Origin of the sequence: Streptomyces sp. NPDC001744, assembly GCF_042892575.1 — a bacterium.
Taxonomy (GTDB): Bacteria; Actinomycetota; Actinomycetes; order Streptomycetales; family Streptomycetaceae; genus Streptomyces.
On record NZ_JBIAUG010000002.1, the window covers coordinates 165640 to 280982 of the forward strand.

At 73.2% G+C, this 115343-nt stretch carries 93 protein-coding genes, 2 pseudogenes and 1 riboswitch (1 of these 96 running past the window's edge); of the genes and pseudogenes, 59 read left to right on the forward strand and 36 right to left on the reverse strand.

Features of this window, described 5'->3' with window-relative positions; all coding sequences use genetic code 11:
• Positions 1-3228 (reverse strand): polarized growth protein Scy (gene scy, locus ACFYZY_RS03285; protein WP_388689017.1); only part of this gene is annotated, 3228 nt, incomplete at its 3' end.
• 187 nt (positions 3229-3415) lie between these two features.
• Entirely contained in the window at positions 3416-3868 is a 453-nt protein-coding gene (gene mce, locus ACFYZY_RS03290) for a methylmalonyl-CoA epimerase (RefSeq protein WP_388689019.1), read from the reverse strand.
• 171 nt (positions 3869-4039) lie between these two features.
• Here mce and ACFYZY_RS03295 point away from each other — a divergent pair, with 171 nt between their 5' ends.
• Positions 4040-5248, forward strand: coding sequence for an acetyl-CoA C-acetyltransferase (locus ACFYZY_RS03295; RefSeq protein WP_388689021.1), 1209 nt, complete (start codon positions 4040-4042; stop codon positions 5246-5248).
• Positions 5249-5272: 24 nt separating this feature from the next.
• On the forward strand, positions 5273-6229 hold the full coding sequence (meaB, locus tag ACFYZY_RS03300; protein ID WP_388689023.1) for a methylmalonyl Co-A mutase-associated GTPase MeaB: 957 nt from the start codon (positions 5273-5275) through the stop codon (positions 6227-6229).
• Positions 6230-6296: 67 nt separating this feature from the next.
• Here the strand turns inward: meaB and ACFYZY_RS03305 are convergent, their stop codons facing one another.
• From ACFYZY_RS03305 to ACFYZY_RS03320, 4 genes are all read right to left on the reverse strand, one after another.
• The gene (locus tag ACFYZY_RS03305; RefSeq protein WP_388689024.1) at positions 6297-6773 is read right to left on the reverse strand and encodes a MarR family winged helix-turn-helix transcriptional regulator; all 477 of its coding nucleotides are present in this window, start codon (positions 6771-6773) and stop codon (positions 6297-6299) included.
• Positions 6774-6907: 134 nt separating this feature from the next.
• On the reverse strand, positions 6908-7693 hold the full coding sequence (locus tag ACFYZY_RS03310) for an AIM24 family protein (protein ID WP_388689026.1): 786 nt from the start codon (positions 7691-7693) through the stop codon (positions 6908-6910).
• Positions 7690-8340, reverse strand: coding sequence for an AIM24 family protein (locus ACFYZY_RS03315; RefSeq protein ID WP_388689027.1), 651 nt, complete (start codon positions 8338-8340; stop codon positions 7690-7692). Before ACFYZY_RS03315 ends, ACFYZY_RS03310 begins: the two co-directional genes overlap by 4 nt.
• Entirely contained in the window at positions 8340-8978 is a 639-nt protein-coding gene (locus ACFYZY_RS03320; protein ID WP_388689028.1) for an AIM24 family protein, read from the reverse strand. The genes ACFYZY_RS03315 and ACFYZY_RS03320 overlap by 1 nt, the downstream gene beginning before the upstream one ends.
• Before the next feature lie 107 nt (positions 8979-9085).
• Here ACFYZY_RS03320 and ACFYZY_RS03325 point away from each other — a divergent pair, with 107 nt between their 5' ends.
• Both ACFYZY_RS03325 and ACFYZY_RS03330 read left to right on the forward strand, forming a co-directional pair.
• Positions 9086-9430, forward strand: coding sequence for a DUF3817 domain-containing protein (locus ACFYZY_RS03325; RefSeq protein WP_388689029.1), 345 nt, complete (start codon positions 9086-9088; stop codon positions 9428-9430).
• Positions 9427-9720, forward strand: a complete 294-nt coding sequence (locus ACFYZY_RS03330) for an MTH1187 family thiamine-binding protein (RefSeq protein WP_388689031.1) — start codon at positions 9427-9429, stop codon at positions 9718-9720. The genes ACFYZY_RS03325 and ACFYZY_RS03330 overlap by 4 nt, the downstream gene beginning before the upstream one ends.
• 148 nt (positions 9721-9868) lie before the next feature.
• On the opposite strand, the gene ACFYZY_RS03335 is transcribed toward ACFYZY_RS03330, so the two are convergent.
• Positions 9869-10891, reverse strand: coding sequence for a DUF5937 family protein (locus tag ACFYZY_RS03335; RefSeq protein ID WP_388689032.1), 1023 nt, complete (start codon positions 10889-10891; stop codon positions 9869-9871).
• A gap of 345 nt (positions 10892-11236) precedes the next feature.
• Between ACFYZY_RS03335 and ACFYZY_RS03340 the strand changes: the two genes are divergently transcribed.
• The 4 genes from ACFYZY_RS03340 (at position 11237) to ACFYZY_RS03355 (ending at position 15233) form a co-directional block, all read left to right on the forward strand.
• A complete protein-coding gene (locus ACFYZY_RS03340) occupies positions 11237-12538 on the forward strand; it encodes an MFS transporter (RefSeq protein WP_388689034.1) in 1302 nt (433 codons plus the stop codon).
• 9 nt (positions 12539-12547) lie between these two features.
• Positions 12548-13057 (forward strand): MarR family winged helix-turn-helix transcriptional regulator, encoded by a 510-nt coding sequence (locus ACFYZY_RS03345; RefSeq protein ID WP_388689036.1) that lies wholly within the window; start codon positions 12548-12550, stop codon positions 13055-13057.
• A 71-nt stretch (positions 13058-13128) separates the two neighbouring features.
• Positions 13129-13461, forward strand: a complete 333-nt coding sequence (locus ACFYZY_RS03350) for a DUF3817 domain-containing protein (RefSeq protein WP_388689038.1) — start codon at positions 13129-13131, stop codon at positions 13459-13461.
• Between the two features lie 71 nt (positions 13462-13532).
• Positions 13533-15233: a methylmalonyl-CoA mutase gene (locus ACFYZY_RS03355; protein WP_388689040.1), complete on the forward strand. Its 1701-nt coding sequence runs from the start codon at positions 13533-13535 to the stop codon at positions 15231-15233.
• Positions 15234-15315: 82 nt separating this feature from the next.
• Here ACFYZY_RS03355 and ACFYZY_RS03360 read toward each other — a convergent pair whose 3' ends face one another.
• Positions 15316-15948, reverse strand: a complete 633-nt coding sequence (locus tag ACFYZY_RS03360) for a TetR/AcrR family transcriptional regulator (RefSeq protein WP_388689041.1) — start codon at positions 15946-15948, stop codon at positions 15316-15318.
• Positions 15949-16279: 331 nt separating this feature from the next.
• Between ACFYZY_RS03360 and ACFYZY_RS03365 the strand changes: the two genes are divergently transcribed.
• The 4 genes from ACFYZY_RS03365 to ACFYZY_RS03380 all read left to right on the forward strand — a co-directional run bounded on the left by ACFYZY_RS03365 (position 16280) and on the right by ACFYZY_RS03380 (position 20529).
• Complete coding sequence (locus ACFYZY_RS03365; RefSeq protein WP_388689043.1) at positions 16280-17248, forward strand: tetratricopeptide repeat protein; 969 nt, start codon at positions 16280-16282, stop codon at positions 17246-17248.
• A 600-nt stretch (positions 17249-17848) separates the two neighbouring features.
• The gene (locus ACFYZY_RS03370; protein ID WP_388689045.1) at positions 17849-18517 is read left to right on the forward strand and encodes a DUF6230 family protein; all 669 of its coding nucleotides are present in this window, start codon (positions 17849-17851) and stop codon (positions 18515-18517) included.
• Between the two features lie 115 nt (positions 18518-18632).
• The gene (locus tag ACFYZY_RS03375; RefSeq protein ID WP_388689047.1) at positions 18633-19196 is read left to right on the forward strand and encodes a DUF6114 domain-containing protein; all 564 of its coding nucleotides are present in this window, start codon (positions 18633-18635) and stop codon (positions 19194-19196) included.
• A complete protein-coding gene (locus ACFYZY_RS03380) occupies positions 19186-20529 on the forward strand; it encodes a hypothetical protein (RefSeq protein ID WP_388689049.1) in 1344 nt (447 codons plus the stop codon). Before ACFYZY_RS03375 ends, ACFYZY_RS03380 begins: the two co-directional genes overlap by 11 nt.
• A gap of 81 nt (positions 20530-20610) precedes the next feature.
• Here ACFYZY_RS03380 and pyk read toward each other — a convergent pair whose 3' ends face one another.
• The 3 genes from pyk to pta form a co-directional block, all read right to left on the reverse strand.
• Positions 20611-22041: a pyruvate kinase gene (gene pyk, locus ACFYZY_RS03385; protein WP_388689050.1), complete on the reverse strand. Its 1431-nt coding sequence runs from the start codon at positions 22039-22041 to the stop codon at positions 20611-20613.
• Between the two features lie 82 nt (positions 22042-22123).
• Positions 22124-23386, reverse strand: coding sequence for an acetate kinase (locus ACFYZY_RS03390; RefSeq protein WP_388689052.1), 1263 nt, complete (start codon positions 23384-23386; stop codon positions 22124-22126).
• Entirely contained in the window at positions 23383-25464 is a 2082-nt protein-coding gene (pta, locus tag ACFYZY_RS03395) for a phosphate acetyltransferase (RefSeq protein WP_388689054.1), read from the reverse strand. The genes ACFYZY_RS03390 and pta overlap by 4 nt, the downstream gene beginning before the upstream one ends.
• Positions 25465-25861: 397 nt before the next feature.
• Here pta and ACFYZY_RS03400 point away from each other — a divergent pair, with 397 nt between their 5' ends.
• The 3 genes and pseudogenes from ACFYZY_RS03400 to ACFYZY_RS03410 all read left to right on the forward strand — a co-directional run bounded on the left by ACFYZY_RS03400 (position 25862) and on the right by ACFYZY_RS03410 (position 28535).
• Positions 25862-26887, forward strand: a complete 1026-nt coding sequence (locus tag ACFYZY_RS03400; protein ID WP_388689056.1) for an ATP-dependent 6-phosphofructokinase — start codon at positions 25862-25864, stop codon at positions 26885-26887.
• Positions 26888-27101: 214 nt separating this feature from the next.
• Positions 27102-27344, forward strand: a pseudogene (locus ACFYZY_RS03405) (helix-turn-helix domain-containing protein); the annotation flags it as partial.
• A 474-nt stretch (positions 27345-27818) separates the two neighbouring features.
• Positions 27819-28535: a hypothetical protein gene (locus ACFYZY_RS03410; protein WP_388689391.1), complete on the forward strand. Its 717-nt coding sequence runs from the start codon at positions 27819-27821 to the stop codon at positions 28533-28535.
• 129 nt (positions 28536-28664) lie between these two features.
• On the opposite strand, the gene ACFYZY_RS03415 is transcribed toward ACFYZY_RS03410, so the two are convergent.
• From ACFYZY_RS03415 to ACFYZY_RS03425, 3 genes are all read right to left on the reverse strand, one after another.
• Complete coding sequence (locus ACFYZY_RS03415; RefSeq protein ID WP_388689058.1) at positions 28665-29582, reverse strand: phosphatase PAP2 family protein; 918 nt, start codon at positions 29580-29582, stop codon at positions 28665-28667.
• A 62-nt stretch (positions 29583-29644) separates the two neighbouring features.
• Entirely contained in the window at positions 29645-30604 is a 960-nt protein-coding gene (locus ACFYZY_RS03420; RefSeq protein ID WP_388689060.1) for a hypothetical protein, read from the reverse strand.
• The gene (locus ACFYZY_RS03425) at positions 30601-30942 is read right to left on the reverse strand and encodes a PadR family transcriptional regulator (RefSeq protein WP_388689062.1); all 342 of its coding nucleotides are present in this window, start codon (positions 30940-30942) and stop codon (positions 30601-30603) included. The genes ACFYZY_RS03420 and ACFYZY_RS03425 overlap by 4 nt, the downstream gene beginning before the upstream one ends.
• Positions 30943-31268: 326 nt before the next feature.
• On the opposite strand from ACFYZY_RS03425, the gene ACFYZY_RS03430 reads away from it, so the two are divergent.
• Positions 31269-32216 (forward strand): poly-gamma-glutamate hydrolase family protein, encoded by a 948-nt coding sequence (locus tag ACFYZY_RS03430; protein ID WP_388689064.1) that lies wholly within the window; start codon positions 31269-31271, stop codon positions 32214-32216.
• Between the two features lie 49 nt (positions 32217-32265).
• Here the strand turns inward: ACFYZY_RS03430 and ACFYZY_RS03435 are convergent, their stop codons facing one another.
• The 3 genes from ACFYZY_RS03435 to ACFYZY_RS03445 all read right to left on the reverse strand — a co-directional run bounded on the left by ACFYZY_RS03435 (position 32266) and on the right by ACFYZY_RS03445 (position 35653).
• On the reverse strand, positions 32266-32937 hold the full coding sequence (locus tag ACFYZY_RS03435) for a helix-turn-helix domain-containing protein (RefSeq protein WP_388689065.1): 672 nt from the start codon (positions 32935-32937) through the stop codon (positions 32266-32268).
• Positions 32938-33155: 218 nt separating this feature from the next.
• Positions 33156-33860, reverse strand: coding sequence for a response regulator (locus tag ACFYZY_RS03440; protein ID WP_388689067.1), 705 nt, complete (start codon positions 33858-33860; stop codon positions 33156-33158).
• Complete coding sequence (locus tag ACFYZY_RS03445) at positions 33857-35653, reverse strand: ATP-binding protein (protein WP_388689069.1); 1797 nt, start codon at positions 35651-35653, stop codon at positions 33857-33859. The genes ACFYZY_RS03440 and ACFYZY_RS03445 overlap by 4 nt, the downstream gene beginning before the upstream one ends.
• Positions 35654-35885: 232 nt before the next feature.
• Here ACFYZY_RS03445 and ACFYZY_RS03450 point away from each other — a divergent pair, with 232 nt between their 5' ends.
• The 4 genes from ACFYZY_RS03450 to ACFYZY_RS03465 all read left to right on the forward strand — a co-directional run bounded on the left by ACFYZY_RS03450 (position 35886) and on the right by ACFYZY_RS03465 (position 40551).
• Positions 35886-37238: a cation:dicarboxylate symporter family transporter gene (locus ACFYZY_RS03450; protein WP_388689070.1), complete on the forward strand. Its 1353-nt coding sequence runs from the start codon at positions 35886-35888 to the stop codon at positions 37236-37238.
• Positions 37239-37357: 119 nt separating this feature from the next.
• On the forward strand, positions 37358-37774 hold the full coding sequence (locus tag ACFYZY_RS03455; RefSeq protein WP_388689072.1) for a MerR family transcriptional regulator: 417 nt from the start codon (positions 37358-37360) through the stop codon (positions 37772-37774).
• A 5-nt stretch (positions 37775-37779) separates the two neighbouring features.
• Complete coding sequence (locus tag ACFYZY_RS03460) at positions 37780-38142, forward strand: thioredoxin family protein (protein ID WP_388689074.1); 363 nt, start codon at positions 37780-37782, stop codon at positions 38140-38142.
• A gap of 165 nt (positions 38143-38307) precedes the next feature.
• A complete protein-coding gene (locus ACFYZY_RS03465; RefSeq protein ID WP_388689075.1) occupies positions 38308-40551 on the forward strand; it encodes a HelD family protein in 2244 nt (747 codons plus the stop codon).
• A gap of 18 nt (positions 40552-40569) precedes the next feature.
• Here ACFYZY_RS03465 and glgB read toward each other — a convergent pair whose 3' ends face one another.
• From glgB to ACFYZY_RS03495, 6 genes and pseudogenes are all read right to left on the reverse strand, one after another.
• Positions 40570-42954: a 1,4-alpha-glucan branching enzyme gene (glgB, locus tag ACFYZY_RS03470; protein WP_388689076.1), complete on the reverse strand. Its 2385-nt coding sequence runs from the start codon at positions 42952-42954 to the stop codon at positions 40570-40572.
• A gap of 205 nt (positions 42955-43159) precedes the next feature.
• Positions 43160-44509 carry a maltokinase gene (locus ACFYZY_RS03475; protein ID WP_388689078.1) on the reverse strand — a complete coding sequence of 450 codons (1350 nt, stop codon included), beginning with the start codon at positions 44507-44509 and terminating at the stop codon, positions 43160-43162.
• A 231-nt stretch (positions 44510-44740) separates the two neighbouring features.
• Complete coding sequence (gene treS, locus ACFYZY_RS03480; protein WP_388689080.1) at positions 44741-46453, reverse strand: maltose alpha-D-glucosyltransferase; 1713 nt, start codon at positions 46451-46453, stop codon at positions 44741-44743.
• Positions 46450-48444: an alpha-1,4-glucan--maltose-1-phosphate maltosyltransferase gene (locus ACFYZY_RS03485; protein ID WP_388689081.1), complete on the reverse strand. Its 1995-nt coding sequence runs from the start codon at positions 48442-48444 to the stop codon at positions 46450-46452. The genes treS and ACFYZY_RS03485 overlap by 4 nt, the downstream gene beginning before the upstream one ends.
• Before the next feature lie 683 nt (positions 48445-49127).
• A pseudogene (locus tag ACFYZY_RS03490) lies at positions 49128-49933 on the reverse strand (IS5 family transposase); the annotation flags it as partial.
• Between the two features lie 90 nt (positions 49934-50023).
• Positions 50024-50488, reverse strand: coding sequence for a hypothetical protein (locus ACFYZY_RS03495; RefSeq protein ID WP_388689083.1), 465 nt, complete (start codon positions 50486-50488; stop codon positions 50024-50026).
• Positions 50489-51152: 664 nt separating this feature from the next.
• Here ACFYZY_RS03495 and glgP point away from each other — a divergent pair.
• Positions 51153-53702, forward strand: a complete 2550-nt coding sequence (gene glgP / locus ACFYZY_RS03500) for an alpha-glucan family phosphorylase (RefSeq protein WP_388689084.1) — start codon at positions 51153-51155, stop codon at positions 53700-53702.
• 234 nt (positions 53703-53936) lie between these two features.
• The gene (locus tag ACFYZY_RS03505; protein ID WP_388689085.1) at positions 53937-55154 is read left to right on the forward strand and encodes an MFS transporter; all 1218 of its coding nucleotides are present in this window, start codon (positions 53937-53939) and stop codon (positions 55152-55154) included.
• A 186-nt stretch (positions 55155-55340) separates the two neighbouring features.
• On the opposite strand, the gene ACFYZY_RS03510 is transcribed toward ACFYZY_RS03505, so the two are convergent.
• The 3 genes from ACFYZY_RS03510 to ACFYZY_RS03520 form a co-directional block, all read right to left on the reverse strand.
• Positions 55341-57368, reverse strand: a complete 2028-nt coding sequence (locus ACFYZY_RS03510) for a M4 family metallopeptidase (RefSeq protein WP_388689086.1) — start codon at positions 57366-57368, stop codon at positions 55341-55343.
• A gap of 520 nt (positions 57369-57888) precedes the next feature.
• A complete protein-coding gene (locus tag ACFYZY_RS03515; RefSeq protein ID WP_388689088.1) occupies positions 57889-59730 on the reverse strand; it encodes an ABC transporter ATP-binding protein in 1842 nt (613 codons plus the stop codon).
• Complete coding sequence (locus tag ACFYZY_RS03520; RefSeq protein WP_388689090.1) at positions 59727-61538, reverse strand: ABC transporter ATP-binding protein; 1812 nt, start codon at positions 61536-61538, stop codon at positions 59727-59729. Before ACFYZY_RS03520 ends, ACFYZY_RS03515 begins: the two co-directional genes overlap by 4 nt.
• A gap of 251 nt (positions 61539-61789) precedes the next feature.
• Here ACFYZY_RS03520 and ACFYZY_RS03525 point away from each other — a divergent pair, with 251 nt between their 5' ends.
• The 4 genes from ACFYZY_RS03525 (at position 61790) to ACFYZY_RS03540 (ending at position 65511) form a co-directional block, all read left to right on the forward strand.
• Positions 61790-62701, forward strand: coding sequence for an ABC transporter ATP-binding protein (locus ACFYZY_RS03525; protein WP_388689091.1), 912 nt, complete (start codon positions 61790-61792; stop codon positions 62699-62701).
• A complete protein-coding gene (locus ACFYZY_RS03530) occupies positions 62698-63471 on the forward strand; it encodes an ABC transporter permease (RefSeq protein WP_388689093.1) in 774 nt (257 codons plus the stop codon). Before ACFYZY_RS03525 ends, ACFYZY_RS03530 begins: the two co-directional genes overlap by 4 nt.
• 97 nt (positions 63472-63568) lie before the next feature.
• Positions 63569-64867: a sensor histidine kinase gene (locus ACFYZY_RS03535; RefSeq protein ID WP_388689095.1), complete on the forward strand. Its 1299-nt coding sequence runs from the start codon at positions 63569-63571 to the stop codon at positions 64865-64867.
• Positions 64864-65511 (forward strand): response regulator, encoded by a 648-nt coding sequence (locus ACFYZY_RS03540; protein ID WP_388689097.1) that lies wholly within the window; start codon positions 64864-64866, stop codon positions 65509-65511. The genes ACFYZY_RS03535 and ACFYZY_RS03540 overlap by 4 nt, the downstream gene beginning before the upstream one ends.
• Positions 65512-65535: 24 nt before the next feature.
• Here ACFYZY_RS03540 and glgX read toward each other — a convergent pair whose 3' ends face one another.
• The gene (gene glgX / locus ACFYZY_RS03545) at positions 65536-67737 is read right to left on the reverse strand and encodes a glycogen debranching protein GlgX (protein ID WP_388689098.1); all 2202 of its coding nucleotides are present in this window, start codon (positions 67735-67737) and stop codon (positions 65536-65538) included.
• A gap of 163 nt (positions 67738-67900) precedes the next feature.
• Between glgX and ACFYZY_RS03550 the strand changes: the two genes are divergently transcribed.
• From ACFYZY_RS03550 to ACFYZY_RS03570, 5 genes are all read left to right on the forward strand, one after another.
• Positions 67901-69118 carry an Ig-like domain-containing protein gene (locus ACFYZY_RS03550; RefSeq protein ID WP_388689099.1) on the forward strand — a complete coding sequence of 406 codons (1218 nt, stop codon included), beginning with the start codon at positions 67901-67903 and terminating at the stop codon, positions 69116-69118.
• Positions 69119-69366: 248 nt separating this feature from the next.
• Complete coding sequence (locus ACFYZY_RS03555; RefSeq protein WP_388689101.1) at positions 69367-70629, forward strand: Ig-like domain-containing protein; 1263 nt, start codon at positions 69367-69369, stop codon at positions 70627-70629.
• Positions 70630-70714: 85 nt separating this feature from the next.
• On the forward strand, positions 70715-71482 hold the full coding sequence (locus tag ACFYZY_RS03560) for an enoyl-CoA hydratase/isomerase family protein (protein WP_388689103.1): 768 nt from the start codon (positions 70715-70717) through the stop codon (positions 71480-71482).
• A gap of 83 nt (positions 71483-71565) precedes the next feature.
• Positions 71566-72069 carry an ATP-binding protein gene (locus tag ACFYZY_RS03565; protein ID WP_388689104.1) on the forward strand — a complete coding sequence of 168 codons (504 nt, stop codon included), beginning with the start codon at positions 71566-71568 and terminating at the stop codon, positions 72067-72069.
• A gap of 526 nt (positions 72070-72595) precedes the next feature.
• Positions 72596-72811 (forward strand): EF-hand domain-containing protein, encoded by a 216-nt coding sequence (locus ACFYZY_RS03570; protein WP_351895805.1) that lies wholly within the window; start codon positions 72596-72598, stop codon positions 72809-72811.
• A gap of 114 nt (positions 72812-72925) precedes the next feature.
• Here ACFYZY_RS03570 and ACFYZY_RS03575 read toward each other — a convergent pair whose 3' ends face one another.
• From ACFYZY_RS03575 to gcvT, 4 genes are all read right to left on the reverse strand, one after another.
• Entirely contained in the window at positions 72926-74311 is a 1386-nt protein-coding gene (locus ACFYZY_RS03575; RefSeq protein ID WP_388689106.1) for an L-serine ammonia-lyase, read from the reverse strand.
• 157 nt (positions 74312-74468) lie between these two features.
• Positions 74469-75737, reverse strand: a complete 1269-nt coding sequence (gene glyA, locus ACFYZY_RS03580) for a serine hydroxymethyltransferase (protein ID WP_388689107.1) — start codon at positions 75735-75737, stop codon at positions 74469-74471.
• Between the two features lie 32 nt (positions 75738-75769).
• Entirely contained in the window at positions 75770-76150 is a 381-nt protein-coding gene (gene gcvH / locus ACFYZY_RS03585; RefSeq protein ID WP_388689109.1) for a glycine cleavage system protein GcvH, read from the reverse strand.
• Between the two features lie 77 nt (positions 76151-76227).
• Positions 76228-77352: a glycine cleavage system aminomethyltransferase GcvT gene (gcvT, locus tag ACFYZY_RS03590; protein ID WP_388689111.1), complete on the reverse strand. Its 1125-nt coding sequence runs from the start codon at positions 77350-77352 to the stop codon at positions 76228-76230.
• Positions 77353-77507: 155 nt separating this feature from the next.
• A riboswitch (glycine riboswitch) is annotated at positions 77508-77607 on the reverse strand.
• Positions 77608-77774: 167 nt separating this feature from the next.
• On the opposite strand from gcvT, the gene ACFYZY_RS03595 reads away from it, so the two are divergent.
• The 11 genes from ACFYZY_RS03595 to ACFYZY_RS03645 all read left to right on the forward strand — a co-directional run bounded on the left by ACFYZY_RS03595 (position 77775) and on the right by ACFYZY_RS03645 (position 89964).
• Positions 77775-78437 (forward strand): AAA family ATPase, encoded by a 663-nt coding sequence (locus ACFYZY_RS03595; RefSeq protein WP_388689113.1) that lies wholly within the window; start codon positions 77775-77777, stop codon positions 78435-78437.
• 240 nt (positions 78438-78677) lie between these two features.
• A complete protein-coding gene (locus ACFYZY_RS03600) occupies positions 78678-79418 on the forward strand; it encodes an enhanced serine sensitivity protein SseB (RefSeq protein WP_388689114.1) in 741 nt (246 codons plus the stop codon).
• A gap of 90 nt (positions 79419-79508) precedes the next feature.
• The gene (locus ACFYZY_RS03605; RefSeq protein WP_388689115.1) at positions 79509-80336 is read left to right on the forward strand and encodes an enhanced serine sensitivity protein SseB C-terminal domain-containing protein; all 828 of its coding nucleotides are present in this window, start codon (positions 79509-79511) and stop codon (positions 80334-80336) included.
• A 350-nt stretch (positions 80337-80686) separates the two neighbouring features.
• Positions 80687-81706 (forward strand): ABC transporter permease, encoded by a 1020-nt coding sequence (locus ACFYZY_RS03610; RefSeq protein ID WP_388689116.1) that lies wholly within the window; start codon positions 80687-80689, stop codon positions 81704-81706.
• A gap of 110 nt (positions 81707-81816) precedes the next feature.
• Entirely contained in the window at positions 81817-83583 is a 1767-nt protein-coding gene (locus ACFYZY_RS03615) for an ABC transporter substrate-binding protein (RefSeq protein ID WP_388689118.1), read from the forward strand.
• Between the two features lie 114 nt (positions 83584-83697).
• Positions 83698-84696 carry an ABC transporter permease gene (locus ACFYZY_RS03620; RefSeq protein ID WP_388689119.1) on the forward strand — a complete coding sequence of 333 codons (999 nt, stop codon included), beginning with the start codon at positions 83698-83700 and terminating at the stop codon, positions 84694-84696.
• Positions 84693-85799: an ABC transporter ATP-binding protein gene (locus tag ACFYZY_RS03625; RefSeq protein ID WP_388689121.1), complete on the forward strand. Its 1107-nt coding sequence runs from the start codon at positions 84693-84695 to the stop codon at positions 85797-85799. The genes ACFYZY_RS03620 and ACFYZY_RS03625 overlap by 4 nt, the downstream gene beginning before the upstream one ends.
• Positions 85800-85807: 8 nt before the next feature.
• Complete coding sequence (locus ACFYZY_RS03630; RefSeq protein ID WP_388689363.1) at positions 85808-87007, forward strand: ABC transporter ATP-binding protein; 1200 nt, start codon at positions 85808-85810, stop codon at positions 87005-87007.
• Between the two features lie 136 nt (positions 87008-87143).
• On the forward strand, positions 87144-87821 hold the full coding sequence (locus tag ACFYZY_RS03635) for a trimeric intracellular cation channel family protein (RefSeq protein WP_388689122.1): 678 nt from the start codon (positions 87144-87146) through the stop codon (positions 87819-87821).
• A 23-nt stretch (positions 87822-87844) separates the two neighbouring features.
• A complete protein-coding gene (locus tag ACFYZY_RS03640) occupies positions 87845-88708 on the forward strand; it encodes a thioesterase family protein (protein WP_388689124.1) in 864 nt (287 codons plus the stop codon).
• A gap of 92 nt (positions 88709-88800) precedes the next feature.
• Positions 88801-89964, forward strand: a complete 1164-nt coding sequence (locus ACFYZY_RS03645; protein WP_388689125.1) for a cysteine desulfurase family protein — start codon at positions 88801-88803, stop codon at positions 89962-89964.
• A 31-nt stretch (positions 89965-89995) separates the two neighbouring features.
• Here ACFYZY_RS03645 and ACFYZY_RS03650 read toward each other — a convergent pair whose 3' ends face one another.
• A complete protein-coding gene (locus tag ACFYZY_RS03650; RefSeq protein WP_388689365.1) occupies positions 89996-90682 on the reverse strand; it encodes an N-acetylmuramoyl-L-alanine amidase in 687 nt (228 codons plus the stop codon).
• Between the two features lie 61 nt (positions 90683-90743).
• Here ACFYZY_RS03650 and mnmA point away from each other — a divergent pair, with 61 nt between their 5' ends.
• Positions 90744-91886, forward strand: coding sequence for a tRNA 2-thiouridine(34) synthase MnmA (gene mnmA, locus ACFYZY_RS03655; RefSeq protein WP_388689126.1), 1143 nt, complete (start codon positions 90744-90746; stop codon positions 91884-91886).
• A 94-nt stretch (positions 91887-91980) separates the two neighbouring features.
• Here mnmA and ACFYZY_RS03660 read toward each other — a convergent pair whose 3' ends face one another.
• The gene (locus ACFYZY_RS03660; RefSeq protein ID WP_388689127.1) at positions 91981-92649 is read right to left on the reverse strand and encodes an alpha/beta hydrolase; all 669 of its coding nucleotides are present in this window, start codon (positions 92647-92649) and stop codon (positions 91981-91983) included.
• 97 nt (positions 92650-92746) lie between these two features.
• Between ACFYZY_RS03660 and ACFYZY_RS03665 the strand changes: the two genes are divergently transcribed.
• The 15 genes from ACFYZY_RS03665 (at position 92747) to ACFYZY_RS03735 (ending at position 111674) form a co-directional block, all read left to right on the forward strand.
• Positions 92747-93280, forward strand: coding sequence for a TIGR00730 family Rossman fold protein (locus tag ACFYZY_RS03665; RefSeq protein ID WP_388689129.1), 534 nt, complete (start codon positions 92747-92749; stop codon positions 93278-93280).
• A gap of 182 nt (positions 93281-93462) precedes the next feature.
• On the forward strand, positions 93463-93897 hold the full coding sequence (locus ACFYZY_RS03670; protein ID WP_388689130.1) for a hypothetical protein: 435 nt from the start codon (positions 93463-93465) through the stop codon (positions 93895-93897).
• Positions 93894-95702 (forward strand): alpha/beta hydrolase, encoded by a 1809-nt coding sequence (locus tag ACFYZY_RS03675; RefSeq protein ID WP_388689132.1) that lies wholly within the window; start codon positions 93894-93896, stop codon positions 95700-95702. Before ACFYZY_RS03670 ends, ACFYZY_RS03675 begins: the two co-directional genes overlap by 4 nt.
• Complete coding sequence (locus ACFYZY_RS03680) at positions 95699-96265, forward strand: hypothetical protein (protein ID WP_388689133.1); 567 nt, start codon at positions 95699-95701, stop codon at positions 96263-96265. The genes ACFYZY_RS03675 and ACFYZY_RS03680 overlap by 4 nt, the downstream gene beginning before the upstream one ends.
• A gap of 14 nt (positions 96266-96279) precedes the next feature.
• Positions 96280-96984, forward strand: a complete 705-nt coding sequence (locus ACFYZY_RS03685) for an SDR family oxidoreductase (protein ID WP_388689134.1) — start codon at positions 96280-96282, stop codon at positions 96982-96984.
• Positions 96981-97982, forward strand: coding sequence for a methionine synthase (locus ACFYZY_RS03690; protein WP_388689135.1), 1002 nt, complete (start codon positions 96981-96983; stop codon positions 97980-97982). The genes ACFYZY_RS03685 and ACFYZY_RS03690 overlap by 4 nt, the downstream gene beginning before the upstream one ends.
• Before the next feature lie 32 nt (positions 97983-98014).
• Positions 98015-100195 (forward strand): NAD-dependent DNA ligase LigA, encoded by a 2181-nt coding sequence (gene ligA, locus ACFYZY_RS03695; RefSeq protein WP_388689136.1) that lies wholly within the window; start codon positions 98015-98017, stop codon positions 100193-100195.
• 290 nt (positions 100196-100485) lie between these two features.
• The gene (locus ACFYZY_RS03700; RefSeq protein WP_388689138.1) at positions 100486-102654 is read left to right on the forward strand and encodes a putative bifunctional diguanylate cyclase/phosphodiesterase; all 2169 of its coding nucleotides are present in this window, start codon (positions 100486-100488) and stop codon (positions 102652-102654) included.
• A gap of 87 nt (positions 102655-102741) precedes the next feature.
• Positions 102742-103038: an Asp-tRNA(Asn)/Glu-tRNA(Gln) amidotransferase subunit GatC gene (gene gatC / locus ACFYZY_RS03705; protein WP_030218541.1), complete on the forward strand. Its 297-nt coding sequence runs from the start codon at positions 102742-102744 to the stop codon at positions 103036-103038.
• A 6-nt stretch (positions 103039-103044) separates the two neighbouring features.
• Positions 103045-104544, forward strand: coding sequence for an Asp-tRNA(Asn)/Glu-tRNA(Gln) amidotransferase subunit GatA (gene gatA / locus ACFYZY_RS03710; protein WP_388689139.1), 1500 nt, complete (start codon positions 103045-103047; stop codon positions 104542-104544).
• A 5-nt stretch (positions 104545-104549) separates the two neighbouring features.
• On the forward strand, positions 104550-104783 hold the full coding sequence (locus tag ACFYZY_RS03715; RefSeq protein ID WP_388689367.1) for a hypothetical protein: 234 nt from the start codon (positions 104550-104552) through the stop codon (positions 104781-104783).
• Between the two features lie 16 nt (positions 104784-104799).
• Positions 104800-106311: an Asp-tRNA(Asn)/Glu-tRNA(Gln) amidotransferase subunit GatB gene (gene gatB / locus ACFYZY_RS03720; protein ID WP_388689141.1), complete on the forward strand. Its 1512-nt coding sequence runs from the start codon at positions 104800-104802 to the stop codon at positions 106309-106311.
• A gap of 303 nt (positions 106312-106614) precedes the next feature.
• On the forward strand, positions 106615-108705 hold the full coding sequence (locus tag ACFYZY_RS03725; RefSeq protein ID WP_388689143.1) for a phosphocholine-specific phospholipase C: 2091 nt from the start codon (positions 106615-106617) through the stop codon (positions 108703-108705).
• Between the two features lie 184 nt (positions 108706-108889).
• Positions 108890-111127 carry an MMPL family transporter gene (locus tag ACFYZY_RS03730; protein ID WP_388689144.1) on the forward strand — a complete coding sequence of 746 codons (2238 nt, stop codon included), beginning with the start codon at positions 108890-108892 and terminating at the stop codon, positions 111125-111127.
• Positions 111105-111674: a GNAT family N-acetyltransferase gene (locus tag ACFYZY_RS03735; RefSeq protein ID WP_388689146.1), complete on the forward strand. Its 570-nt coding sequence runs from the start codon at positions 111105-111107 to the stop codon at positions 111672-111674. Before ACFYZY_RS03730 ends, ACFYZY_RS03735 begins: the two co-directional genes overlap by 23 nt.
• A gap of 365 nt (positions 111675-112039) precedes the next feature.
• On the opposite strand, the gene ACFYZY_RS03740 is transcribed toward ACFYZY_RS03735, so the two are convergent.
• The 3 genes from ACFYZY_RS03740 to ACFYZY_RS03750 form a co-directional block, all read right to left on the reverse strand.
• A complete protein-coding gene (locus tag ACFYZY_RS03740; protein ID WP_388689147.1) occupies positions 112040-112333 on the reverse strand; it encodes a DUF6191 domain-containing protein in 294 nt (97 codons plus the stop codon).
• 8 nt (positions 112334-112341) lie between these two features.
• A complete protein-coding gene (locus ACFYZY_RS03745; RefSeq protein ID WP_388689148.1) occupies positions 112342-113475 on the reverse strand; it encodes a PQQ-dependent sugar dehydrogenase in 1134 nt (377 codons plus the stop codon).
• Positions 113476-113597: 122 nt separating this feature from the next.
• Positions 113598-114608, reverse strand: a complete 1011-nt coding sequence (locus tag ACFYZY_RS03750) for an aldo/keto reductase (protein ID WP_388689150.1) — start codon at positions 114606-114608, stop codon at positions 113598-113600.
• A 74-nt stretch (positions 114609-114682) separates the two neighbouring features.
• Between ACFYZY_RS03750 and ACFYZY_RS03755 the strand changes: the two genes are divergently transcribed.
• Positions 114683-115343: the 5' portion of a 2-hydroxyacid dehydrogenase gene (locus tag ACFYZY_RS03755; protein ID WP_388689151.1), read on the forward strand. It continues 302 nt past the right edge of the window; only the first 661 of its 963 coding nucleotides appear in the window; its start codon is at positions 114683-114685; the stop codon falls past the right edge of the window.

The following is a 115343-nucleotide window of genomic DNA, read 5'->3' on the forward strand; positions in this document are numbered from 1 at the left end:
GTCGGCCTGTTCGGCGGCGTCGCTCCGCCGCTTGTCGGCGGCCTTGCGGGCCTCGTCGAGGACCTGCTCGCCGTCCGCGAGCGCGGCCGCCCGCAGCGCCTGGGCGTGCGCCTCCCCGTCGACCCTGATCTGCTCGGCCTCGGCGCGCAGGCGCAGGGCGTCCCGCTCGGCGGTCTCCCTCAGCTCCTCCGCCTCGCGGGTGAGCCGTTCCGCCTCGTTCGTGGCTTCCGCGAGGAGGGCGTCGGCCTGTTCGGCGGCGTCGCTCCGCCGCTTGTCGGCGGCCTTGCGGGCCTCGTCGAGGACCTGCTCGCCGTCCGCGAGCGCGGCCGCCCGCAGGGTCTCCGCGTGTGCCTCGCCCTCGGCCCTGATCCGCTCGGCCTCGGCGCGCAGGCGCAGGGCGTCCCGCTCGGCGGTCTCCCTCAGCCCGGCCGCCTCGGCGGTGAGCCGGTCCGCCTCGGCCCGCGCCTCGCCGACCACCGTCTCGGCCCGCTCCGCGGCCTCCGAACGGATCCGGTTCGCGTCGTCCCGGGCGTCCGCCCGCGTACGGGCCGCGTCCTGCTCGGCCGCGGCGAGCGAGTCCGTCACCTCGGTCCGCACCCGCTGCGCGTACTCGGCGGTGTCCGCCCGCAGCTTCTCCGCCTCGGCGAGCGCGTCCGTGACCGTCCGCTCGGCCAGCGCCTTCGCGGCCTCCGTCTCCTCCTGGGCGAGCGTCCGGACGCGGGCCGCCTCCTCGGTCGCCCGCTCCCGCTCCTCGTACGCGCCGGCGCGGACCCGGTCCGCCTCCTCCTGCGCCTCGGTACGGGTCCGCTCGGCGGCGTGCTCGGCCGCCGACCGCAGCCCGGCGATCTCCTCCTCGGCCTGCTCGCGCAGACCGGCCACCGACTCCCGCACCTCCTGGGCGGTCTGCTCGGCCGCGGCGACCACCTCGGCCGCCCGCGCGTCCGCCTCCTCGGCCAGCCGCTGCGCCTCGGCCTGCGCCTCCTCGACCCGCTTGCGGGCGGCGGCGAGCAGTTCCTCGGACCGCACCCGGGCGTGTTCGCGCTCCCGGCCGGCCTCGGAACGGGCCGACTCCAGCGTCTCCTCGGCCTCCCGGCGGCGCCGTACGGCCTCCTCCTGCGCGGCGGCCAGCGCCTCGGCGGCCTCGGCGGCCACCCGCTCGGCGGCGGCCGCGGCCTCGGCCCGCATCCGGTCGGCGGTCTCCTGGGCCTCCGACCGCAGGCGCTCGGCCTCGCCGGACGCCTCCTCGCGGAGCCGTACCGCCGCGGTCTCGGCCTCGGTGCGCGCGGCGGTCGCGTCCGCCGCCGCCTCGGCCCGCAGCCGCTCGGCCTCCTGCTCCGCCTGCTCCCGGAGGGTGCGGATGCGCTCGGCGGCCTCGGTCCGCAGCCGCTCCGTCTCCTCGGCGGCCTCGCGCCGGATGCGCTCGCCCTCGGCCCGCGCGTCGGTCAGCTCCTCCCCGGCCGCCGCCACCTTCGCCCCGGCCTCGGCGTGCAGCCGGGTCAGCTCCTCGGCGGCCTCCGCGCGCCGGGCCTCGGCGGCCCGCTCGGCGTCCGCGCGCAGCCCCGCCGCGGCCTCCTCGGCCGCCGCCCGTACGGACTCGGCCTGCTCCTCGGCCTCGGCGCGCAGCCGCTCGGCCTCGGCGCGGGTGCGCTCCAGGGTCTCCTCGGCCTGGGTCCGGAGCGTCTGGGCGCGCTCCATCGCCTCGGACTTGACCTTCTCGCTCTCGGCGCCGGCCTTCGTCCGCAGCTCCTCGGCGTCCGTACGGGCCTTGGACAGCAGCTCCTCGGCGGTCTTCGCCGCCTCCTCGATCTGCTGCAGGGCCTCGCGGCGCGCCTCGCCCCGGATGCGCTCGCCCTCGTCGACGGCCTCGCCGCGCAGCTGCTCGGCCTCGCCGCGCAGCCGCCGCGCCTCCTCCTGGAGCTCGACGGTCTTGGCGCGGTACTCCTGGGTGTCGTCCTTCGCCGAACCGAGCAGCTCGTCCGCCTGCTCCTCGGCCTGGGTGCGCAGCCGGTCCGCCTCGGCCTCGGCCTCGCGGCGCACCCGCTCGGCCTCCTCGGCGGCCTTGCGGGTGGTCTCCCGGGCGTCCTCGGACGCCTTGGTGAGGATCTCCTCGGCGCTGCGGGCGGCCTTGGCGAGCGCGGCGGCGGAGTCCTCGGCGGCGGCCGTACGGGCCTTCTCGGTCGCCTCCGTGACCAGCTTCTCGGCCTGGGCGGTGGCCTCGCGCAGCTTCTCCTCGGCCTCGGCCCTGAGCGCCTCGGCGTCCTTGGTGGCCTCGCCGACGAGCCGGGCGATCTCCGCCTTCGCGGTACGGGTGCGCTGCTCGTTGACCGACTCCGCGGAGGCGAGCTGCCGGGCGGCGGCCTCCTTGGCCTCGGAGAGGGCCTTCTCCGCCTCGGCGCGGGCGAGCCGGAGCCGTTCCTCGGCCTCCTGCATGCGCTGTTCGGCGGCGCGGGACAGCTCGGTGGCCCGGCGACGGGCCTGGTCGGTCTCGGCGGTGGTGGACGAGCGCAGCTGCTCGGCGTGGCTGGTGGCCTCCTGCGCCTGGCCCGCGGCGTTGGCGAGGAGCCTTTCGGCGTCCTTGCGGGCGCGCAGCAGAATCGCCTCGGCCTCGGCGCGGGCGGACTCCGCCTCGGCGCCGGCGCGGCGGCTGGTCTCCTCCGCGAGCCGGGCGGCCTCGGCGCGGGCGGTGGCGAGCGCCTGCTCGGCCTCCGCGCGGGACTCCTCCATCAGCCTGCGGGCCTGCGCCTCCGTACGGGCGCGGAGCTGCTCGGCCCAGGCGACGTTCTCGTTGACGTGCGCCTCGACGGTCTGGCGGCGCTCGTTCAACTCCTGGTCGAGCTGCTGGCGGCGCTGGACGGCCTCGTTGTGCAACTCGGCCTGGAGCCGCGCCTGGTGCTCGGCGTGCTCCTGGAGGATGCGCTGGGTCTGCGCCCGCGCCTCGCGCAGCTCGCGCTCGGCGTCCTGGCGCAGCTGTTCGGCCTGCGCCTGCGCGTTCCGCAGCATCTGCTCGGCCTGGTAACCGATGTCGGCGCTGTCGTACGCGGGCCGGGACGCGATGGTGCGCCGTGCCTCGTGGAGCTTGGCACGCAAGACCTCGACCTGGTAACCGAGGTCCTCGGCGTGCTGGACGGCCTTCTCCCGCTCGGTCTTCAGCCGGTCCATCTCGGCTTCGAACCTGGCGAGATGGTCGTCTTCAGCCCGGTGGCTCTCCTGGCGTTCGTAGCCCCGCACTGCGCGGTCCCACCCGTCCCCTGGTCGCGACACTCCTGCTGAGCACCGTCCCCCCGGACGAGGACGGACCCCCGGGGAATCGTGGCAGATCGGACGACCCCGACATCCCGACTTCGGTGCCACGCGGGGCAGCCCCGACCGGCCCCGGCCCGGAGCCGCCCACTCTACCGGGCCGGGAATCCGGTGGTCAGTGCTCCGCCGGGGAGTGGCCGGCGGACGGTTCGGCCGAAGTGACCAGTTCGGTGAGGACGCCGTGGCAGTCCTTGGGGTGGAGGAAGGTGATCCGGGAGCCCATGGAACCGGTGCGGGGCTCGTCGTAGAGGACCCGTACGCCCTTCCCCCGGATGGCGTCGGCGTCGCCGTCCACGTCGGCGGTGCCGAAGGCGATGTGGTGCACGCCCTCACCGTTCTTGGCGAGCCACTTGCCCACCGCCGAGTCCTCCCGGGTCGGTTCCAGGAGCTGGAGGTAGGAGGCGCCGCCGTCCGAGGTGCCGTTGATCCTGAGCATGGCCTCGCGGACGCCCTGCTCCTCGTTGACCTCGGTGTGGAAGACCTCGAAACCGTAGGTCGCGCGGTAGAACTCGACGGTCGCGTCGAGGTTGGAACAGGCGATCCCGATGTGGTCGATTCGCGTCAGCATGGATCCAGTGCAACCCCGGAGGAGTGGTTACGCAACGTGCGCGCCGTCACACCGTCGGGCCGATGACCGGGCGCCGCGCCCCTCAGTACATTGGCGGTGCACCTCCGTTTTGGGGGGACACCCCCCCGGACCCCCCTCTCGTTCACCTCTCATCCCAAGGGGCCGTGCCTCATGTCTGGAACGACCGGTACCACCTCAGTGATCGTCGCGGGCGCCCGCACGCCCATGGGTCGCCTGCTCGGCTCGCTCAAGTCCTTCTCGGGCGCCGAACTCGGCGGCTTCGCCATCAAGGCCGCCCTCGACCGGGCCGGCATCGGCGGCGACCAGGTGCAGTACGTGATCATGGGTCAGGTGCTCCAGGCGGGCGCCGGCCAGATCCCCGCCCGCCAGGCCGCAGTCAAGGCCGGCATCCCCATGAACGTCCCGGCCCTCACCGTCAACAAGGTGTGCCTCTCCGGGCTCGACGCCATCGCCCTCGCGGACCAGCTGATCCGCGCCGGCGAGTTCGACGTGGTGGTCGCCGGCGGCCAGGAGTCGATGACCAACGCGCCGCACCTGCTCCCGAAGTCCCGCGAGGGCTTCAAGTACGGCGCGATCGAGATGCTCGACGCCATGGCGTACGACGGTCTCACCGACTCCTTCGAGGGCGTCGCCATGGGCGAGTCCACCGAGAAGCACAACACCCGCCTGGGCATCAAGCGCCCCGAGCAGGACGAGATCGCCGCCCTCTCGCACCAGCGCGCCGCCGCCGCCCAGAAGAACGGCGTCTTCGAGGCCGAGATCACCCCGGTCGAGATCCCGCAGCGCAAGGGCGACCCGGTGATCTTCGCCAAGGACGAGGGCATCCGCGCCGAGACCACCGTCGAGTCCCTCGGCAAGCTCCGCCCCGCCTTCGCCAAGGACGGCACCATCACGGCCGGCACCTCCTCGCAGATCTCCGACGGCGCCGCCGCCGTCGTCGTGATGAGCCGGGCCAAGGCCGAGGAGCTGGGTCTGGAGTGGATCGCGGAGATCGGCGCCCACGGCAACGTGGCCGGCCCGGACAACTCCCTCCAGTCGCAGCCGTCCAACGCCATCCTGCACGCGCTGAAGAAGGAGGGCCTCACCGTCGGCGACCTCGACCTGATCGAGATCAACGAGGCGTTCGCGGCGGTGGCCGTCCAGTCCATGAAGGACCTCGGCGTCACCTCCGACAAGGTGAACGTCAACGGCGGCGCCATCGCGCTCGGCCACCCGATCGGCATGTCCGGCGCCCGGGTCGTGCTCCACCTCGCCCTGGAGCTCAAGCGGCGCGGCGGCGGTGTCGGCGCGGCGGCCCTCTGCGGCGGCGGCGGCCAGGGCGACGCGCTGATCCTCCGCGTCCCCGGCAACGGCAAGTAGTCCCGCACCCAAGGAGCAACGCACATGGTGGACGTCCCCGCTCTGGTCGCCCAGGCACGGGAGGGCCGGCCGCGCGCCGTGGCCCGGCTGATCTCGCTCGTGGAGGGGGCGTCCCCGCAGCTGCGCGAGGTGATGGCGGCGCTCGCGCCGCTCACCGGCGGCGCGTACGTGGTGGGCCTGACGGGCTCGCCCGGCGTCGGCAAGTCCACCTCGACGTCCGCGCTCGTCTCCGCGTACCGCCGGGCGGGGAAGCGCGTCGGCGTCCTGGCCGTCGACCCGTCCTCCCCGTTCAGCGGCGGAGCGCTGCTCGGGGACCGGGTCCGGATGTCGGAGCACGCCTCCGACCCGGGCGTCTACATCCGCTCCATGGCCACCCGGGGCCACCTGGGCGGCCTCGCCTGGTCCGCCCCGCAGGCCGTCCGCGTCCTCGACGCGGCCGGCTGCGAGGTGGTCCTGGTGGAGACCGTCGGCGTCGGGCAGTCGGAGGTCGAGATCGCCTCCCAGGCCGACACCTCCGTCGTCCTGCTCGCGCCGGGCATGGGCGACGGCATCCAGGCCGCCAAGGCGGGCATCCTGGAGATCGGCGACGTGTACGTGGTGAACAAGGCCGACCGGGACGGCGCGGACGCCACCGCCCGGGAGCTGAACCACATGCTGGGCCTCGGCGAGGCACGGGCGGCGGGCGACTGGCGGCCCCCGATCGTCAAGACGGTCGCGGCCCGGGGCGAGGGCATCGACGAGGTCGTGGAGGCCCTGGAGAAGCACCGCGCCTGGATGGAGGAGCGGGGGGTCCTGGCGGAGCGCCGCCGCGCCCGCGCGGCCCGCGAGGTCGAGACCATCGCGGTCACGGCGCTGCGCGAGCGCATCGGGGACCTGCGGGGCGACCGGCGCCTGGACGCGCTCGCGGAGCGGATCACGGCGGGCGGCCTCGACCCGTACGCGGCCGCCGACGAGCTGGTCGCGGGCCTGACGGGCCGCTGAACGTCCCGCGCGTACGGGAGGGGCCTCCCCGGCCGGCCGGGGAGGCCCCTCCCGTACGCGCGACCGGTTACGGCTTGCCGCGCCGTCCGCGCAGCTGCTCCGCGATCGGCTTCAGGGACTCGTGGAGGTCGCCGAGCGCCTCCGGGGAGAGCTGGTCGATGAAGTGCCGGCGCACGGACTCGACGTGGTGCGGGGCGACCTTCCGCATGGTCTCCATGCCCTGGTCGGTGAGGACGGCGTAGAGGCCGCGCCGGTCGGACTCGCAGTTCTCGCGCCGGACGAGCCCGGCGCTCTCCATCCGGGTGATCTGGTGGGAGAGCCGGCTCTTCGACTGGAGGGTGGCCGAGGCGAGGTCGCTCATGCGCAGCCGGCGCTCGGCCGACTCCGAGAGGTTCACCAGGATCTCGTAGTCGTTCATCGTCAGGCCGAAGGGCTGGAGGTCCTTCTCCAACTGGTACGTCAGCATCCTCTGGACGTCCAGGAAGGTGCGCCAGGCACACTGCTCGCCGTCGGTGAGCCACGGGGTGGCCGTCTCGGTCTCCATGTATGGATTCTACCTAAGAAGTTGAATTCTTGACGAAGTCTGGGAGCGTGACGCCGGGCACCCGGTGCCCCGCCCCGATCCGGCTCCGCCACCGGCGCGGACGCCCGGGGGCGTCACACTCCGCAGACTACCGCTCACAGCCCGAAACGACGCTGGAGGTCCCCCAGCTGGCCGGGAAGGCGCGGTGCCGAGCCCTGCTGACCCTGGCCCGATCCGTACCCTCCGTGACCGCCCGGCACCCCCGGCTCGGCCGGCGGCTGCCCGGCGGCCCGCTCCGTCATCAGCAGCTCCGTCGACTGGAGCAGGACCGTCCCCGCCCCCACGAACTCGAACTGGTGCTCCTCGCCCGACGTGCCGCCGAGCCCCGTCAGGGACCGCAGGCCGCCCATCACGCCCGTCAGGTAGCCGTGGTCGTAGTGGTGGCAGGGCGAGGGGCAGTCCGCCCAGCCCACCAGGGCCTGCGGGTCCACCCGCAGCGGCGGCTCCATGAAGACCACCGGCCCGTTCGACGCGGCCACGAACGTGCCCGTCCCGATCAGCGTCACGAAGCCCGGCACGATCGACTGCTTCAGCGCCAGGGTCGGCTGGTAGGCCAGCAGGTTCCCGGACCGGATCGTCAGGTTGCCCTCGTCCAGGTCGTACGAGTTCACGTCGAACGACCGGTCCGCGAGCAGCATCTTCCCGCTGCCCTCGGCCACCACCCAGTCGCTCGCGTGCAGCGGCGAGTGGAAGGACGTCCGCACCAGCCGGTCGAGCCGCCCGTGCCCGACGCCGTTGAACTCGATCCGCCCGTAATAGGCGATCATCTTGCCCTTCTGGAGGAACCACGGGGATCCCTTCAGCTCGACGCAGAACGTGTACGGGTTGACGTTGTCGTCCGACGGCAGGGTCTGCGGGTCGTGGATGACGGGGGTGCTCACAGCTTCTCCTCCGATGCCTGCACGTACACCGTGCCGCTGCCGCTCAGCTCCAGCTGGAACGCCTCGCCCGAACCGCGCCCCACCATGTCCCGCCAGCCGAGCGCGGTGGAGAGCTTGTTCCGCACGTCCCCGTGGTGGGCCACGTACGCCTGCGGGTCCACGTGGACCGGGCGGCCCGGGACGACGGGCAGTTCGAACACGCCGCCGTGCGCCATGACGGCCACCGAGCCGTGACCCTTCAGGGTGGTCGTGAAGAGGCCCTGGCCGGTCACCTGGCCCCGGACCATGCCCATGACCCCGCCCTGCGAGCCCATGAACATCGTGCCCTGCTCCAGCGACCCGTCGAAGGCGAGCAGCCGGTCGGCCTCGACGTACAGGGTGTCGCCGGTCAGCGCGATCACCTGGATGTGGTGGCCGCCGTGCCCGAACATCACCGTGCCGCTGCCCTCGACCGTCATCAGCGGGGTCGCCTCGCCCGCCACCCGGCGGCCGATCATCGACATCAGGCCACCCTGGCCCCCCACCGTGTTCGGCGTGAAAGTGACGTCGCCCCGGTACGCCAGCATCGCGCCGCGCTGGCTGAACATCCGCTGCCCCGGGACGACGGTCGCCTCGACCATCTTCGAATTGATCTCGCGGAACGGCATCAGACGTCACCCCCGATCGTGTTCCGTTCGCTGGGCTGGACGTACACCAGGCCGTCCCCCTCGAAGCGGATCTGGAACGCCTCGCCGCCGCCCTCGCCCACGAAGGTGCGGAAGGTCACCCCCGACTGGAAGTGCTGCTGGAGGTTGCCCTGGTGGGCGATGTACGCGCCGGGATCGACATGGAGCGGGTACTGCGGGGTCACCCGCAGCACCACCGCCGGACCGTCCGACATGATCGCGGCCTGGCCCGTCCCCTCCACGGTCGTGGTGAAGAGGCCGTTGCCGGTGGCCCCGCCGCGCAGACCCGTGAAGGTCGTGCCGGTGCGCAGCCCCCCGTCGGCGCACAGCAGATTGCTCGCCTCCACCCACAGCTTGTCGCCGTGCAGCGAGACGAGGTTGATCTCCGAGGCCCGGTCGGCGAACCAGCAGGTCCCCTGGCCCCGCACCTCCATCACCTCCATCTGCTCACCCGTGAGCCGGCGGGTCACCATGCCGCGCAGGCCCTCGCCACCCCCACTCATCTTCTTGAACGCCATCTGGCCGTCGTAGGCGACCATCGAGCCGTTCTTCGCCTTGACGGCGTCGCCGGCCATGGAGACGGCGAGCACCTTGCTGCCCTGGAGTCGGAACGTTGCCACGGGCCGAAGGTACTGGGGACCCGCTTAAAGGGACAGCAAAGTCGGCGTGCACAATGGACGCGCCCTTGTGCATCCGTTCACAAGATCGAACGAAGGTGACCCCCTCCGTGGACATCAAGACCGCATCCTCCCTCCACCGGCTCCGGCTCGTCTCCGCGCCCGAGGCCGTCTCTTTCCTGATCCTGCTGGTCTGCGCGGTGCTCAAGCGGACGACGGAGTTCAACGCGGTGCCCGTCATGGGCTCGGTCCACGGCCTCCTTTTCGTCCTGTACGTCCTCTTCTGGCTGGACGCCTGGAACCGGACCAGGTGGAGCTTCGGCACCGCCGCCCTGTACTTCGTCCTCTCGGTGCTGCCCCTGGGCGGCTTCTACGCCGAGCGGCGGCTGAAGCGCGAGGCCGAGGACGCGGTCATCGCGTCCCGCGCCCGCCGCGAGGGCACGGTGAACGCGTGATCGTCGCCTTCTCGGTGACCCCGCTGGGCGTGGGGGAGGAGGTCGGCGCGTACGTCGCCGACGCCGTCCGGGTCGTCCGGGAGTCCGGCCTGCCGAACCGCACCGACGCCATGTTCACCTCGATCGAGGGCGAGTGGGACGAGGTGATGGACGTCGTCAAGCGGGCCGTCGCCGCCGTCGAGGCCCGCGCGCCCCGCGTCTCCGTCGTCCTCAAGGCCGACATCCGCCCCGGCGTGACGGACGGCCTGCACGCCAAGGTCGCCACCGTCGAACGGCACCTGGAGGGCTGAGCGCCCTTCGCGGGAGGAGCCCCGGGGGTCCGCCGTCCCGGGGCCTCCTCCTGCCCGCACGGGGGAACCCGCCGGTCCGGCCGGTCGCTCACGACCGGCCGTCCCCGCCCCTCGTGCGCGTCCTCGCCGGAAGCCCGCCCGCCGGGGTTCACCGGCCCGGCCGCGCCGGCCCGCGCCGGACACCCGGTTCCGGGTGCGACAGCGCCAGGCCCAGCGGGGTCCGCTCGTACAGCACCTGGTGGCCGTACCGCCGGGAGGTCAGCAGCCCCGCGTCCCGCAGCACCGACAGGTGGGCGGAGACGGACGAGGGCGCCCGGCCGAGCAGGTGGGCGAGCGCCGTCGTCCCCATCGGCTCCGTCAGGGCGCACAGCACGTCCGCCCGCACCGGACCGAGGAGCCGCCCCAGCGCCTCCGGGGCGCGGTCCCGGACGTCCGTCCACAGCCCGCCGATCCCGCGCGCCGGGTACACCACCGCCGGCTGCCACGGCGGGTCGAAGCCGCTCACCACGTCGGGCCAGGTGAACACGGACGGCATCAGGACGAGCCCCTGTCCGTCCAGCGGGCGCACGTGTTCGCCGTGGTAGTCCACCCGGAGCGTGGCCGTCTCCGCCGTCCACTCGAAGGACGGGTGCAGCTCGCCCAGGAGCCGCTCGAGCCCGCCCTCCGCGAGCCGCCGCGAGTGGTACGCCACGTCCGCCTCCAGAAGCGCCCGCAGCCGGGGCCAGTCGGGCGCGATCAGCGCCTCCCACGCGGCCCGCAGCAGATCGGCCAGGCGTTCCACCGCCCCGGCCGGGTCCGCGAGCATCCGCCGTCCCTCGTCGGTGTCCGCCGCCCCGGGAACCGGGGCGAACGTCCGCTCGAAGTCGGCCAGGGCGAGCGCCGGATCGGTCCTCCGCACCGCCTCGATCTCCTCCTCGAAGGAGGCGGCGGGGCCCAGCGGCGGCGGATACAGGAAGTCCGGGCTGTGCCCGCGCGGCGGCATCAGCAGGTGCAGCGGCCCCAGGTCGAGCCCCCGCGCGGTGTCCGCGACCCGTCGCAGCCAGGGCAGGTGGTACCCCTGCCGCCGGGGCCGCGCGAGGACCCGTACGGCGGCGTGCGTCTCCCAGAGCGGCGAGACCGCGAACCTGATCCGCAGGGGGTCGGCCCCTCCGAAACGCAGGTGGTACGGCACGGCCCCGCTCCCTCGCCTCGCGACATTCGTCCGGAGCCGAAAGTCTAGGGCGGCCCCCGTCCCGGGCGGCACGCTGCGGCCATGCCGACACCCGACACCCCCGACACGCTCCCGCCCGCCGGGGGCACGCCCCCGCCCCCGGGAGCGGCCCCGCGCGCCGGGAGCCCGGCCGTGCCCGCGCCCGGCTCCGCATCCGTACTCGTGCCCGGCTCCACGCCTGTGCCCGGCTCCGCATCCGCGCCCGCGCCCGGCTCCACGCCTGTGCCCGGCTCCGCATCCGCGCCCGCGCCCGGCCCCACGCCCGTACTCACGTCCGCGCCCGGCCCCACGCCCGCGCCCAGCCCCATGCCGGCACCCGCGCCCGCGTTCGCCGGAACCCCCGCCGCGTCCACCGTTCCTCCCGCCCCGCCGGAGGCCCCCGCGGCCCCCGGCTACCGGGCCGTCTTCCGGGTCCGGGAGTTCCGGTTCGTCTTCGTGGCGCACCTGTTCTCCCTGCTCGGCGTCGTCGTCAGCGAACTCGCGCTCACCGTGCTCGTCTACGACCTCACCCGCTCCCCGCTCCTCTCCTCCCTCACCTTCGCCCTCGGCTTCCTCCCCCACCTCCTCGGCGGCACCCTCCTCGCCGGACTCGCCGACCGCTTCCCGCCCCGCCGCGTCCTCGTCGTCTGCGACCTCGTCTGCGCCGCCTGCGTCGTCCTGATGACCGTCCCCGCCACCCCCGTCGCCGTCCTGCTCGCGCTGCGCTGCGCCGTCGCCTTCGTCTCGCCCGTCTTCCACGGGACCCGCGCGGCGACCCTCGCCGACGTGCTCGGCGAGGGCGACCTCTTCGTCCTCGGCCGCTCCCTCCTGCGGATCGTCTCCCAGGGCGCCCTCCTCGCCGGCTTCGCCGCCGGCGGCGTCCTCCTCACCGCCGTCCCGCCGCGCGGCGCCCTCGTCGTCACCGCCGTCACCTTCCTCGCCTCCGCGCTCCTCCTCCGGCTGGGCACCGCCCGCCGCCCCGCCCGGTCCGCCGGAGGGGCCCCGGAGGGCGGGCTCGCCGGCACCCGGGCGATCCTGCGCGACCGGCGCGTCCGCGCCCTGATGGTGATGTTCTGGGTGCCGCCGCTCTTCGCCGTCGTCCCGGAAGCGCTCGCCGCCCCCTACGCCGACGAGACCGGCGTCTCCACCGCCGCCCTCGGCCTGCTCATGTGCGCCCTGCCCGTCGGCACCGTCACGGGCGAACTCCTCGCCGGCTCCCTCCTCTCCGCCGCCGCCCGCTCCCGGATCGTGCTGCCGCTCGCCGTCACCGGCGTCCTGCCCTACCTCCTGTACGCCGTCGAGCCGGGCGCCGTCCTCGCCGCCACCGCCCTCTTCCTGGCCGGGGCCACCGGCGCGCACACCCTCGGCCTCGACGCCCTGTTCGTCGCCGCCGTCCCCGAGGAGCGGCGGGGGAGGGCCATGACCCTGATGACGGCGGGCATGATGACCGTCCAGGGGATCGGCATGGCCGGGGCCGGACTCGCGGCCGAGTTCCTGCCCGTGCACACGGTCGTGGCGGGCACCGGCGTCCTCGGCACGCTCTGCCTCCTCGCCGCCGCCGCCGAACTGAGGGCGGCCGGTGCGACCGAAGGACGAGACGGGACCGTCCGCCATGTTCCCCATGGGTAAGGTCGTCGCGTGCCGAAGCCGCTCAGTCTCCCCTTCGACCCCATCGCCCGCGCCGACGAACTCTGGCAGAAGCGCTGGGGCCCGGTCCCCCCGATGGCCGCGATCACCTCGATCATGCGTGCCCACCAGATCCTCCTCGCGGAGGTCGACGCCGTCGTCAAGCCGTACGGCCTGACCTTCGCGCGGTACGAGGCCCTGGTCCTGCTCACCTTCTCCAAGGCGGGCGAGCTGCCGATGTCCAAGATCGGCGAGCGGCTGATGGTCCACCCCACCTCGGTGACGAACACGGTGGACCGGCTCGTGAGGTCCGGCCTCGTCGCCAAGCGCCCCAACCCCAACGACGGCCGCGGCACCCTCGCCTCCATCACCGACAAGGGGCGCGAGGTGGTCGAGGCCGCCACCCGCGACCTGATGGGGATGGACTTCGGACTCGGCGCGTACGACGCCGAGGAGTGCGCCGAGATCTTCGCGATGCTCCGCCCGCTCCGGGTCGCGGCACACGACTTCGACGAGGCGTGACCCGCGCGAGGACCGCGACGCGGCCCGACCCGCGCGAAGATCGCCCGGAACGTACGTTTACGCTCGTAGCCATGAAATCCAGCGTGCTGACCCGCTACCGCGTCATGGCGTACGTGACCGCGGTCATGCTCCTCATCCTCTGCGCGTGCATGGTGGCCAAGTACGGCTTCCACACGGGCGAGGACCTGACCTTCGCGGTCTCCCAGCTCCACGGCGTCCTCTACATCGTCTACCTGGTCTTCGCCTTCGACCTGGGCTCCAAGGCCAAGTGGCCGTTCGGCAAGCTCCTCTGGGTGCTGCTCTCCGGGACGATTCCCTTCGCCGCCTTCTTCGTCGAGCGCAAGATCGTCCGCGAGACGCTTCCGCTGGTCAGCGGCGCGCGGCCGGTTCCCGCCAAGGCGTAACCCCGCCCCGCGCCACACCGGCGCGGGGTCTCCCGTCGACATTTACTAGGACGTCCTAGTAAATTCGGAGCATGGACGCTGACGCCATCGAGGAGGGCCGCCGTCGCTGGCAGGCCCGTTACGACAAGGCCCGCAAGCGGGACGCCGACTTCACCACGCTCTCCGGCGACGCCGTCGAGCCCGTCTACGGGCCCCGGCCCGGCGACACCTACGAGGGCTTCGAGCGCATCGGCTGGCCGGGCGAGTACCCCTTCACCCGGGGACTCCACCCGACCGGCTACCGGGGCCGGACCTGGACCATCCGCCAGTTCGCCGGCTTCGGCAACGCCGAGCAGACCAACGAGCGGTACAAGATGATCCTGGCCGCCGGCGGCGGCGGCCTCTCCGTCGCCTTCGACATGCCCACCCTCATGGGCCGCGACTCCGACGACCCGCGCTCGCTCGGCGAGGTCGGCCACTGCGGCGTCGCCATCGACTCCGCCGCCGACATGGAGGTCCTCTTCAAGGACATCCCGCTCGGCGACGTCACCACCTCGATGACGATCTCCGGCCCCGCCGTGCCGGTCTTCTGCATGTACCTGGTCGCCGCCGAGCGCCAGGGCGTCGACCCGGGCGTGCTCAACGGCACGCTCCAGACCGACATCTTCAAGGAGTACATCGCGCAGAAGGAGTGGCTCTTCGAGCCCGAGCCCCACCTGCGCCTCATCGGGGACCTCATGGAGCACTGCGCGGCGGAGATCCCCGCGTACAAGCCCCTCTCCGTCTCCGGCTACCACATCCGCGAGGCCGGGGCGACGGCCGCGCAGGAGCTGGCGTACACCCTCGCGGACGGCTTCGGCTACGTGGAGCTGGGCCTCTCCCGGGGCCTGGACGTCGACGTCTTCGCCCCCGGCCTCTCCTTCTTCTTCGACGCCCACCTCGACTTCTTCGAGGAGATCGCCAAGTTCCGCGCCGCCCGCCGGATCTGGGCCCGCTGGATGAAGGAGGTGTACGGCGCGAAGACCGACAAGGCCCAGTGGCTCCGCTTCCACACCCAGACGGCCGGCGTCTCCCTCACCGCCCAGCAGCCCTACAACAACGTCGTGCGGACCGCCGTCGAAGCCCTCTCGGCCGTCCTCGGCGGCACCAACTCCCTCCACACCAACGCCCTCGACGAGACCCTCGCGCTCCCCAGCGAGCAGGCCGCCGAGATCGCGCTCCGCACCCAGCAGGTCCTCATGGAGGAGACCGGCGTCGCCAACGTCGCGGACCCCCTCGGCGGTTCCTGGTACGTCGAGCAGCTCACCGACCGCATCGAGGCCGACGCCGAGAAGATCTTCGACCGGATCAAGGAGCGCGGCCGTCTCGTCCACCCGGACGGGCGGCACCCGATCGGCCCGATGACCTCCGGCATCCTGCGCGGCATCGAGGACGGCTGGTTCACCGGCGAGATCGCCGAGTCCGCCTTCCAGTACCAGCGCTCCCTGGAGAAGGGCGACAAGCGGGTCGTCGGCGTCAACGTCCACCACGGCTCCGTCACCGGGGACCTGGAGATCCTGCGGGTCAGCCACGAGGTCGAGCGGGACCAGGTCCGCGTCCTCGGCGAGCGCAGGGCGCGCCGGGACGACGCCAAGGTCCGCGCCTCGCTCGACGCGATGCTGGCCGCGGCCCGCGACGGCTCGAACATGATCGCCCCCATGCTGGAGGCCGTCCGCGCCGAGGCCACCCTCGGGGAGATCTGCGACGCCCTGCGCGACGAGTGGGGCGTCTACACGGAGCCCCCGGGCTTCTGAGACGGCTCGGCACGGGGCGGGGGCGGTGCGGATCTCCCCGTACCGCCCCCGCCCGCGTCGTGCGCCCCGGCGGCCGCGTGCCTCAGCCGCCGGACGCCACCGCGCCCAGGCCGCCCACCAGGAGGGCCGAGAGGCGGGCCACCCAGGGCGCGTCCACCGGCTCGGCGCTCACCAGGGCGCGGTGCACGACCGCGCCCGCGATCACGTCGAAGATCAGGTCGTCCGTGGTGCCCATGGCCCGCAACTCGCGGTCCGGCGGGAGTTCACCGCGCCGCTGCGCCCGCATCCGGCCCTCCTGGACCAGCCGCTTCTGGCGGTCCACGATGGAGGCGCGGATGCGTTCGCGCAGCGGCTCGTCCCGGGTCGACTCGGCCACCACCGCCATCAGGGCCGTCTTGGTCTCGGGGCGTTCGAGGAGCGCCGCGAACTGGAGCACCACGTGCTCGATGTCGGCCCGCAGGGAGCCCAGGTCGGGGAGTTCGAGCTCGTCGAAGAGGACGGCGACCGCGTCCACCACGAGTTCGCTCTTGCTCGTCCAGCGGCGGTAGAGGGTCGTCTTCGCGACCCCGGCGCGGCCCGCGACGTCCCCCATCGTGAGCTTGGACCAGCCCAGTTCGACCAGTGCCGCGCGGGTCGCCTCCAGGATGGCCGCGTCGGCCTCGGTGGAGCGGGGGCGCCCGGTACGGCCGGTGCGGGGGTCGGTGCGGCTGCGCATGAACGCCGACCATACCCGCCAGTAGCTAACGCGCCAGGGCTCGGCGGTGTGAGGCAGTTCACCGTACGGATCGTTCCCCCGCCCTCCCGCCGCCTCCGCCCCGGCAGTTACGCTACGACGCGTAGCGAAAGGCTCTGAGCGGCCCGAGCGACGACCACGGTGCCGGGTGGGGACCCGGCACGAACCGAGCAGTACGAAGAAGCACGAAGAAATACGAAGAGGGCGGACGGACCGTGCCGCAGGGCGTCCCGCACACCGGCGGGGGGCGCGCGGACGGCGCTGTTCGGCCACCGCTTACCGCTTACGCGCGCGGAGGGGGGAGGATGGTGCCATGCAGCCCCGAAACATGTCCATGAGCGGCGTCGTCGACCTCGCCGCGGTGAAGGCGGCCGGAGAGGCCAAGGCGAAGGCGGAGCAGGCGCGCGCCGAAGCCGCCCGGCAGGGCGGTTCCGCCGCCGTGCCCCCGTCCGCCCTGGTGATCGACGTCGACGAGGCGGGCTTCGAGCGCGATGTGCTCCAGCGTTCCGCCGAGGTCCCGGTCGTCCTCGACTTCTGGGCCGAGTGGTGCGAGCCCTGCAAGCAGCTCGGCCCCCTCCTGGAGCGGCTCGCCGTCGAGTACCGCGGCCGCTTCCTGCTCGCGAAGATCGACGTCGACGCCAACCAGATGCTGATGCAGCAGTTCGGCATCCAGGGAATTCCGGCCGTTTTCGCGGTGGTCGCCGGCCAGGCGCTGCCGCTCTTCCAGGGCGCGGTGCCCGAGGCCCAGATCCGCGAGACCCTCGACCAGCTGATCGCGGTCGGCGAGGAGCGCTTCGGCCTCACCGGCATCGCCGTGGACGCCGACGCGGACGCCGGCTCCGCGGCCCCCGCCCGGCCGGCCGGCCCGTACGACTCCCTCCTCGAAGCGGCCATGGCCGCGCTCGACGCGGGCGACCTGGCGGGCGCCGTCCAGGCGTACAAGAACGTGCTCGCCGACGCCCCGGCCCACCCGGAGGCCAAGCTCGGCCTCGCGCAGGCCGAACTCCTCACCCGCGTACAGGATCTGGACCCGGCCGCCGTCCGCAGGAACGCCGCCGAGAACCCGGCCGACGTCGCCGCGCAGTGCGCCGCCGCCGACCTGGACCTGGCGGGCGGTCACGTCCAGGACGCCTTCGGTCGGCTCGTGGAGACCGTGCGCCGCACGTCGGGCGAGGACAGGGACGCGGCGCGGGTGCGGCTCCTCGACCTGTTCGAGGTCATCGGCGCCGAGGACCCCCGTGTGACGGCGGCCCGGCAGGCCCTCGCCCGCGTGCTCTTCTGAGGACTCTCCGGGGTCTGCCCGGAGCGCCGGATCGCCCGGCGGTTTGGCAGCGAAGTGACAAAAGGCGGCCGCGCTTTACCAAAACTTGGTAATCGCGGCCGCTGTTACTTGCAGTAAATCAAGTCGGACGTTCTGTCCGCATTCCTGCGGCGATCCGCCGATATCCTCCGCCGTTCGAACGTACCGAGCGTGCCCGTTCGATCCCGTCCCGCCACGGGGCGGTCACTCCCGCGTTACCAGCCAGTAATGACCCCCCTTGTGCGGGCGCCCGGAATGGACAACGATCGGCCACGCTCGGTCCGAACCGCACCGCCCGGCAACCAACCGGGGCGCGGCGAAGGTCCCCACCGGGCGGACCGGTGCTCCGGCGCCGGTCGTGGACAGGGGGGTTCCCGCTCACACCGAACGGGGCCTGTCCAAGTCGGGCCACGCGCACCGCGCGGCCCGTGGTTGTCGCTCGGGGGTGATCGCCGGTGATCGGGACGCGCTTCGCGCCGCCCGCCGTCCCGGCGCTCTCCTTCCCGAGGACGTAGCTCTTCTCCCATCGCAGATCGGGCCCACGCCCCTTCTGGAGATGTACGTCCGAGAAGGAGGATTCTCATGCAGTCCCAGGTTCGTGGTGGCACCAGATGGAAGCGGTTCGCCGTCGTCATGGTCCCGAGCGTGATGGCTACGGCCGCGATCGGTGTCGGCCTCGCGCAGGGCGCGCTGGCGGCGTCGTTCGCGATCTCCGGCCAGGAGTTCAAGGTGAAGGCGAAGCAGCTCGAGGGCTGGGACTTCGTCCAGTACGGCAGTTACGTCAACGGCAAGAACCTCAAGGGCGAGGACATCTCCGCGCCGGTCGCCGTTTCGGGCTTCTCCAAGGCGTACATCACCGAAATGTGCCAGTCCGTCGTGACGCCCGAGGTTCCGTTCGTCGGCCCGGTCTCCCTGCAGCTCAAGGCCGGCACCGAGGGGGCGAAGGACCCGGACAGGCGCGTCTACGCCGAAGGCATCTACCTGGATGTCTCGGACCTGAAGGCGGATGCCGAGTTCAAGCAGATCGACATCGGTGTCGCCGCCGCCGCGCTCTCGAAGGGGGACGGCAAGCCGGGTATCCAGCCGGGGACCGAGAAGAAGGTGTACCCGACCGGATTCGGTCAGCGCGCTGACCACGCGGTGCTGTCGAACGTGGAGCAGAAGGCGTGGGCGACCACCGCCGCCACCTTCAAGCTTCCCGACCTGAAGCTGTCGCTGCACCGCGGCGTCAAGGAGTGCTTCGCCGGCTAGCACCGGCCTGGAGGGCGGGGGCGGTCCCGTACGTCCCCGCCCGCACGGCCGTGTACCCGCGGCTCCATCTCTCAGTAATTCTTCTCAGCAAGACCGCTTCCAGGGAGCTGTTTCCATGAGCGCCGAGTCCACTGCTTCCCGCGGAGTCACGATCCGACGGCGTTTCCGCGCCTGGCGGGGCAACCGCCCCTTCTGGGCCGGTCTGCTCACCATGCTGGGCGGCGTACCGATCGCCTATCTCCCGTACGGTGACCTGCGGCTCGGGAACATGACCCTCGCCATGGCCACGACCGCCGGGGCGGGCGCGTTGATCATCGGCGTCCTGCTCATCACGCTCGGACTGACGATGTGGTTCCAGCCCGTTGTCCGGGTGTTCGCGGGCGTCGCGGCGATCGTTCTGGCGCTCGTCTCTCTCCCGGTCTCGAACTTCGGTGGTCTCGGCGTCGGCTTCCTGCTCTCCATGATCGGGGGAGCCATGTCCACCGCCTGGGCGCCCGCGCCCCCGGTCGACAAGGACACGGGAGTCGAGGCGGACGACCCGTCCGGGATTCCGGACGAGACCGATGCCGAGACCCGGACCGTGCCGGTCACGGCCGGCGTCCCGGAACAGCGCGAGGCGGAGCACCACGCGACCGACACGACGATCGACGCCAAGGGCGGGAGGAACAGTGCGGGGTGACGAGTCCCAGCCGGCGCTCGTGAAGGGGGGCCCGCGACACGCGGCCCCGCGCAAGACGCTGCTGAACCGCATACAGGGTCCCGCGGGCAAGGCGATGGCGCTGGCCGCCATGCCGACCGCGGTGTTCGTGGGGATGAGCCTCACGCCCAAGCTCGCCCTCGCCGACGACGAGGCCCCCTTCGCGTCCGCCCCGTGCGTGTCGCGCTCGGACGAGCCCACGCCGGAGGCGACGGAGACGCCGAAGCCCACGAAGAGCGCCCAGCCGACGGCCACTCCCTCGGCGAGCGCGACCGCGAGCGCTACCACCGCTCCCACCGGCGCCCCGTCCGCCCCCGCGACGCCGGCGCCGACCGCGACGGACGCCACGGCGAAGGCCGGAGGGACGACCGCGCGGCGGACGCGGGAGGAGGCGAAGACCACCGCGCCCGCCGCGACGCCGACGCCCACGGCGACCCCCTCCCCGGCCAGGACCAGGAACCCGCTGGACCCGCTGGGCGTGGGCGACGCCCTGAAGGACCTCTTCGGCGGGCTGGACCCGTCGAAGCCGAAGGCCACGCCCACCACGGCGGCGCCCACGACGACGGCACCGGCCACCCGGGTCCCGGCCGGGCCGGCCACGGCCGACGAGAAGCCGGCCGCGTCCGCCGCACCGGAGGCGACCACCGCGCCGAAGACCACCGCGGATCCGAAGCCGGCCGCCGACCCGGCCGCGGAGAGGACGAAGGCCGCGATCCGCGAGGCCGCCGAGAAGGCGGGCGTCGGGGTCGCGGAGCTGCCGGAGGACGTCAAGGGCCTCGACGCCAAGAAGGACGAGGACATACCCGAGGGCGCCAAGCCCCGCTACCCGTGCCCGGAGCACGACGAGAAGGCGCTCGCGGACGCCGACCTGGAGCCCGGCATCCCGCTGCTCCCGGACGATCCGTGGCGCCTGGAGAGTTCGCTGCTCACGCTCTCGGGCCTGAAGTACCACGGCATCGTCGAGGTGAGGACCTACGGCGGCAGGACCAAGAAGGTCCTGAAGTTCACCGCCACCAAGGTGCAGATCAAGGACCTGCACCAGCTGACGGTCCACTCCGAGGGCCGTACGGGCCACGTCCGTTCCAGGAAGGGCGAGGAGTCGACCATCACCGACGGCACGGTGACGATGTACACGGAGGAGCTGAAGGGCAAGATCTTCGGCATCCCCTTCCTCCCGATCACCTTCAGCCCGGAGACCCCGCCCCCGCTGGACGTCTCGTACGTCTGGTTCACCGACGTCAAGCTCAAGCAGGCCGGCCAGTTCGGCGGCACCCTCAGGGTCCCGGGCCTCCGCAACACGATCGAGCCGAACTGACCCCCGTACCGCTCCGGGAGCCGTACGCGGCGAGGCCCCCGTCCTGTTCCGGACGGGGGCCTCGCCGTGTGCGGGGGCGCGTCAGTCGCGCTCGCCGCCGCCCAGGTGGTGGACCCGGACCATGTTCGTGGTGCCGGGGACGCCGGGGGGCGAGCCGGCCGTGATGACCATGAGGTCGCCCTCGTTGTAGCGCTGGAGCTTGAGGAGTTCGGCGTCCACCAGGTCGACCATCGCGTCCGTGTTGTCCACGTGCGGGACGACGTAGGACTCGACGCCCCAGCTCAGGGTGAGCTGGTTGCGGGTGTCCTCGTCCGTGGTGAAGGCGAGGATGGGCTGCTGGACGCGGTAGCGGGAGAGGCGGCGGGCCGTGTCGCCGGACTGGGTGAAGGCGACGAGCGCCTCGCCGCCCAGGAAGTCCGCGATCTCACAGGCCGCGCGGGCGACCGAACCGCCCTGGGTGCGGGGCTTCTTGCCCGGGACCAGGGGCTGGAGGCCCTTGGAGAGCAGCTCCTCCTCGGCCGCCGCGACGATCTTCGACATCGTCTTGACGGTCTCGATCGGGTACGCGCCGACCGAGGACTCGGCCGACAGCATGACCGCGTCCGCGCCGTCCAGGATCGCGTTGGCGACGTCGCTCGCCTCGGCGCGGGTCGGGCGCGAGTTGGTGATCATCGACTCCATCATCTGGGTGGCGACGATGACCGGCTTGGCGTTCCGGCGGCAGAGTTCCACCAGGCGCTTCTGCACCATCGGGACCTTCTCCAGCGGGTACTCCACGGCGAGGTCGCCGCGGGCCACCATGACCGCGTCGAAGGCCGCGACGACGGCCTCCATGTTCTCGACGGCCTGCGGCTTCTCCACCTTGGCGATGACGGGGACCCGGCGGCCCTCCTCGTCCATCACCTTGTGGACGTCCTTGACGTCGTTGGCGTCGCGCACGAACGACAGGGCGACCATGTCGCAGCCCATCCGCAGGGCGAAGCGGAGGTCGTCCACGTCCTTCTCGGACAGGGCGGGGACGTTGACGGCCGCGCCCGGCAGGTTGATGCCCTTGTGGTCGGAGACGACACCGCCCTCGATGACGATGGTCCGGACCCGGGGGCCCTCGACCTCGGTCACCCGCAGCTCGACGTTGCCGTCGTTGATGAGGATCTGGTCGCCCTTGGAGACGTCGCCGGGCAGCCCCTTGTACGTGGTGCCGCAGATCGACTTGTCGCCCGGGACGTCCTCGGTGGTGATGGTGAACTCGTCACCGCGCACCAGCTCGACCGGTCCCTCGGCGAAGGTCTCCAGACGGATCTTCGGGCCCTGGAGGTCGGCCAGGACGCCGACGGCGCGCCCGGTGTCCGCGGCGACCTGCCGGACGCGGTCGTACCGCTCCTGGTGTTCTGCCTGGGAGCCGTGGCTGAAGTTGAATCGGGCCACGTTCATGCCGGCCTCGATGAGAGCCTTCAGCTGCTCATACGAGTCGACGGCGGGGCCCAGCGTGCAGACGATTTTGGAACGGCGCATGAGGCGAATCCTATCGGTTTGTTTCGCTGCGGAATATTCCGGTTGGCGGAAAGTACATATGGGCGGAGGAGTGCTCAGGCGATCACTCGTTCGAGCCCTCCGGGCCTCCGTCGAGCGGGTTCCGCACCAGCGCGTAGCTCTGGCGCGCGATCTCCAGCTCCTCGTCCGTCGGCACCACGGCGACCGCCACCCGCGCGTACTCCGGCGAGATGATCCGCGCCCCGCCGGAACGCGCGGCGTTGAGGTCCGCGTCCACCGCGAGTCCCAGCTCCTCCAGGCCCGCGATCGCCGCCTGCCGCACCGGGGCCGCGTTCTCCCCGACCCCCGCCGTGAACACCACCGCGTCCACCCGGCCGAGCACCGCGTAGTACGCGCCGATGTACTTCTTCAGGCGGTGGACGTAGACGTCGAAGGCGAGCGCCGCCCGCTCGTCGCCCCCGTCGATCCGGCGGCGGATCTCCCGCATGTCGTTGTCGCCGCAGAGCCCGACCAGACCGGACCTCTTGTTCAGCAGGACGTCGATCTCGTCCGCCGACATCCCCGCCACCCGCCGCAGGTGGAAGGTGACCGCCGGGTCGATGTCGCCCGAACGGGTGCCCATGACCAGGCCCTCCAGGGGCGTCAGCCCCATCGAGGTGTCCACGCACCGGCCGCCCCGCACCGCCGAGGCGGAGGCCCCGTTGCCCAGGTGCAGCACGATCACGTTCACGTCCTCCGGCGCCCTGCCCAGCAGCTCCGCCGTCTTCCGCGAGACGTACGCGTGCGAGGTGCCGTGGAAGCCGTACCGCCGGATGCGGTGCGCGTCCGCGGTCTCCACGTCGATCGCGTACCGCGCCGCCGACTCCGGCATCGTGCGGTGGAAGGCGGTGTCGAAGACCGCCACCTGCGGGAGGTCGGGGCGCAGCGCCATCGCCGTACGGATGCCGACCAGGTTCGCCGGGTTGTGCAGCGGCGCCACCGGGACGAGCCGCTCGATCTCCGCCAGCACCTCGCCGTCGATCACCGTCGGCTCGGTGAACCGCAGCCCGCCGTGCACCACCCGGTGCCCGATCGCCGCCAGTTCGGGGGAGTCCAGGCCCAGCCCGTCCGCCGCCAGCTCCTCCGCGACCGCCTTCAGCGCGGCCGAGTGGTCCGGGATCGGGCCGTTGCGCTCGCGCTTCTCCCCGTCCCCGCCGGGTGGCGTGTGTACGAACCGCGAGGTCTCCTCGCCGATCCGCTCCACGAGGCCCTGCGCCGGGCGGCTCTCGTCGCGCATGTCGAGGAGCTGGTACTTCAGCGACGAGGAACCGGAGTTGAGCACCAGCACACGGGTGGGGGCGGCGGCGGAGGACGGACGGGCGGTCATGCGGGAAGCTCCTGACCCTGGGACTGGATCGCCGTGATGGCGACCGTGTTGACGATGTCGCTGACGAGGGCGCCGCGCGAGAGGTCGTTCACCGGCTTGCGCAGCCCCTGGAGGACCGGCCCGACGGCCACGGCGCCGGCCGAACGCTGCACGGCCTTGTACGTGTTGTTGCCGGTGTTCAGGTCGGGGAAGACGAGCACGGTCGCCTGCCCCGCCACCTCCGAACCCGGCAGCTTCGTCGCCGCGACCGAGGGCTCCACGGCCGCGTCGTACTGGATGGGCCCCTCGATCCGCAGCTCCGGACGCGCCTCCCGGACGCGCGCGGTCGCCTCCCGCACCTTGTCGACGTCGGCGCCGGAGCCCGAGGTGCCCGTGGAGTACGAGAGCATCGCGATCCTCGGCTCCACGCCGAAGCGGGCCGCCGTGGCCGCCGACTGGACGGCGATGTCCGCGAGCTGCGCGGCGTCCGGATCGGGGTTGACCGCGCAGTCGCCGTACACCAGGACCCTGTCCGCGAGGCACATGAAGAAGACCGACGAGACGATCGACGCGTCCGGCTTCGTCTTGATGATCTCGAAGGCCGGCCGGATCGTCGCGGCCGTGGAGTGCGCCGAGCCGGACACCATGCCGTCGGCCAGGCCCTCCTCGACCATCAGGGTGCCGAAGTAGTTCACGTCCGACACCACGTCGTACGCCAGCTCCGCGGTGACGCCCTTGTGGGCGCGCAGCGCCGCGTACCGCTCCGCGAACGCGTCCCGCAGCTCCGAGGTCCGCGGGTCGATCAGCTGCGTCCCGCCCAGCGCGATGCCCAGGTCCGCGGCCTTCTTGCGGATGACGTCGACGTCGCCGAGCAGGGTCAGTTCGCACACGTCCCGGCGCAACAGCACGTCGGCGGCGCGCAGCACCCGCTCCTCGGTCCCCTCCGGCAGCACCACCCGGCGCCGGTCGGCCCGCGCCTGCTCCAGCAGCTCGTGCTCGAACATCATCGGGGTGACCCGGCCGCTGCGGGCCACCGAGACCCGCTTGAGCAGGTCGGCGGTGTCCACGTGCCGTTCGAACAGGCCCACGGCGGTCTCCGCCTTGCGCGGCGTGGCGGCGTTCAGCTTGCCCTCCAGCGCGAAGAGTTCGGCGGCGGTCGGGAAGCTGTTCCCGGTGACCGAGACGACCGGGGTGCCCGGCGCGAGGCGGGCCGCCAGGGTCAGGATCTCCTCGCCGGGCCGCTCGTTCAGGGTGAGCAGCACGCCGGCTATCGGCGGGGTGCCGGCCGAGTGCGCGGCGAGCGCGCCCACGACCAGGTCGGCCCGGTCCCCGGGGGTGACGACCAGGCAGCCCGGGGTCAGCGCCTTGAGGAAGTTCGGCAGCATCGCCCCGCCGAAGACGAAGTCCAGGGCGTCCCGGGCGAGCCCGGCGTCGTCCCCGAGGACGACGGTGCCGCCGAGGGCGTGGGTGATCTGGGCGACGGTGGGCGCCGCCAGGGCCGGCTCGTCCGGCAGGACGTAGCAGGGCACGGGCAGCCGGGCGGACAGCCGCTCCGCGATCGCCTCCCGGTCCTCGGCCGCCACCCGGTTGACCACCATCGCGAGCACGTCGCAGCCGAGTCCGTCGTACGCCCGGAAGGCGTTGCGGGCCTCGGACCGCACGGACTCCGCCGTCTGGCCCTTGCCGCCGACCACCGGGATGACGGAGGCGCCGAACTCGTTGGCGAGCCGGGCGTTGAGGGCCAGCTCGTCGGGGAGCTGGGTGGCGGCGTAGTCGGTGCCCAGGACGAGGACGACCTCGTAGTCGCGGGCGACGGAGTGGAACCGGTCGACCAGCTCGGAGACCAGCTCGTCGGTGCCCCGCTCGGCCTGGAGCGCGGCCGCCTCCCGGTAGTCCATGCCGTGGACCGTCGAGGCGTCCTGGGAGAGCCGGTAGCGGACGCGCAGCAGGTCGAAGAGCCGGTCGGGTCCGTCGTGCACCAGCGGGCGGAACACCCCCACCCTGTCCACCTGGCGGGTGAGGAGTTCCATGACTCCCAGCTCGACGACCTGGCGGCCGTCACCGCGGTCGATCCCGGTCACGTACACGCTGCGCGTCACGCCGTGGTCTCCTGTCCAGTCCTGCGGAAGGGGCCGGGCGGTGTCCTCGCGCCGCCTTCTCGGCCCGTGCGTCGATCCGTGCGTCGATCCGTCGGTCGGTCCGTCGGTCCTCCGGTCTTCCGGTCCTCCCGCCTTTCCACCGGTCTCCGCGTCCACACCTCGCGTCAACCGGATGTGACCGGAAAGCCTCCGACGGAGCGTTGTCACCCCCTTGACAATACCCCCGGGGCTGGTTAGGTCGCCCGCCGGACGAAAGGGCCGGAAACCCGGCCCCGAGGGCCTTCGCGGGGGGTGCCGGAAGGGACGCGCGGAACGGCGGCGAACGCGCCCGTCAGGCGTGGCGTGTGAGAATCGACGTGGCTCACAAGGACCGCGACCGAGCAGGAGACACAGCACGATGCGCATCGGAGTTCTCACCGCAGGCGGCGACTGCCCCGGCCTGAACGCAGTGATCCGGTCGGTCGTGCACCGGGCGCTGACCGGCCACGGCGACGAGGTCATCGGCTTCGAGGACGGGTTCAAGGGACTCCTCGACGGCCACTTCCGCCCCCTCGACCTGAACGCCGTCAGCGGCATCCTGGCCCGTGGCGGCACCATTCTCGGCTCGGCGCGCCTGGAGCGCAACCGCCTGCGCGAGGCCGCCGAGACCGCCCCCGACCTGGCCCGCCAGTACGGCATCGACGTCCTCATCCCGATCGGCGGCGAGGGCACCCTGACCGCCGCCCGGATGCTCTCCGACGCCGGCATGCCGGTCGTCGGCGTCCCGAAGACGATCGACAACGACATCTCCTCCACGGACCGCACCTTCGGCTTCGACACCGCCGTCGGCGTCGCCACCGAGGCCATGGACCGCCTCAAGACCACCGCCGAGTCCCACCAGCGGGTGATGGTCGTCGAGGTGATGGGTCGCCACGCCGGATGGATCGCCCTGGAGTCCGGCATGGCCGGCGGCGCGCACGGCATCTGCCTGCCCGAGCGGCCCTTCCAGGTCGACGACCTCGTCAAGATGGTCGAGGAGCGCTTCGCGCGCGGCAAGAAGTTCGCCGTCATCTGCGTCGCCGAGGGCGCGCACCCGGCCGAGGGGTCGATGGACTACGCGAAGGGCGAGATCGACCAGTTCGGCCACGAGCGCTTCCAGGGCATCGGCAACCAGCTCGCCGTCGAGCTGGAGCGGCGCCTCGGCAAGGAGGCCCGCCCCGTCATCCTCGGCCACGTCCAGCGCGGCGGCACGCCGACCCCGTACGACCGGGTGCTCGCGACCCGCTTCGGCTGGCACGCGGTGGAGGCGGCGCACCGCGGCGACTTCGGGCGGATGACGGCGCTGCGCGGCACGGACATCGAGATGGTGCCGCTGGCGGAGGCCGTGACCCAGCTCAAGCGGGTCCCGGCGGACCGCATGCGGGAGGCGGAGTCGGTCTTCTAGACCGGAACCGGAACGCGGCCCCGGGCCCGGGGTCCGGAACCGTACGGCCGAGCGGCCCCGACCGTCCCCCCGTGGACGGTCGGGGCCGCTTCCCCGTGTCCGGCACCTTCCTGGAAATGCCGGGTTCCACTCTTGAGCCCCGGCGCGCGATCAACAAGGCTTGGGGTCTGTCCCGGACATGTCCCACACCTGTCCGGCGGAAGGGGAGGCACGGATGACGCCGGGGGAGCACGCCCCTGACCCGCGGGGGGCCCGGACTCCCGCCGAATTCCTCGCGCGGCTCCAGGAGCTCAAGGACTGGTCCGGCCTGACCTACCGCGAGCTCTCGGCGCGCGCGGAGGCGGGCGGTGACGTCCTGCCCCGCTCCACGGTGGCGAACATGCTGGCCCGCACGAGCCTGCCCCGCGAAGAACTCCTGGTCGCCTTCGTCCGCGCGTGCGGGGCCGGGCCGGCCGCGCTGGAGGAGTGGCGGGCGGCGCGGAGGGGCCTCGCGGAGCGGAAGGGGTACGGGCCGCCGGACGCCGCGCCGGACCGGGACGGGACCGGCCCCTCCCGGCCGGCCGCCGGAACGGCCGCGGGCGAGGGTACGGATTCGGTTGCGGGTACGAGCCCGGGTACGGATTCGGCTCCGGTGACGAGCCCGGGTACGGATTTGGCTCCGGTGACGAGCCCGGGTACGGATTCGGCTCCGGTGACGAGCCCGGACACGGGTACGGGTACGAGCCCGGGGAAGAGGGTCCCGGACACGGGTACGGGTACGGGCCCGGGGGAGAGGGGCCCGGACACGGGTACGGGTACGGGCCCGGGGGAGAGGGGCCCGGACACCGGTACGGGTACGAGCCCGGGGGAGACGGGCCCGGTCCGGCCGGACGCGGCCCCGGAGGAGCCCGACCCGACCGCACACGCCGCCCCGGGGAGGCCCGGCCCCTTCGTGTCCGCCGCGGACCGCCCCGCCCCGGCCCCTCCCGCCGGCGGCGTCTCCGCCGTCGCTCCTCCGGTTGCTCCTCCCGCCGCCCCGCCCCGCTGGTCCGCTCCCTCCACCGAGGTCCTCGCCGGCGGGCCGGAAGCCCCGTCGTGGCCGCGGCGCCTCCTCGTCCCGGCGGTCGCGGTCACCGCCCTCGTGCTCGCCGGCGTCAGCGTCGTCGCCTTCCTGCGGGACGGTCGTACGGAGCAGTCCCGTACCCCCACCGCCCCCGCCGCGGGCGACGTGCGCGTCCGGGTGGCCGGCACCGGCTTCTGCCTCGGCGAGCGGCGCGGCGTCCGCACCGGCCAGGTCCACCAGGTGCCGTGCGACGCCGCGAACGTGCCGCTCTACTCGCTCGCGCCGGCCGGTGGCGGCCGGTGGCGGATCGTCACCCACCACCCCGACTACGGTCCCGGCTGTTCCGGCATACCCTCCGGCGGCCGCGTGCCCGGCGCGGCCTACGAGGACTCCGAGTGCGGCGACCCCACCCGGGTCGAGGAGTTCGCCCTGGAGCCGTACGGCACCCCCGTCGAGGGCTACCGGATCGTCCCGGCCGGCTCCGCGACCCCCGGAAGCTGCGTCACCGTCGTCGGCGACCGCGCGGCCGCCTGGGCCCGTCTCGCCCAGGCCCCCTGCGCACCGGACGCCGCCGGCCAGCTCTTCGACTTCGCCCGGCGGGACTGATCTCCCGCGTCGGGGCCCTGCCCGGGTGTCCGGGCTCGCTCGGTGGCGCGTACGGGGCGGCCGGGGGCCGAGGTCGATCCTGTCGGGTGGGGAACGGACCGCGTCCGGGAGGGCGGGCACGGGTGCGGGTCACGCGGTGTGCGGGGGAGTCCGGTCGCCGGTGGCGGACGCGAGGCCCCGCGTCGCGGCGGACCGGAGCAGGAGCACGCACAGGAAGGCCGACGCGGCGAAGGACAGCGACTGGGCGAGGGAGTCGTCGCGCGCTCCGGCGAGGAGCGCGCCGACCGCCGACAGGGCCACGGCGACCACCGGCAGGACGCGCGCGTACGGCACGGGGACCGCTGCCTCGGCCGGGGGCAGCAGACGGGTCGCGAGGGCGTGCCAGGCGCAGGCGAGGAGGGTGGAGCCGAGGACGTCGCTGGGCCGGTGGTGGTACGTGGCCTGGACGGCGGCGGCGGTCACGGCGAACCAGAGGGAGCCGACGGCGAGGACGTGGGGGCGGACGCGGGGGGAGGCGACGAGGAGGGCGCCGAGGACCAGTGCGGCGGGGACGGCCGCGTGGCCGCTGGGGAAGCTCGGCTCGATGAGGAGGTCGTCCGCGCCGATCAGGTCGGGGCGGGGCAGGACGCGGCAGGCGAGTTCCTTGGTGAGGATCGTGGCCGCGACGGCGCCGACCGCCACGCACCCCTGCCGCCGGCGCCCGCGCAGGGCGGCGACGGCCGCGATGACGACGAGACCGGCGATCAGGGTCGGGACGGCGGTGTGTTCGAGGGGCGGCAGGGCCGCCGAGCCGTAGGCCGCTCCCGACAGGTCGTAGATCCAGGCGGGGGCGGCGCCGTCGTCGCCGGTGAGCAGGGCGTTCTCGACGCGCTGGCCGAACGGGGTGTGGACCGCGAGGAGGTAGACGGCCAGGAACGCCAGGAGGTACAGCGGGAACGGGAGCCACGACCGGACCGCCCGCCCGGTTCGTCCGGCGGGGGCGGTCCGCTCCTGGGGGCCGGCCGGGGCCGGGGGCGTGGACAGGGCCGAGGGGTCGTGCGGGGACATCGTTCTCTCTGTCTGCGGGAGGCGTCGCGGTCGGTGGTGGTGAGGGGTGCGGCCGGATGTCCTCAGCCGAGGAGCGCCCGGTCCTGACGGCGCCGGGCGGCGATGGCCAGGGCCGGGAGGGGGGCGATGAGGAGGACGAGGACGAGCAGGTCGGGCAGGGACCGCATGAGGCCGTCCGGCCGGAGGACGATCGCCTGGACGCGGACGAACGCGAACGCCGCCACGGGGATCAGCCAGCGGTGGTCGCCGGTGGCGGCCGTCGAGACCCACGCGGCGAGCAGCCCGGCGATCTCCAGGACGAACATGCCGCGCTGGAAGAGGGGGCTGACGGCGATGACGTGCAGTCCGCCGGCGACGAAGAGGGCGAACGCGAGGGGGACCAGCCGGCGGTACGAGTGGCGGCGCAGCCGGCCGGGGCGGCAGACGGCCAGGACGGCGCAGGCGGCGCAGAGCGCCGCGGACAGGACCGGGTCGTGGGCGGTGATCGGCGCGCCGAGCCCGTAGTAGCCCAGTCCCACCTTGCCCTCGGTGCCGAAGAGCGTGCCGCCGGAGAAGACGGAGCCGGCGAGGACCATCGTCGCCGCGGCGGGCAGGGCGATCCACGGCTTGCCGCGCAGCAGGGCGATCAGGGCGGTCAGCGGGAGCAGCCCGTAGGGCAGCAGCCGGGTCCGGCCGCCCTCGCCCCGCGCCCAGGGGAACCAGCCGGAGTGGCGGAAGGCGATGGCGTGGGTGCCGGGGTCGATGCGCAGGGCCCAGTGCCACACGTCCTGGAGGTACGGGACCAGGGCCAGCGCGGCGAGGACGAGGGCGGCCAGGTGGATGCCGTCCAGCCACCAGGGGCGGGCCGTGTCGTCGGCGACGGCGCGGGCGCGGGTCCGGACGCCGGCGCGCGCGAGGGCGACGGCCTCGCGCGGCGGGGGCCAGGAGCGGCCGGGGTACGCCTCGGAGAGGCAGGCCAGCAGCTCCGCCCCGTGCCGGGAACGGTAGGACTTGGGGTGGGCGGCGAGGAGCAGGCGGTTCATGCCGGGGCCACCCCGGCGCCCCGGGCGCGGCCGAGGACGACGGACGCCGCCTGCCGCATGCGCAGCGCCTCCCGGTCGAGGGCTCCGGTGCCCTCGTCGGTGAGGCGGTAGTAGCGCCGTGCGCGTCCGTCGACGATCTCCTCCGCGCCGGCGGCGACGAGACCGGCGCGTTCCAGCCGTTCCAGCGCGCCGTAGAGGGTGCCGACGGCGATCCGGAGCCGTCCGCCGGTGGCCTGTTCGGCGGCCTTGATGATGCCGTAACCGTGCAGGGGCCCGTCCAGGAGCGCGGCGAGGATGAAGTACTGCGATTCCGTCAGGGACGGGTTCTGTCGTGCCATGGGCCGATCATATATCGGCGTACGAAGTATCTTTACCGGCCAGGAGGGGGTGGGGCGAGGGCGGGCGGGGTCCGGGGCTCCCCCGCCGTCCCGGCCCGGGCGGGACGTTCCGGACGCGCCCTGGCACTCCCTCGGGCCGGTGGCGGGGATCGGGTGCGTACTCACCGTCCTCGCCGGAACGTTCCCCCAGGGCTCGCCCTTCGTCCTGAATCCCACCCAGTACCGGATCTCGCCGCTCGCGCTCTTCCCCCAGCACCGGAAAAGGGTCTCGGGTCCGCTCCCGCCCCGCGTCAAGGGGGAGTTGACCCCGTGGGGATGATCGTTCCATGACCCTTCCCAGCAGACGCGCTCTCCTGACCACCGTCGCCGCCGCGGCCGCCCTGCCCCTCGTCAACGACCTCGCGGGGAACGGCGGCACCGCCGCCGCGGCCGGGTCCACCGAGTTCGCCTCGAACGCCGCGCTCTACAGCAGCGACGTCTACGAGGAGGGCGTCCACTGGATGCGCCGCTTCCGCTGCGGCGCCCCGGTGACCCTGAACGACTACGCGAAGGACCCCGCGCCGGCCACCCCGCTCGGCGTGCTCACGAGCGCCCCCGTCCGCAGTACGGCGATCATCGCCCCGCACGGCGGCGGCCTGGAGGCGGGCACCACCGAACTGTGCCTCACCCTCGCCGGCTACGACCGCGCCGAGCCCGGAACCGAGCCGAAGCCGGACACGAGCACCCCGGGCGCGGTGCAGCGCGACTACTGGATGTTCGAGACGCTGACCGCGTCCCTCCCGGCCCCCGCCAAGTCCCTCCACGTCACCTCGACCCACTGCGACGACCCCGCCGCCCTGGCGGTCTGCGGCAACAACCTCTACGCGGTCTCCCTCCACGGCTACCTGCCGGACGACGCCCCGTCGGCCAAGCGGATCCTCATCGGCGGCCGGGACCAGCGGCTGGTCCGCAACCTGGCGAGGGCCTTCGACCGCCACGGGCTCGACTCCTCCCTGGGCGTCGAGGTGGTCGTCGCGGGCGGCGACGCCGAGCTGAACGGCGACGATCCGGCCAACATCGTCAACCGCACGCGCACCGGGGCCGGCGCTCAGCTGGAGACGTCCACCGAACTGCGCAGGGCGATGTTCGGCACGTTCGGCAGCGGTTCCGGCCGCCGGGGGACCGCCGGCGTGGCATCCGCCACCGCGCCCCAGGCCCCCGCGTACTGGAACGGCTTCGTCGACGCCGTGCGCGAGGCCGTCGACCGGCACGAGCGCGGCCTCGACTCCCTGTAGCGGCCGGGGAGCACGGGGGACGGGCGCGGGGGAGGTTCCGGCGCCCGTCTCAGGGCCCGACGGCCGCCCAGAAGTGGGAGACGACGTCGTCCAGGTACGCCCGGCCCCCGTCGCCGGTGGACCCCGACGCGCCCCAGCCGCCGGTCGCCGCCATCCGGGCGTGGTAGTCCGCGTGCAGCCGCTGGAGCGCCGCCTCCAGGGTCCGCCTGGGCAACGGCACCATCCGCACCGCCGGTTTCACGTACGCCTGCCAGCGGGTGGTGGCCGCGTCGCGCAGCAGCCCGGCGAGGCGCTCGTCGCCGCCGGTCGCGGTGATCAGCGCGCGCGGGCCGAGGCCGAGCGCGTCCGCGAGGGCGGCCGTCTGGCGGTCGGTGCCGCGCCAGCGCCCCTCCTCCTCCATCCGCCGGTACGCGGAGGCCGCGAGCCCCACCCGCCGGGCCAGGTCCTCGGGGGACAGCCCGCGCGCCGTCCGGTGCTCGCGCAGGGTGGAGGCGGCGGTGAGCAGTTCGGCGGGCGAACACCACAGGACGCCCGCGAGGGCGGTGAGTTCCCGCTCGTCCGGCACGGCCCGGCCGCGCTCCCAGTCGAGGACGGTGTCGGGCGTGACGGAGATGTCGTACTGCGCCCGCAGGCCGTACGCGACGTGGCCGTGGGCCATGCCGAGACCTTCGCGCAGGCGGCGCGCGGCCAGGGCGTCGAAGGGAGGGGAGGCTGGGTGCACGCCGCCACCGTAGGGGCGGGGGTGACGGATGGCTACGGTGCGTTCACCCAAACATGCGGTACGGCGGAAACGGTGAACCGGCCGGTGACCGGCCGGAAGCCGCCCGGCTCCCGCCCCGGCCGCCCCGGCTCCCGAGGGGCCGTCCGGCGCCCGCTCCCGTGCTCCGGGGATCGTCCGGCGGCCGGCCCCGAGCTCCGGGGATCGTCCGGCGGCCGGCCTCAGTGGCCCCGTGCCGGGCGCGCCGGGCCGTCGAGCCAGCGGTACTGGAGTTCGGGGCGCCCGACCTGCCCGTACCGCGGCGCGCGCACGGCCCGGCCCTCGGTCACGAGGTGCTCCAGATAGCGGCGCGCGGTGATCCGGGAGATTCCCACGGCCTCCCCCGCCTCGGCGGCGGTGAGCCCGCCCGGGGCGGACCTGAGGGTACGGGTGACCGCCTCCAGGGTGGGCGCGCTCAGGCCCTTGGGGAGTGCGGACGGGTGCGGGGCGCGGAGGACGGCGAGCGCCCGGTCCACCTCGTCCTGCCCGGACGCCTCCCCGGCGGACGCGCGGAACTCGGCGTACCGGACGAGCCGGTCCCGGAGGGTCGCGAAGGCGAACGGCTTCAGGACGTACTGGACGACCCCCAGGGACACGCCCTCCCTGACCACCGCCAGGTCCCGGGCGGAGGTCACCGCGATGACGTCGGCGGTGTGCCCGGCGGCGCGCAGGGCGCGCAGGAGCTGGAGGCCGTGGCCGTCCGGCAGGTACAGGTCGAGCAGGATCAGGTCGACCGGCGTCCGGTCGAGCACCCGCGCGGCGGCGGCCCGCGAGTGGGCGACCCCGACGACGGCGAACCCCTCGACGCGCCCGGCGTAGAGCGCGTGGGCGTCCGCCGCCACCGGATCGTCCTCGACGACCAGGACCCGCAGGGGAGCCGTACTCACCCCGTCACCTCCGAGCCGGAGGGACCGTCCGTCGAACCGGAGGAGCCGCCCTCCGCCCCGGCGGAACCGTCCGTACGGGGGCCGCCGTCGCCGTCCTCCCGGGGCGCGGGCACCCGGCCCGGCCCGGACGGCCGGTCCCGTTCCGGCCCGGACGGGGATTCCCGGCCCGGTCCCGCCTTTCCCAGCGGCAGCCGTACGGTGAACTCCGCCCCGCCCTCCTCCCCGTCCGCGAGGTCCAGCGTGCCCGCGGCGCGGGAGACCGTCTGGCGCACCAGGGCCAGGCCGAGGCCGCGCCCGGGGCCCCGGGTGGACCAGCCGCGGCCCAGGACCGCGTCGCGGTCGGCGGACCGGACGCCGGGCCCGTTGTCCCCGACCCGGAGCAGCAGCTCCCCGTCGCCCGCGCGGGCCGCGACCGTGACGGTCACGCGCGCGTGCGGGGTTCCGCTCACCGCCTCCACCGCGTTGTCGATCAGGTTGCCCAGGATCGTCACCAGGTCCCGGGCGGGCAGGGCCGCCGGCGCCCGGCCGTCGTCGATGCGGCTGTCCTCGGTGAGGACCAGCTCCACGCCCCGCTCGTTGGCCCGCGCCGTCTTCCCGAGCAGCAGCGCGGCGAGGACGGGCTCGCCCACCGCGTCCACGACCCGGTCGGTGAGCGCCTGCGCCAGCTCCAGCTCCGCCGTCGCGAACTCCACCGCCTCGGACACCCGGCCCAGTTCGATGAGCGAGACGACGGTGTGGAGCCGGTTCGCCGCCTCGTGCGCCTGGGAGCGCAGGGCCTCGGTGAAGTCCCGTTCGGAGTCCAGCTCGCCGGAGAGCGCCTGGAGTTCCGTGCGGTCCCGGAGCGTCACGACGGTCCCGTGCCGTTCCCCGCCCACCACCGGGCGGGTGTTGACGACGAGGACCCGGTCCGCCGTCAGGTGCGTCTCGTCCACGCGCGGTTCCGAGGAGAGCAGCGCCCCCGTCAGCGGCGCGGGCAGGCCGAGTTCCGCCGCCGGGCGGCCCACGACCCCTTCGTCCAGGCCCAGCAGTTCCCGCGCCCCGTCGTTGATCAGGGCGATCCGCCGCCGTCCGTCGAGCATCACGAGCCCTTCCCGGACCGCGTGCAGGGCGGCCTCGTGGTAGTCGTGCATCCGGCTCAGCTCCGTGGCGTTCATGCCGTGCGTGTGACGGCGCAGGCGCGCGTTGACGACGTACGTCCCCGCCCCGCCGAGCGCGAGAGCCGCGCCGGCCGTGCCGAGCAGGGCGGTCACCTGTTCCCGCACCTGCTCGCTGATCCGCTCGATCGTGATGCCCGCGCTGACCAGGGCGACGACCCGTCCGTCACGGTCGAAGACGGGCGCCACGGTCCGCACGGAGGGCCCGAGGACCCCCAGGTGGGTCTCGGAGTGGACCCGCCCCCGCCGGGCCTGCTCGATGTGGCCGAGGTACGTACGGCCGATCTGGTCCGGCTCCGGATGCGTCCAGCGGGTGCCGTCCGGGGCCATGATCACCACGAAGGCGACGTCCGCGTGGCGGCGCAGCGCCTCCGCGTACGGCTGGAGCGCCGCCGACGGGTCGGCGGAACGCGCCGCCGCCACCACGGACGGGGAGTCGGCGACGGCCGCGGCGGTCGCCGTCGCCTGGCGCCGCGCGGTCTCCTCGGCCTGGGCCCGGTCCGTGAGGTACGCGAAGACCGCGCACCCCGCCACGACGGCGGCCACGAGCACGATCTGCATCGCGAAGAGCTGGCCGGCCAGGCTGCGGGGCCGGGGGAGCCGGGAGAGCCGGGAGAGCCTGGCGAGGGGGACGCGCATGCCGGTAAGTGTGCACGCCCCGCTCCGGGCGCCGGAGCCGCGGTCCGGCCCGCGCGCCCGGCCGGTCCGGCCCCGGCCCGTACCCCACCGGCCCCGGCCCCGGCGGGCCCGCCGTTCCCGCCGTGAACGAAACGCACGCAACGGTGACCCCGGTCGGGGGCTGGTGGATAGTCGCGGAGATCCACCGGGACGCGGACGCCCGACGGACACCCATCAGCACGAGGAGGTACCCGTGGCCGCACGCCGGGACCGCACCCATTATCTGTATCTGGCCGTCATCGGCGCCGTCCTGCTCGGCATCGCGGTCGGGTTCCTGGCGCCGGGCGTCGCCGTCGAGCTGAAGCCGCTCGGCACCGGCTTCGTCAACCTGATCAAGATGATGATCTCCCCGATCATCTTCTGCACGATCGTGCTCGGTGTCGGTTCGGTCCGGAAGGCCGCGAAGGTCGGCGCCGTCGGCGGTCTCGCCCTCGGCTACTTCCTGGTCATGTCGACCGTCGCCCTCGCGATCGGCCTGCTCGTCGGCAACCTCCTGGAGCCCGGCTCCGGACTCCACCTCACCAAGGAGGTCGCGGAGGCCGGCGCCAAGCAGGCGGAGGGCGCGAGCGAGTCCACGGCGGACTTCCTCCTCGGGATCATCCCCACCACCCTCGTCTCCGCCTTCACCGAGGGCGAGGTGCTCCAGACCCTCCTGGTCGCCCTGCTCGCGGGCTTCGCGCTCCAGGCGATGGGCGCCGCCGGGGAGCCGGTGCTGCGCGGGATCGGGCACATCCAGCGGCTCGTCTTCCGCGTCCTCGCCATGATCATGTGGGTCGCCCCGGTCGGCGCGTTCGGCGCGATCGCGGCCGTGGTGGGCGCGACCGGCCTGGACGCCCTCAAGTCCCTCGCCGTCCTCATGGTCGGCTTCTACCTGACCTGCGGGCTCTTCGTCTTCGTCGTGCTCGGCGCGATCCTGCGGCTGGTCGCCGGCATCCACATCTGGGCCCTCCTGAAGTACCTGGGCCGTGAGTTCCTGCTGATCCTCTCCACCTCCTCCTCCGAGTCGGCGCTGCCCCGCCTCATCGCGAAGATGGAGCACCTGGGCGTCAGCAAGCCGGTCGTCGGCATCACCGTGCCGACCGGCTACTCCTTCAACCTCGACGGCACCGCCATCTACCTCACGATGGCCTCGCTCTTCGTCGCCGAGGCGATGGGCGACCCGCTCTCGCTCGGCGAACAGGTCTCGCTCCTCGTCTTCATGATCATCGCCTCGAAGGGGGCGGCCGGCGTCACCGGCGCGGGCCTCGCCACCCTGGCGGGCGGCCTCCAGTCGCACCGTCCCGAACTGGTCGACGGAGTGGGCCTGATCGTCGGCATCGACCGCTTCATGAGCGAAGCGCGCGCCCTCACCAACTTCGCGGGCAACGCGGTGGCCACGGTGCTCGTCGGCACGTGGACCAAGGAGATCGACAAGGAGCGGGTGGCCGAGGTCCTCGCCGGCCGCGTCCCCTTCGACGAGAAGACCCTCCTCGACGACCACGCCCCGTCCCCGGTCCCGGACCAGCGCGCCGAGGAGGGCGGGGAGAAGAGCCCGGCGGGCGTCTGAGCCGGCCGGCCGGGACGCCCGGCACCGCGGAGTCCGCCCCCCCCCGCCGCCGGGGGGAGGCGGACTTCCGGGCGTACGCCCTTGCCCTGACGCCGACGTCAAGGTCTACGGTCGGGGACATGCGCATCGGAGAGCTGGCCGAGCGGGCCGGAACCACCACGCGGACCCTGCGGTACTACGAGTCGCGCGGACTTCTGACCGCCCGGCGCACGGACCGGGGCCACCGCACGTACGACGAGGACGACCTGCGGCTCCTCCGGCAGATCAGGACCCTTCAGGACTTCGGGTTCGAGCTGGAGGAGACGCGCCCGTTCGTCGACTGCCTGCGCGCGGGCCACCCGGCGGGGGACTCCTGTCCCGCGTCGATCGCCGTCTACCGGCGGAAGGTCGCCGAGCTGGACGGCCTGATCGCCCAGCTGCGGACGGTGCGCGACCAGGTCGGCGCCCAGCTGCTCCGGGCCGAGGCGGAACTGCCCCGCGGCCCGGAGCCCCGGTGCGAGATCGGTACGGAACGGGACACGGAGACGGAAGGATGACGGAGATGACGACGCAGACGACGACGGGGACGGCGTACTCGGAGGGCGTGGCCGAGGTCACGGACGCGGACTTCGGAACGGAGGTGCTGGAGTCGGGGCCGCCGGTCCTGGTGAAGTTCACCGCCACCTGGTGCGGCCCCTGCCGCCAGCTCAAGCCGGTGCTCGCCGCGATCGCCCGGGAGGAGGCCGGACGCCTCCGGGTGGTCGAGATGGACGTGGACCGCAACCCCGGCACCGCGACCCGCTACGGGGTCCTCGCCACCCCGACCCTCATGGTCTTCGCGGGGGGCGAGCCGGTGAAGTCGATCGTCGGCGCCCGCCCGAAGCGCCGTCTCCTGGAGGAACTGGAGGACGTCCTCGGCTCCTGAGCCGCCGGGGAAAGAACGGGAAAACCCCGACCGGAATTGACAGTCGGGGCGTCGCGGAGCGTATATTGATGGATTCCGTGTCTGCACACAAAAAAGGCGCACCCAAGTGCGCCTGCAATTCACGGAGAAGCTCAATAAACGTACTGTACCGCGCCGGGAGTCGAATTGTCAACCGAGGAATTTCGGAATGAACAACAATTCATCACCGATCTCTACACACGACTCGACGCCCTGAGGGACCAGGCCGAGGACGCCGTCGGGCGGGCCCTGCGCACCCCCGGCGTCGGCAACAACCAGAGCCGGCTCGAACGGGACGTGATGGTCGCCGAGCAGTCCGGGCTGCTCGCCGCGCTCAACGCCGGGGAGAGCGGGCTCTGCTTCGGCCGGCTCGTCTTCCGCGACGGACGGGACCACCACATCGGCCGGCTCGGCATCCGCGAGGACGACCCGAACCGCACCCCCCTCGTCGTGGACTGGCGCGCCGAGGTCGCCCGCCCCTTCTACCTCGCCACCGGGTACGAGCCCATGGGCCTCTCCCGCCGCCGGCACATCGGCACCGCCGGGCGTACGGTCACGGCCCTCCACGACGAGGTGCTCGACCTCACCGACGCCACCCGCACCGGACACGAGGGCCGGGACGCCGACGAGGTGCTGCTCGCCTCGCTCGACGCCGCCCGCACCGGCCGCATGCACGACATCGTGCAGACCATCCAGGCCGAGCAGGACGCCATCATCCGCTCCCCGCACCGGGGCGTCCTCGTCGTGGAGGGCGGCCCCGGCACCGGCAAGACCGCCGTGGCCCTGCACCGCGCCGCGTACCTCCTCTACGCCCACCGCGAGCAGCTGGCCAAGCGGGCCGTCCTCATCGTCGGCCCCAACCCCGCCTTCCTCGGCTACATCGGCAACGTGCTGCCCTCCCTCGGCGAGACCGGCGTCCTCCTGGCCACCCCCGCCGAACTCTTCCCCGGGGTCCGCGCCACCGGCACCGACACGCCGCGCGCCGCCGCCGTCAAGGGCTCCGCCGCCATGGCCGGCGCCCTCGCCGCCGCCGTGCGCGACCGCCAGCGGGTCCCCGAACGCGACGAGCCCCTCGTCGTCCCCCACGAGGACGGGGACCTGGTCATCGACCGGGGCATGGCCCTGGAGGCCCGTCACCGGGCCCGCGAGACCGCCCTCCCGCACAACCTCGCCCGCCCGTACTTCGTCTTCCGGGTCCTGGACGACCTCGCGCGGCAGCTCGCGGACCGGATCGGCGCCGACCCCTACGGCGGCCCCAACTTCCTCGGCCCCGACGACATCGCCCTGCTTGCCAAGGGCGTCGCCGCCAACCCCGGGGTCCACGCCGCCCTCGACACCCTCTGGCCCGCCCTCACCCCGCGGGACTTCCTCGCGGACTACCTCGCCGACCCCACGCACCTGCCCGACGCCGACGCCGACGCGATCCGCCGCGGGGAGCACGACGAGGACGCGTGGACCCCCGCCGACGTGCCCCTGCTCGACGAGGCCGCCGAACTCCTCGGGGAGGACGACTCGGCCGCCCGCGCCGCCGAGGAGGCCGAGCGGCAGAAGCGGATCCAGTACGCGCAGGGCGTCCTCGACGTCTCCTACGCCTCCCGCACGTACGAGTTCGAGGACAAGGAGGAGCAGGACAAGGACGCCTCCGAGGTCCTCTCCGCCCACGACATCATCGACGCCGAGCGGTTCGCCGAGCGCCACGAGGAGGCCGACCACCGCAGCGCCGCCGAGCGGGCCGCCGCCGACCGCACCTGGGCCTTCGGGCACATCATCGTGGACGAGGCCCAGGAGCTCTCCGCGATGGCCTGGCGGCTCCTCATGCGCCGCAGCCCCAGCCGCTCCATGACCCTGGTCGGCGACCCCGCCCAGACCGGCGACCCGGCCGGCGTCGGCGCCTGGGAGGACATCCTCGCCCCGTACGTGGAGGACCGCTGGGAACTGGTCCGGCTCGGCGTCAACTACCGGACGCCCGCCGAGATCATGGCCGTCGCCGCCGGGGTCCGCCGGGAGACCGACCCCGGTTTCGAACCGCCGGGCTCGGTGCGCTCCACCGGCGTCGAGCCCTGGGACCGGACCGTCCCGGACCCGGTGCGGGAGACCGCCGACGCGGTCGCCGCCGAACTCCGCCCCGACGGGCGGCTCGCCGTGATCGCCCCGGCGGGGCTGCACCCCGCCCTGCTGGCCGCCCTGCCGGACGCCGCCCACGGGACCGCCCCCGACCTCACCCGCCCGGTGGTCCTGCTCGACCCCCGGCAGGCCAAGGGCCTGGAGTTCGACACGGTCCTCGTGGTCGACCCGGACGGCATCCGGGCCGGCGCCCCGCACGGCGTGAACGACCTGTACGTGGCGCTGACCCGGGCCACCCAGCGCCTGGGCGTGATCAGGCCCGCGTGATCACGCCCGCCGTGCCCTTCAAGCCGGCCTGAGCCAGACCGTCGCCAGCGGCGGCAGCGTCATCCGCACGCTGGACGACCGCCCGTGCCACGGCACCGACTCGGTCTTCACCGGGTCGGTGCCGACCACGCCCGAGCCCCCGTACCGGGCCGCGTCCGTGTTGAGCACCTCCGTCCAGGCCGCGAAGGCGTCCGGCACGCCGAGCCGGTAGCCGTCCCGGACCACCGGCGAGAAGTTCGACACGGCGAGCAGCGGCGAGCCGAGGCCGTCGAAGCGCAGGAACGCGAAGACGTTGTCGTCGGCCGCGTCCCCCACCACCCACGCGAACCCCTCCGGGGAGGTGTCCCGCTCCCACAGCGACGGCGTCGCCGTGTACACCGCGTTCAGGTCGCGGACGAGGTCCCGCACGCCCCGGTGGTCGGCCTCCGCCCCGTACGCCGGGTCGAGCAGCCACCAGTCCGGGCCCTGGTCCGCCGACCACTCGCCGCCCTGCGCGAACTCCTGCCCCATGTAGAGGAGCTGCTTGCCGGGGTGGGCCCACATGTAGCCCAGGTAGGCGCGGTGGTTGGCCCGCTGCTGCCACCAGTCGCCCGGCATCTTCGACACCAGCGACCGCTTGCCGTGCACCACCTCGTCGTGCGAGATCGGCAGGATGTAGTTCTCGCTGTACGCGTACACCATCGAGAACGTCATCTCGTCGTGGTGGTACTTCCGGTGCACCGGCTCCTTCTGCACGTACTCCAGGGAGTCGTGCATCCAGCCCATGTTCCACTTCATGCCGAAGCCCAGGCCGCCGAAGCCGCCCGGCCCCACCTGGTCCGTGGGGCGCGTCACGCCGTCCCAGGCCGTGGACTCCTCCGCGAAGGTCACGATCCCCGGGCAGCGCCGGTACACCGTCGCGTTCATCTCCTGGAGGAACGCCACCGCGTCCGGGTTCTCCCGGCCGCCGAACTCGTTCGGCACCCACTCGCCGTGCTCGCGCGAGTAGTCCAGGTAGAGCATCGAGGCCACCGCGTCCACCCGCAGGCCGTCGATGTGGAACTCCTGGCACCAGTACACGGCGTTGGCGACCAGGAAGTTGCGCACCTCCTTGCGCCCGTAGTCGAACTCCAGCGTCCCCCAGTCGGGGTGGTGCGAACGGCGCGGGTCCTCGTGCTCGTACAGCGGCCGCCCGTCGAACTCCGCGAGCGCCCAGTCGTCCTTCGGGAAGTGCGCGGGGACCCAGTCCATCAGGACCCCGATCCCGGCCCGGTGCAACGCGTCCACCAGGTACTTGAAGTCGTCCGGCGTGCCCATCCGGGCCGTCGGCGCGTAGAACCCGGTCACCTGGTAGCCCCACGAGCCGCCGAAGGGGTGCTCGGACACCGGCATGAACTCCACGTGCGTGAAGCCGAGGTCCCGCACGTACGCGGGCAGCTGCTCGGCCAGCTCGCGGTAGCCGAGGCCCGGCCGCCAGGACGGCAGGTGCACCTCGTACACCGAGAGCGGGGACTCGTGGGCCGGGCGGTCGCCCCGCCGCTCCATCCACTCCCGGTCGCCCCACGCGTAGTGCGACTCGGTGACGATCGACGCGGTGTTCGGCGGGCACTCGGTCCGGCGGGCCATCGGGTCCGCCCGCAGGGTGTGCGAACCGTCCGGCCGGGTGATGTCGTACTTGTAGACGGCGCCCTCGCCGATCCCCGGCACGAACAGCTCCCACACGCCCGTCGAGCCGAGCGAGCGCATCGGCAGCCCCGTGCCGTCCCAGCAGGTGAACTCGCCCGTGACCCGCACCCCGCGCGCGTTGGGCGCCCAGACCGCGAAACGGGTGCCGGTCACGCCCTCGTGCGTCATCACCCGGGAGCCGAGGGCCTTCCACAGCTCCTCGTGGCGGCCCTCCCCGATCAGATGGAGGTCCAGCTCGCCGAGCGAGGGGAGGAAGCGGTACGGATCCTGCACGGCCAGTTCCGTGCCGCCGGCGGCCCCGTCGGGTCCGTCGGGTCCGTCGTACCGTACCCGCAGCTCGTACGCGGGCACCTTGCGGAGCAGCGGCAGCAGCCCCGAGAAGAGGCCGTCCCCGTCGTCGTGGAGCGTGATCCGGCGGCCCTTGACGAGGACGGCGACCTCACGGGCGAACGGGCGCAGCACCCGCACCACCACCCCGCCGCGCACCGGATGCGCGCCGAGCACCCCGTGCGGGTCGTGGTGCTCGCCGGCGAGCAGCCGTGCCCGGTCGCCCGGGTCGAGCGGTGGTGCCTTCCGCACGGCCGGCCGGTCCGGAGCGGACGCCTTCGGCACGGCGGGGCGGTCCGGCACGGGCGCCTTCCGCACGGCGGGCCGGTCCGGCAGGGGAACCTTCCCGGCAGTGTCCGACGCGAGCGCCTTCCTGGCTGTGGACGTCTTTCCTGCGGATCGGGCGGTCACGGCGAAGCCTCCTGGAGGACGGGAGAAGAGGGGGAGGGGAACGGGGGGTACACGCATACGGAACGGTCCGCCGGCCGTCCGGGACACTCGGCCGAACGGGGCGGGCCGGGCTTCCGGCGGGCGGGCGGGGGCACGGCGGCCCGGAGCACCGCTCCGGACGGGGGAGCGCCCGTCCGGGCGGGGACGCCGGACCGGTACGGGCAGCTCACGGGAGCGCCGCCAGACGTTCGACGGCGGCCATCGGGACCGGGAGCCAGTCCGGGCGGTGGCGGGCCTCGTAGACGACCTCGTAGACCGCCTTGTCGGTTTCGTAGGCCCGCAGGAGCGCCGGGTCCGAGCGGGGGTCGGCGCCCGCCGTCTCCGCGTAGCCGGCGCAGAAGGCGGCGCGGCAGCGGGCCGCCCAGTCGGCGTTCCAGGGGCGGTGGGTGCGGGCCGCGTAGTCGAAGGAGCGGAGCATTCCGGCGATGTCGCGGACCGTGGGCTGGGGGCTGCGCCGTTCGTCCAGCGGCTTCGCGGGCTCGCCCTCGAAGTCGATGACCGCCCAGGCCCCGTCGGCGCCCCGCAGGGTCTGCCCGAGGTGCAGGTCGCCGTGGATGCGCTGGAGCGCCCCCGCCCCCGGGGCGCCGCTCGCCGCCGCGAAGACGGCCCGGAGCCCCGGCACGTACGGCAGCAGCGCGGGCACGGCCTGCGCCGCCGCGTGGAGCCGCCGGTCCATCGCGCCGGCGAGCCGCTCCGCCTCCTCCTTCCCCAGCCGCCGCGTCGGCAGCGTGGCGGCGAGCGCCAGGTGCACCTCGGCCGTGGCGCGGCCGAGCGCCCGCGCCTCGGTGGTGAACTCCCGCCCGGCGGCCAGCGCGTCGAGCGCGAGCCGCCAGCCGTCCCGGGAGTCCCGGAGGTAGGGCTGGAGCACCCCGAGGGTCGAGGCCCCCGACTCGAACCAGGCGACCGGCGAGGGCACCCGGCCGCAGCCGGCCCGGCTGAGCGCGAGCGGCAGCTCCAGGTCGGGGTTGGCGCCTGGACTCACCCGGCGGAAGATCTTGAGGATGTACGCGTCCCCGTAGACGAGCGAGGAGTTGGACTGCTCGGCGTCGAGCACGCGGGGCGCGAGCGCGGCCGGCAGGGCGCTGGTGGTGTGGAAGCGCAGGGGGCCGGTCCGGCCCGGGGTGCGCAGCCGCTCGTAGAGGAGGCCGGCGAGCCGCGGGTCGCGCAGCCCTTCGTAGACGGCCCGTCCGGCGAGCGGTCCCTGCCGGACGCGCCCGATCAGGGCGGGGGCGAGGCGCGGCGGGAGCTGCGCCCGTACGCCCAGGAGCAACTGGTAGCAGTCGGGGGGCGAACCGGCCGGGCGGCCCGGTTGTTCGACCCGTACGAGCAGATGGAGGAGGCCGGGCCCCGGGCCGTCCAGCGGCAGCAGCTCGGTGGCCGCGTCCAGGGTGAATCCGGTGACCCGCCGGCCCTTGCCCGCGAACCAGCGCTGCCGTGGCAGCCAGTCGTGGAGCAGGGGGGCGAGGGACGGAAGGAGGGCGTCCGGCGCCCGGGTGGTGGATGCGGTCTCCGGCATGGCGTCGCGTCCTTTCCCCGGGGCGCGCAAATGGCGTTCGTATACGTTCAAATGCGCAGAGTGTCCCGGATGGCGGCTTGGGCTGTCCGGAAGTGCGGGACGTGTCGGAAGGGGAAGATCCGTATGGGCCCGGGAAGAAGGCCCGTATGGACCTGAATCGTGTGGGTTCACGTGCCCCCGGTGGGACGGGCGAAACCGCCCCACCGCGGACGTGGCCGAACCGGTGCGGTGTCAGGCCCTCCTGAGGCGGAACCAGTAGAACCCGTGGCCCGCGAGGGTCAGGAGGTACGGGAGTTGCCCGATGGCCGGGAACTCCACCCCGCCGATCAGCTCCACCGGGTGGCAGCCGGCGAAGCGGCGCAGATCCAGCTCGGTCGGCTGTGCGAACCGCGAGAAGTTGTTCACGCAGAGGACGAGGTCGGCGTCCATTCCCTCTTCGGGAGCGGTCTCGCGCAGGAAGGCGAGCACGGCCGGGTTCGACGCCGGGAGTTCGGTGTACGTCCCCGTCCCGAACGCCCGGTTCTGCTTGCGGATCTCGATCATCCGCTTCGTCCAGTGCAGCAGCGACGACGGCGAGGCCATCCCCGCCTCGACGTTGGTCACCTGGTAGCCGTGGACCGGGTCCATGATGGCCGGAAGGTACAGCCTGCCCGGGTCGCAGGAGGAGAACCCGGCGTTCCGGTCGGGGGTCCACTGCATCGGGGTGCGCACCCCGTCCCGGTCGCCCAGCCAGATGTTGTCGCCCATGCCGATCTCGTCGCCGTAGTACAGCACCGGCGAACCGGGCAGCGAGAAGAGCAGCGCGGTGAACAGCTCCATCTGGTTGCGGTCGTTGTCCAGGAGCGGGGCGAGCCGGCGCCGGATGCCGATGTTGGCCCGCATGCGCGGGTCCTTGGCGTACTCGGCGTACATGTAGTCGCGCTCTTCGTCCGTGACCATCTCGAGGGTCAGCTCGTCGTGGTTGCGCAGGAAGATGCCCCACTGGCAGCCCGACGGGATCGCCGGGGTCTTCGCCAGGATCTCGGAGACCGGGTAGCGGGACTCGCGCCGCACGGCCATGAAGATCCGCGGCATGACCGGGAAGTGGAAGGCCATGTGGCACTCGTCGCCGCCCGACCGGAAGTCGCCGAAGTAGTCCACGACGTCCTCGGGCCACTGGTTCGCCTCCGCGAGCAGCACCGTGTCCGGGTAGTGGTCGTCGATCTCCTTGCGGACCCGCTTCAGGAAGGCGTGGGTGGCCGGGAGGTTCTCGCAGTTGGTGCCCTCCTGCTGGTACAGGTACGGCACCGCGTCGAGCCGGAAGCCGTCGATCCCCAGGTCCAGCCAGAACTTCAGCGCGGACAGGATCTCCTTCTGCACCGCCGGGTTCTCGTAGTTGAGGTCCGGCTGGTGCGAGAAGAACCGGTGCCAGTAGTACTGCTTGCGGACCGGGTCGAAGGTCCAGTTGGAGGTCTCCGTGTCGACGAAGATGATCCGGGCGTCCGCGTACTGCTTGTCGTCGTCGGCCCAGACGTAGTAGTCGCCGTACGGCCCGTCCGGATCGCGCCGCGACTCCTGGAACCACATGTGCTGGTCGCTGGTGTGGTTCATGACGAAGTCGATGATCACGCGCATGCCGCGCTGGTGGGCCGCGTCCACGAACTCCACGAAGTCGGCCAGGTCGCCGAACTCGGGGAGCACCGACGTATAGTCGGCCACGTCGTAGCCGCCGTCCCGCAGGGGGGACTTGAAGAACGGCGGCAGCCAGAGGCAGTCCACGCCCAGCCACTGGAGGTAGTCCAGCCGGGACGTGATGCCCTTCAGGTCGCCGACGCCGTCGCCGTTGCTGTCCTGGAAGGAGCGGACGAGGACCTCGTAGAAGACGGCCCGCTTGAACCAGTCGGGATCGCGGTCCTTGGCGGGGGTGTCCTCGAAGGTGTCGGGGACGGGCTCGTTGACAGTCATGAGGTGGGTGACCCTCCGGTCTGCGGGGACGGTCGCAGGATCAGCACGTGCGCGGGCGTGACGCCCGGTTCCAGGCGCACGTAGTTGGCCCTGCCCCAGTGATAGGTCTCGCCGGTGAGCTCGTCGCGCACCGGCACGGTCTCGTGCCGGTCGAGGCCGAGTTCCGGCATGTTCAACGAGACCGTCGCCTCCTGGGTGTGGTGCGGGTCGAGGTTGACGACCACCAGAACGGTGTTCGAACCCGCGCGCTTGCTGTACGCGATCACCTGCGGGTTGTCGGCGTGGTGGAAGACCAGGTTCCGCAGCCGGTGGAGCGCCGGGTTCCGGCGCCTGATCCGGTTCAGGGCGGTGATCAGGGGGACGATCGTGGCCCCCGACCGCTCCGCCGCCTCCCAGTCGCGCGGCCGCAGTTCGTACTTCTCCGAGTCGAGGTACTCCTCGCTGCCCTCGCGCAGCGGAGTGTTCTCGCACAGCTCGTACCCGGCGTACATGCCCCAGGACGGGGACAACGTCGCCGCGAGCACCGCCCGCACCTCGAACGCGGGCCGGCCGCCCTCCTGGAGGTAGGCGTGCAGGATGTCGGGGGTGTTCACCCAGAGGTTCGGCCGCATCTGCGCCGCCGTCTCCCGGGACAGCTCCGTCAGGTACTCCGTCAGCTCCTCCTTGGTGTTGCGCCAGGTGAAGTACGTGTACGACTGCTGGAAGCCGATCGCGCCCAGGGCCCGCATCATCGCGGGCCGGGTGAACGCCTCCGCCAGGAAGATCACGTCCGGGTCGGCCCGGTTGATCTCCCCGATCACCCGCTCCCAGAAGACCACCGGCTTGGTGTGCGGGTTGTCGACGCGGAAGATCCGGACGCCGTGGTCCATCCAGTGCCGCAGCACCCGGACGGTCTCCGCGACGATCCCGTCCATGTCGTCGCCGGCCTCGTCGAACGCGATGGGGTAGATGTCCTGGTACTTCTTCGGCGGGTTCTCCGCGTACGCGATCGAGCCGTCCGGCCGCCGGCGGAACCACTCCGGGTGCTTCTCCACCCACGGGTGGTCCGGCGAGCACTGGAGCGCGAAGTCCAGCGCGACCTCCAGGCGCAGCTCCCGGGCCCGCGCCACGAAGGCGTCGAAGTCCTCGAAGGTGCCCAGGTCCGGGTGGAGCGCGTCGTGCCCGCCCTCCGGCGAACCGATCGCCCACGGCACGCCCACGTCGCTCGGCGACGCCGACAGGGAGTTGTTGGGGCCCTTGCGGTGGGTCTCGCCGATGGGGTGCACCGGCGGCAGGTACACCACGTCGAAGCCCATCGCCGCCACCGCGGGCAGCCGCTCGGCGGCCGTGCGGAAGTTCCCCGGGACCGTCCGGCCGTCGACCGTGCGTACCCCCTCGGAGCGGGGGAAGAACTCGTACCACGCGCCGTACAGGGCCCGTTCCCGCTCCACCCGGAGGGGGAACTTCGGCGAGGAGGTGAGCAGTTCGCGCAGCGGGTGGCGGTCCAGGATCTCCACCACCCGGGGCGCGAGCGCCGCCGCGAGGCGGACGGCGGCGGGCCGGGACGGGTCGCGCAGCGTGTCCGCCGCGGCGAGCACGGTCTCCCGGCCGCCGCCCTTCTTCGGAACGCCCTTCGCGGCCCGCTCGTGCAGCTCGGCCCCCTCGGCGAGGACCAGTTCGGAGTCGATGCCCGCCGGGATCTTGATCCCGGCGACGTGGCGCCAGGTCGCGATCGGGTCGCTCCACGCCTCGACGGCGTACGTCCACGAGCCCTCGGCGTCCGGGGTGACCTCGGCGCCCCACCGGTCGGTTCCCGGGGCCAGTTCCCGCATGGGGATCCAGGGGCCGGGACGGCCCGAAGGACCGCGCAGCACGACGTTGGCGGCGACCGCGTCGTGACCCTCGCGGAAGACGGTCGCCGTCACCTCGAAGGTCTCTCCGGCCACCGCCTTCGCGGGGCGCCGGCCGCAGTCGACCAGTGGGCGGACGTCCAGTACGGGAATGCGTCCCATGAGCGGATTCACAGCATCACCTGACGGTTTACGGGGGTGCGGGTGGTGGTGCGCTCTTTCTAGCTCCGCCGGCGGCCGGGGGGTCGCGGGCGTGGCCGCTCCCGTTCGCGTTCACCCGGACGGTCGATCCACGGGGGTGAAAGGGGGTCAGGAACGGACGGGTGCCTGGCGTTACCGGAGAAGCCTTCCCATGGTGCACCCTCGGGCAATCCGGCGCTTTGTCGACTACTGGGTCATAGCAGAACCGGCAAGGCCGGGAGTCGGACGGGAAAAGGGGCCCGACCTCGCGGGGAGGGGCCCGACGGAGCACGTCGGGGGGGCCGGAACCGCCTGAAGTCACCTCCGAAGACGGCCGGATCTGTTCCCTCGCGCCTTCCTTCCGGCCGGGGCCGGACCTCCGTTCGGCCGGGGGCCGGACGGGTGAGGAGACGGGTGCCCCGGACGCGATGTGCCCATGGGGGCGGACGGGGCCGGACGGGTGAGGGGCGGGTGAGGGGCGGACGGGACGGGTGGGGTGGGGGTGAGGGGTGGCCGGGACGGGCGGGGGTGGGGGTGAGGGATGGACGGTGCGGGGACGGGTGAGGGGTGGCCGGGGGCGGGCGGGGTTGTGGGGGTCGTTCATCGCTGTCCGTTGTCCGTTCTCCGTAGGGCCCGCCCACGTGCAACCGCACACACGACAGTCCGCGCCGATAGCAGGTCGGGGCGGCTGCGAGGCCGAGGAAGGCCGGGAAGTGCGAGCCCTTCCGCCCGTATCGGACGGTGGGGCGGCGGTAGCCGAACAGCCGGGCGATCGATCTTTCGATCTTCCGGCGGTGCCGGCCGAGCCGTTCGCTCGACTCGATCCCGGGGCGGGCGATACCTGGGACGATGCCGCGTTCACGCAGCCGGGCCAGGTGGTCGGCGGAGAAGTACGCCTTGTCCGCCCGGAGCTTTCCCGGCCGGCGCCGGCGTGGCCCGCGACGGGAACGGATGGCGGGTGTCCCGCGGATCAGCGCCTTCAGGGCCTGGCTGTCGTGGGTGTTCGCCCCCGACACGGCGACAGCCGGCGGGATGCCCTGAGCCTCGGACGGCACATGCGGCTCGCTGGCCTTCTTGCCGCGATCGGCCGGGCTCGGTCCGGTCGGCGAATCCCCCTTTTCGCCCGCACGCGGGCGGCGTCCACGATGACCGAGGTCCAGTCCGGCTCGCCCCGGGCGCCGAGCCCGTCCGGGACCGCCCGGCGCAGACGACGCCACAGCCCCGCCTTCGTCCATGCGGTGAACCGCCGGTGCGCGGTCGCCGGCGGGACGCCGAAGGTGTCGGGCAGCAACTGCCACGCACACCCGCTGGCCAGCACACACACCACCGCAGCGAACGCCTGCCGCTCGTCGGCCGGAGCCGTGCCCCCACCTTGCTTCCGAGGTGCGAACTTCGGCAACAAGGACTCCGTCGAAGCCCACAACCCGTCAGGAGCAGGGCGAGAGGAAAGATCACCAGCCACAAGCAGCATCATGCCCCGTGCAGCTCGGGCCACGTGAGACATCCTCTTGGAAAGGCGAAAGGCCCCGGGAGCATCTTCATTCCCGGGGCCTTTCGTGAATCACGCCAGTAGGGTCAGTTTACGCCTGGCGCGATTAACTCTTCTCTCCTGGGATCTAATTCCTCCCCGTGAGATGTCGACCCACCCCGAAGGAGTTTTGATGTGAAACTCGGTAGGTCCCCCGAAGAGAACTCTCCTCTCGGTGAGGTGAATCTCTCGAGCCAGCTCCTCATTCACGGCTTCGATCATCTCTTCCACGTGCGCGTCCTGGATCTCCGAAGAGGTGAAGAGGTCGGGCTCGCCAAGCTCTCCTCCCCATCCGACGGTGAATTTTCGGCGACTGTCCAGTTTTACGCGAACGGAGATTTCCAGATCCCAGACGATTGGCAGGATGATCTCTGTGTTCGGTTCTTCGGGCAGGGCTGTGCCGAGGTGCCAGAGTGCGTAACTCTGTGCGATACCTGCGGGTCTGAGATCGTCCAGGAGTGCGTCTAGACGAGTGATCAGATCGCGTTCGATCGACACTGGATGTTCCCGTGCGTTCAACGCGTCGTTGGTATTCAGGTACCTCGTGATTCCCCCTCGGGAGAGAGTGAAGTGCCGCGGGCGCCCACGGAACCGCCAACCGATCCGGAATGTGGGCCGCTTGGCGAACATGCTGTAGTTCCAGCCCACCTTGATGCGTCGGCCTTGGTGATTCCGTCTTCCGGACTGGAATCCCTTGTGCCAACTCCCCTTGGCGCGTCCGAAGTTTGCCACGCTCATGTTTCCGTGCCTGTAGCTCATGGCCCCATGGCGGCCGGAGCGGAGGGCGCGTCTTGTGAAACGAGCGGATTTGGCAAGCCTGTATCCACGATATGCGGTGTACGCAAGCCGTGCGGCTGCAATCGGTTGGGTGCCGGGGACGAACATGAGGGCCGTGGAAGTGATGGCCCACTTGTTCCTCCATGCCCACCGGCCGGCCTTCTCGAATGCCTTGCGCCGGCTCCACTTGCCATCGAGGTCATAGCATTTTACCGGATCTGCCGTGCAGGGGACCCGTCCCCGCCCGGGCGCCCGACCCGCCACGCCGACGCCGCCCGCGCACCGCGGTCCGGCCGGGCTGCGTGCCCTAACGTCGGAGCGGCACGCCGGACGCACAGCGTGGTGCGTCCGCTCCGCTCCGTACTCGCCTGCGAAGGTGGAACACGTGAAGGCAATCCGTCGATTCACCGTGCGTCCCGTCCTCCCCGACACCCTTCGACCCCTCGCCGACCTCGCGAGCAACCTGCGCTGGTCCTGGCACGAGCCCACCCGAGCCCTCTTCGACTCCCTCGGCGCCCCGGCCGGCACCGACCCCGTCCGGGTCCTCGGCGCCCTCGAAACCTCCCGGCTGGCCGCCCTCGCCGCCGACGAGGACTTCCTGGCCCGGCTGCGCGCCGCCGCCGAGGACCTCGACGGCTACCTCCGCGCCCCCCGCTGGTACCAGCACCGGTCCGGAGACCTGCCGGCCGCCGTCGCCTACTTCTCGCCCGAGTTCGGCGTCGCCGCCGCCCTGCCCCAGTACTCCGGCGGCCTGGGCATCCTCGCCGGCGACCACCTCAAGTCCGCCAGCGACCTCGGCGTCCCCCTGATCGGCGTCGGCCTGCTCTACCGGCACGGCTACTTCCGCCAGTCCCTCGGACGGGACGGCTGGCAGCAGGAGCAGTACCCCGTGCTCGACCCCGGCGAGCTGCCGGTGACCCTGCTCCGCGAGGACGACGGCACCCCCGCCCGCGTCACCCTCGCCCTGCCCGGCGGGCGCAGCCTGCACGCCCACGTCTGGACCGCCCGGGTCGGCCGCGTCCCCCTGCTCATGCTCGACTCCGACGTCGAGGAGAACGCCCCCGGCGAGCGGGGCGTCACCGACCGCCTGTACGGCGGCGGCAGCGAGCACCGGCTCCTCCAGGAGATGCTGCTCGGCATCGGCGGCGTCCGCGCCGTCCGCGCGTACACCCGGCTCACCGGCCACCCCGCCCCCGAGGTCTTCCACACCAACGAGGGCCACGCCGGCTTCCTCGGTCTCGAACGCATCCGCGAACTGCAGGGCGAGGGGCTCGACTTCGACAGCGCCCTGGAGACCGTCCGGGCCGGGACCGTCTTCACCACCCACACCCCCGTGGCGGCCGGCATCGACCGCTTCGACCGCGCCCTGGTCGCCCGCCACCTCGGCCAGGACGGCGCCCTCCCCGGCGTCGACACCGGCCGCGTCCTCGCCCTCGGCGACGAGACCCCGCTCGGCGGCGACCCCGGCGTCTTCAACATGGCCGCCATGGGACTGCGCCTCGCCCAGCGCGCCAACGGCGTCTCCACCCTCCACGGCGCCGTCAGCCGCGCCATGTTCGCCGGGCTCTGGCCGGGCTTCGACGCCGACGAGGTGCCGATCACCTCCATCACCAACGGCGTCCACGCCCCCACCTGGGTCGCCCCCGAGGTCGGCCCGCTCGGCCCCGACGCGGGCGACCGGGAGCTGTGGGAGCTGCGCCGCGCCCTGCGCGAACGGCTCGTCACCGACGTGCGGGAACGGCTGCGCGCCTCCTGGCGGCAGCGCGGCGCGGCCGCCGCCGAACTCGGCTGGACCGACTCCGTCCTCGACCCCGACGTCCTCACCATCGGCTTCGCCCGCCGCGTCCCCTCGTACAAACGGCTCACCCTGATGCTGCGGGACAAGGACCGGCTGCGGTCGCTGCTGCTCCACCCCGAGCGGCCCGTGCAGCTCGTCGTCGCGGGCAAGGCCCACCCCGCCGACGACGGCGGGAAGCGGCTCGTGCAGGAACTGGTCAGGTTCGCCGACGACCCCCGGGTCCGGCACCGGATCGTCTTCCTGCCCGACTACGGCATGGAGATGGCCCGCCGCCTCTACCCCGGCTGCGACGTCTGGCTCAACAACCCCCTCCGCCCCCTGGAGGCGTGCGGCACCAGCGGCATGAAGGCGGCCCTCAACGGCTGCCTCAACCTCTCCGTCCTCGACGGCTGGTGGGACGAGTGGTTCGAGCCGGACTTCGGCTGGGCCATCCCCACCGCCGACGGCGCGGTCGCCGCCGACGAGGAGCGCCGCGACGACCTGGAGGCGGCCGCCCTCTACGAGCTGATCGAGCGCCGGGTCGCCCCCCGCTTCTACGACCGGGGCCCCGACGGGGTGCCGGCCGGCTGGGTGGCGATGGTCCGGCGCACGCTCGCCGACCTCGGGCCCAAGGTCCTCGCCGACCGGATGGTCCGCGAGTACGTCGAGCGGCTGTACGCCCCCGCCGCCGGCGCCCGCCGGGCGCTCACCCCGGCCCGCGCCCGGGACCTCGCCGCCTGGAAGGCCCGGGTCCGGGAGGCGTGGCCCCGGGTGGCCGTCGACCGCGTCGAGGTCGGCGACGGCTTCGCGGACGACACGGCCGACGCGGAGCTGGGCGCGACCCCGGTCGTCCGGGTACGGGTGGCGCTCGGCGCGCTCGGCCCCGACGACGTCGAGGTCCAGGCCGTCACCGGCCGGGCCGACGCCGACGACACCCTCACCGCCACCCGCACCGTCACCCTCAAGCCGGCGGGCGGCCCGGACCTGGAGGGCCGCCTCCCGTACGCGGGCACCCTGGAACTCGACCGCACCGGCTCCTTCGGCTGCACGGTCCGCGTCCTGCCCTCCCACCCCCTCCTCGCCCACCCGTCCGAACTCGGCCTGGTGGCCCTGCCGGAGGAGACGAAGGGGGCGGGGGCGGGACTGCTGATGCGGTAGCGGCCGGTCCGGTTCGGGGCACCCCGGTCCGGTCCGTCCGGTTCGAGGCGCCCCGAACCGACCGGTCCGGTTCGGGGCGCCGACGCGAGGCGACACGCTTGCACGACGAGGAGGGCCCCGTGCCACGCCGGGGCCCGCGGTCCCGGTGCGTTCGGGGCGGGCTCCACGGCTGCTGTTAGCCTGCCGCCCATGACCAAGGGCGGCCCAGCAGGCCGAATGCGCCGAATGGGCCGGATGGCGGGGGACAGCGGGCCGGAGCGCGTGCTGATCGCCGCCAGTTTCGTCAACCGGGTCGGCAACGGCTTGTTCAACGCGGCGTCGGCGCTTTACTTCACCTTGGTCGTGGGCCTGCCCGCCGTACAGGTCGGCGCCGCGCTCACCCTCGCCGGAGTGATCGGCCTGTGCGCGGGGATACCCGGCGGGCACCTCGCCGACCGGCGCGGCGCGCGCACCGTCATGATGCTGGCCCTCGTGGTCCAGGCGGTGTCGATGGCGGCCCTCGTGCTCGTCGAGAGCTGGACCGCGCTCACGGTCGTCGCGACGGTCGACCAGATCGCCGCAGCGGCCGGCGGGGCGGCCTGGGGTGCTCTGGTGGTCCGGGTCGGGGGAGAGCGCCCGGCCCTGTTCCGGGCCAGGCTGCGTACCTTCGTCAACCTGGGCGTCGTCCTGGGGACGGTGGGCGCCGGGCTGGCGCTGGCCGCGAACACCCGCGGTGCCTACGTCACGCTGATCCTCGGCAACGCGGCGAGCTTCGCCCTGTGCGCGGCGCTCCTGCTTCTGCTGCCCCGTTACCCGGTGTTGGCCGAACCGCCGCGACAGCATCGCCGGCTCGCCTTCAGGGACCGTCCGTTCCTGACGTTCACCGCCCTCTACGGCGCCATGGGACTGCAGTACCCGGTGGTCTCCCTGCTCCTGCCGATCTGGATCTCCGAACACACCGAAGCGCCGCGCTGGACGGTGGCCGCGCTGTTCGCCGTCAACTCCGCTTTCTGCGTGCTGACGCAGACCAGGATCGGTTCCCGTGTCGAGACCCCGCACGACGGCGGCAGGGCGTTTCGCACCGCGGGGCTCTTCTTCCTCGTCAGCTGCCCGACGATGGCACTGGCGGCGCACACCCCGGTCTGGGCCGCGGTGGGACTGGTCCTGGCAGCGGTCTTCGTCCACAGTCTGGGAGAGGTCTGGGAATCCTCGGCGTGCTTCGCCCTGGGCTTCGGGCTCGCCCCCGACCATGCCCAGGGCCAGTACCAGGGCGTCCTCGGCCTCGGCTTCGGCGCGGGCCAGGCTCTTGCCCCCGTCATCCTCACCACGGTGGTGCTCGGCCTCGGTACGGCGGGCTGGCTGCTGCTCGCGTTGTTCTTCGCGGCGCTGGGCGCCGCCGGACCGTCCCTCGCCCGATGGGGCATGCGTACCCGGCCACAGGCCGGTGGGGCCGTGGCGGAGGCGACGGGATGACCGGCCGCCTTTCGCCGGAAGCGTTCCGGTGCCGTCCCGGTGAGAGCCCCGGTGTCTTCCCCGCCCACCGGCGCCGACCGTCCTCGGAAGGGCCCGGACCCGGGAGACGCGGAGACACGGGGACGCCCCGGGGATGTTCCCCGGGGCGTCCGTCGTGTCGGGTCGCTTCCGCGTTCTCCTCCCGGATTACGGGAAGGTCAGCTTGAAGCCGTTGATGTAACCGGTGTCGGCGGACGCCTTGTCCTGGACGCGGAGCTTCCAGACGCCGTTGGCGACCTCGGTGGAGGCGTTCACGGTGTAGGTCTGGACGATGTTGTCCGCGCTGCCGCCGGAGCGGTTGCTGAGGCTGTAGACCGAGCCGTCGGGGGCGATGAGGTCCACGACGAGGTCACCGCGGTAGGTGTGGACGATGTCCACGCCGACGGCGAGGTTGGCCGGGGCGTTGCCGGTGACGCCGGTGACGGTCACCGAGGAGGTCACCGCGGCGCCGTTGTCCGGGACGGCGACGTCGGCGGTGTTCTCGAAGACCTTGCCGCCGGGGGTGCCGCCGCCGGGACGGGCGCCGACGTTGATCGCGGCCCAGGCGTTCTCGACGGCCGTGACCTCGGGGCTGGTGGCGCCGTAGAGCGCCTTGGCCACGTCGACCGTGCCGGTGCGGGCGCCGGCGTAGTTGGTCGAGGAGCCGAACTTGGTGGTGAGCGCCTTGAACCAGATCAGCGCGGCCTTGTCCCGGCCGATGCCCGTGACGGGCAGGCCGTCCGAGGTCGGCGAGTCGTAGTTCACGCCGTTGACGGTCTTGGCGCCGCTGCCCTCGGAGAGCAGGTAGAACCAGTGGTTCGCCGGGCCCGAGGAGTAGTGGACGTCGACGTTGCCGATGCCCGAGTACCAGGCGTCCTTGGACGAGCCGTCCTTGCTCGGCTTGTCCATGTAGCGCAGCGGGGTGCCGTCGCCGTTGATGTCGATCTTCTCGCCGACGAGGTAGTCGCCCTTGTCGTTGGCGTTGTTGGCGTAGAACTCGACGGCCGCGGCGAAGATGTCGGAGGTGGCCTCGTTGAGGCCGCCGGACTCGCCGCTGTACGTCAGGTTGGCGGTGGCGGCGGTGACGCCGTGGGTCATCTCGTGGGCGGCCACGTCGATGGACGTGAGCGGCTTGGCGTTGCCCGAGCCGTCGCCGTACGTCATGCAGAAGCAGGAGTCCTGCCAGAACGCGTTGACGTAGGCGTTGCCGTAGTGGACCCGGGAGTACGCGCCGACGCCGTCACCGCGGATGCCGGTGCGGCCGTGCACGTTCTTGTAGTAGTCCCAGGTGAGCGCGGCGCCGTAGTGCGCGTCGGCGCCGGCCGTCTCCTTGTTGGAGGGGAGGCCGTTGCCCCACACGTCGGTGGTGTTGGTGAACAGCGTCCCCGTGCCGGACGAGCCGCCGTTCAGGTTGTACGTCTTGTGGTTGCCGCGGGTGGTGTCGGTCAGCGAGTACGAGGGCGCGGTGCCGAGGGTCACCTGGCCGCTGTACTGCGTGTTGCCGGTGCCGTTCTCGACGCCCTGCCACTCGAAGAGCTTCGCGCCCGTCTTGGCGTCGGTGACGACGTGCAGCTCGTTCGGGGTGCCGTCGTGCTGGAGGCCGCCGACGACGGTCTCGTACGCGAGGACGGGGGTGCCCTGGGCGGCCCAGACGACCTTGCGCGGGGCGCGGTCGGCCCCGGCCTCGGCGGAGCCCTCCGCACGGGCGAGGCCGACGGCCTGCTTCTCGGCGACGGCCGGGGACACCGTGGCGGTGGTGTCGACGTTCTTCAGCTCCGCGCGGGAGGACTTGGTGACGCTCCGGGTGGCGCCCGCCGCGGTCTCCTCGACGATCAGGTCGCCGCCGAGGACGGGCAGACCCGCGTAGGTGCGCTCGTAGCGCGTGTGGGTCGTGCCGTCGCGGTCCTTCACGACGTCGCGGACGACCAGCTTCTCCTCGGCGTTGAGGCCGAGGGACTTGGCCGTGGCGGTCTTGTCGGCGTCCGCCGCCTTGATGAGCGCGGTGCGCTCGGCCGGGGTGAGGTCGGCCGGGAGCTTGCCGGGGTTGGCCGACGTGCCCTGCTGGGCCTGGGGAGCGGCCCCGAACGGGGAGTCCGCCGCGGTGGCGGCGCCCGTCTGGACGCTCACGGCGATCATGGCGGCGGCAGCGATCAAAGCACCGGTCGCGGTGGCGCGACGGCTGGGCGTGGATCTCACGCAGACTCCTTATGCGAGGGGGGTACCGGCGGGCTTGGGTGAGTCCGCCGGGCGGAGCAAGGAGAGCTGTGGAGCACGTTCGGATGAAGCGGCGAACGTTGGTGCGAAGAACCTGGGAGAGAGTCGCAGGGATGACGGGGACCTGTCAGGACCGCGACGACAAGTTGGCCGGAAATCGTCCGCTGCCGGTACGCGCGCGTTCGTTAAGCGGACGTTTCATCGATCATGGACGGTTCGTCATCCGCCGTTCTCCGCAAGGGAGTCCACCGGCCGCCCGGCACGCGGGCCCCGGCCTTCCGCCCCGCCCGCCGGATACGGGCCGCCGGCACCCGGGAGATGGCCGAAAATCGCGGTGAGGGTCCCGCCTTCGGCCTGCGGGGCGCGTCCGGGGAGGCCGCCGCCCGCCGCCGTCCGGCCCCGGAAGCCGTGCTTCCGGGGCCGTTCCGGCGACCGGCCCCGGCGACCGGGGCTCCGGCGACCGGCCCCGGCGACCGGGGCTCCGGCGGCCGGCCCCGGCGGGTCAGCCCACCAGGCTGTCCCGCCAGGCCCGGTGCAGCCCCGCGTAGTGGCCGTCGCCCGTGACCAGGTCGGACGGGGAGCCGTCCTCGACGATCCGGCCCGACTCCATCACCAGGACCCGGTCCGCCACCTCGACCGTGGACAGGCGGTGCGCGACGATCACGGCCGTACGGCCCGCCAGGACCGTGTCCATCGCCCGCTGCACCGCCCGCTCGCCCGGCACGTCCAGCGAACTCGTCGCCTCGTCCAGGATCAGGACCGCCGGGTCCGCGAGCAGGGCCCGCGCGAAGGCGACCAGTTGGCGCTGGCCCGCCGAGATCCGGCCACCGCGCTTGCGCACGTCCGTGTCGTAGCCGTCGGGGAGGGCGGCGATGAAGTCGTGCGCCCCGATCGCCTTCGCCGCCGCCTCGATCTCCTCGCGGGTCGCGTCCGGGCGGCCGATCGCGATGTTCTCCGCCACCGTGCCCGAGAACAGGAACGCCTCCTGCGTCACCATGACGATCCCGCGCCGGAGGTCCGGGACGGTCAGGTCGCGGAGGTCCACCCCGTCGAGCAGGACGCGGCCGCCCGTCGGGTCGTAGAAGCGGGCCAGGAGCTTCACGAGGGTCGACTTGCCCGCGCCCGTCGCCCCCACCACCGCCACCGTCTGGCCCGCCGGGATCGTCAGGTCGAAGCGGGGGAGGACCTCGCCCCCGGTGCGGTACGCGAACCGCACCCCGTCGAAGACCACCTCCCGGCCGGGAGCGCCCGGACGGTGCGGGAGTTCGCGCGGGGCGGTCGTCTCCGGGATGCCCGGTTCCTGGGCGAGGAGACCGGCGATCTTGGTGAGGGAGGCCACCGCCGACTCGTACGAGTTGAGGAACATGGCCAGCCGGTCGATCGGGTCGTACAGGCGCCGCACGTAGAGCACGGCCGCCGCCAGGACGCCCAGTTCGAGCGAGCCCTCCGCGACCCGGTACGCACCCCAGAGGCACATTCCGGCCACCGCCGTGTTCGCCACCAGGCGCGAGCCGACGACGTAGCGGGCCATCTCCAGGAGCGCGTCGCCGTTGCTCCGCTCGTGCCGGTGGTTGAGCGCGGCGAACTCGGCGTCGTTGGCACGCTCGCGGCGGAACGCCCTGACCGGACGGATGCCGTTCATCGTCTCCGCGAACTTCACGATCACGCCCGCCATGGCCGTGGACCGCTCGCCGTACGCCCGGCCCGCGCGCCGGCGGTAGAGCCGTACGAGCAGGTACAGGGGGACGAAGGAGGCCGTCGCCACCGCGCCGATCCCCAGGTCCAGCCAGAGCAGGATCAGGGTGATCGAGACGAAGGAGAGGACCACGCCGATCAGTTCCTGGAGGCCCTCCGAGAGCAGTTCCCGCAGCGACTCGACGTCCGTGGTGGAGCGGGAGATCAGCCGGCCCGAGGTGTAGCGCTCGTGGAAGTCGACGCTCAGCAGCTGCGCGTGCCGGAAGATCCGGCCGCGCAGGTCGAGCAGGACGTCCTGGTTGATCCGGGCCGCCCCCCGGACGAAGGCGTACTGGAGGAGGCTCCCGAGGGCCGCGCAGAGGAGGTAGCCGACCGCCACGGCGATCACGGGGCCGTGGTCGCCGGCCCGGAAGGCCGGGACGCCCCGGTCGATGGCGTACGCGACGAGCAGCGGGCCCGCCTGCACCGCCGCCTCCTTGACGAGGAGGACCAGCGAGGCGACCACGACCCGTGCCCGGTGCGCGGACAGGAGCGAGCGGAGCAGGGCGCCCGTCGCCCCCGGGGGAGCCGGCAGGTCGTCGCGGTCGAAGCGGTCCGTCTCCTCCGGCGGGGCGGCGGCGGGGGGTTGCGTGAGCGTGGTGTCCGTCATCGCCGTTCCTTCCCGCCCGACATCAGCCAGGCGTACTCCTCGCTGTCGCGCAGCAGTTCCTGATGGGTGCCCACGGCCGCGATCCGGCCCCCGGACAGCAGGGCGACCCGGTCGGCCAGCATCACCGTCGACGGGCGGTGCGCCACCACCAGGGCCGTCGTCTCCCGCAGCACCTCCCGCAGGGCCGCCTCCACCCGTGCCTCCGTGTGCACGTCGAGGGCGGAGAGGGGGTCGTCCAGGATCAGGAAGCGCGGCCTGCCGACCACCGCGCGCGCCAGGGCGAGCCGCTGCCGCTGGCCCCCCGACAGACTCAGGCCCTGCTCGCCGACCCGGGTCGCCGCGCCCTCGGGCAGCCGGTCCACGAAACCGTCCGCCTGCGCCACGGCGAGGGCGCGCCGCAGCTCCGGCTCGCCGGCTCCCTCGCCGGCCCCCATCAGGACGTTCTCGCCGACACCGGCGGAGAACAGGGTGGGCTCCTCGAAGGCCACCGACACCAGGGACCGCAGCCGCTCCCGCCCCATCAGCGCGATGTCCTCGCCGTCGAGGAGGATGCGGCCGCCGGTCACCTCGTGCAGGCGGGGCACGAGGGAGGTGAGGGTGGTCTTGCCCGAACCCGTCCCGCCGACCAGGGCCAGCGTCTCGCCGGGGCGGATGTGCAGGTCGACGCCGTCCAGGACCGGGGGCGCGTCCTCCGGGGCGTCCGGGTGGCGGAACGACACGTTCTCGAAGCGCACCCCGTCCGGGCCCCCGTCCGGCCCGTCCTTCGGCCCCCCGGCCGGCACGGCGTCCGCCGGGGCCGGGTCCGACTCCTCCTCGGCGTCCATCACCTCGAAGTACCGCTCGGTGGCGGTCACCGCCTCCTGGCTCATCGCGAGGAGGAAGCCGATCGACTCCACCGGCCAGCGCAGCGCGAGCGCCGTCGTCAGGAACGCGACCAGCGTGCCCGCCGACAGCTCCCCGTCCGCGACCCGCACCGTGCCGAGGACGAGCGCCGCCCCGATGGCCAGCTCCGGCACGACGGTGATGACCGCCCAGATCGTGGCGAGCAGCCGGGCCTTGACCAGCTCGGTGCCCCGCAGGCGCTCGGAGAGCTCCCGGAACGCCCGCGCCTGGCTGCGGTGCCGGCCGAAGCCCTTGATGATCCGGATGCCGAGGACGCTCTCCTCCACGACCGTCGTCAGGTCGCCCACCTGGTCCTGCGCCGTGCGCGCCGCCACCCCGTACCGGCTCTCGAAGAGCGAGCAGAGGACCACCAGCGGCAGCACCGGCGTCAGGAGCACCAGGCCGAGCGTCCAGTCCTGGGCGAGCAGCAGGACGTACCCCGCGAGGATCGTCACGCCGTTGACGAGGAGGAAGGTCAGCGGGAAGGCGAGGAACATCCGCACCAGCATCAGGTCGGTGGTCCCGCGCGAGAGGAGCTGGCCCGACGCCCACCGGTCGTGGAAGGCGATCGGCAGCCGCTGGAGCCTGGCGTACAGCTCCGACCGCATCCGCGCCTCCACCCCGGCGAGCGGCCGCGCGACCAGCCAGCGGCGGAAGCCGAACAGCGCGGCCTCCGCGACCCCGAGCAGCAGCAGGTACAGCGCGCCCAGCCACACGCCCCCGGGGTCCCGGTCCGCGACCGGCCCGTCCACCATCCACTTCAGGACGAGCGGGATGACGAGCGACAGGCAGGAGGCGACCACGGCGACGAGGGCGGCCGTGATCCACCGCTTCCGCACGGGGCGCACGTACGGCCACAGGCGGAGCAGGACGCGCACCGCCGAACGGTCGGGGGACTTCGCTGGGGGGAAGGGTTTCTCGGGCATCAGGTCCGACTTTACGGTTCACCACTGACACGGCTCACCCGGTTTTCCGGCCCTTCCGTCCCCGGGCCCCCCGTCCCGCGGCGCCCCGTCCCCGGGCCTCCCCGTGCGGCGCCCCGCCCCCGCGCCCCCGGTCCGGTTCCTCCCGTTCCCGTCCGGCCCGGAGTCGTACCCGCCGTCAACCGATCGGTTGACGGCGGATACGAGCGGATCGGCCGATGTCGGCGGGCGGCCCGGTCCGGGAACCTCGGGGCATGACGACGACAGCGATCGACGTGCGCGGACTGCGCAAGACCTACGGCGGCCGGAAGGTCGTCGACGGGGTCTCCTTCGAGGTCGGCGAGGGGGAGGTCTTCGGGATCCTCGGCCCCAACGGAGCCGGCAAGACCACCACCGCGGAGTGCGTCGCGGGGCTGCGGTCCCCCGACGAGGGAAGCGTGCGCGTCTGCGGGTACGACCCCGCCGTCCGGCGCGCCGAGGTCACCCGGCTCCTCGGGGTCCAGCTCCAGGAGAGCGAACTCCAGCCCAAGCTGACCGTCCGTGAGGCGCTCGCCCTGTACGCCTCCTTCCACGAGCGGCCAGCCGACCCGCGCGGGCTGGCCGAACGGCTCGGACTCCTGCCGCACCTCGGGGTCCGCTTCGGGAAGCTGTCCGGCGGGCAGAAGCAGCGGCTGTTCGTCGCCCTCGCGCTGATCGGACGTCCCCGGGTCGTCGTCCTGGACGAACTCACCACCGGCCTCGACCCGCGCGCCCGCCGCGACGTGTGGGCGCTCGTGGAGACGGTCAGGGACACCGGGGCGACCGTCCTGCTCGTCACCCACTTCATGGAGGAGGCCCAGCGCCTCTGCGACCGGATCGCCGTCCTCGACCGGGGCCGGATCACCGCCCTCGACACCCCGGACGGGCTGATCGGGCGCACCGCCACCGCCAAGGAGATCTCCTTCGCCGCCGACACCCCCCTCGACCCGGCGGAGCTGCGGGCCCTGCCGGGAGCCGCCTCCGTCACGACGGCCGACGGCCGGACGGCCGTCGGCGGCACCGACGAGACCGTCGCCGCCTTCGTCTCCCTCCTCGCCCGCCACGGCGTCACGGCCCGCGGGCTCCGGGTCGCCGACGCCACCCTCGACGACGCCTACCTCGACCTGACGGGAACCGACCACCGATGAGCACGCCCCTCCCCGCGCGCCCCCTCGGCGCCACCGCCACCGCCACCGTCCTGAGGACCGAGGCGCGCCTCTTCGCCCGCGAACCCGGCTCCCTGTTCTGGGTGATGCTCTCGCCGACCGTCCTGTTCGTGGTCCTCGGCCTGATCCCCTCCTTCCGGGAGGCGTCCGAGGACCTCGGGGGGCGTCGCGTCATCGATCTCTACGCCCCCGTCTCCGTCCTCTTCGCGCTCATCATGGCCGGGCTCCAGGCCATGCCCCCGGTCCTGTCCGGCTACCGCGAGCGCGGCATCCTGCGCCGGATGTCCACCACCCCCGTACGGCCCGCCTCCCTGCTCACCGCCCAGCTCGCGCTGCACGCCGTCGCCGCGCTGGTCTCCTCGCTCCTCGTGATCACGGTCGGCCGCCTCGCCTTCGGCGTCGCCCTGCCGGAGAACCCGGCCGGGTACCTGGTCGCCCTGCTGCTCGCCGTCGCCGGCGGCCTCGCACTCGGCGCGGCCGTGTGCGCCGTCTCCCGTACGCAGAAGGCCGCCACCGCCGTCGGCTCCGTCGTCTTCTTCCCCAGCATGTTCACCGCCGGGGTCTGGGTGCCGGTCCAGGCCATGCCCGATACCCTGCAGCGGATCGTCGGACTCACCCCGTTCGGCGCCGCGTCCCAGGCCCTCGACGCGGCCGCCTCGGGCGGCTGGCCCGGCTGGGCCGAGCTCGGGACGACGGCCCTGTGGACCGCCGTGCTGACCGGCGCCGCGGTGCGCTGGTTCCGCTGGGAATGACCGCCGGCGATCACGAACGGCCGCCGGCGGCCACGAAGACCGCCACCGGCCACGAACGGCCGCCGGCGACCGCGAACGACCGTGAAGGGGGAGGGGTGTGCCGACCACCGTCGAGGAGCGCTGGCGCCAGTTCTTCCGCTGGGGACCGTACGCCCTGCTCGGCGTCGGCACCGCGATCGCGGGGGCGTCGGGCGACGCGCTGATGGACCGCGCGGAGAAGGCGGCGGCCGGGGTCCTGGTGGCGGCGGCGCTCCTCCTCCACGCGGTCTGGAACCGCCGCTGCGCCCGGCTTGTCGCGACCGCCGGGTGGGGACCCGAGCGGCCCTGCGCCGCTCCCGTGCTCGTGCCGGGGGCCCCGGGCCCCGCCTCCACCGCCCACTTCGTGCTCCGCACCGCCCTGGCCTTCGCGCTGACCTGGCTCAACCCCTTCTTCGCGATCTACGCCTGCGTCGGCTACTTCGACGCCGTCCACCTGCTGCCCCGCCGCCTCGCGCACGCCGGGCTCCTCCTGGTGGCCGTCACCATGGCCGGCTCCCAGTCCGGCGGCCTGCCGCCCGCCACCCCGGTGCACTGGCTCGCCTTCGGGGGCCTGTTCGCCCTGAACGCCTGCCTGGCCGTGGGCTTCTCCCACCTCGGCACGAAGGAGACCGAGAAGGCCGCCGAGCGCGCCGCCACCATCGCGGAACTCGGCCGTGCCAACAGCCGTCTCGAACAGGCCCTCGCCGAGAACGCCGCCCTCCAGGCCCAGCTCCTCCTCCAGGCACGGGAGGCCGGGATCGCCGACGAGCGGCGCCGGCTCGCCGCCGAGATCCACGACACCATCGCCCAGGGCCTCACCGGGGTCGTCACCCAGCTCCAGGCCGCCTCCGCAGCCCCCGACCGGGAAAGCGCCGAGACCCATCTGAGGCGCGCCGCCGGCCTCGCCCGGCACAGCCTCGGCGAGGCCCGCCGCTCCGTGCGGAACCTGAGCCCCGTCGCCCTGGAGCACGACACCCTTCCCGGGGCGCTGCGCAGGACCGTCGAGGAGTGGGCCGAACGCACCGGCGTCGACGCCCGCTTCACCGTCACCGGCACCGAGGCACCGCTCCACGACGAGGTCGCCGCCACCCTCCTGCGGATCGCCCAGGAGGCCCTGTCCAACACCGCCCGCCACTCCGGTGCCGCCCGCGCCGGCGTCACCCTCTCCTACATGGGCGACGAGATCACCCTGGACGTGCGGGACGACGGCCGCGGCTTCGACCCGCTCGCCCGTCCCGGACGGGGCACCGGCGAGGGCGGGTTCGGGCTCGACGGCATGCGGGCCCGCGCCGAACGCCTCACCGGCACCGTCACCGTCGAGACCGCCCCCGGTGAGGGCACGGCGGTCTCCGCCCGCGTACCGTTGGCCACACCATGACCGACATCACCCTGCTGATCGTCGACGACCACCCCGTCGTACGGGACGGCCTGCGCGGCATGTTCGCCGCCGGGGACTCCGGATTCCGCGTCCTCGGCGAGGCCCCCGACGGCGTGCGGGGCGTCGAACTCGCCCTGGAACTCGACCCCGACGTGGTCCTCATGGACCTGCGGATGCCGGGCGGCGGCGGCGTCGACGCCATCGCCGCGCTCACCCGGCACGGTGCCCGCTCCCGGGTCCTCGTCCTCACCACGTACGACACGGACACCGACACCCTCCCGGCCATCGAGGCCGGGGCCACCGGCTACCTGCTCAAGGACGCCCCGCGCGAGGAACTGTTCGCGGCCGTGCGGGCCGCCGCCGAGGGCCGCACCGTCCTCTCCCCGGCCGTCGCCTCCCGGCTCGTCACCGCCGTCCGCGCCCCCGCCGCCCCGCCCGCCGACACCACCCTCTCCGCCCGCGAGACCGAGGTCCTCGCCCTCGTCGCCAGGGGCACCGGCAACCGGGCCGTCGCCGCCGAGCTCTTCATCAGCGAGGCCACCGTCAAGACCCACCTCACCCACATCTACGCCAAGCTGGGCGTCAAGGACCGGGCGGCCGCCGTCGCCGCCGGCTACGACCGGGGCATCCTGGGCCGCTCCTGAGCGCCCGGGGCCCCTCGCGGTCCCCTACCGCGCCACCCGCAGCAGCACCACCGACCGGCCTCCCACCGCGAGCGTCTCCCCGCCCCGGTGGACCGTGCCCGGCGCCCCGGACTGGTCCTCCCGGGCCGTGTCCACGACGAGTTCGTACGACTCCGCCCACGGCGGTCCCGGCAGCCGGAAGTCCAGCGGCCGGTGGCCGGCGTGCAGGACGGCGAGGAAGCTGTCGTCGGCGATCCGCTCGCCCCGTGCGTCCCGGCCCGGGATGTCCCGGCCCGACAGGTAGAGGCCGAGCGTGGCCGTGGGCGCGTACCAGTCCTCCTCCGTCATCTCGGTGCCCCCGGCGGTGAACCAGGCCAGGTCCCGCAGCCCGTCCGCGCGCTGCGGGCGGCCGGAGAAGAAGGCCCGGCGGCGCAGCACCGGATGGCGGTGGCGCAGCGCGAGCAGCCGCCGGGACAGGGCGAGGAGCTGACCGCGCCCGGGGTCCTCCGGCAGCGACCAGTCGAGCCACCCGGTCTCGTTGTCCTGGCAGTACGCGTTGTTGTTGCCGCCCTGGGTGCGGCCCATCTCGTCCCCGGCGACCAGCATCGGGACCCCGGTCGACAGGAGCAGGGTGGTGAGCAGGTTGCGCTGCTGGCGCAGCCGCAGCGCCCCGATCCCCGGGTCGTCGGTCTCGCCCTCGGCGCCGCAGTTCCAGGAGCGGTTGTCGTGGGTGCCGTCCCGGTTCCCCTCGCCGTTGGCCTCGTTGTGCTTGCGCTCGTACGTGACGAGGTCCCGCAGGGTGAAGCCGTCGTGGGCGGTGACGAAGTTGACGGAGGCGTACGGCCGCCGCCCGCCCCAGGCGTACAGGTCGCTGGAGCCGGAGAGCCGGTAGCCGAGGTCCCGGACGTCGGGCAGCGCGCCCCGCCAGAAGTCCCGCACCGTGTCCCGGTAGTGGTCGTTCCACTCGGTCCACAGCGGCGGGAACGCCCCGACCTGGTAGCCGCCGTTGCCCACGTCCCACGGCTCCGCGATCAGCTTGACCCGCCGCAGCACCGGGTCCTGGGCGATGACCGCCAGGAAGGGGGAGAGCATGTCCACGTCGTGGAAGGACCGGGCGAGCGCCGCCGCCAGGTCGAAGCGGAAGCCGTCCACCCCCATCTCGGTCACCCAGTAGCGCAGGCTGTCGGTGATGAGCCGCAGCACCTGCGGCCGCACGACGTGCAGGGTGTTGCCGCAGCCCGTGTAGTCGGCGTACCGGCGGGCGTCGGACTGGAGCCGGTAGTAGGCCCGGTTGTCGATGCCCTTCAGGGAGAGGGTCGGGCCCAGCTCGCCCGCCTCCGCCGTGTGGTTGTAGACCACGTCGAGGATCACCTCGATCCCGGCCGCGTGCAGCGCCCGCACCATCCGCTTGAACTCGCCGACCTGCTGCCCGGCCGTCCCCGAGGAGGAGTAGCCCGCGTGCGGCGCGAAGTAGCCGACGGAGTTGTACCCCCAGTAGTTGCGCAGCCCCCGGCGCAGCAGGTGGTCCTCGTGCGCGAACTGGTGCACCGGCAGCAGCTCGACCGCCGTCACCCCGAGCCGTACGAGGTGGTCGACCGCGGCCGGGTGCGCCAGGCCCGCGTACGTGCCGCGCAGGTGCTCGGGGACGCCCGGGTGCAGCTTGGTGAAGCCCTTGACGTGCACCTCGTAGATGACCGAGTCCTGCCAGGGCGTCTTGGGCCTGCGGTCGTCGGACCAGTCGTCGTCGTCGTGGACGACGACCCCCTTCGGCACGTACGGGGCGGAGTCCCGCTCGTCGCGCACGGTGTCGGCCACGTGCTGCTGCGGCCAGTCCCGGACGTGCCCGTACACCTCGGGGGGAAGGGCGAACTCGCCGTCGACGGCCCGCGCGTACGGGTCGAGGAGCAGCTTCGCCGGGTTCCAGCGGGCGCCCGTCCACGGGTCCCAGCGGCCGTGCACCCGGTAGCCGTAGCGCTGCCCCGGACCGGTCCCGGGCACGAAGCCGTGCCAGATCTCGTGGGTCAGCTCGGTCAGCGGCAGCCGCCGCTCCGTGCCGTCCGCGTCGAACAGGCACAGCTCGACGGCCTCCGCCCCGCCCGCCCACAGGGCGAAGTTGGTGCCCTCCGTCCCGTCGGGACCGGTCCGGCAGCGGGCGCCGAGGGGCGTCGGCGCCCCCGGCCACACGGGTGGCCCCGCCCGCTCCGGCGCATGCTCCTGTACGGCCTCCTGCTCGGCTGCGCTCGCCACCGTCCGGCCTCCCGCGGCTCCGTCGGGACCGCACCCGGGGAGCGGCGGCGTCCCGGCCGCCGCTCCCCGGGTGCGGTTCTCCTCCTGTTCTGCCCGTCCGGCCGCGCTCCCAACATGACCCGCACGCACGTTTCCCCCGGCGGTGGCGGTCGTTGGGCCGGGAGTGAGATCTGTATGGAGACGGGCGGTACGCGCCCTCGCGGTGACGGGACTGGTGGCGGGCCTCGCCGGCTGCGCCGGAGCGGACGGCGGCGGGGGCACCGGCCCCTTCTCGCCGGGCAAGGGGCGGGCCCCCGGCGACGTCATCCGGGTGAGTCCGGAGGACGGCAGCCGCGCGGTCCCGGCCGGGAGCGCGGTCGAGGTGCGGGTGGACGACGGACGGCTCGAACGGGTGACCGTCGCCCGGGTCGAGGACGGCCGGCGGACCGAGGTCGCCGGGGAGGTCTCCGCGGACGGGCTGCGCTGGCGGCCCCGGCCGGGAACACGGCTCGCCCCGGCCGCCAAGTACAGCGTGGACGCGGTCGCGCTCGACGCCCGCGCGCGCCGTTCGGCCCGTCACACCACCTTCACCACCGCGGTGCCCGCGTCCCGTTTCATCGGCTACTTCACACCGGAGAACCGCTCCACGGTCGGCACCGGCATGATCGTCTCCTTCTCCTTCAACCGCCCCGTGACGCACCGCGCCGCCGTCGAGCGCGCCGTCCGGATCACCTCGGAGCCGCCCGTGGAGGTCGTCGGCCACTGGTTCGGCGGGGAACGGCTCGACTTCCGCCCGGAGAAGTACTGGGCCCCCGGCACGCGGGTCACCGTCGCGCTGGACCTGCGGGACGTGGAGGGCGCCCCCGGCGTGTACGGCATCCAGCGCAAGGAGGTCGGCTTCACCGTCGGCCGTTCCCAGGTCTCCGTGGTGGACGCCGCCGCCCACACCATGGAGGTGCGCAGGGACGGCGAGCTCCTGGCCACGCTGCCCGTCACCGCCGGGGCGCCGAAGACCACCACGTACAACGGGAAGATGGTCGTCACCGAGCTGTACGACGTGACGCGGATGAACGGCGCCACGGTCGGCTTCGGCGGCGAGTACGACATCAAGGACGTGCCGCACGCGATGCGGCTCACCGAGTCCGGGACCTTCCTGCACGGCAACTACTGGGCCCCGCCCGAGACCTTCGGCGCCGCCAACGTCAGCCACGGCTGCGTGGGGCTCCGGGACGAGAAGGGCGGCAGCGAGCGGTCGCACGCCGGCTGGTTCTTCGACCGGACGCTGATCGGCGACGTGGTGGAGGTGGTCAACTCCCGCGACCGGACGGTCGCTCCCGACAACGGGCTCGGCGGCTGGAACCTGGACTGGAACCGGTGGAGGGCGGGCTCCGCCCTGCGTTGACCCGCCCGGCCCCTCCCCGCGCCGATTCGCCCGGCCCGTTCTGCACCCGCCCCGCGCCGTGTCGCGCCGATCCGTTTTCCGGCGTCCGGCGGCCCCGCCGTCCCCGCGCGCCGATCGGGACGGAACGGTGACATCCCCGGGAATCTTTCGTGTCCCGCGGTGTGATTATCTGGCGTTGTGTGCGCGAGTGGATGCGCACGGGGGCGGGGCCGTGATGTTGCCGGCCCGTGTGAGGGGAGACGACCACAGTGAACGGGCAGCCGATATCGGAGGCATCGGTAGGGGCGACGGGACGGCACGGCCGGCGCGGGGGCGCCCGGCTGAAGGCGCTGGCGGCGGGGGTGCTGCTGCTCGCGCTGACCGCCTGCGGCGGGGGCGGGACGGCCTCGGGCGGCGCCGGGCAGGGGGGCCCGGCCGCCCAGGACGGCGGGAAGCAGGACAACGCGGCCTCCCGGGCGGTCGTGACGGTCCTTCCGAAGGACGGCGCCGACTCGGTCGCCACCAGCGGCGTCCTCAAGGTCACCGCCCAGCAGGGCAAGCTGACCACGGTCACGGTCGCCGACTCCAAGGGCACCCCGGTCGAGGGGAAGATCACCGCGGACGGCGCCAGCTGGCAGCCGACCGCGCACCTCGCCGCGGGCACCCAGTACAAGGTCCACGCCATCGCCAAGGACGCCGAGGGCCGTGAGTCGGCCAAGGACACCACCTTCACCACCCTCGTCCCGAAGAACACCTTCATCGGCCAGTACACGCCGGAGGACGGTTCGACCGTCGGCGTCGGCATGCCGGTCTCCATCAACTTCACCCGGGGCATCACCAACCCCGAGGCCGTCGAGAAGGCCATCAAGGTGACGGCCCGGCCGGCCGTCGAGATCAAGGGCCACTGGTTCGGCAACGACCGCCTCGACTTCCGTCCGGAGAAGTACTGGGCCGCCGGCACCAAGGTGACGGTCCACCTCAACCTGGACGGCGTCGAGGGCCGCCCCGGCGTCTACGGCAAGCAGAAGAAGACGATCACCTTCACCATCGGCCGCCGCCAGGTCTCCACGGTCGACGCCGAGGCCAAGACGATGAAGGTCGAGCGCGACGGGAAGATCGTCAAGACGCTGCCGATCACGGCGGGCGCGCCCTCCACGACCACGTACAACGGTCAGATGGTCATCAGCGAGAAGTACAAGGTGACCCGGATGAACGGCGCCACGGTCGGCTTCGGCGGCGAGTACGACATCAAGGACGTGCCGCACGCGATGCGCCTGTCCACCTCGGGCACCTTCGTGCACGGCAACTACTGGGCCTCGAAGAGCACCTTCGGCTCGCAGAACGTCAGCCACGGCTGCGTCGGCCTCTCGGACACCCGGGGCGCGGGGGACAGCTCGACCCCGGCCGCCTGGTTCTACGACAGCTCGATCATCGGTGACGTGATCGTCGTGAAGAACTCCAAGGACAAGGTGATCAAGCCGGACAACGGCCTCAACGGCTGGAACATGCCGTGGTCGGAGTGGATCGCCTAGGCGCTCCCGGACCCCTTCCGCGGGACCCGGTGCTGTGAGCAACAGCACCGGGTCCCGCGTCGTTAACGGCCACTAACCTTCTCCCATGACTGTGAACCTCGAAGTCGCCGAAGGCGTCGGAACCATCCGCCTCGACCGTCCCCCGATGAACGCCCTGGACGTCGCCACCCAGGACCGGCTGCGCGAGCTGGCCCAGGAGGCGACCGACCGCGACGACGTGCGGGCCGTGGTCCTGTACGGCGGCGAGAAGGTGTTCGCGGCCGGCGCGGACATCAAGGAGATGCAGGTCATGGACCACGTGGCCATGGTCAAGCGCTCGCGCGCCCTCCAGGACGCCTTCACCGCCGTCGCGCGCATCCCCAAGCCGGTCGTCGCCGCGATCACCGGCTACGCGCTCGGCGGCGGCTGCGAGCTGGCGCTCTGCGCCGACTACCGGATCGCCGCCGACGACGCGAAGCTCGGCCAGCCGGAGATCCTGCTCGGCCTGATCCCGGGCGCGGGCGGCACCCAGCGCCTCTCCCGCCTCGTCGGCCCCTCCCGGGCCAAGGACCTCATCTTCACCGGCCGCATGGTGAAGGCGGACGAGGCCCTCTCCCTCGGCCTGGTCGACCGGGTCGTCCCGGCCGCCGAGGTGTACGGGCAGGCGCACGCGTGGGCCGCGAAGCTGGCGCAGGGGCCGGCCGTCGCCCTGCGGGCCGCGAAGGAGGCGGTCGACCAGGGTCTGGAGACCGACATCGACACCGGTCTCGCGATCGAACGCACCTGGTTCGCGGCCCTGTTCGCCACCGAGGACCGGGAGCGCGGGATGCGCAGCTTCGTCGAGGAGGGGCCGGGGAAGGCGAAGTTCGCCTGATCCGCCCGGAGGAGAGCACCCGTCGGGGTCGATTCCGGTGGAACGGCCCCCGGGGGCGGCCCCGTGCGGCCATGATGGGACCCATGGCGGGCCTGGAGGACAGGGAACAATCTCGGCAGCGCGCGAGCGCCGCGGCGCGGTGGTCACCGACCGTGGACGACCAGCAGGCCGCCGAAGCGGTGGAGACGTACGGCAATCCGGCCGACGAGGACGTCTGGCTGCGGTCCCGGCCCGGGTCCGCGTGGGTGGCCCGCAGGCTGACGCAGCACGTCGTGACGCGCCAGTGGGGGCTGGGGCCGCAGATCGCCGAGCACGCGGTCCTGCTCGTCTCGGAGCTGGTGGGGAACGCCGTCCGGCACACCGGGGCGCGGGCCTTCGCCCTGCGGCTGCAGCGCCGCCGGGGCTGCATCCGGGTGGAGGTGCGCGACCCGTCGCGCGGACTGCCCTGTCTGATGCCGGTGCACGAACTGGACACGAGCGGGCGGGGCCTCTTCCTCGTGGACAAGCTCGCGGACCGGTGGGGCGCCGACCTGGCGCCGCGCGGCAAGACGACGTGGTTCGAGATGCGGGTGGTGGACCGCGTCTGACCGGCCGCTCCCGAGGCCGTCCCCGGGAGGCCGGGGCGGGGCCCGGACGCACGGAAGCCCCCGTGCGCCGTGGTGGGGCTGCTGGGGGCTTCCGTGTGGTGCGCCGTGGACGGGGGGGTGTATCCACGGCCGCTGTATCGACCTCGCCCGGGTCAATGGGGGCCGTGTCATCGACTATGCCAGACGGGGGCCCTTCTGCCAAAAGGCCCTAGTGGGGCAAACTATGGCAAAAATGGACACTTTAATAGTGAATCGTTGGTGACGTGCGGCACTCACCTTGAAAACCATGAATGATTATGCGGTTCACTGATTGTTTCCCGGAGGTGTCCGCATGGTGGACGCCCGGCGAAGGGGCGGGAGCGCCCGCGCCGGAGGCCCCCTCGCCCCGGACGCGGGCCGCGCCCCCGGCGCCCCGCCCGGCGGAGGGCCCCGCGTACCACCGCGCCGCGCGCACCCCCCTCATCCGGCGGACCCGGGCCAGCTAATCTGACCTCCGTCAGACAAGCACCACGAAGGGGCGGAAACAGTGGCGGACATCGAGTCGGCACGCACGGCATTCAACCGGTACGACGTGGACGGGGACGGCTTCATCACCGCCGCGGAGTACAAGAGCGTGATGGCGCAGCTGGGCGACTTCCACGTCACCGAGACGGTCGCCGAGGCGCTCATCAAGCAGCGCGACGACAACGGCGACGGCCGGCTGTCGTGGGACGAGTTCTGGTCGCACCTCAGCAAGGCCTGACCCGCCCGCCCGGACGGGCCGCGCGCCCCGCGGCCGCCGCCCGTCCGGGGCCCGCCGGGGCGGGCCCCGGCGCTGCGACGGAGGGCGGAGGACCGCCGGCCGGCGCCCGGGGCCTCAGCACTCGATGATGTTCACCGCGAGCCCGCCGCGCGCGGTCTCCTTGTACTTCACGCTCATGTCCGCGCCCGTCTCCTTCATGGTCTTGATGACCTTGTCGAGGGAGACCAGGTGGCTGCCGTCGCCGCGCATCGCCATCTTCGCCGCCGTGACCGCCTTGACCGCCGCCATGCCGTTGCGCTCGATGCAGGGGATCTGGACCAGGCCGCCGACCGGGTCGCAGGTCAGGCCCAGGTTGTGCTCCATGCCGATCTCGGCCGCGTTCTCCACCTGCTCCGGGGAGCCGCCCAGGACCTCGGCCAGGGCGCCCGCCGCCATCGAGCAGGCCGAGCCGACCTCGCCCTGGCAGCCGACCTCGGCGCCGGAGATCGAGGCGTTCTCCTTGAAGAGCATGCCGATCGCGCCGGCCGCGAGGAGGAAGCGGACCACGCCGTCTTCCTTTTCCTCCGGGGAGGCGCTGCCGGCCCCGAAGTTCATGTAGTAGTGCAGGACGGCGGGGATGATGCCGGCCGCGCCGTTCGTCGGGGCGGTCACCACCCGGCCGCCCGCCGCGTTCTCCTCGTTCACCGCCATCGCGTACAGGGTGGTCCACTCCATGGCGTGCGCCTCCGGGTTCCCCTCGGAGCGCAGCTTGCGGGCGGAGTTCGCGGCACGCCGGCGCACCTTCAGGCCGCCGGGCAGGATGCCCTCGCGGGACATGCCGCGCGCGACGCAGGACTGCATGACCCGCCAGATCTCCAGCAGGCCCGCCCGGATCTCCTCCTCGGTGCGCCACGCCTTCTCGTTCTCCAGCATCATCGCCGAGATCGACAGGCCGGTCTCCCGGGCGAGGCGCAGCAGCTCGTCGCCGGTGCGGAACGGGTACTTCAGGACGGTGTCGTCCGGGACGATCGGGTTCTCGCCCGCGACGGCGTCCTCGTCGACGACGAAGCCGCCGCCGACCGAGTAGTACGTCTTCTCCAGGAGGAGCCCGCCCTCCGCGTCGTACGCGAAGACCGTCATGCCGTTGGCGTGGTACGGCAGGGCCTTGCGACGGTGCAGGACCAGGTCGTCGTCGAACGAGAACGGGATCTCGTGGGCGCCGAGCAGGTCGATCCGGCCGCTCGCCCTGATCCGCTCGAACTCCTCGTCCGCGTGCTCCACGTCGACCGTGCGGGGCGAGTTCCCCTCCAGTCCGAGCAGGACCGCCTTCGGGGTGCCGTGGCCGTGGCCGGTCGCGCCCAGGGAGCCGTACAGCTCCGCCCGTACCTTCGCCGTGTGGGCCAGCAGGCCCTCGTTCTTCAGCCGGCGGGCGAACATCCGGGCCGCGCGCATCGGGCCCACCGTGTGGGAGCTCGACGGACCGATGCCGATCGAGAACAGGTCGAAGACCGAGATGGCCACGGGAGGACTCCTTGTGGGGGCTGGACGTCGTTGTCTGCCGGGGTGGTGCAGAAAGCGCGTGGACGGGGGACATGGGTCGGGGCACCGCGCCCGTGTTCCAGTGTGCGCGGTGCCCCGGATGTCCGTACGAACAAAAGCGTACGAAATTACTGCGGGATCACTTCAGGCCGGGGTACAGCGGGTGCTTGTCCGCGAGGGCGGTCACCCGGGCCTTGAGGGCCTCGGCCTTCCCGGCGTCGAAGCCGGGCTTCAGGGTCTCGGCGATGACGTCCGCCACCTCGCGGAAGTCCTCGGCCCCGAAACCGCGGGTCGCGAGTGCCGGCGTGCCGATGCGCAGGCCCGAGGTGACCATCGGGGGACGCGGGTCGTTGGGGACCGCGTTCCGGTTGACCGTGATGCCGACCTCGTGGAGCCGGTCCTCGGCCTGCTGGCCGTCCAGCTCCGAGTCGCGCAGGTCGACCAGGAGCAGGTGCACGTCCGTGCCGCCGGACAGGACCGAGACGCCGTGGGCGGTCACGTCGTCCTGGACCAGGCGCTCGGCGATGATCCGGGCGCCCTCCAGGGTGCGTTCCTGGCGCTCCTTGAACTCCTCCGAGGCCGCGACCTTGAAGGAGACGGCCTTGGCCGCGATCACGTGCTCCAGCGGGCCGCCCTGGAAACCGGGGAAGACCGAGGAGTTCAGCTTCTTCGCGAACTCCTTCTTCGCCAGGATGACGCCGCCGCGGGGGCCGCCGAGCGTCTTGTGCGTGGTGGAGGTCACCACGTCCGCGTGCTCGACCGGGTTCGGGTGCAGACCGGCGGCGACCAGGCCCGCGAAGTGGGCCATGTCGACCCACAGGTAGGCGCCGACCTCGTCCGCGATCCGGCGGAACTCCGCGAAGTCCAGCTGACGCGGGTACGCCGACCAGCCGGCGATGATCACCTTCGGGCGGTGCTCCTTGGCGAGGCGCTCGACCTCGGCCATGTCGACCAGACCGGCCCCGTCCACGTGGTACGCGACCACGTCGAACTGCTTGCCGGAGAAGTTCAGGCGCATGCCGTGGGTGAGGTGGCCGCCGTGCGCCAGGTCCAGACCCAGGATCGTGTCGCCCGGCTGGGCGAGCGCGAAGAGGGCGGCCTGGTTCGCGGAGGCGCCGGAGTGCGGCTGGACGTTGGCGTACTCGGCGCCGAACAGGTCCTTGATCCGGTCGATCGCGATCTGCTCGGCCACGTCGACGTGCTCGCAGCCGCCGTAGTAACGGCGGCCCGGGTAGCCCTCGGCGTACTTGTTGGTGAGGACGGAGCCCTGCGCCTCCATGACCGCGACCGGAGCGAAGTTCTCCGAGGCGATCATCTCGAGGGTGGACTGCTGACGGCGGAGCTCGGCGTCGACGGCGGCGGCGACGTCGGGGTCCAGCTCGTGGAGGGGGGTGTTCAGAAGCGACATGAATCGATCCCTAGGGGGTCTCGGGCCCGGTCTCAGTTCCCGGCGGAGAACGCGGCGTACTCGTCGGCGGTGAGCAGGTCGTCCGGCTCACCCGCGACGCGCACCTTGAACAGCCAGCCACCCTCGAACGGAGCCGTGTTCACCAGGGACGGGTCGTCCACCACGTCCTGGTTGGCGGCGACGACCTCACCCGAGACGGGGGAGTACAGGTCGCTCACGGACTTCGTCGACTCCAGCTCGCCGCAGGTCTCGCCCGCGGTGACGGTGGAGCCGACCTCGGGGAGCTGGGCGTAGACGACATCACCGAGCGCGTTGGCCGCGAACTCCGTGATGCCGACCGTCGCGACGCCGTCCTCGGCGTCCGAGAGCCACTCGTGCTCCTTGGTGTAGCGCAGCTGCTGGGGGTTGCTCATGACCTGATTCTCCTGGATCGGGGGAGTGCTGAGGAACGTCGGTCTTGCGGGGTGAGACGCCGGGTGGGACGGACGCGTCACTTCCGGCGCTTGTAGAAGGGCAGCGCCACGACCTCGTACGGCTCGTGGGTGCCCCGGATGTCCACGCCCACGCCCGGCGTGCCGGGCTCCGCGTGCGCCGCGTCCACGTACGCCATCGCGATCGGCTTCCCGAGGGTCGGGGACGGGGCGCCGGAGGTGACCTCGCCGACGACCTCGCCGTCCTTGACGACGGAGAAGCCGGCGCGGGGGACCCGGCGGCCCTCGGCGACCAGGCCGACCAGCCTGCGCGGCGGGGCGGTCTCGGCGCGCTCGGCGGCGGCCTCCAGCGCCTTGCGGCCCACGAAGTCGCCCGGCTTCTCGAACTTCACGACCCGGCCGAGGCCCGCGTCGAAGGGGGTGAGACCGGTGGTCAGCTCGTGGCCGTAGAGCGGCATGCCCGCCTCCAGGCGGAGCGTGTCGCGGCAGGACAGGCCGCAGGGGATCAGGCCGGCGCCCTCGCCCGCCACGGTCAGGGCCTTCCAGACGCCCTCGGCGTGCTCGGGCTTCAGGAAGAGCTCGAAGCCGTCCTCGCCGGTGTAGCCGGTGCGGGCGATCAGCGCGGGCACGCCCGCGACCGTGCCCGGCAGGCCGGCGTAGTACTTCAGGCCGTCCAGGTCGGCGTCGGTCACCGACTTCAGGATGCCGGCGGACTCCGGGCCCTGGATCGCGATCAGGGCGTACGCGTCGCGGTCGTCGCGGACCTCGGCGTCGAAGCCGGCCGCGCGCTCGGTGAGGGCGTCCAGGACGGTCTGGGCGTTGGAGGCGTTGGCCACCACCATGTACTCGGGGGCCTCGGTCTCGCCGAGGCGGTAGACGATCAGGTCGTCCAGGATGCCGCCGTCCTCGCGGCAGATCATCGTGTACCGGGCGCGGCCGGCGCCCACCGTGGAGATGTTGCCGACCAGGGCGAAGTCGAGCAGTTCGACGGCCTGCGGCCCGGTGACGGTGATCTCGCCCATGTGGGAGAGGTCGAAGAGGCCGGCCCGGGTGCGCACGGCGTGGTGCTCGTCGCGCTCGCTGCCGTACCGCAGGGGCATGTCCCAGCCCGCGAAGTCGGTCATGGTCGCACCCAGCGAACGATGCAGCGCATCGAGGGCGGTCAGGCGGGGGGCAGAGGTCATGGGGTGGCTCCCGGGTCCCAAGGGCGTTCGGTGACGAAGACATGACGGGCGAGGACGTCCTCCCCATCTGTCATGGAACCTGAGAGGTTCACCGGGGGCATCCCCGGCTTGCACCTTGGGTGGGGACGCGACGGCGTCCCGCTTTTCAGATCTGCCTCATCCGCGCGGTACGGGGCCTGAGAGATTCAAGGGAGGGTCTTGCTCCTTCGGCGTCCGGGCGCAGACTGTGCCCCGGAACTCTCCCGCGCGGATTCGAGCGGCCGGTATGCGGTTGTAGGGCGATCGTGCCCGTGCAGGGCCTGTCCGGTCCTGGCGGGCACATCATTGCACGCGGTGTCGGCGCGGCAAATCGCTTGTGTCCCATTACCGTTTCTTTACACTTCTTGGGAAGGGCCTCCCGAGGCCCGGCAGGGGGAGACGCGATGACGATCCAGCACACCGGCGCCTGCGCGGCGGGTACCGGCATACCGTCCCGGCGAGCCCGTGCCCGGACCCGGGGGCGGGGCCGGATCCTGCGGGACCTGCGCGAGCGCGGCGGCCGGGGCCCCCGCACCCTCGCCTTCGCCCCGGGCGACCTCGTGGTCGTCTCCGGGCTCCCCGGCAGCGGCAAGTCCACCCTCATGCGGCGGGCCGCCGAAGGACGCGGCATCGACTCCCAGGACGCCCGCGAGCGGTGGGAGGCCCGGATGCCCCGGCTCCTGCCGTACGCCGTCTACCGCCCCCTGGTCCGGCTCGCGCACTACGCCGGGCTGCGCCGCGCCCTGCGCTCCGGCGCGAGCGTGATCGTGCACGACTGCGGCACCCAGTCCTGGGTGCGCGGCTGGCTCGCCCGCGAGGCCCGCCGCCGGGGCCGGGCCCTGCACCTGCTCCTCCTGGACGTCACCCCGGGCACCGCGAGGGCGGGCCAGGACGCCCGGGGCCGGGGCGTCTCCGGGTACGCCTTCGCCCGCCACCGCCGCGCGGTCGGCCGGCTGCTGAGGGCCGTCGAGTCGGGACGGCTGCCGCACGGCTGCGCCTCGGCGACCCTCCTCGACCGGGACGCCGCCGACACCCTGCGGACGATCACCTTCCGGGAGGCCGCCTGACGGGGGCGCCCGCCGGCCGTCGGGGCCGTCCGCCCGGACCGGCCGCCGGGGCCGTCCGCCCGGACCGGCCGTCGGGGCCGTCCGCCCGGACCGGCCGCCCGTCCGGACCGCCCGCCCGCCGGAAGGGGGCGGTCCCGGACGCCCGTACCCCTCCCTTCCGGCCACGGCGGTGCCGGGGCGGCGTTAGGGTGCTGCCGGGCGGCCGGAGCGGCAGGCCGGCGCGAGGAGGGGAACGGGACCGTGGACGTGACGTGGCCGGGCAACGAACTGGAAGAGGTGCTGGCCGCCTCGCTCGGCGACCCCGGAGCGGGCGGCCGCCTGATCGAGGTGCTCGGCCGCAGCCCGGTCTGGGTGCCCCTGCCCAACGGCCGCGCCCCCGACGGCACCGGCCCGGACCTCGCCACCCTGGAGCTCGACGGCGCGGCCTACACCCCCGTCTTCAGCTCCGAGCAGCAGTTCCGCGCCTGCGTCGGCGACCACATGTCCTTCGCCGTCGCCCCCGCCCGCGACTTCGCCCGCGGCCTGCCCCCGCAGCTCGGCATCGCCGTGAACCCCGGCGGCGTCGTCGGCGTCCCGCTGCTCCCGCCCGCCGTGGCCGAACTCTGCCGCGCCGGCCGGACCCCGCTCGACGGGCCCGCCTCCGGCGGCCGAGTCCGGCTCTTCGAGCCCGACTGGCAGGACGACCCGGTCGACTTCCTCGCCGCGGCCTCCGCCGAGTTCGAGGCCATCGGCATCGTCACCACCGCCCGCCGCGCCCTCGCCAGCGTCGAGGGCGCCGAACCGGCCCTCTTCGTCGGCGTCCAGCTCTCCCGCTGGGAGGGCACCGACCGCACCGAGCCCCTGGACGCCCTCGGCCGCGCCCTCGGCCGGGTCGAGGTGGCCTGGCCGGTCAACCTCATCCTGCTCGACCTGGCGCAGGACCCGGTCGCGGACTGGATGGTGGAGCGGGTGCGGCCCTTCTACCAGCGCGCCGCCGTGTGAGCGGCCCCCTGTTTAAGCTGAACTGACTCGGCGGCCGCGCGGACCTCGCGGCCGCGCACACGTGGTGGACGGAAGAGGGGCGGAACCAGGGTGAGCGCGTCAGGCACGGCCGAGGACAACGGGGCCTCCTCCGCCCGAGCGGAGCCGGGAGCCCGGGGGAAGGTCGAGCACGCGCTGAGCCAGGTGGCACCCGGACGCTACGACGCGTACGAGGGGCTGCTGCACGCCCTCGCCGACGGCGAGCTCACGATGCTGCTCTGGCAGGGCTCGCCCGGCTCGCCCGACGCCCAGTACGGGAACATGGAGGTCGACGGCTTCGGCTACGCGCCGTGCGTCACCTCGTCCCGGGAGCTCGCCGCCTCCGGCTGGAACCGCGCCCACGAACTCGTCACCGGCCGGGAGATCGCCCGCGCCCTCTACCCCGACCGCTGGGGCGTCTGGCTCAACCCGCACGCCCCCGGTGGCGGGGTCGGCATCCCCTGGGCCGACCTGCGCCGGATCGCCACCGGCCTCGACCGGATGCCCGCCGGGCCGCTGCGCGTCACCGAGCCCGCCCTGGAGATCCCCCAGTTCTACGCCCTGCTGACCCAGAACGCGCACCGCACCCCGGCCGTCCGGGCGCTGCGCCGCGGCTGGGTGCAGCCCGCGCTCGGCTCCCCGTACCTCGTCATCGGGCTCGACCTGTACGACACCTCCCCGGCGGCCGTCGACACGGTCCGGACGATGATGCGCCAGTCCATCGGCGGCGTCCCCGACGGCCTGCCCGTCTCGACGGTCGCCCTCTCCGACGCCTACGACCCGGTGGCACTCTGGCTGCGGGCGAACGCGCGCCCCTTCTACGACCGGGAGGCGCACGCCGGCCGCGGCTCCGCCGCCCCGGGGTACGGATACCCGCCGGCGGCTCCGTCCGGATACTGAGACGCCCCTCCCGCCCCGTACGGCCCGGCGGAACCGCCCCGGCTCTTCGTTCGCCCCAATTCAAGAGGCCGAAGGCCGCGTTGGGCGACATGTCCGGTTGCGGGGAAGAGGACCCGAGTTGGTCCGCTCACGTCCGCGTGCCGTCCGCATAACGGAATTCACAGCACCGCATCACGTTTGGGCAACCATTCCCCGCCAGGTCTGGCGGGTGATCACAAACGCGTTGAAGACTCCCGGAACACCGGGTACCCGGCTCCTTTCGAGCAGGTGCCCCGCAGGTTGTTCCACCGAGCCGCCACCCGCGGCGGGCAAGGGCCGGCTACCGGCGGCCGAGAGGGGTCCTCACCACGATGACGGCACCACTGCACGAGACGAGTGCGGGTGCGTCGACCGCCACCGTCGACGGCGCGCCCGCCGCCCCCGGCGTCCCCGGCCTCCCCGACAAGGAGATCCAGGGCCGTTCGCCCTGGAAGATCGCCTGGACCCGCCTCAAGCGCGACAAGCTCGCCCTCGCCGGCGCCTTCGTCGTCCTCTTCCTCGTCGTGGTCGCGGTCTTCGCGCCGCTCATCGTCGGTCTCCTCGGCCATCCGCCGGACGAGTTCCACGAGGACCAGATCGACCCGCTGTTCGGCACCCCGATCGGCTCCTGGGGCGGCATCAGCTCCGACTTCCTCCTCGGGGTGGAGCCGGTCAACGGCCGCGACGTCTTCAGCCGCATCGTCTACGGCGCCCGGATCTCGCTGCTCGTCGCCTTCCTCGCGGCGGTCTTCGCGGTCGCCCTCGGCACCGTCCTCGGCATCGTCGCGGGCTACTTCGGCGGCTGGATCGACGCGGCCCTCAGCCGGGTCATGGACGTCATGCTCGCCTTCCCGCAGCTGCTCTTCACGATCGCGCTGGTCTCGGTGCTGCCCAACGAGCTCCTCGGGATCGAGGGCTCGGGCGTGCGCATCGGCGCCCTCGTCGTCGTGATCGGCTTCTTCGGCTGGCCGTACGTCGGCCGCATCGTCCGGGGCCAGACCCTCTCGCTGCGCAACCGGGAGTACGTGGAGGCCGCCCAGAGCCTGGGCGCGGGCCGCCTCTACATCCTGCGCAAGGAGCTGCTGCCCAACCTGGTGGCGCCGATCACGGTCTACGCGACCCTCATGATCCCCACCAACATCCTCACCGAGGCGGCCCTCAGCTTCCTCGGGGCCGGTGTGAAGCCCCCCACCGCCTCCTGGGGCCAGATGCTGTCCAAGGCCATCAACACCTACGAGTCGGACCCGCTGTTCATGGTGATCCCCGGCCTCGCGATCTTCATCACCGTCCTGGCGTTCAACCTCTTCGGCGACGGCGTGCGCGACGCGCTCGACCCGAAGGGCTCCCGCTGACCGTTCGCCGACGACCCGCACGAACCGCCCCTGCCGCTGGCGACAGGAGGCCCCACCCCCAACGGCGGACCGCCGCAACGGCCGCCACTATCCCGGAGGTTGCGAGACCCATGACCCTGATGAGCACTCAGAGGCGCAGGATCGCCGCGGGCGCGCTGCTCGCGGCGGCCACGATGGTCGTCACCACGGCCTGCGGCGGCGGCAACGGCGACGGCGGCGACAAGGGCAAGGGCGGCCTCGCCTTCAACGGTGGTGTCAACAAGGTCCTCAACGCCTCCGACAAGAAGGGCGGCGAGCTGAAGTTCATCGGCTCGCAGGAGGCCGACAGCTGGGACCCGCAGCGCGGCTACTACGGCTTCGTGTGGGACTTCGCCCGCTACTACACGCGCCAGCTGGTCACCTTCAAGGCGGAGCCCGGCGCGGCCTCCACCGAGCTGGTCTCCGACCTCGCCACCGACACCGGCAAGGTCTCGACCGACGGCCTCACCTACACCTTCACCCTGAAGGACGGGGTCACCTGGGAGGACGGCAAGCCGATCACCTCCAAGGACATCAAGTACGGCATCGAGCGCATCTGGGCGCAGGACGTCATCTCCGGCGGCCCGATCTACCTCCAGCAGGTCCTGGACCCCAAGAACGAGTACAAGGGTCCCTACAAGGACACCTCGCCCGACAAGCTCGGCCTGAAGGCGATCGAGACCCCGGACGACAAGACCATCGTCTTCAAGCTGCCGGTCGCCAACGGCGACTTCCTGCAGATGCTGGCGATGCCCGCCGCCTCCCCGGTCCGCCAGGACAAGGACACCAAGTCCAAGTACGGTCTGAAGCCGTTCTCCTCCGGCCCGTACAAGTGGGAGTCCTACACCCCCAACAAGTCCATCAAGCTCGTCCGCAACGACAAGTGGGACGCCAAGACGGACACCGTCCGCAAGGCCCTGCCGGACAAGATCAGCGTCACGTTCACCACGAACTCCGACGACATGGACAACCGCCTGATCGAGGGCGAGTACGACCTCGACATCAACGCGACCGGCGTCGGCGCCGCCGCCCGCCAGAAGGTGCTCCAGCAGCACAAGGGCAACATCGACAACCCGCAGACGGGCTTCATCCGCTACGCGGTCTTCCCGCAGACGGTCACGCCCCACATCGAGTGCCGCAAGGCCATGATCTACGCGGCGGACTCCAAGTCCCTGCAGACCGCCCGCGGCGGCCCGCAGGCCGGTGGCGACATCGCCACCAACATGCTGCCGCCGGCGATCAAGGGCGCCGACCCGAAGGCCGACCCGTACGGCAAGCTCGCGGGCAAGCCGGACCTGGCGAAGGCCAAGGAGGCCCTCGCCAAGTGCGGCAAGCCGAACGGCTTCAAGACCACCATCGCGGTCCGCAACAACAAGCCGATCGAGATCGCCACCGCCGAGTCCCTCCAGCAGGCGCTGAAGGCCGTCAACATCGACGCCCAGATCGACCAGTTCGACGGCGCCCAGACCTCCGGCATCATCGGTTCGCCGAAGGTGGTCAAGGAGAAGGGCTACGGCGTCATCATCATGGGCTGGGGCGCCGACTTCCCGACCGGACAGGGCTTCCTCCAGCCGCTGGTCGACGGCCGCTTCATCCTCCAGAGCGGCAACAACAACTTCTCCGAGCTGAACGACCCGGCCGTCAACGGCCTGTTCGACCAGGCGCTGAAGGAGACCGACCCGGCCAAGGCCGGCGAGCTCTACAAGCAGATCAACACGAAGGTGTCGGAGGCCGCGGTCTACCTGCCCTTCACCCACGAGAAGAACATCATCTGGCGCAGCTCCCGGCTGACCAACGTCTACACGGCGGACGCCTACAACGGCCGCTACGACTACGCGTCGCTCGGCGTCGTCAAGTAATCCGACCCGCTCCACCGGCGCACCACCCGCCGCCAGGTCCGAAGGGCAGGTGATGGCCGTGGGCGGCGGCCGGGGGACCCGACCGGGTCCCCCGGCCGCCGACCGGCCGACCGCATGCTTGCATACATAGTCCGGCGACTCCTCGCGGTCGTCGTGATGCTGCTCGTCGTCACGCTCGTGACGCTCAGCATCTTCTTCCTCATTCCCAAGCTGACCGGCAGCGACCCTGCCGCGATGTTCGTCGGCAAGCAGGCGGATCCGGCATCCATCGAGGGCATCCGGCAGAAGCTGGGCCTGGACGAGCCGATCCTGGTGCAGTTCTGGCACTTCGTCTCCGGCATCTTCGTCGGCCGGGACTACGTCGGCGGCGGCGACAGCATCCACTGCGCGGCCCCGTGCTTCGGCTACTCCTTCAAGACCGAGCAGGACGTCTGGACCATGCTGGTCGACCGCATCCCGGTCACCCTCTCCATGGTCCTCGGCGCGGCCGTGCTCTGGCTCGTGATGGGCGTCACCACCGGTGTCGTCTCCGCGCTCAAGCGGGGCACCGTGATCGACCGGGCGGCGATGGTCACCGCGCTCGCCGGCGTCTCGCTCCCCATCTACTTCACCGCCATGCTGGCGATGTTCCTCTTCCGCACCCAGCTCGGCTGGCTGGACGCCAAGTACGTGCCGATCTCCGAGTCCCCGGGCGCGTGGTTCGGCGGTCTGCTCCTGCCCTGGGTCACCCTCGCCTTCCTCTACGCGGCGATGTACGCGCGCCTCACCCGCGCCACCATGCTGGAGGTCCTCGGCGAGGACTACATCCGCACCGCCCGCGCCAAGGGCCTGCCGGAGCCGGTCGTGCTCGGCAAGCACGCGATGCGCTCCACCATGACCCCCATCCTGACCATCTTCGGCATGGACCTCGGCGCCCTCGTCGGCGGCGCGGTCCTGACCGAGACCGCGTTCAACCTGTCGGGCCTCGGCAACGCCGCCTTCAAGGCGGTCGGCGACCGCGACCTGCCGGTGATCCTCGCGGTCACCCTCATCACGGCCGCCTGCGTGGTCATCGCCAACCTCGTGGTGGACCTCCTGTACGCGGTGATCGACCCCCGAGTGAGGCTCGCATGACGGACAACCCGACGAAGACCGCGGCGGCGGTGGGAGAGCCCGTCGCCGCCGGGAAGTCCGCTCCCTCCGACGCCTTCCTCGACGTACGCGACCTGAGGATCCACTTCCCGACCGACGACGGCCTGGTCAAGTCGGTCGACGGCCTCTCCTTCCAGCTGGAGAAGGGCAGGACCCTCGGGATCGTGGGCGAGTCCGGCTCCGGAAAGTCGGTGACCTCGCTCGGCATCATGGGCCTGCACACGGTCGGGCAGTACGGCCGGCAGAAGGCCAGGATCTCCGGCGAGATCTGGCTCAAGGGGCGCGAGCTGCTCTCGGCCGACCCGGACGAGGTCCGCCGGATGCGCGGCCGCGAGATGGCCATGATCTTCCAGGACCCGCTGTCCGCGATGCACCCGTACTACACGGTCGGCGCCCAGATCGTGGAGGCGTACCGCGTCCACCACGACACCGACAAGAAGACGGCGCGCCGGCGGGCCGTCGAACTCCTGGACCGGGTCGGCATCCCCGAGCCCGCCAAGCGGTTCGACAACTACCCGCACGAGTTCTCCGGCGGCATGCGCCAGCGCGCCATGATCGCCATGGCGCTGGTCAACAACCCCGAGCTGCTCATCGCGGACGAGCCGACCACCGCGCTCGACGTGACCGTGCAGGCGCAGATCCTCGACCTGATGCGCGACCTGCAGAAGGAGTTCGGCTCCGCGGTCGTCATCATCACCCACGACCTCGGCGTCGTCGCGGAGCTGGCCGACGACATCCTCGTCATGTACGGCGGGCGCTGCGTCGAGCGCGGCCCGGCCGAGTCCGTCTTCTACGAGCCGCAGCACCCCTACACCTGGGGCCTGCTCGGCTCGATGCCCCGCATCGACCGCGAGCAGAGCGAACGGCTCATCCCGGTCAAGGGCAACCCGCCGAGCCTCATCGACGTCCCGAGCGGCTGCGCCTTCAACCCGCGCTGCCCCTACGCGGACGTCCCCAAGGGCGGCGTCACGCGCACCCAGCGGCCCGAGCTGGCTCTCGTCGGAGAGCGCCACCACTCCGCCTGCCACATGCCGCAGGAGGAGCGCACCCGCATCTGGACCGAAGAGATTGCGCCGAAGCTGTGAGCGAGACCATGGAACCCCTGCTCAAGGTCGCCGGCCTGCAGAAGCACTTCCCCATCCGGAAGGGCCTCCTCCAGCGCCGGACCGGTGCCGTCAAGGCGGTCGACGGCCTCGACTTCGAGGTCTACCCCGGCGAGACCCTGGGCATCGTCGGCGAGTCCGGCTGCGGCAAGTCGACGATGGGCCGGCTCATCACCCGCCTCCTCGAACCGACCGGCGGCACGGTCGAGTTCCAGGGCAAGGACATCTCCCACCTCGGGGTGGGCGCGATGCGTCCCTTCCGCCGGGACATCCAGATGATCTTCCAGGACCCGTACGGGTCGCTGAACCCGCGCCACACGGTCGGCACGATCGTCTCGGCCCCCTTCCGGCTCCAGGGCGTCGAGCCCGAGGGCGGCGTGAAGAAGGAGGTGCAGCGCCTCCTCGGCCTGGTGGGCCTGAACCCGGAGCACTACAACCGCTACCCGCACGAGTTCTCCGGCGGCCAGCGCCAGCGCATCGGCATCGCCCGCGCGCTCGCGCTCAAGCCGAAGCTGGTCGTGGCGGACGAGCCGGTCTCGGCCCTGGACGTCTCCATCCAGGCGCAGGTGGTCAACCTCCTGGACGACCTCCAGGACGAGCTGGGCCTCACCTACGTGTTCATCGCCCACGACCTGTCGGTCGTGCGGCACGTCTCGGACCGCATCGCCGTGATGTACCTCGGCAAGATCGTCGAGCTGGCGGACCGCAAGTCCCTGTACGAGAACCCGATGCACCCGTACAGCCGGGCCCTGCTGTCCGCCGTCCCGGTGCCGGACCCGCGCCGCCGGGGCGTCAAGAGCGACCGCATCCTCCTCACCGGGGACGTCCCCTCCCCGATCGCCCCGCCCCCCGGCTGCCGCTTCCACACCCGCTGCTGGAAGGCCACGGACCTCTGCAGGACCCAGGAGCCGCCGCTCCTGGAACTCCGTCCCGGGCAGCGCGTGGCCTGCCACCACCCGGAGAACGCCGAGGGCGTGACGGTGCCGGGGGCGAGGGAGTCGGTGGAGATCACGAAGAAGGAGCCCGGAACCGTGACCGGAGCGGAGCCCGCGACCGCGACCGGGACCGGGACGGAGCCCGGGGCGAAGGCGCCCGCCGGGGCGGACGCTCCGGCCGGGACCGACCCCGGGCCGTCGGAGCCGGCCGGGACCGCCGGGTCCCCCGCCGAGGGCGACGCGCCGGAGGCGTGAGCCCCGGGAGGCCCCGCCGCCGTACGGCGCCGGGGCCTCCCGCGTGCGGGGGCCCGGCGAAGTCCGGGCCTCCGCCGCCCGGGACGGGAACGGGGCGGGCGCCGGACCCCACGGGCACGACCGGCACAATTGGGCGGTGCTCCACAATCTGTTCACCCCCTCCGTCCAGCACGCCCTCGACCTCGTGGGCATCTTCGTGTTCGCCATCTCGGGCGCGCTCCTCGCCGTCCGGAAGAACTTCGACGTCTTCGGCATCGCCGTCCTCGCCGAGGTCACCGCCCTCGGCGGCGGGCTCTTCCGCGACCTGGTCATCGGCGCCGTACCCCCCGCCGCCTTCACCGACCTCGGCTACTTCCTCATGCCCCTGGTCGCGACGGTCCTCGTCTTCTTCCTCCATCCGGTGGTGGAGCGCACCCAGGCCGCCGTCAACGTGTTCGACGCCGCCGGCCTCGGCCTCTTCTGCGTCACGGGGACGACGAAGGCGTACGACTACGGCCTCGGCCTCACCTCCTCGGCCGCCCTCGGGCTCGCCACCGCCGTGGGCGGCGGCGTCCTGCGCGACGTGCTCGCCAACGAGGTGCCCTCCCTGCTGCGCTGGGACCGGGACCTGTACGCCGTCCCGGCGATCGTGGGCGCGACGACGGTCGTGCTCTGCATCCGCTTCGACGCCCTCAACGCCTTCACGAGCGGCGCCGCCGTCCTCACGGCCTTCGCGCTCCGCCTCCTCGCGATGCGCTACCACTGGCGCGCGCCCCGCGCCTGGAACCGCCGTTCCACCGCCCGTGAGGTGCCGGAGAAAGCTACCGCTCAGTAGCGTCCTGCGGTACCGTCGCACCCATGAGCACGAGCACCGAGACGAACGCCGCCGCGCCGTCCGCCGGGACGAGCGAGTTCGACCGCGACACCGCCGTCACCCTCCGGGAACCCGGTGTCTACGACGCCGACCTCTCCGCCGGCTGGACGATCATCCACGCCGTCAACGGCGGCTACCTCCTGGCCCTGCTCGGCCGCGCCCTCGGCCACCACCTCCCGCACCCCGACCCGTTCACGATCTCGGCGCACTACCTGACGCCGTCCGTGCCCGGCCCCGCGGTGATCCGGACCGAAACCGTCCGTACCGGCCGGACCCTCTCCACCGGCCAGGCGTCGCTCATCCAGCACGACGAGAACGGCGCCGAGGTCGAGCGCATCCGCGTCCTCGCCTCGTACGGCGACCTCGACGCCCTCTCCGACGACGTCCGCACCAGCGCGACGCCCCCGGCGATGGCCCCGGTCGAGCACTGCTTCGGCGCCTCCGACGGCCCGGCCCCGGACCTCCCCGGCTCCTCCGCCATCACCGAGCGGCTCGACATCCGCCTCGACCCCTCCTGCGTCGGCTGGGCGATCGGCGCCCCCTCCGGCAAGGGCGAGATGCGCGCCTGGTTCGGCCTCGCCGACGGCCGCGCGCCCGACGCCCTCTCCCTGCTCCTCACCGTGGACGCCCTCCCGCCGACCTCCTTCGAGCTGGGGCTGAAGGGCTGGACCCCGACCGTGGAGCTCACCACCCACGTCCGCTGCCGTCCGGCCCCCGGCCCGCTGCGGGTCTCCATCACCACCCGCAACCTGGCCGGCGGCTTCCTGGAGGAGGACGCCGAGGTCTGGGACAGCGCCGACCGCCTGGTCGCCCAGTCCCGCCAGCTGGCCCGGGCCCCGCGCGGCTGAGGCAGCCCCACCGGCCCCGCCCCGCACCGGGGCGGGGCGTGAACCGGCCACGCGCCGGGAGCGCCGCGGCGGGCTCGTAGAATCGACCCACCATGGCTTACCTCGACCACGCCGCGACCACGCCCATGCTGCCCGAGGCGATCGAGGCGATGACCGCCCACCTCGCCGTCACGGGCAACGCCTCCTCCCTGCACGCCGCCGGACGGCGGGCCCGGCGGACCGTCGAGGAGGGGCGCGAGACCCTCGCCGCCGCCCTCGGCGCCCGGCCGAGCGAGGTCGTCCTCACCTCGGGCGGCACCGAGGCCGACAACCTCGCCGTGAAGGGCCTCTACTGGTCCCGGCGCGACGCCGACCCCCGCCGCACCCGCGTCCTGGTCAGCCCGGTCGAGCACCACGCCGTCCTCGACGCCGTCGACTGGCTCGCCGCCCACGAGGGGGCCCGGGTCGAGTACCTGCCCGTCGACCACCACGGCCGGGTGCACCCGGAAGCGCTGCGCGAAGCCGTCGCCCGCGACCCCGGCTCCGTCGCCCTGGCCACCGTCATGTGGGCCAACAACGAGATCGGCACCCTCATGCCGGTCCGCGAACTCGCCGACGTCGCGGCCGAGTTCGGCGTCCCCCTGCACGCCGACGCCGTCCAGGCCGTGGGGCAGGTCCCGGTCGACTTCGCCGCCTCCGGACTCGCCGCCATGACCGTCTCCGGTCACAAGATCGGCGGCCCCTACGGCATCGGCGCCCTGCTCCTGGGCCGCGAGCACACCCCCGTGCCCGTCCTGCACGGCGGCGGCCAGGAGCGGCACGTCCGCTCCGGCACCCTCGACGTCCCCGCCGTCGCCGCCTTCGCCGTCGCCGCCCGGCTCGCCGCCGAGCGGTGCGAGGAGTTCGCCCGCGAGGTGGGCGCCCTCCGCGACGACCTCGTCACCGCCGTCCGCGCGGCCGTCCCCGACGCGATCCTCGGCGGCGACCCGGTCGGCCGGCTCCCCGCCAACGCCCACTTCACCTTCCCCGGCTGCGAGGGCGACTCGCTGCTCCTGCTGCTCGACGCGGCCGGCATCGCCTGCTCCACCGGCTCCGCCTGCACGGCCGGCATCGCCCAGCCCAGCCACGTCCTGCTCGCCACCGGCGCCGACCCCGACCTGGCCCGGGGCACCCTGCGCTTCTCCCTCGGCCACACCTCCACCGGGGAGGACGTGGCGGCGGTCGCCGGGGCGATCGGCCCGGCCGTCGAGCGGGCCCGCACCGCCGGCCTCACCTGACCCCGCGCGCCCGCCCCTCCCCGGCCGGTGCTCAGGCGGGCTTCCGGGACGCCTCGCGCGCCCGCGCCGCCGCCCGCTCCTCCGACGCCCTCCGCACCAGCCGCAGGTACCGGTCCCAGTCCCAGTGCGGACCGGGATCGGTGTGGTCGGTGCCCTCCACCTCCACGTGCCCGATGACGTGCTCCCGGTCCACGGGCATCCCGTACCGGGCGCATATGTCGGCCGTCAGCCGCGCCGACGCCTCGTACATCGCCGCCGTGAAGTCCTGCGGACGGTCCACGAAGCCCTCGTGCTCGATGCCGATGCTCCGCTCGTTCATGTTCCGGTTCCCCGCGTGGAAGGCCACGTCGAGCTCCCGGATCATCTGCGCCACGTGCCCGTCCCCGCGGACCACGTAGTGCGCGGCGGCCCCGTGCGCCGGGTTCTTGAAGACCCGCAGCGCGGACGCGTAACTGCCCTGCACGACGTGGATCACGACCCGGTCGACCGTGTAGTCGTCCGGCCGGTCCGCCCGCCGCCAGTTCGCCCGCGCCGCCGCCGTCCACTCGGCGCCCGCGTGGTCCAGCTCCCCCTCGGTCCGCTTCCTCTGCGATCCCGGCAGCCGCGCCCAGGCGCGCGCCAGCTCCTCCCGGGCCAGCACCGCCGTACCGACCACGGCGGCCCCGCCGCCGAGCAGCACCGCCCGCCTGCCCACCGCTCTGTTTCCCTCGCTCCCCATGTCCTGGACAACGCTCACCGCCACGACCGCGGTTCCCGTCGCCACGTACTCTGGTGGGGCTATGACTCAGACCCCGCCCCCGCGCCCCCGCACCCGCCCCCTCCGGGTCCTCGCCGCCATGTCGGGCGGAGTGGACTCCGCCGTCGCCGCCGCCCGCGCCGCCGAGGCGGGCCACGACGTCACCGGCGTCCACCTCGCCCTCTCCGCGAACCCGCAGTCGTTCCGCACCGGAGCGCGCGGCTGCTGCACGATCGAGGACTCCCGCGACGCGCGCCGGGCCGCCGACGTCATCGGCATCCCCTTCTACGTGTGGGACCTCGCCGAGCGGTTCCGCGAGGACGTCGTGGACGACTTCGTCGCGGAGTACGAGGCCGGCCGCACCCCCAACCCCTGCCTGCGCTGCAACGAGAAGATCAAGTTCGCGGCGCTCCTCGACAAGGCGCTCGCCCTCGGCTTCGACGCGGTCTGCACCGGCCACTACGCCACCGTCGTCCTCAACGAGGACGGCACCCGCGAACTGCACCGCGCCTCCGACACGGCCAAGGACCAGTCGTACGTCCTCGGCGTCCTGGACGAGAAGCAGCTCGCGCACGCGATGTTCCCGCTGGGCGACACCCTCACCACCAAGGACGAGATCCGGGCGGAGGCCGAGCGGCGGGGGCTCGCGGTCGCGAAGAAGCCCGACAGCCACGACATCTGCTTCATCGCCGACGGCGACACGCAGGGCTTCCTCGCCACCCGCCTGGGGAAGGCGGAGGGCGACATCGTGGACGAGGCGGGCACGAAGGTCGGCACCCACGAGGGCGCGTACGGCTTCACCATCGGCCAGCGCAAGGGCCTGCGGATCGGCCACCCGGCCCCGGACGGCAAGCCCCGCTACGTCCTCGACATCTCGCCCGTGGACAACACCGTCACGGTCGGCCCCGCCGAGGCCCTCGACGTCACCGCCCTCACCGCGATCAGGCCCCGCTGGTGCGGCGCGGCCCCCGAGGGCCCCGGCCGCTACACCGCCCAGCTCCGCGCCCACGGCGGCGAGACGGGGGTGAGCGCGGCGATGGAGGACGGCACGCTGAAGGTCACCTTCGACGAGCCGGTCAGGGGCGTGGCCCCGGGCCAGGCGATCGTGCTGTACGACGGCACGCGCGTGGTCGGCTCGGCGACGATCGCGACGACGGCACGGCGGACGGCGCCCGCCACCGCCTGACGCCCCGGCCGTCCGGCGTCGGGCGCCCGGGGCCCCGGCGGCCCGACGCCGGACGGCCGGGGTTCCGGCCGCCCCGAGCCCCGCCGGGCAGGACCTACGGGATCCCGGCCGTCTCCCGCTCCCCGGAGAAGAACCCCTCCAGGACCGGGGCCAGGACGTGCGGGGCCACCTCGTGCGTCTGGCCCGTCAGGGTGCGGTGCCGGGCCCGGGGGAGGGCCGCCGCCAGGGCACGGGCCGCGCGCCGGACCTCCGCGGGGCTCGCGCCCCCGTCCACCACCAGGACCCGCGCGCGGACCCCGGCGAGGCCGTACGCGGGCGCGTGCGTGGTCTGTACGGCGGCCCGCGCGGCCCGCGCGGACGCACGGGGCCACGGGCCGCCCTCCCGCGCGTACGGCTCGTGCGCCGGCGGTTCGTACACCGACACCGCCTCCACCGGCAGCCCGGCCGCCGCGGCGGCGAGCGCCAGCGCGCCCCCCGTGCCCGTCCCGTGCACGGCCGCGCCCGGCCCCGCCGCCGCCAGGACCGCCGCCAGGTCCTCGATCTCCCGCTCCACGGCGTACGGCCCGCGCTCCCGGCGGTCGTACACCACGACGGAGAAGTGCCGGGCGAGGAGCCCGGCGAGCGGCCGCCCGCTCTCGGCCGTCCCCCGGGCCCCGGCCACCAGGACGAGCGGCGGCCCGCCCCCGTCCCCGTACCGCTCGTACGCGACCGGCGTCCCGTCCCGCGACGTGACGCGTCCCCTGATCCTGCTCACCTCGTCCATGGCAGGGCAGACCGGACCGGCCGCCCCGACTCATCGCCGCCGCGGAACGTTTTCCGGAGCGTCCCGGAAGCCGCAGGTCAGGGCCTACCGTAGGGCCATGAACATCTGCGTCTTCCTCTCCGCGGCGAACCTGGACGAGCGGTACACGACCCCGGCCCGCGAGTTCGCGACCCTGCTCGGCAAGGCCGGCCACACCCTCGTCTGGGGCGGTTCCGACACCGGCCTGATGAAGGTCGTCGCGGACGGCGTCCAGGAGGCGGGCGGGCGGCTCGTCGGCGTCTCCGTCGACTTCCTCGCCCACAAGGCCCGCCCGAACGCCGACGAGATGGTCGTCGCCGGGGACCTCGCACAGCGCAAGGCGCTGCTCCTCGCCAAGTGCGACGCGATCGTCGTCATGGTCGGCGGCACCGGCACCCTGGACGAGGCCACCGAGATCCTGGAGCTGAAGAAGCACGGCAAGCACCGCAAGCCGGTGGTCCTCCTCAACACGGCCGGTTTCTACGACGGGCTCAAGACCCAGTTCCGGCGCATGGAGGAGGAGGGCTTCCTGCCGATCCCCCTCGCGGACCTCGCCTTCTTCGCGGACGACGGCCGGGCGGCCCTGACCTACCTGGAGACGAGCCTGCGGTGAAGGGGACGCCCCATCGATTGCCCGAGCGAATTACGCACACGTGCTCTTGCGGTCCGTGAGGGCGGCTGCTACGTGACGGCGCGATTCTTGTGTCCGAATCGCCTTCGCGATTGCGTACGCGGCTGCCTCTCGTACTAGCGTCGGGGGAGCGGAAGCGGTCCGCGCATCGGATGGGGGAAGCGGTGTCGTTGTCGGAGCGCTGGCAGGAGCTGTTCGGCCCGGTCGACGGTGAGGCGGCCGTCATGAACCTCGCCTCGGCGGCCCCGGAACCGGGGACCGGCGGGGGAGCGAACGACCGGCTCAAGCACGACGGAGGCCCGTGGACCAGCGCCTCCGCCACCGCGGGCGATCTTCGCACCGGCACCGAGACGAGCCGGGCCGCCCTCGGCCCCGCCCACGAGGGCGTGGAGGCGGGAGCCGTCGGCCTCACCTCCGTCGCGGCGCTCAAGAGCGTGCGGACGTCCTGGGAGGAACGCCTCCGGGCGGTACGGGACGAGTGCGAGCGGCTCGAAGGCGCCCTGCTCGCGGTCGCCGGGCAGATGGGCGAGACCGAGACCGCGATCGAGAAGTCCTTCAAGGGCGTCCACGGCGGAGCCGGGACCGGTGGGCGGCGATGACCGGAACCCTCACCTGGCAACTGCTGCGCGACCTCAGGACCTCCGGGCTGACCGAGGCGGGAGACGCCTGGCACGAGGTGTCGAACCGTTCGGACTCCGCTCGTGTACGGGTCGACCGGGCGATGTCCGCGAAGCTCCGCGAGACCCAGGAGAGCGAGTCGGCGGAGGCGGCCCTCGGCGGGCTCCGGCGCCTGAGCCGCAATTTCCGGTACCTGCACAGCGAGTGCGGCCTCGTCCGCACGGCGCTCAACGGCCTCGCCGCGGATCTCGCCGAACCGCAGAACCAGGTGAAGCAGGCCCTCGCGGAGGCCGCCGCGCTGAACTTCACCGTCCACGAGGACGGTTCCGTGAGCTACCCGGCGGCCCGGGTCGAGGACCTCACCGGCGCGACGAGGGAGGCCCCGGGCAGCAGCGTCCGGGGCAGCTCCCGCCTCCCGCTGGAACCGCCGGGCTTCGGCGCCGGCGGGCCGTCGCCGTTGTACCCGGGCCACCGGGGCTTCACGCCGTTCAACCCGAACGCGGCCAAGGCGCAGGACGTGGCGGACCGGATCGCCCGCGCGGTGCGCTCCGCCGGGGAGATCGACGCCCGGTACGCCAGGACACTGAGCGGTCTGCGGGCGGAGAAGGGCCTCGACGTCACCGAGGTCACCCTGAAGGACGTCGCCCGGGACACCGCCGACGTCCGCGGCCGGACCGGCGCGTACCTCGGCGAGGACGTTCCCGAGGACAGGAGTCCCGCCGAGCGCAAGAAGTGGTGGGACGGCCTGACCGACGAGCAGCGCCAGGAGTACCTGGAGATCGCGCCCGACCTGATCGGCGGCCTGGACGGCATCCCGGCGGTCGCCCGCGACGAGGCGAATCGCGCCTACCTGCCGATCCTGATGGACGACCTGGCCCGCCGGGGCGGCGACGACGCGCGGACCAGGCTCGACGCCCTCCGCATGCTCCAGGACAGGCTGAGCAAGCCGAACGAACCGCCCATGTTCCTGCTCGGCATCGGCGACGAGGGGAACGGGCGCGCGATCGTGTCCTACGGCAACCCGGACACTGCGAAGAACGTTTCGGCGTACGTGCCGGGGCTGGGCACCAAGCTCAACGGCGAGTTCGTCGAGGACACGATGAAGCGGGCCCAGGACACCGCCAAGGGCACCCGGAGGATCGATCCGTCCAGCGCCTCGATCGTCTGGCTCGGGTACGACGCCCCACAGCACGTGGACGTCATGGGCAAGGGCGACGCCGAGCGGGGCGCTCCCGCGTACAACCGGTTCATGGCGGGTCTCTCGGCGACCAACGAGAACCGGGATCCGCACGTGACGGCGATCGGGCACTCCTACGGATCCCTCACCGTCGGTACGGCCGCCAAGCAGTCCGGCGGCATCCCCGGCGTGGACGACGTCATCCTGCTCGGCAGCCCCGGAGTGGGGGCGGAGAAGGCGCAGGACCTGGGAGTGGGCAGGGAACACGTCTTCGTCGGCGCCGCCGACAACGACCCGGTCACCCACCTGCCGACGAAGGACGAGGCGGCGCTGGGCTGGGCCCTGGGAGGTCCGCTGGGCGTGCTGCCCGCCCGCGACCTCTTCGACGCCGGCGACGACGACGTGTACTTCGGCAAGGACCCGGCGAGCGAGGCGTTCGGCGCCCGTCGCTTCAAGGTCGACGAGGGGCCGGGGATGGTCGTGGACGGCGGTGGCTTCGACGCCCACTCCCAGTACTTCACGCCGGAACTGGACCCTGAGTCGGCGAAGAACATCGCCAGGATCGTCGCCGGGCAACCCGGCAGGATCACCACGGAGGACTACCGATGAAGCGGCCGACGCGGGTGATCGTCACCGCGCTTCTGACGGGCATGCTGATCGCCGGGTGCGGAGGCCAGGGTGGTCGAGAAACGAGGGCGGACATGAACATGCAGGAAGCGGCGGAGCGGGCGGACGCGATGCTGGACGCGACACTGGGTGCGGTCGTCCCCGAGGTCCAGTGGGCGCACGACACCTGGACCAGTGGAAGCTGCACGGTGACGCGGCGCCGGACCGTGACGACCGTCATCTCCGAGCAGCGACGTGGGAACTTCCTCGGAGTGGTCGAGCGATCCTGGAAGAAGTCCGGCTACGAGATCACCGGTGTGAACAAGGACCGTGAGATGCCGGCCATCTTCGCCCGGACGTCGGACGGTTTCATGATGAGCGTAGAAGTCGGCTACAAGGGCCAGGCGTTCTTCGACGTCACCACTCCCTGCGTTCAGAAGGCCGAGGTCGCCGATCCCGTCGGCGCGCCCAACGGTCCCGCCCACCCCTATGGGAAGATCCCCACCCCCCACGTCCGCTCCGCCTTCTGGTCCGCCACGACTCCCGCCCCCGCCCCCTCCGCCTGACCGCAGGTGGGAGCATGGCTCCCATGGCTACACATGTGATCACCGGAGCCGGTTCCGGCATCGGCGCGGCCGTCGCCCGCCGCCTCCACGCGCGCGGGGACGAGCTCGTGCTCCACGCGCGCGACGCGGGGCGGGCCAAGGAGCTCGCGGCGCGGTTCCCCGGGGCCCGGACGCTCGTCGGGGACCTGGCCGACCCGGACCGGCTGTCCTGGGCGTTCTCGCACCAGAGCCTGCCCGAGCGGGTGGACGGCCTGCTGCACGTCGCGGGCGTCGTGGACCTCGCCCCGATCGGGGACCTCACCCCGAAGACCTGGCACCACCAGCTCAACGTCAACCTGGTCGCCCCGGCCGAGCTGACCCGTCACTTCCTGCCCCAGCTCCGGGTCTCCCAGGGCCACGTCGTCTTCGTGAACTCGGGTGCCGGGCTCAACGCGCACGCCGAGTGGGCCGCTTACGCCGCCTCCAAGCACGGCCTCAGGGCCCTGGCGGACTCCCTGCGCCACGAGGAGCACGCCAACGGCGTCCGGGTCACCTCGGTCTACCCGGGCCGCACCGCGAGCCCCATGCAGGCGAAGGTGCACCAGCAGGAGGGCAAGGAGTACGACCCGTCGCGGTGGATCGACCCCGAGTCCGTCGCCACGGCGATCGTCACCGCGATCGACCTGCCGCGCGACGCGGAGATCAACGACCTCACCGTTCGCCCGGGGCGACAGGCATGAACGACGACACGAAGCTCTTCGGACCCGCCACCGGCGTCGGCTCCCTGCCCGGCGGTGACGCCCGCGAGGCCGCCAGGGCCGCCACCGGCTCCTTCGAGGACTTCCCGTTCCTCCCCGAGCTGCCCGCCCGGGGCCCCGGCGCCGACATGATCGGCCGGACGATCGGGATGCTCGTCGAGCTCTACGCGCACGTGGAGCCGAGCGGCTGGCGGATCAGCGACCGCCCCGGCCGCGACACCAGGCGGGCCCGCTCCTGGCTCGGCGAGGACCTCGACGCCCTGGAGGAGTTCACCCAGGGGTACGAGGGCCCGCTCAAGGTGCAGGTCGTGGGTCCCTGGACGCTCGCGGCCGCCCTGGAACTGCGCGGCGGCGAGGCCGCCCTCGGCGACGCGGGCGCCTGCCGCGACCTGACCGGCTCGCTCGTGGAAGGACTCCGCCACCACCTGGCGGAGCTGCGCAGGCGCGTCCCCGGCGCCCGGCCGGTCCTCCAGCTCGACGAACCCTCGCTCACCGCCGTCCTGCGCGGCGAGGTCCGCACCGCCAGCGGCTACCGCACCTACCGGGCCGTGGACCGGCAGACGGTGGAGAGCGCCCTGCGGGAGGTGATGGCCGTCCACGACGGGCCGGTGGTCGTCCACTCCTGCGCCCCCGACGTGCCCTTCGCGCTGCTGCGGCGGGCCGGCGTCGCCGGGATCTCGTTCGACTTCGGACTGCTCACCGAACGTGACGAGGAGGTGATCGGGGAGGCCGTGGAGGGCGGCACGAAGCTCCTGGCCGGTGTGGTGCCGTCCACCGACGGCCCGTTGTCGGACCCTGGGGGTAGCGTCGTGGGTGTCAGGACGCTGTGGCGCAGGCTGGGGCTGAATCCGGGGACCCTCGCGGAGTCCGTGGTCGTCACCCCCGCGTGCGGGCTGGCGGGCGCCTCGCCGGCCTACGCGCGCGCGGCGCTCGCCCACTGCGTCCGGGCGGCGAAGTCGCTCGCGGACAACCCGGAGTGACCGGGCTTCGAGACACGGGAGGACGGACGAAGGTGGCAGTCGACGAGGGGGCCCCGCCCGCCGGGGCGCGGGAGAAGCACGCCGAGCTGGCGCGGGAGATCGAGGAGCACCGCTTCCGGTACTACGTGAAGGACCAGCCGGTCGTCAGCGACGGCGAGTTCGACGGGCTCCTGCGCTCCCTGGAGGCGCTGGAGGAGGAGCACCCGGAGCTGCGGACGCCGGACTCCCCGACCCAGAAGGTCGCGGGCCAGTACGAGACCGAGTTCACCGCCGTCGAGCACCGCGAGCGGATGCTCTCCCTCGACAACGCCTTCGACGACGAGGAGCTGGCCGCCTGGGCCGAGCGGGTCGCCCGGGACGTCGGCACCCCGGACCACCACTTCCTGTGCGAGCTGAAGGTCGACGGCCTGGCCGTGAACCTCACGTACGAGCACGGGTGGCTGACCCGGGCCGCGACCCGCGGCGACGGCCGCACCGGCGAGGACATCACGCCCAACGTGCGGACGATCGCCGACATCCCGGAGCGGCTGCGCGGCGACCGGGTTCCGGCGCTCGTGGAGATCCGCGGCGAGGTCTACTTCCCGATGGAGGCGTTCCAGGGGCTCAACGCCCGCCTGGTCGAGGCCGGCGACAAGCCCTTCGCCAACCCGCGCAACGCGGCCGCCGGTTCGCTCCGCCAGAAGGACCCGAAGGTCACCGCCTCCCGCCCGCTCCACATGGTGGTGCACGGCATCGGCGCCCGCGAGGGCTTCGACATCGCCCGGCTCTCGGAGGCGTACGGACTGCTCCACGAGTGGGGCCTGCCCACCGCCCGGCACAACAGGGTGGTGAAGACGCTCGACGAGGTGCGGGAGTTCATCGCGTACTTCGGGGAGAACCGGCACTCCGTCGAGCACGAGATCGACGGCGTCGTCGTCAAGCTGGACGAGATCCCGCTCCAGGGCCGGCTCGGCTCCACGGCCCGCGCCCCGCGCTGGGCGATCGCCTGGAAGTACGCCCCGGAGGAGGTCAACACCAGGCTGGTCGACATCAAGGTCGGCGTCGGCCGGACCGGGCGCGTCACCCCGTACGCGCAGGTGGAGCCGGTGACCGTGGCCGGTTCCGAGGTCGAGTTCGCCACCCTCCACAACCAGGAGGTGGTGAAGGCCAAGGGCGTCCTCATCGGCGACACGGTCGTGCTGCGCAAGGCCGGCGACGTCATCCCGGAGATCCTCGGGCCGGTCGCGGACCTGCGGGACGGCAGCGAGCGGGAGTTCGTGATGCCGTCCGAGTGCCCGGAGTGCGGGACGCCGCTGAAGCCGATGAAGGAGGGCGACATCGACCTCCGCTGCCCGAACGCCCGGACCTGCCCGGCGCAGCTGCGCGAGCGGCTGTTCTTCCTGGCCGGACGGCAGTGCCTGGACATCGAGCACTTCGGGATGGTGGCCGCGGCGGCCCTCACCCGGCCCCTGGAGCCGGCCGAGCCGCCCCTCGACGACGAGGGCGGCCTCTTCGACCTCACCATCGAGCGGCTGCTGCCGATCAAGGCGTACGTCCTCGACCCGAGCAGCGGGCTGCCCAAGCGGGACCCGAAGACCGGCGAGGAGAAGATCGTCACCGTCTTCGCCAACCAGAAGGGCGAGCCGAAGAAGAACGCCCTGGCGATGCTGAAGAACATCGAGGAGGCGAAGACCCGGCCGCTGGCCCGGTTCATCAACGGGCTCTCGATCCGGCACGTGGGGCCGGTCGCGGCCGAGGCGCTCGCCCGTGAGTTCCGCTCCCTGGAGCGGATCGAGCAGGCGAGCGAGGAGGAGCTGGCGGCCGTCGACGGGGTCGGCGGGATCATCGCGGCGGCGGTGAAGCAGTGGTTCTCCGAGGAGTGGCACCGCGAGATCGTGCGCAGGTGGCGGGCCGCCGGGGTCACCCTGGAGGACGAGGGCGCCGGCGAGGACGAGGGGCCGCGTCCGCTGGAGGGGCTGACCGTCGTGGTGACCGGCACCCTGGAGAAGTTCACCAGGGATGGCGCAAAAGAGTCGCTCCAGCGGCTCGGAGCGAAGGTGACCGGTTCCGTTTCGAAGAAGACCGGCTTCGTCGTGGTAGGCGAAAACCCTGGCTCGAAGTACGACAAGGCCATGCAGCTGAAGGTTCCGGTTCTGGACGAGGAAGGCTTCTCGGTCCTGCTCGAACAGGGGCCGGAGGCGGCGCGGGAGGCCGCGGTGCCCGCCCCCGAGTGATCCCCGGACGTCTCCCGCGGGCGCGGGAGACTTCACTCGTTCGGCGCATACCAGATCGTGACGGGTGACCGGGTCTCATTCGGGCAAGACAAGGAGAGCGCTGCCCGTCGGGGCCCTCGGCGGCCTAGTGTGGTGACCGTGCGTCTCGTCCTGCGCGGCCGCGCGAGGGCTCTGCCGGTCGTGGCGTCAGGACAACCGGGACAACACGGCCCCGTGGCACCGGGAAAGGCCGCCGGACGGCGGCCCCGCGACGGACGGCCGGACGACGGACGGCCGCCCGACGGACGGCCGTGACCCATCGCACACCGACGGCACCGCCGCCTGTGAGAGGGACGGAAATGGAACCGACCGAGAGCGCCGCCCCGGTCCCACGGCCGCACGGCCGCGCGGTCCCGCAGGGCTCCACGTCCCGGCTGCCCGCGGCCGTGGTGGGCATCGCCGCCGTCGTGCTCGCCGCGGGACTGCAGCGGGCCCTGAGCCCCGGGCACGGACTCTTCCCCGGCGGGGTCGCCGGCTGGTCCCTCGCCCTCCTCACCGGCCTCGTCGTCGGCCACCTGGTCGCCCTCGGCCGCGACCGCTGGTGGGGCGGCACCGGCTCCGGCGCCGCCCTCACCCTCGCCGTCCTCCTGCTGTACGGCTGGGTGCCCGCCGGACTCGTCTCGCTGACCGTGGTCGTCCTCGTCGGCGCCGCCCGCCACCACCGGTGGCGCCAGAGCCTGCTGCACGCCGCCGCCGACGTCCTCGGCATCGGCGCCGCCGCCCTCGTCCTCGCCCTCTTCGGCGACGTACCGACCGTGGGGACGCCCTGGCGGCCCCTCGACTGGACGATCGGGGACCTGCCGGAAATCGTGGTCGCCGCGACCACCTACCTCGTGGTGACCCGGTCCCTCCTGTGGTACACGCTCGCCCCCCAGAAGGGCGGACTGCCCACCGTCGCCCGCACCGCCCTCCTCCGGCAGGGCCTCGTCGCCGTCGCCCTCCTCGGCATCGCCCCGCTCATCTGCGTCGTCACCGCCACCCGCCCGGTCCTGCTGCCGCTCTTCGCCGTCCCCCTCATCGCCCTCGACTCCACCCTCTGGATCGCCCGCGCCCGTGCCGAGGAGCAACTGCGCGACCCGCTGACCGGGCTGCCCAACCGCCAGTGGCTCCTGGAACGGGCCTGGACCGCCCTGGAGGACGCCGAGGGGGAGGGCGCCCGCGCCGCCCTCGTCCTCATCGACCTCGACCGCTTCCGCTCGGTCAACGACACCCTCGGGCACCTCGCCGGCGACCGGCTCCTCCTCCAGATCTCCGACCGGCTCCGGCGCGCCCTGCCCCGCGGCGCCGAGGCCGCCCGGCTCGGCGGCGACGAGTTCGCCGTCCTGCTGCCCGCCACCGACTCCACCACCAGCGCCCAGCGCGTCGCCCGCCACCTCGTCGCCGAACTCTCCTCCCCGCTCGACCTCGACGGGCTCACCCTCGTCCTGGAGGCCAGCGCCGGCGTCGCCGTCTTCCCCGACCACGCCCTCGACGCCGAGGGCCTGCTGCGCCGCGCCGACGTCGCCATGTACCAGGCCAAGCGGGACCGCACCGGCGTCGAGGTCTACGAGTCCAAGCGCGACTCCAACACCCCCGACCGGCTCGGCCTCCTCGGCGACCTGCGCCGCGCCCTCGACGCCCACGAGGTCCAGCTCCACTACCAGCCCAAGGTCCGCTTCGACGGTCAGGTCGCGGGCCTGGAGGCGCTCGTCCGCTGGGTCCACCCCGAGCGCGGAAAGGTTCCGCCGGACGAGTTCATCGCCATCGCCGAGTCCTCCGGCCTGATGCCGCACCTCACCGAGTACGTCCTGGAGACCGCCCTCGCCCAGGTCGCCCGCTGGCGCGCCCAGGGCCTCGACGTCCCGGTCGCCGTCAACGTCTCCCCGCGCGACGTCCACACCCCCGGCTTCGCGGGCGCCGTCGCCGCCCGGCTCGCCCGCCACGGCGTCCCGGCCGGCTCCCTCCAGCTGGAGATAACGGAGCACGTCCTCCTGGAGGACCCGCAGCGGGCCGCCGACACGCTCAACGCCCTCACCGGCCACGGCGTGAAGATGTCCCTCGACGACTTCGGCACCGGCTACTCCTCCCTCGTCCACCTGCGCCGGCTGCCGGTCAGCGAACTGAAGATCGACCGTTCCTTCGTCGCCCGGCTCGCTATCGACACCGAGGACGCCGAGATCGTCCGCTGCACCGTCGACCTCGCCCACTCCCTGGGCCTCCTCGTCGTCGCCGAGGGCGTCGAGGACGACGAGACCTGGGAGCGGCTGCGGGACCTGGGCTGCGACGCCGTCCAGGGCTGGCTGGTCGCCGCCGCCATGCCGCCGGACGAGGCGACCGCCTGGCTCCTGGCCCGCGGCGAGCACGGCTGGCACCGCCCCGCCGACCTCGCGGCCCCGACCGACCTGGACCGCCCTTCGGGCCAGGTCGTCCCCCGGGGCTGACCCGGCCCGGCGAAACCGTTTCACGGGCCGGGGCACCGGCCCCCTAGGATGGGCCCACACCATCAAGCTCATCCCGTGAGGAACCGCATGCCTGGCATCACGCGCGAGGAGGTCGCCCACCTCGCCCGGCTGGCGCGTCTGGAGCTGCGGAGCGAAGAACTCGATCACTTCGCCGGCCAGCTCGACGACATCATCGGCGCGGTCGCCCGCGTCTCCGAGGTCGCCGACCAAGACGTACCCCCGACCTCCCACCCGCTGCCGCTGACCAACGTCATGCGCGCGGACGAGGTCCGTCCGTCACTCACCCCCGAGCAGGCGCTCTCCGGCGCCCCGGCCCAGGAGCAGCAGCGTTTCAAGGTGCCGCAGATCCTGGGGGAGGACTAAGAAGCCATGACGGACCACACCATCATCAAGCTCACCGCGGCCGAGATCGCCGGGAAGATCGCCGCCGGCGAGCTGACCGCCGTCGAGGTCACCGAGGCCCACCTCGCCCGCATCGAGGCCGTGGACGAGAAGGTCCACGCCTTCCTGCACGTGGACCGCGAGGGCGCCCTGGCCCAGGCCCGCGCCGTGGACGAGAAGCGCGCGCGGGGCGAGAAGCTCGGCCCGCTCGCGGGCGTGCCGCTCGCGCTCAAGGACATCTTCACCACCGCCGGCATCCCGACGACCGTGGGCTCGAAGATGCTGGAGGGCTGGATCCCCCCGTACGACGCGACCCTGGTCAGGAACCTGAAGGCCGCCGACGTCGTCATCCTCGGCAAGACCAACATGGACGAGTTCGCGATGGGCTCCTCCACCGAGAACAGCGCCTACGGCCCGACCGGCAACCCCTGGGACCTCACCCGGATCCCCGGCGGCTCCGGCGGCGGTTCGTCGGCCGCCCTCGCCGCGTACGAGGCCCCCCTCGCCATCGGCACGGACACCGGCGGCTCCATCCGCCAGCCCGCCGCCGTCACCGGCACCGTCGGCGTCAAGCCGACCTACGGCGCGGTCTCCCGCTACGGCATGGTGGCCTTCTCCTCCTCCCTCGACCAGGGCGGCCCCTGCGCCCGCACGGTCCTGGACGCGGCCCTGCTGCACGAGGCGATCGCCGGGCACGACCCGCTCGACTCCACCTCCATCGACGCCCCGGTCCCGCCGGTCGTCGAGGCCGCCCGCAACGGCTCGGTCGCCGGCATGCGCGTCGGCGTCGTCAAGCAGTTCCGCGGCGAGGGCTACCAGGCCGGCGTCGTGCAGCGCTTCGACGAGTCCGTCGAGCTGCTGAAGTCGCTGGGCGCCGAGGTCGTCGAGGTGGACTGCCCGACCTTCGACCTGGCCCTCTCGGCGTACTACCTGATCGCGCCGTCCGAGTGCTCCTCCAACCTGGCCCGCTTCGACGCCATGCGCTACGGCCTGCGGGTCGGCGACGACGGCACCCGGTCCGCCGAGGACGTCACCGCCCTCACCCGCGAGGCCGGCTTCGGCGACGAGGTCAAGCGCCGGATCATCCTCGGCACGTACGCGCTCAGCTCCGGCTACTACGACGCGTACTACGGCTCCGCCCAGAAGGTCCGCACCCTCATCACCCGCGAGTTCGAGAAGGCGTTCGAGCAGGTGGACGTGATCGTCTCCCCGACGACCCCCACCACCGCCTTCGCGATCGGCGAGCGCGCCGACGACCCGATGGCCATGTACCTCGCGGACCTGTGCACCATCCCGACCAACCTGGCCGGCAATGCCGCCATGTCGCTGCCCTGCGGCCTCGCGCCCGAGGACGGCCTGCCGGTCGGTCTGCAGATCATCGCCCCCGCCATGAAGGACGACCGCCTTTACAGGGTCGGCGCCGCCGTCGAGGCCGCCTTCGTGGAAAAGTGGGGCCACCCGCTGCTCGAGGAGGCTCCGTCGCTGTGAGTGCCATGGCAAAGAAGGCCAAGAACTTCAAGAAGTCGAAGACCGGCGTCTACGTCTCGCTGGCGACCACCGCCTTCGGCGCCGTCAGCGTCGCCAAGCAGGCGAAGCTGGCCCGCAACGACGGCGACACCCTGCGGCTGATCGACGCCGCGGTGTCCGCCGCCGCCATCGTCACCGGCCTGGCGATCCTCTACCGGGAGCTCAAGCGCCTGGGCGACGACGACGTCCTGCTGGGCTGAGAGGGAAAGTCTCACCGTGACTGTCACTGAACTGCTGTCGTACGAAGCGGCGCTCGCCGAGTACGACCCCGTCATGGGCCTGGAGGTCCATGTCGAACTCGGCACCCGGACGAAGATGTTCTGCGGCTGCTCGACCGAGCTGGGCGCGGAGCCGAACGCGCAGACCTGCCCGACCTGCCTCGGCCTGCCCGGCTCGCTCCCGGTCGTCAACGCGATCGGCGTCGAGTCCGCGATCAAGATCGGCCTCGCGCTGAACTGCGAGATCGCCGAGTGGTGCCGCTTCGCCCGGAAGAACTACTTCTATCCGGACATGCCGAAGAACTTCCAGACCTCCCAGTACGACGAGCCGATCGCCTTCAACGGCTATCTGGACGTCCAGCTGGAGGACGGCGAGGTCTTCCGCGTGGAGATCGAGCGCGCCCACATGGAGGAGGACACCGGCAAGTCCACCCACATCGGCGGCGCGACGGGCCGCATCCACGGCGCCTCGCACTCGCTGCTCGACTACAACCGGGCCGGCATCCCGCTCATCGAGATCGTCACCAAGCCCATCGAGGGCGCGGGCGAGCGGGCCCCCGAGGTCGCCAAGGCGTACGTCGCCGAGCTGCGCGAGCTGATCCGCGCCCTGGGCGTCTCCGAGGCGCGCATGGACAAGGGCCAGATGCGCTGCGACGTGAACCTGTCGCTGCGCCCGCACGGCACGAAGACCTTCGGCACCCGCTCGGAGACGAAGAACGTCAACTCGCTCCGTTCGGTGGAGCGCGCGGCGCGCTTCGAGATCCAGCGCCACGCGGCCGTCCTGTCCTCCGGCGGGACGATCGTGCAGGAGACCCGTCACTTCCACGAGGACGACGGCACCACCACCTCCGGCCGCATCAAGGACAACGCCGAGGACTACCGCTACTTCCCCGAGCCGGACCTGGTGCCGGTGGCCCCCTCCCGCGAGTGGGTCGAGGAGCTGCGGAAGGGCCTGCCCGAGCTGCCGCGCGTGCGCCGCAACCGGCTGCGCGAGGAGTGGGGCGTCTCCGAGGTGGAGATGCAGGCCATCCTCAACGCGGGCGCGGTCGACGCGATCGTCGCCACGGCCGAGGCGGGCGCGGACGCGGCCTCGGCCCGCAAGTGGTGGATGGGCGAGCTGGCCCGCAACGCCAACGAGCGGGGCGTCTCCCTGGAGGAGCTGCCGATCACCCCGGCGGACGTGGCCCGGGTCTCGGCCCTGGTGGCCTCCGGCGACCTCAACGACAAGCTGGCCCGCCAGGTCATCGAGGGCGTCCTCGCCGGCGAGGGCACCCCGGACGAGGTCGTCGAGAAGCGCGGTCTGAAGGTCGTCTCCGACGACGGCGCGCTCGGCGCGGCGGTCGAGGAGGCCATCGCGGGCAACGCGGCGATCGCGGACAAGATCCGCGGCGGCAAGGTCGCGGCGGTCGGCGCCCTGGTCGGCGCGGTCATGAAGGCCACCCGCGGCCAGGCGGACGCGGCGAGGGTCAAGGACCTGATCCTGGAGAAGCTGGGCGTCTCCGAGGGCTGATCCCCCTCTCGTACGGCCGCGGGGCGGCGTTCCGGTGCGACGGCACCGGGGCGCCGCCCCGCGTCGTTCCGCGGTTCCGGCGCGGTGCGCCTGCGCGCCCCGTTCCGGCGGGCGGGCCGTTCCGCGCGGTCCGGCAGGGCCCCCCGATGACCTGAAATCGTTTGGACTTCCGTCCCGTTCCCTTGGACGTTCACGGGAAGGCCCCCGCCGGGTCTTCTCGTCGTCACCCCGTCTCACTACCGTCCCCGGCGAACCACCCAATGGCTCGAAGGAGAACCATTGGCCGTCGACTGGAGGTCGGTCTTGTCGTCCGAGATGTCCCGCAGAAGGCTCTTCGCACTGGGCGGAGGCGCCCTGGGTGCCGCCGCGGCCGGATCGCTGCTGCCGCCGTCGCTGCAGGCCGCGATGGCCGCGGAGCCCCCGTCCGGAGGGCTTTCGGCGGTCCGGCACGTCGTGATCCTGATGCAGGAGAACCGTTCCTTCGACCACTACTTCGGCACCCTCCGCGGCGTCCGCGGATTCGGCGACCGCAACGCCGTCGAACTCCCCTCCGGCAGGCCGGTCTTCGAGCAGCCCGCCGGGACCGGCAGGACCGTGCTCCCCTTCCCGATCCGGGACGCCGCCGAGACCCAGAAGAAGGACCTCCAGTACATCGGGGACCTCGACCACTCCTGGAGCGGCGGCGCCAAGGCGTGGCGCGGCGGCTGGATGGACGGCTGGGTCACCGCCAAGACCGCCGCCACCATGGCGTACTACGACCGCCGGGACATCCCCCTGCACTACGAGCTCGCCGACACCTTCACCGTCTGCGACGCCTACCACTCGTCGGTCCACACCTCGACCAGCCCCAACCGCAACCACCTCTGGTCCGGCTGGACCGGCTACGAGGCCGACGGCAGCCGGGCCGTGAGCAACGCCGCCTACGCCGAGGCCACCCACCCCGGCTACGGCTGGTCCACCTACGCCGAACGGCTCGAAGCCGCCGGACGCAGCTGGAAGACGTACACCGAGTGGGAGAACTTCACCGACAACAACATCGAGTTCTTCACCACCTTCAAGAAGATCGCCCGCAAGGCGCTCGCCCGCACCGGCGGCCACACCTTCATGGAGTCCTTCTACGCCGCCGTCCGCGACACGGAGGACCCCGCCGAGCGGACCCGGCTCCTCGGCCTCCTGGAGGAGGGCGTCGCCGGACTGACCCGGGCCGAGCGCTCCCTCTTCGAACGCGGCCTGCGCCGCGTCGAGAGCGGCACCCTCGCCGACGCCTTCCGCGCCGACGTCGCCGCCGGGACCCTGCCCGAGGTCTCGTACCTCGTGCCCTCCGCGATCGACTCCGAGCACCCCGGCTCCTCCTCCCCGATCGCCTCCGCCACCCTCGTCTACAAGGTGCTCGACGCCCTCGGCTCCCACCCCGACGTCTGGCGCCACACCGTCGTCCTGATCAACTACGACGAGAACGACGGCTTCTTCGACCACGTCCCGCCGCCCGTCCCGCCCGCCGACGACCCGGACGAGCGCTGGAAGGGACAGCCCACCGGCCTCGGCATCCGCGTCCCGCTGCTCGTCGTCTCCCCCTGGTCGGTCGGCGGCTACGTCTGCTCCGAGACCTTCGACCACACCTCCGTGATCCGCTTCCTGGAGAAGCTCACCGGCGTCCGCGAGCCCAACATCACCCCCTGGCGCCGGACCGTCACCGGCGACCTCACCTCCGCCTTCGACTTCCGGCGGAGCCGCCGGCAGCCCGAGGTCGAGCGGCCCGGCCCGGTTCCGCCGTTCACCGGCCGCTGGCGGCCCCAGCCCCCGGCCGTGCAGCGGATGCCCGTCCAGGAGCCCGGTGTCCGCCCCGCCCGCCCCCTGCCGTACCAGCCGGACGCCGACGCCACCGTCCGCGCCGGTTCCGTACGGGTCGCGCTCAGCAACGGGGGCAGGGCGAGCGCGCACTTCGCCCTCTACCCGTACGCGGGCGAGTTCGACGTCCCGCAGCACCGGGACGTCAGGGGTACGGGGGAGTGGACCGTCCCGGTACCCGGCGACCGCTACCGCTTCACGATCACCGGCCCCAACGGCTTCCGCCGGGAGTTCGAGGGGCCCGCGACGGGCGGCGCCGAGCTGGCCACCCGGATCGACCACCGCGACCGCGACCTGCACCTCACCGTACGGAACACCGGCTCCGCGCCGCTCTCCTTCACGGTCCGGCCGCTCGGGTACGTGGACGAGGAGGACCTCGCGGACTGGACCCGCACCGTCACCGTGAAGCCCGGGAAGACCCGCACCGTCGTCCACTCCGCCGCCGACGCGCACGGCTGGTACGACGTCGAGGTGACCGCCCCCGGAGGCTTCCGCCGCCGGGTCATGGGCCACATCGAGAACGGCCGCGCCAGCGTCTCCGGCTGAGCGCGCGGCGAACCGGGGCGCGGGGCGCGGGCCCCGCGTCCCGGTGGACGCCACACCCCTGTGACCATCGACACGAAAGGGACAAACGATCACGTTTGGCTGCGAGAGTGAGCGCACGTAGGTCATGCGTTCTTTTCGGGCCGTTCCCGGGAAAGATCCACGAACCACCCAGGGAGCACGTCCTTTGGCAGCCATCGCCCGGTGGTGCGTCCGGCACCGCCTCCTCGCCGTCCTCCTCTGGCTCCTCGCCCTCGGCGGGACCGGCGCCGGGGCGCTCCTCGCGGGAAACGCCTACTCCAACGACTACGAGGCCGCCGGCACCGAGTCCGGCCGCGCCACCGCCCTCCTCGACCGGGGCTTCCGCGGCCTCGGCGGCGACAGCGACACCATCGTCTGGCACAGCGACCGGGGCAGCGTCCGCGCCGACGCCGTCCGGGAGCGCACGACCGCCATGCTCCGCGAGGTCGCGGAGCTGCCCGGCGTCGCCGCCGTGACCTCCCCCTACGAGGACGCGGCGGGACGGATCAGCGAGGACGGGCGCACCGCCTACGCCACCGTCACCTTCGCCGAACAGGCGGACGACATCCCCGAGGCGGAGGCTGAGGCCCTCGTCGACACCGCCAAGGGCGCCGCGACCGACGGCCTCCGGGTCGAACTGGGCGGCTCCGCCGTCGCCCTCACCGAAGCCTCCGGCGGCCACGCCGCCGAGGTCGTCGGCGTGGCCGTCGCGGCCGTCGTCCTCTTCCTCGCCTTCGGCTCGCTCGCCGCCTCCGCGCTCCCCATCGCCACCGCGCTCGTCGGCGTCGGCATCGCGTACTCCGGGATCGTGCTGCTCGGCCACCTGATGACCGTCGCGGACTTCGCCCCCATGCTCGGCATGCTCGTGGGCCTCGGCGTCGGCATCGACTACGCGCTCTTCATCGTCACCCGGCACCGCAAGGGCCTCAAACGCGGCCTGTCCGTCGCCGAGGCCGCCGAGACCGCCGTCGCCACCACCGGCCGCGCCGTCGCCTTCGCCGGGGCCACCGTCTGCATCGCCCTGCTCGGCATGCTGATCCTGCGGCTGGACTTCCTCAACGGCGTCGCCGTCGCCGCCTCCCTCACCGTCGTCCTCACGGTCGCCGCCTCCGTCACCCTCCTCCCGGCCCTGCTCTCCCTGATCGGCCCGCGCGCGCTGTCCCGGCGCGAACGCCGGACGCTCGCCGAACACGGACCGAGGCCCGACCTCCCCACCGGGTTCGCCGCCCGCTGGTCCGCCTTCGTCGAGCGGCACCCCAAGCGCCTCGGAGCCGCCGCAGTCGTCGTCATGGCGGTCCTGGCGCTGCCCGCGCTCTCGCTCCACCTGGGCACCTCCGACCAGGGCAACGGCCCGGCGAGTGCGACCACCCGCAAGGCGTACGACCTGCTCGCCGACGGCTTCGGGCCCGGCGTCAACGGCCCCCTCACCCTCGTCGCCGCCCTCGACGGCGCCGACGACCGGGTCGCCCTCGACCGCCTGCCGGCCGTGCTCCGCGCGACCCGGGGCGTCGCGGACGTCTCCCCGATCGCCTACAACGGCCCCGGTGACACCGCCGTCCTCACCGTCGTCCCCGACTCCTCGCCGCAGTCGAGGGCGACCAGCGAACTGGTCGACCGGCTGCGCCGGGACGTCCTGCCGAGGGCCGGGGAGGGCGCCTCCCTCGACGTGAACGTGGGCGGAGTCACCGCCTCCTACGACGACTTCGCCGAGATCATCGTCGGCAAGCTGCCGCTCTTCGTCGGCGTCGTCATCGCCCTCGGCTGCCTGCTGCTCCTGCTCGCCTTCCGCTCGGTCGGCATCCCGCTCAAGGCGGCCGTCATGAACGTCATGGCCGTCGCCGGGGCCTTCGGCGTCGTCGTGACGGTCTTCCAGTGGGGCTGGGGCAGCGAACTCCTCGGCCTCGGCAGCGCAGGACCGATCGAACCCTTCCTCCCGGTGATCATGGTCTCCGTCCTCTTCGGACTCTCCATGGACTACCAGGTCTTCCTGGTCAGCCGGATGTACGAGGAGTGGCTGGAGACCGGCGACAACCGGCGGGCGGTCCGGGTCGGCCTCGCCGAGACCAGCCGGGTGATCAACTCCGCCGCCGTCATCATGATCTCCGTCTTCCTGGCGTTCGTCCTCAGCGGCGACCGGGTGGTCGCGATGTTCGGCATCGCGCTCGCCGCCGCCGTCGCCCTCGACGCCTTCGTGCTCCGCACCCTCCTCGTCCCCGCCCTCATGCACCTGCTCGGCGGCGCCAACTGGTGGCTGCCGAAGCGGCTCGACCGCCTGCTGCCCCGGATCAGCGTCGAACCGCCGGAGTGCCGGGCCGCCGCCGGCGCGCGTGCGAAGATCCCGGTGCGGCACATGACGGTCCCGGACACGGAGGAGAACGAGGATGTTCGCGATATCGCTGGGTGACGACGGCGCCGAGCTGCGGCCCCTGGAACCCTGGCGGGCCGAGGAGTTCCTGGCCCACATGGACCGGGGCCGGGAGTACATCGGGCAGCACGTCGGGCTGCCGGACGTCGTCACGGACCTGGACTCCGCCCGTTCCTTCCTCCGCGCGTACGCCGAGAAGGCCGCGAACGACGCGGGCCGGATCTACGGCATCTGGACCGGGGGCACCCTCGTCGGCGGCGTCATGTTCCGGACCATGGACGTGACGCACGGCACCGCCGAGGCGGGCTGCTGGCTGGAGCCCGCCGCCGCCGGGAAGGGCCTGGTCACCCGGGCCTGCCGGGTGATCATCGACTGGGCGGTCGAGGAGCGCGGCATCCACCGCGTCGAGTGGTACGCCTCCACGAAGAACGGGCCGAGCACCGCCGTCGCCCGCCGCCTCGGGATGACGAGGGAGGGCGTCCTGCGCGAGAACTACCCGTACCGGGGGACGCGCACGGACACGGAGATCTGGTCGGTCCTGGCCCCGGAGTGGCGCGCGGCGAAGGCGGAGCGGGCGGAGGAGTAGCACGGCGGTGGCCTGCCGCCCGGCCCGGGTCGGGGAGCAGCCCGGCGGGCACCCGCCGCCCGGCTCCTCACGGGGCGGCCCGGCGGGCACCGGCCCGCGGCCCCCTCGCGGGGCCGGGCGCGCCCGGCCCGGCCGTACGGCGCGGCTCCGCGCGCTCCTGGGGCGTGTGTCGAAAGGGGCGTCGTCCGCCCGGAGGGCGGGCCCGGCGGTGTCCGGTGCGTGCGAGCGCACGGCGGAGGGCCGCCCCGGTACCGGATGCATCGGGGCGGTCCCGACAACGCGGCTGGGGGCACCCCCGTGCCCGAAGGGCTACGGGGGAGTGCGTGCCGGGCGCCGCCGGGCAGACGGGACTTTCGACACGCGCCCTAGCCGCCGACCCGCCCGCCGCCCTCCCCGTGTGCCTCTTCCGGCTGCCCGGTGCCGTCCTCGCGCGCGCTTCCCGGCCGCCCGTCGCCGTCCTCCGGCCGCCCGTCGGCGTCCCCCCGCGTCCCCGCCCGGGGCACCCGTATCGTCACCCGCCCCGACCGCAGGTCTATCGGGCCCCGGCCCGGGTCCGCGTCCCCCGCGTCCTCCCGGGTCAGGGCGAGCCTCCGCCGCTCCTCCTCGGTGTGCTGCCGGCCGGGTGCGAACAGCTCCGCCATGGGACCGAACACGGCCACCGCCCTTCTCACTCCACCCGGAGGCGGAGAATCCTGTCGTCACCGGGCCCGGGCGTCCCCCGGGTGTCGGTCTCGCCGGTCACCAGCCAGAGCCGGTCGCCGCCCGCCGCGAGGACGGTCCGCAGGCGGCCGTACTCACCCTCCAGGAACGCCCGGGGCTCCCCGGAACGTTCCTCGCCGGAGAGCGGGACCCGCCACAGCCGCTCGCCCCTGAGCCCGGCCAGCCAGATCGCGCCCCGCGCGTACGCGATCCCGCTCGGGGACGCCTCCGAGGTCGGCCACTGGGCCACCGGGTCCACGAACCCCTTCCTCCCGGCCCGTCCCTCGGCCTCCGGCCAGCCGTAGTTCCGCCCGGCCCCGATCAGGTTCAGCTCGTCCCAGGCGTTCTGGCCGAACTCGGCCGCCCACAGCCGCCCGTCCGCGTCCCAGGCCAGGCCCTGCACGTTGCGGTGCCCGTACGAGTAGACGACCGAGCCCGGGAAGGGATTGCCCGGCGCCGGAGCGCCCTCCGGCGTCATCCGCAGGATCTTCCCGCCCAGCGACCCCCGGTCCTGCGCCAGACCGGTCCGCCCGGTCTCGCCCGTCCCCGCGTACAGCATCCCGTCCGGCCCGAACGCGATCCGCCCGCCGTTGTGCGTGAACCCCTTGGGGACGCCGGTCAGGACCGGCTCCGGCGGGCCGAGCCGGTCGCCGGACGCGCCCCCGTACCGCATGCGCACGATCCGGTTGTCCGAGGCGGCCGTCAGGTACGCGTACACCCAGCCGTCCCGGACGGCCAGGCCCAGCAGCCCGCCCTCGCCGCCCGGCACGACCCCCGGCACCTCGCCGAGGGGCGTCTTCCCGCCGGTCCGCCCGTCGATCCGGGTCACCGTCCCCCCGTCCCGCGACGAGACCAGCAGATCGCCCCCGGGCAGCGCGGCGAGCCCCCAGGGCGACTCCAGGCCCTCGCTGAGCGTCCCCGCCACCGTCACCCGGCCGGCCGGGGACGTGGCGGTGCCGGGGGAGACGGGGGCGGAGGACGGGGCCCGCGTCGGCGGGGCCGCGCCCGGCCGCTCCTCCGCGCCTCCCGGGGAGCAGCCCGCCGCCAGGACCAGCACGGTGGCGGCGGAGGCCAGGGCCTTCACGACAGCAGGACGGTTCATCGGCACGGTCCCCTTCGACGGGTCGGACGGCGGCACCACCGCCCCGCGGCGGCGCCCCACCCGACGGCGGCGTCCCCACTCGTGTGAACACCGCCCGCCCCGGAGTGGTTCCCGCCGGGCGCTCAGTCCCAGGACCCCCGGGCCGCCGGGAGCGCCGCGATCTCCGCCAGGTCCTCCGGCGTCAGCCGCAGCGAGGCCGCCCCCGCGTTCTCCACCGCCCACCGCTCCCGCTTCGTCCCCGGCACCGGCACGACGTGCGGGCCCCGGCCGAGGACCCAGGCGAGCGCCACCTGGGCCGGGGTGACGTCCGGTCCGTGCCGCGCGGCCACCCGCCGCAGCCCCGCCACGAGCGGCTGGTTCGCCGCCATCATCTCCGCCGTGAACCGGGGGTGCCGGGCGCGCGGATCGTCCGGTTCGAAACCGCCGCCCGGGGTCAGCGTCCCGGTCAGGAAACCGCTCCCCAGCGGCATCGCCGCCAGGAAGCCGACGCCCCGGGCGGCGCACCAGGGCAGCAGCCGGACCAGGGCCTCCTGCGACCACACCGACAGCTCGGCCTCCACCGCCGCCACCGGGAAGACCTGCTGGACGCGCTCCAGTTGCCGGATCGTTCCCTCGTAGCCGTCGCGGTCCGCGCCGACCGCGCCCCGGCGCGCGGTCCGGGCGCCGACGGCGCACAGGCCGAGCGCCCGCACCTTGCCCGCCGACACCAGCTCGGCCATCGCGCCCCAGGTCTCCTCGACCGGCACCTCCGGGTCCGCCCGGTGCAGTTGGTACAGGTCGATGACGTCGGTCTGGAGCCGCCGCAGCGAGGCGTCGCAGGCCCGGCGCACGTACCCCGGGCGCCCGTTGGCGACCACGTGCTGGTCGCCGACGAGCAGCCCGCACTTCGTCGAGACGAAGGCGTCGGCCCGGCGCTCCTTCAACACCCGCCCCAGCAGCAGCTCGTTGGTGAACGGGCCGTACATGTCCGCGGTGTCCAGCAGGCTCGTCCCGGCGTCCAGGGCCGCGTGCACGGTCCGCAGCGCGCGGTCCCCCCGCTGCTGCGAGCGGCTGTACGCCCAGTTCATCGGCATGCACCCCAGGCCGATCGCGCCCACGTCGAGCGCCGTCGCCCCGATAGTCCTGCGCTCCACCTGCCGGTACCCCTCCCTGTGCCGCCCCCAAAGTAACCAATGACGCACGGGATTCTTCGCATAGCCTCCCGGACATGAGATGCGAAGACACGACCGCTGACGTGTGGCTTCCGATTCCCGCGGACGAGATCGAAGGTCTCCCCGCACCGGACGGGTCGGGCCTGAACTACCGTTTCTGGGACGGCGGACCGGAGTTCCCCGCCGATCCGGCGCGCTGCGCCTTCTACGTCGTCCCGTACATGAAGGGCCCGGAGATCGCCGTCCGGCCGCTGGCCGGGATGGACGCGGTCCGGGTGGTGCAGACCCTGTCGGCGGGCATCGACCACGTCACCCCCGGCATCGGGTCGCTGCGGCCGGGAGTGGCCCTGTGCAACGCGAAGGGCGTGCACGAGGCCAGCACCGCCGAACTCGCCCTCGCCCTGGTCCTGGCCTCGCTGCGCGGCCTCCCCGGCTTCGTGCGCGGCCAGGACGCCGAGGAGTGGCGGGCCGGTTTCTACCCGGCGCTCGCCGACAAGTCCGTCCTGATCGTCGGGTACGGCTCGATCGGCGCCGCCGTCGAGGACCGGCTCGCCCCCTTCGAGTGCGCACGGGTGGCGCGCGTCGCACGCTCCGCGCGCACCGCGGAGCGCGGCGAGGTGCACGCCCTGGCCGACCTGCCCGCGCTCCTCCCGGAGGCGGACGTGGTCGTGCTCACCACTCCGCTCACACCCGACACCCGGCACCTCGCCGACGCCG

Coding starts and splice junctions, on each gene's coding strand:
- ACFYZY_RS03370 (WP_388689045.1), top strand. CDS start 17,849: ATGCAGTCCCAGGTTCGTGGTGGCACCAGATGGAAGCGGTTCGCCGTC.
- ACFYZY_RS03540 (WP_388689097.1), top strand. CDS start 64,864: ATGACCGACATCACCCTGCTGATCGTCGACGACCACCCCGTCGTACGG.
- glyA (WP_388689107.1), bottom strand. CDS start 75,737: ATGTCGCTTCTGAACACCCCCCTCCACGAGCTGGACCCCGACGTCGCC.
- ACFYZY_RS03360 (WP_388689041.1), bottom strand. CDS start 15,948: ATGCGCAGCCGCACCGACCCCCGCACCGGCCGTACCGGGCGCCCCCGC.
- ACFYZY_RS03355 (WP_388689040.1), top strand. CDS start 13,533: ATGGACGCTGACGCCATCGAGGAGGGCCGCCGTCGCTGGCAGGCCCGT.
- ACFYZY_RS03625 (WP_388689121.1), top strand. CDS start 84,693: ATGACGGACAACCCGACGAAGACCGCGGCGGCGGTGGGAGAGCCCGTC.
- ACFYZY_RS03430 (WP_388689064.1), top strand. CDS start 31,269: ATGACCCTTCCCAGCAGACGCGCTCTCCTGACCACCGTCGCCGCCGCG.
- mnmA (WP_388689126.1), top strand. CDS start 90,744: ATGACTCAGACCCCGCCCCCGCGCCCCCGCACCCGCCCCCTCCGGGTC.
- ACFYZY_RS03475 (WP_388689078.1), bottom strand. CDS start 44,509: ATGCCGGAGACCGCATCCACCACCCGGGCGCCGGACGCCCTCCTTCCG.
- ACFYZY_RS03525 (WP_388689091.1), top strand. CDS start 61,790: ATGACGACGACAGCGATCGACGTGCGCGGACTGCGCAAGACCTACGGC.
- ACFYZY_RS03375 (WP_388689047.1), top strand. CDS start 18,633: ATGAGCGCCGAGTCCACTGCTTCCCGCGGAGTCACGATCCGACGGCGT.
- mce (WP_388689019.1), bottom strand. CDS start 3,868: ATGCTGACGCGAATCGACCACATCGGGATCGCCTGTTCCAACCTCGAC.
- gcvH (WP_388689109.1), bottom strand. CDS start 76,150: ATGAGCAACCCCCAGCAGCTGCGCTACACCAAGGAGCACGAGTGGCTC.
- ACFYZY_RS03650 (WP_388689365.1), bottom strand. CDS start 90,682: ATGGGGAGCGAGGGAAACAGAGCGGTGGGCAGGCGGGCGGTGCTGCTC.
- ACFYZY_RS03340 (WP_388689034.1), top strand. CDS start 11,237: ATGCCGGCACCCGCGCCCGCGTTCGCCGGAACCCCCGCCGCGTCCACC.
- gatC (WP_030218541.1), top strand. CDS start 102,742: ATGCCTGGCATCACGCGCGAGGAGGTCGCCCACCTCGCCCGGCTGGCG.
- ACFYZY_RS03610 (WP_388689116.1), top strand. CDS start 80,687: ATGACGGCACCACTGCACGAGACGAGTGCGGGTGCGTCGACCGCCACC.
- gcvT (WP_388689111.1), bottom strand. CDS start 77,352: ATGACCTCTGCCCCCCGCCTGACCGCCCTCGATGCGCTGCATCGTTCG.
- ACFYZY_RS03520 (WP_388689090.1), bottom strand. CDS start 61,538: ATGCCCGAGAAACCCTTCCCCCCAGCGAAGTCCCCCGACCGTTCGGCG.
- ACFYZY_RS03640 (WP_388689124.1), top strand. CDS start 87,845: ATGAGCACGAGCACCGAGACGAACGCCGCCGCGCCGTCCGCCGGGACG.
- ACFYZY_RS03630 (WP_388689363.1), top strand. CDS start 85,808: ATGGAACCCCTGCTCAAGGTCGCCGGCCTGCAGAAGCACTTCCCCATC.
- ACFYZY_RS03350 (WP_388689038.1), top strand. CDS start 13,129: ATGAAATCCAGCGTGCTGACCCGCTACCGCGTCATGGCGTACGTGACC.
- ACFYZY_RS03645 (WP_388689125.1), top strand. CDS start 88,801: ATGGCTTACCTCGACCACGCCGCGACCACGCCCATGCTGCCCGAGGCG.
- ACFYZY_RS03400 (WP_388689056.1), top strand. CDS start 25,862: ATGCGCATCGGAGTTCTCACCGCAGGCGGCGACTGCCCCGGCCTGAAC.
- ACFYZY_RS03295 (WP_388689021.1), top strand. CDS start 4,040: ATGTCTGGAACGACCGGTACCACCTCAGTGATCGTCGCGGGCGCCCGC.
- ACFYZY_RS03735 (WP_388689146.1), top strand. CDS start 111,105: ATGTTCGCGATATCGCTGGGTGACGACGGCGCCGAGCTGCGGCCCCTG.
- ACFYZY_RS03560 (WP_388689103.1), top strand. CDS start 70,715: ATGACTGTGAACCTCGAAGTCGCCGAAGGCGTCGGAACCATCCGCCTC.
- ACFYZY_RS03455 (WP_388689072.1), top strand. CDS start 37,358: ATGCGCATCGGAGAGCTGGCCGAGCGGGCCGGAACCACCACGCGGACC.
- ACFYZY_RS03665 (WP_388689129.1), top strand. CDS start 92,747: ATGAACATCTGCGTCTTCCTCTCCGCGGCGAACCTGGACGAGCGGTAC.
- ACFYZY_RS03460 (WP_388689074.1), top strand. CDS start 37,780: ATGACGACGCAGACGACGACGGGGACGGCGTACTCGGAGGGCGTGGCC.
- ACFYZY_RS03595 (WP_388689113.1), top strand. CDS start 77,775: ATGACGATCCAGCACACCGGCGCCTGCGCGGCGGGTACCGGCATACCG.
- ACFYZY_RS03445 (WP_388689069.1), bottom strand. CDS start 35,653: ATGCGCGTCCCCCTCGCCAGGCTCTCCCGGCTCTCCCGGCTCCCCCGG.
- ACFYZY_RS03680 (WP_388689133.1), top strand. CDS start 95,699: ATGAAGCGGCCGACGCGGGTGATCGTCACCGCGCTTCTGACGGGCATG.
- ACFYZY_RS03530 (WP_388689093.1), top strand. CDS start 62,698: ATGAGCACGCCCCTCCCCGCGCGCCCCCTCGGCGCCACCGCCACCGCC.
- treS (WP_388689080.1), bottom strand. CDS start 46,453: ATGACTGTCAACGAGCCCGTCCCCGACACCTTCGAGGACACCCCCGCC.
- pyk (WP_388689050.1), bottom strand. CDS start 22,041: ATGCGCCGTTCCAAAATCGTCTGCACGCTGGGCCCCGCCGTCGACTCG.
- ACFYZY_RS03515 (WP_388689088.1), bottom strand. CDS start 59,730: ATGACGGACACCACGCTCACGCAACCCCCCGCCGCCGCCCCGCCGGAG.
- ACFYZY_RS03620 (WP_388689119.1), top strand. CDS start 83,698: ATGCTTGCATACATAGTCCGGCGACTCCTCGCGGTCGTCGTGATGCTG.
- ACFYZY_RS03565 (WP_388689104.1), top strand. CDS start 71,566: ATGGCGGGCCTGGAGGACAGGGAACAATCTCGGCAGCGCGCGAGCGCC.
- ACFYZY_RS03660 (WP_388689127.1), bottom strand. CDS start 92,649: ATGGACGAGGTGAGCAGGATCAGGGGACGCGTCACGTCGCGGGACGGG.
- ACFYZY_RS03505 (WP_388689085.1), top strand. CDS start 53,937: ATGGCGGGGGACAGCGGGCCGGAGCGCGTGCTGATCGCCGCCAGTTTC.
- ACFYZY_RS03425 (WP_388689062.1), bottom strand. CDS start 30,942: ATGGCACGACAGAACCCGTCCCTGACGGAATCGCAGTACTTCATCCTC.
- gatA (WP_388689139.1), top strand. CDS start 103,045: ATGACGGACCACACCATCATCAAGCTCACCGCGGCCGAGATCGCCGGG.
- ACFYZY_RS03420 (WP_388689060.1), bottom strand. CDS start 30,604: ATGAACCGCCTGCTCCTCGCCGCCCACCCCAAGTCCTACCGTTCCCGG.
- ACFYZY_RS03675 (WP_388689132.1), top strand. CDS start 93,894: ATGACCGGAACCCTCACCTGGCAACTGCTGCGCGACCTCAGGACCTCC.
- ACFYZY_RS03745 (WP_388689148.1), bottom strand. CDS start 113,475: ATGAACCGTCCTGCTGTCGTGAAGGCCCTGGCCTCCGCCGCCACCGTG.
- ACFYZY_RS03690 (WP_388689135.1), top strand. CDS start 96,981: ATGAACGACGACACGAAGCTCTTCGGACCCGCCACCGGCGTCGGCTCC.
- ACFYZY_RS03685 (WP_388689134.1), top strand. CDS start 96,280: ATGGCTCCCATGGCTACACATGTGATCACCGGAGCCGGTTCCGGCATC.
- ACFYZY_RS03485 (WP_388689081.1), bottom strand. CDS start 48,444: ATGGGACGCATTCCCGTACTGGACGTCCGCCCACTGGTCGACTGCGGC.
- meaB (WP_388689023.1), top strand. CDS start 5,273: ATGGTGGACGTCCCCGCTCTGGTCGCCCAGGCACGGGAGGGCCGGCCG.
- ACFYZY_RS03365 (WP_388689043.1), top strand. CDS start 16,280: ATGCAGCCCCGAAACATGTCCATGAGCGGCGTCGTCGACCTCGCCGCG.
- ACFYZY_RS03715 (WP_388689367.1), top strand. CDS start 104,550: ATGGCAAAGAAGGCCAAGAACTTCAAGAAGTCGAAGACCGGCGTCTAC.
- ACFYZY_RS03615 (WP_388689118.1), top strand. CDS start 81,817: ATGACCCTGATGAGCACTCAGAGGCGCAGGATCGCCGCGGGCGCGCTG.
- ACFYZY_RS03315 (WP_388689027.1), bottom strand. CDS start 8,340: ATGCCGTTCCGCGAGATCAATTCGAAGATGGTCGAGGCGACCGTCGTC.
- ACFYZY_RS03390 (WP_388689052.1), bottom strand. CDS start 23,386: ATGACCGCCCGTCCGTCCTCCGCCGCCGCCCCCACCCGTGTGCTGGTG.
- ACFYZY_RS03305 (WP_388689024.1), bottom strand. CDS start 6,773: ATGGAGACCGAGACGGCCACCCCGTGGCTCACCGACGGCGAGCAGTGT.
- ACFYZY_RS03415 (WP_388689058.1), bottom strand. CDS start 29,582: ATGTCCCCGCACGACCCCTCGGCCCTGTCCACGCCCCCGGCCCCGGCC.